Here is a 115,343-nt window from a genome sequence, read left to right as displayed (position 1 = left end):
GGATTTTTAATACAAATCTGTTTATAGTTCTTTTCTATTTTCTCTTTTTGGCACATTTATAAAAATGTTAGAAAATAGTCCTATTATTTTAACAGAGTTTGATGGTGAGCTTTGGAATGCAGTTGTTGAAATAGTAAAGGTGAATTCAGAAGAAGATGTAACCTTTGTTTTTAAGGATGGGTTTGAATTACAATGGAATATACAAGGATAAGAAAACACCCATAAGATTGGCTTTAAATTGCCTTTTTTTGTGGACATTTTTGTTTTATATATAAAATTATAGTATTAAATGTAATATTATCAAAAACCGAAATTAAAGGTAGAAGAATTTGAATCATGAAGCTTGTTGAAAAGAAACCTTTGAAGAAGGTTTACTGAACAATCATTAAAGAATTGTTGAAATTATATAAAGTCATTTAGTACGTAAGAATGTACCCTATATTTTGGGGTACATTCTTTTAATATTCTGCTTTATGAATTTTATAGATTTGCTTCTCAGTTGCAACGAAATCTTTTATTTCATCACGTTCATTATCTATGGGGATACAGGTTCAGTTGCTCTATGCCATCCTACAGGAACAAACTGCGATGTAATTACACTATGGTTACCATGGCTTCGAATATTTATTACAACGATATGGAATCGAGCACCTACATTAAGAGTTGCTCCGCCACCACCCGACAGAATGAATCTAACATCATGTGCTTCAGCCAGCTGGAAATCATGAATGTGACCTAGAAGAACTCTGGAGACTCTGTTCCTTACTATTTTATAAAAGTCTCTTCTTCCTCTTCCATTTGGGAAGGCATCGTCTCCAACCCAGTCAAGCTTCGGTTCTCTTGGTGGAACATGCATAGAGACAAAAACATTCGTAGAGCATTTAACATCCAGTAAACTGTTGACCAAGAATCCCAGCTCATTTTCTGTCAGACCATATTCGTTATAAATATAATGATATAAAGAATTAAGCCCAACCAGCCTGAGTCTGAATTCAGGCAAATCAATAGACCAATGAATATCTTCTGGGCCAATAATCTTTTTGTAGTTATCTAGGGAGAGTGTAGTACCTAATCTTGCGGCATCATGATTACCTGGAACCATGAAAAAGGGCACGCTGTCACCGTTTTTATCTTTATTTAAACTTTTGATTTTCTCAACTAAGAAATTTAGGTTATCTTCGGTACCAGTGAAGGCACCATCACCACCATAGGCAAAAAGTAAGGGATTAAAATCCATTGCTCTTTGCATAGCTACTTCAAAAATGTCATTGCTTACAAATCTTACATCGCTTCCTATACTGCGTTGAACCCAGCTGTCACCAAAAAATACTATATTATAATTATCCGGATTCCGCTTGCTTTTGATAGCCAGCAGATCGGCAAATGACTGATCAAAGAGAGTCATAATCTTCCCTCCTTAATAATAAAAGATATTGTATCTTTGTTAACATAATACTTAAGGAGGTAAAGATGTGTTACAAAAGAGGAAGGGCAGCCATATAACTTTTGCAATATTCTATTTTTAAAATTGCTGATAAAGTATATGTAGAAAAGAATCTAAGTACAGAAGCAAAACTGGATACTTTAAGAGTTATATTTGATGAGTATGGTTTAGATTACAATGAATTAATCTATTATGTAGTGTAATATTATGTATTAGAAGTGTAGTTAATATTACAGAGCTATTTAAGGAAAACATGAATGAATCAATAAAGATTATGGGAGTTATATCTAACATTAAGGTAAATGCTGAAGAAGTAGAATAAACATAAACTTCGAGCTAATTTAAGAACCTTCTATGAATTACTATAGAAGGTTCTCTGAACATCCAATCCTTGAAACCAGTAATTTAAAATTTATCTGCTTAAAGCCCGATGTTTTCAGTAACAGAAAAATATATATTCTGCAACATTCTTCTATTATAAAAATAGTATATATTGATAACTTTCTTAAGAATTTTAAAATTTACAAATTAGCATTCTAGAGGTTTTTGAGAAAGTATATGGATAAATATAATTTAATTAGAAGAGGAGGCGCAAATTATGAGTAAGGATATATTTAATCAACACTTAGAGGATTTAAAAGGTGCTTGGAGATCCCCCTAAGAATGGAAATATAGGAAAGCCCATAGCCTTCAGCTGTTTTAATCCAACTAGCCCTAGAACTGTTCACAATACTGTTCTTGTTGGCTATATAGATAATGGACATGGTTATTATGTCTCCCATTGTAAAAGCTATTCGACAAAAACAAAGACGCCAGATATCGAGCATTTGAATTTTCATACTCCAGCAAAATATGCTGAGTTAAAAAAGAAGGGTTATTGATACAAATGGAGCAACTATATACCAAAAGGATATAGGGAAAGAGTATTGGACAGGCTCTTATTTTTCATTTATTGAACCAGCAATGGCATATCAATATGGTCTTCCTCAATTATTTATTACTGAAAGATTTACTTCTGAACAAGATGTTTTTGAATCAACAGGTACACTACCATTTCGTGTTCTAGTTTGGGATTCACCAAAAGGTATTGACTACTTTTTTAATAGTGTAGAATAGAAAGAAATGCTACAAAATTGGGCTGTAGAAGTTAGAAACGGCTATTATACTCAAACACAACCACCTTTTGAATATATTGGAGAAAATCAATAATAGTCTTAATAGAAGCGGACGTAGTGCTATTAAAGCGGTTTAATCATAAAAGTGGAACAACCTAGATTAAATACTGTATTATTCATAACAGTGAATTTTTATAGAAGAACTATAAGTGGATTTTTAATTATAAATCTGTTTATAGTTCTTTTGGTTTTAGTTAAAGTTATTAGTAAGAACTTGCAATCTTTTGTATAGTCATATTATAATGAAGTATTAATGAAATATCAATTTTTAGTATTTACTTAAAATTATTTTTAAGGAGGATCATATGGAAATTATAAATAATTCATCTTCTGTAATAATAGTATTACATGAAATATATGGAATTAATCAGCATATACAAAAGGTTTGTGAAAAATTTTCTATAAAAGGATATGATGTTATTTGTCCAAATTTAATCAATGTGAGCAAGCCTTTCAATTATAGTTTTCAAGAGGAAGCTTATAAGTATTTTACAAAAAGTATTGGATTTGATTCAGCAGTTCATCAAGTAAAGCAGCTTCTTATGGAAGCAAAGCAGAAGTACAAACACGTATATTTATTGGGATACAGCATAGGTGCAACAATTGCATGGTTATGCAGCAGTGAAGAAAATATATGTGATGGCATTATAGGATATTATGGTTCACGAATTAGAGATTATATAGATATCATTCCAAAATGTCCAGCTTTACTAATTTTTCCTAAGAAAGAAAAATCATTTAATGTACAGGAATTAGTTATAGTTTTGAAAAAATTAAATATTGATGTTTATATGTTAAGTGGAAAACATGGATTTAGTGATCCATTTTGTGAAAATTATAATGAGAAGTCATTCCAGGAAGCAGAGATATTAGTAGATAATTTTTTAGAAAAGGTAAATCCTATTTTTTAATATAGAGAGTTGAAATTCGCAAAACTATTTATTTTAATTAAAGTTGGAGGTTGCTTGTAATACAAGTCAAAACACAATCAATGTAAAAATTATGTTGAAAGTTAAGCATAAATGTAAAATTTATGTATGGAAATGTTGAAATGATATTACACTTGATGTACAATATTTTATAAAGATGTATAAAGTTATCTAAAATAGGAAGGGGCTGATTAATTTGGGGCAGAATGTTAATCAACATTCTTGGTTGGATGAAGCCGAATTAAAAGATTTAGTAGATTTAAATCTTTTGCAAAAATTTCAAGATGATTTTGCAAATAGCTTTGGTATAGCAAGTATAACCTTAGATAAAGATGGAAATGCTTTAACTAATGGTAGTAATCTTACAGATTTTTGTATGAAATATACTCATGGTTCTAAGTTAGGAGAAAAACGATGCTTAGAATGTGATTTAAAGGGGCTTAATGAGTCAATAAGAACTGGAGAAGCTGTTACATATGATTGTCATGCAGGTCTAGTGGATTTTGCAGCACCAATAATTGTTAATGGAAGACATTTAGGTGGAATATATGGTGGTCAGATAACAAATAATGAATTAGATGAAGAAAAAATTAGACAGTTAGCAAGGGAATTGGATATTAACGAGGATCAGTATGTAGCTGCTTCTAAAAAAGTGCATGTTATTTCAAAAAAAGAATTGAAAATTGCGGCTGAAGTTTTACACACAGTTGGTAATACTTTAGTTAAGATTGGTATTAAACAGTATTTATTTAAGAAAATGTTTGAAACATTAAAAGAAAATGTTGAACAAGCTTCTTCTTTAATAGATAATTTAGCTTCTTCTTCTGTAGAAATATCAACAAATCAGCAGCAGCTTAATGATGAAGTAAAAAAAGTAGAGAATTTTTCAGGTGAAATACTTAATATATCGGAATCTATAAAGCAAATTGCCAATGAAACCAATATGCTGGGTTTGAATGCTGCAATAGAAGCTGCAAGAGCCGGAAGCGTTGGTGCCGGTTTTGGTATAGTTGCTGACCAGATTAGGAAATTATCCTTGAAATCAAAAGAAACGGCAAATGGCATAGCAAATGTCAATTTATCTATAAAAGAATCTGTGGATAGTTCAGTGCAGATGTCTAATGGTACTTTATCATTGACAGAACAACAGGCAGCTTCACTTGAAGAAGTTAGCGCTAATTTAGAAGAACTAAAAGAATTATCACAAAATTTAAATACACTATAATATTAGCTGCATGAATAAAAGGGCAAACACTTAAAATTTTATATGTGTTTGCCCTAAATTATTTATTTTTATTATTTCATCATGAGAAATAGTTTATTTAATATTTTTATACCACCATTACTATTTGAGTTATTGATGGTTTCCTTATTTTCACCATTTATATCCTGTCTGTAAATTGTAGTATCCTTATCCTTAACTTTATAATATATGTAATTATCTATCATTTGAGCTTTTGAAACACTGCAAGCTGTTAATTTTGTTATATTTAATGTTTCTATATTAAGCATATAGAGCATATTTTTTACATAGTTAGCTTCTATATCAGTAAAGCCTTCATAAGTAAATAGCACATATTGATTAAATACACCTAATATATTATTACACTGATTAGTTTCATAAACTTTTTTTCCAGTTTGCAAATTTTTTATAACTGCTAAACTAAGATTTCTGTCCTTGTATATAATGTAATTATTATAAAAATAAACGTCTTTACAAAAAGTCTCAACTACAGACTCCTTGTTTTTATAATTTATATTAAATTTTTTTAGCACTTCTTCTCCTTCATAAGGATAATTTCTTCTTTTATAATATATATTATCTTCAAAATAATGGAGATCAGAAATACATCCAATGGACTCATGTAATATAGAACTATTTTTATTGTATAATGTCATAGATTTTATATAACTTTTGAAATTATGATTTTCGCAGTAATATATGACTTCATCATGAATGCAGTAAGCATTAATATAAGACAAATTATTATATATTATATAAGTATCTTTTCCTTCTAAATTGCACTTAATTAACATAATTTCATTTTCATGTTTTATAGTATAAAAGATACTATCTTTTACTATTACAATATTTTCTACTTTAGAATCTACTATTAATTCTCTTTTTCCATCATATTTAAAAATTCTATATAGTTTATGATATTGTGAAGCATCAATATAATAGATAAATTCTCCTGTGTCTATATAAAAATTTATATTAACCTTATCATAAATATCAGTTATATTATCTGAATCATTTACAGTCAAAACTATTTTATCTAAATTTTTCATGGTAATCTCCTCATTTTTATTTATCGATTAAAATATTATTATCTTTTCCAGAATTCACTAGTCTTATGTAATGGGAATTAGTTGGTGTACAATACATATTATCTATAGTAATGCAATTGAATTAGTATAAAAGAACTATATTGAAAAAAAGAAATTAGACTTTCATTAATAAAAATTTAAGAATGTGAAAAATCTGACGTATCAAATGCTGTAGAATATGTTGGAAATAGAAATATTAAAATTAAAATATGTAGAATATTCATAAAATAAGGGAGATTTTTATATATTATTTAAATTGAATGCGTTTGATTATAAAATACCATAACAGTTTCATGTATTAAAATTTTAATAAATTGGATAGGTTGAAAAACAGAGTTAAAGCTATATATAACCTTTAAATGAAAAATATAGAATATATGTTAATGACATTATTGCTATTTACAAACCATTTTAATTCTTTTGATGAATAATTTTTTTTATTTATAAAATTAAAAAAGTGTATTTTTAGCAATAATTATGGTATAATCTATTTTATAATTATAGTTATACTATAATGAATTGCAGTGTTACCATAATTATAAAATATAAAAGGAGGTACATCTTATGGATAAAAAATTATCTAAAGATGCATATGGTGGCGTAGCGGGTAAAGACTACGTTCCTTACATTTCCAGTGGTTCTAAATCTGGTGGAAATGTTGCTGTATTAACAATCGGTATTATTTTAGCTGCATTATTTGCAGCATCTACTGCCTATTCAGGTATGAAATCAGGGCTTACAGTTGCTGCTGGTATACCTGGTTCAATAATAGGTTCCGCATTTATAGCTATATTTGCTAAACAAAAAGGTATCCTTGGCAAAAACTTAGTTCAAGGTATGTCAAGTGGTGGTGAATCCATTGCTAGTGGTATGATATTTGTTTTACCAGCAATACTTTTAATAGGTTCAAAAGTTAATTTCTTAGAAGGTTTTGTTGTTGGTGTAGGTGGAGTTTTATTTGGTGTAGGAGGAGCTTCACTTGTTCATAATTATTTGATGATTGAAGAACACGGAAAATTAATGTACCCTGAATCAATGGCTATATCTGAAACACTTGTTGCTTCAGAAGGTGCTGGTGAATCAATGAAGTACATGGGAATCGGCTTTGGAATAGGCGGTGTTATAACTGTTATAACTAGTTCATTTTTAAATGTGACTAATAACGTTATAAGCTATGTAAACGAATCTTTTTATAAATGGAAGCTTGAGGTTGAAGTTAATCCTCTATTATTAGGTATAGGCTTTATAGTTGGTATGGATGTTTCTTTAATGATGTTTGCTGGTTCTATACTATCTAACTTTGCTGTTTTGCCTTTAATAGGTTATTTTGTTTCTCTTGGTCAGGGAAGTGCAACTGTATGGAATAATCCTCATGTTACTATAGGTGCAATGCAAGTTAAAGACATAGCTGGTAGTTATGTAAAATATATAGGAGCAGGTATGATGCTTTCAGGTGGCTTAATAGGTGCTGTAAGACTTATACCAACTATAGTATCTTCTATAAAGGAAACTCTTAATGCTAAATCTTCAAATGCTGGCAGTTCATCTGTTGGAAATTTAATAATAATTGGAGGCATAGTAATAGGATTTATAGGTGGATTCTTGGTATCTGATGGTAATATAGCTATGGCAATATGTGGAGCTATTTTATCAATAATTTTATCATTACTATTTGTTATAGTTTCTGGTCGTTTAACTGGTACTATAGGTACTTCAAACCTTCCTGTATCAGGTATGACTATAGCTTCTATAGTTGTTGTAACATTATTGTTTGTTGTAATGGGATGGAAAACTCCTGAAAATAACAAATCTCTACTTTTATTTGGTACTTTTATAGTTACTGCAATATCTGCAGCTGGTGGATATTGTCAATCACAAAAGGTTACCTTTATAATTGGTGGTGACAAAAATGAAATGCAAAAATATTTTACTATAGCTGGTATAGTTGGTGTTGTAGTAGTTACTGGTGTTATATTAGTACTTTCTAGTCAGCTTGCAATGACTGGTGACAATGTACCATTTGCATTACCTCAGGCTAACTTGATGTCAACATTGACTGCAGGTATAATGTCAGGTAAATTACCTTGGGTTATGATAATTGTTGGTGCTGTTATGGGATTGTTCTTATACTTATTAAAACTTCCTGTAATGACAATTGCTATAGGATTTTACTTACCAATATCTACAAACTCTATAATATTAATAGGTGCTTTCATGCGTTTATTTGTAGAAAAAATGTCCAAGTCTGAAAAAGTAAAAGAAGCTAGGGTTGCTAATGGTATAAGTTTATCTTCTGGACTTGTTGCTGGTGGCTCTATAATAGGACTTGTAGGTATAATACTTATAAATGTAGTAAAAGTTATAAAAGTAGGCGAACCAAGTGGATTTGCTGCTTCTAATGGAATGGCATATATAATACTTATAGCTTTAATAATAGCTTCTGTAGTGCCTATATTAAACAGTAAGGTGAAAGATGCTGAATAACAACGAAGATGTTTTAAATATAATATTTAAAATCGTTGATAATTTAGAATATGAAGTGGACAAGGACAATATTGTGACTATACTTGAAAAGCAAGATCACAAGATTCAAAGGTTCTTTAGAAAAATTAAGTTTAGAATTCCAGAATATAAAAAAATTACTCTGGATGAATATGCAAGTTATGTGTTTTTACAAATAGATGGCAAGAAAACAGTAAAAGATATTGGAGAAAATCTAGAAACAAAGTATGGTGACGAAGCTCACCCCACTTATGAAAGATTACTACTATTTTTAAACCATATCGACGTTAATTGTCACTACATAGAAAAAACAAATTTGTAATGAAAAAGATGGCACTATAATATAGGTGCCATCTTTATTTTATTATCTTTTCTATTTCAAGACCATTCTTATAAAGCTTAATAATCTGATCTTTTTTAATGATTTTCATATTAAACCATCCTTTTAATTAATCATAGTGTATTTGTATTATCTTGGGCAATTAAACATTCAGGAATAAAGGAGAAAGTTGATAGATAGTTAAAAAGAATACTAAATGTATAGAAAATTTGAGAACTGAGGACAATATTTCTTGAAGGAGGTTCTTTTAATTAACTAATCTTCTTAATTGCAAAATTTATTTTGGCAATAATTGTTCTATAAAACATAAAAGGAGGTGCGTTTTATGGATAATAAGTTATCTAAAAATGCATATGGTGGAATAGCTGGCAAAGACTATGTTCCTTATATTTCAAAGGGATCGAGGTCTGGTGGAAATGGTGTTGTACTAATAATTGGTATTATTTTAGCTGCACTATTTGCAGCATCTACTGCTTATTCAGGTATGAAATCAGGGCTTACAGTTGCTGCTGGTATACCTGGTTCTATAATAGGGTCTGCATTTATAGCTGTACTTGCAAAACAAAAAGGTATTCTTGGTAAAAACTTACTTCAAGGTATGTCAAGCGGTGGAGAATCAATTGCTAGTGGTATGATATTTGTTTTGCCAGCAATATTTTTAATAGGTTCTAAAGTTTCTTTTTTAGAAGGATTTGCTGTTGGTGTAGGTGGAGTTTTATTTGGTGTAGGAATAGCTTCTCTTGTTTATAGTTACTTAATTGTTGAAGAACACGGAAAATTAATGTATCCTGAATCCATGGCCATATCTGAAACACTTGTTGCTTCAGAAGGTGCTGGGGAATCAATGAAGTATATGGGAATTGGATTTGTAATAGGTGGTATTATAACTGTTATAACTAGTTCGTTTTTAAATATAGCTAATAATGTTATAAGCTATATAAATGAGTCCTTTTATAAGTGGAGATTTGAAGTTGAAGTTAATCCTCTATTACTGGGTATAGGATTTATAGTTGGTATGGATGTTTCATTAACTATGTTTGCTGGTTCTATACTATCTAATTTTGCTGTTTTGCCTTTAATAGGCTATTTTGCAGGCTTTGGAAAAGGTGGAGCTAATGTATGGAACAATCCAGGTGTAGCTATAAGTGCTATGCAGGTTAAACATATAGCTGGTAGTTATGTAAAATATATTGGAGCAGGTATGATGCTCTCTGGTGGATTAATAGGTGCCATAAGGCTTATACCAACTATAGTATCTTCTATACAAGAAACTCTTAATGCTAAGTCTACAAATGGTGAGGGAGGCTCATCTGCAGGAACTTTAATATTACTGGGTGGTATAGTGGTAGGTTTTATAGGTGGATTTTTAGTATCTGGTGGCAATATGGTAATGGCAATAACTGCTTCTATTTTGTCATTATTCTTATCAATGCTATTTGTTATAGTTTCTGGCCGTTTAACTGGTACTATAGGAACTTCAAACCTTCCTGTGTCTGGTATGACTATATCTTCTATAGTTCTTGTAACATTGCTATTTGTCATAATGGGATGGAAAAATCCTGGAAGTAATAGATCATTACTTTTATTTGGTACATTTATAGTTACTGCTATAGCTACGGCTGGTGGTTATTGTCAATCACAAAAAGTTACTTTTGTAATTGGTGGAGATAAAAATGAAATGCAAAAATATTTTGCGGTTGCTGGTGTAGTTGGTGTTGCAGTAGTTACTGGTACCATATTAATACTTTCAAGCCAGCTTGCAATGACTGGTGATAAAGTACCATTTGCACTACCTCAAGCTAACTTAATGTCAACACTAACTGCTGGTATAATGTCAGGTAAGCTTCCTTGGGTTATGATAATTGCTGGTGCTGTTATGGGAATAGTTTTATTTTTATTAGACCTTCCTATAATGACAGTTGCTATAGGATTTTATTTACCAATATCTACTACTTCTATAATATTAGTAGGTGCAATAGTTCGTCTTCTTGTAGAAAGAGCTTCTAAATCAGAAAGAGAAAAAGAAGTTAGAGTTTCCAATGGTATAAGTTTATCTTCTGGACTTGTTGCTGGTGGTTCTATAATAGGTCTTATCGGTATAATATTCCAAGTATCAGGCATTATAAAAGGAACTGAGCCAAGTGGATTTGCTGCTTCTAATGGAATGGCATTTGTAATATTAGCAATTTTAGTAATAGCTACTATGATACCTATACTGAATAGTAGAATAAAAAATGATGAATAGCAACGAAGAGATTTTAAATACATCATTTAAAATTTATCACAAGTTATGTATTTTTACAAATAAATTTCTAATAGAAAAGATGGCACTTTATTATAGTTGCCATCTTTATTTTCATATGTGTTCTATTTTTGATGATTATCTACCGTAATACGTTCACTAAGTAAGATTCATTGATTTTTAGACTTATTCTAAGTTTGTATTCCAATCTAATCTATTCCATGGACTTTCTTTATCTATAATTAAATTTTTAATCTTGGAAACTTGTTCTTCAGCAGAATCTGCAGACATATTTTTTAACCAGGTTTGCCTTCCTGCAATGTAAGCTAATCCATATTCCCTCCAGCTGGAGTAAGCCTTTTGTGCAAGTTTAGCAACTTTCAGCATAAGATTCCAGGCTTCTTCACTGGAGATATAATTAAGGAAAACTCCACATCTACATAAAAATATATATCTACCGTAATCCCATGCTAGTACTCCTGCATTAGGAGTAATTTTGTCATAATTTTTGATAAGATTGTACTGAATGTATTTTGAAGAATTTTTATCAAGTCTGTTCAAATATGTGTTTTGTTCAGTTTCAGAAAGAGCAGAAAAAAAGTACCTTTCCTGTAAAAAATCAATTCCATGACCATCCTTAAGAAGCCAGTTAAGAGAGCCTAGAAGGTCGGCTTTATTTGATATTCCCCAATCACGTTTCATCATATGTCTAATATCTTCTATTAGCTCAGGTGTTTTTTCACAGCCACATAAAGTATCATGACGATGATCATTTTGTTCGCCTAATACTGAACTTAAAGCTATCATCCAAAGTTGAGCTTCACTTAAGTTATCTGGGTTATAAATCTTCTTCATAATTTTCTCCTATACTAATATTTAAAGTAGGTAAATTTAAAGGGTAATGATCTAATGGTTTAGTAGAAGGCCAAGCTTTTTGTGAAGACGGATTTGTTTTGAACATTAAAAAGCCTTTTCTGCACTGATATTTTAGAATACCTTCATAGCGAACTTTAAAATCTTCATTAGAAGGATCAGTATCTAATGCCTCTTTAGCATACTTAAGTGCATTTTTCTTGTTGCCTGATTCATAATAAACCATACTTAAATAACTTAATAAATCACCACTTTTTAATCCTAATTCAAGTGCATTTTCAAGATTGTAAATAGCAATTCTGCATAAGCCCTTTTTGTATAAAATTACACCATAATGGAATTCAGTGTATGGATTTAATTTAATATCATGATTTTTCTTCACAAAGTTTTCATAATCTGAAGAAGCAGTTCCTCCGTTTATAAAATCATTGAGTTCAGCACAAAGCCATATAGAGTTAATATATGAATCCTCATCCTCTTTATTAATCTCTAGTATTTTCTCATAATATTCAAAAGCCTTTTTGAAATCCTGTTTATATGAACAGCAATAGGCTAGAAGTTTAAGTATTTTGCAGCTGTCAGGTTTTAATTCATAAGCTGTAAGATAATCATTAAGGGCTCTTGATACATCTCCATTAGCTCTATGGATATCTCCCATTAGTATGAAACCAAAAGGATCTTTAGGATTAGCATCACAATAAAGCTTTATATGCTTAAGAGCAGCTCTCAAATCTTTAAGTTTAAAATGAGTTAAAGCTAGACGCAAATGTATATCTTTAATAGATGTATGCCAGTCTAATGCTTCTTTAAAAGAATTTGCGGACTCCTCATATTCTCCTAATTGAAGATGACAATAACCTTTTCTATACCATGCGTTAGAAAAAGAATATCTATGATTTACAACTACACGATGATCATTTCTTGCTTCTTTGAAATTTTTCAAAGCATAGTGAGCAATTCCTCTAATAGAATAATATATCCATTTAGCTGGATTAATTTTAATAGCTTCATCACAAAATTCTACAGCCTTATGATGATCACCATTGCATCTATAAGCATCACCAAGGTTAGACAGGAGCTCAGCATCATACCTATTTATCTTTAGAGCAGCTTTAAAATCCTTTAATGCTGCATCAAAATCTTGTTTTAATTCTAAGAAGAATACTCCTCTGTGGAAAAGTACATCATAACCATTTTTACCTTCTTCATATGACATTGCTAAAGCTTTATCAAAGAATTTTAAGCATTTTTCCTCTTCTTTCATGTTATATAAAGCTCTTGCTAGTAATAAATACATATCAGAATTTACATTCGCATTTTTTGGTACTCGTTTAATAGTGCTGCAGCATTGATCAAAGTAATCCATTTCAAAATAGATTTTAGCTAATTCGTATAATATGCTAATATTTTCAGGATCATTAGCTAACTTTTCACTATATTCATCAATTAATTTGGCATTTATTTCAAGTATACATGCACGAGAATCAACATCATAAGGGTATGTTTCAGATATTTGTTCATATAAAATTTTTGATTCCAGTAGGTTATTAAAATGGAAATAGCACTTTGCGAGTCCTCTTAAAGCAGACACATTATCAGGCATTAAAGTAAGAGCTTGCTGAAAATCGTAATAAGCACTATTTATTTCTTTAAGCTTTAAGAATATATAGCCTCTATTTAAGTATCCATCAATTTCCTTTGGAGCAGCCTCTATTAAATGAGTAAAAGTTGATTTTGAATTTTGTAAGTTGTCCACCCTCAAATAATATGTACCTAGCATACGAAGTAAATCAGGATCATCGGAGAATATTTCCACAGCAGCTTTTAAGGATTTTTGTGCAGCTTCTAGATTATTATTTATTAGTGCATTAAAAGCAGTTAAACGAAGAGATATAAATTCATCATAATTACATTCATAATCCTTTTTAAAGAAGTCATAACGTAAACTGTATGGAGAATAAAGCTGACCCATAATGAAATTTATAAAAGATTCATCAAATTGCTTATATAAATCATTTTCGTCTTCAGTCCAAAAAAAGTATTCATTTAATAAAAGCCAAACATCATGTGGAAGATTATAGTTATCCATTAAAAATTCCAGCATATTAAAGCTTAAGGCTTTTTTTATACCTAATCCCCAAAAGGTTTCATCTTCTAATAATTGTATCCAATTGTTGATGTCAATCCTTTTAAAGAAGTCATGGTATATTGTATGAACTCTATTCATAAATTTGTCCACTAAGTTTTCAGAAACATTTGCTGATTCATTTTCATTAAAATCCTTATAAGTATTAGTGAATTTAGTATTTAATGTTAAATTCTCATTTTGTAAGACTGTTTTTTCATCTTTAACAATATTTGAAGATTTAACTTCTTTTATATATTTTGCTTCTTTTAAGGCAGCTTCATAGGCTTCTCTGAGCTTTTGAAAGCCTTCTGGGTCATCCTCAGGGTGATATAATTTTAATTTACTAGCATAAGCTCGTTTAATTGCTTTTATATCAACGGTAGGTTCTATATTTAATATATTCCAATAATTCATTTTAAAACTCCTGATATTTTTCTATTTCATCTAATTTTTTCTTTAATACATTAGCAGCTTTTTTTATTTCATCATTATTTTGACGCTTCAATATATACTCAAAATCTTGAAGCATGTTGTCAATTAAAATTCTGTCATTTCCAAGACATTCTTCATAAAGACGTTCTCCACGAGAAATAAGCAGTTTATTTTCCATCCTGTCTCTTGGATGTATCTTTATATTTTCTAAGGCTTTAAGCCTTTTTGCAATTTCTTCTTCAGACATCATACCTGGATTTTCTTCAATAACTATTCTCTTTTTTAATCCAGTTTCAACAGCAGTTACTTCTACCTCTAAAATTCCATTAATATCATAGGTATATCTTACAGCAATAGCCTCGCTGCCAGCTGGAGCTTGAGGTACATCAATGTTTAGTTCTCCAAGCTTAATATTGTTTTCTGTAAGCCGACTTTCTCCTTGATATATTCCAACGTTTATGGATTTTTGGTTATCATATATTGTATACAAAAGTTCTTGCTTGCTTGCAGGTATTACAGTGTTACGTTCTATGATTGGAAAGAAATGTCCTGACTCAAATCCCCCTGAAGCATCTCTGACTACTACATCAGTGCCAAGGGTATAAGGACAAACGTCTGTAAGTACAACTTCTTTTAATACAGAATTTCTTTCTTTCATTGCAGCTTGTATTCCTGCACCTAAAGCAACTGCTTCATCAGGATTAATGCTGCAGCAAGGTATTCTGCCAAAGAGTTTACTTATAAAGCTGCTTATTAAAGGCATTCTAGTAGCACCACCAACTAGGATTATAGAAGCAAGCTCATCTGGATTTATTGAAGCATCTTTTAAAGCTCTTTCAATGGGGCTTCTAAGTTTATTAATAAGTGGTTTAGTTGCAATTTCAAATTCCTGGCGGGTTATGTTGAATTTTAAAACTTGTCCATCTATGTGGCAGTTCATAAAAGCAGAATTGTTTTCTTTAAGATTTCTTTTGCAAATTTCTGCCTGTTTTCTTAAAGCAACATATACTTTGAGATCTAAAGTTTTTTTATTTAATTTATGATGCTCAATAAATAGATTAACAAGAACTTCGGTAAAGTCTTCTCCGCCTAAAAAGTTATTTCCAGATACAGCTCTTACTTCCATTACATTTTCAAACAATTCCAATATAGAAACATCAAAGGTTCCACCACCTAAATCAAAAACTAAGAAGTTTGATTCTGTTTCCTTTTGATGAAGTCCATAAGCAACTGCTGCAGCTGTAGGTTCGTTTATTAATCTTTCTACTTTTAGTCCGGCCAATCTACCAGCTCTTTGAGTAGCTTTTCTTTGAGTATCATTAAAATACGCAGGCACACTAATTATGACCTCTTTTACAGGTTCACCTAGATATGCTTCAGCGTCCATCTTTAAAGAACGTATAATAAAGGATGAGAGTTCTTCTGGCAAAAACTTATGATCTCCTATATGAAAGGTTTTATTGGTTCCCATATAACGTTTAAAAGCAGCAACAGTGCAATGAGGATGGGTGATTAAACGTTCCTTTGCCACTTGTCCTACTGATATTTCACCATTATCATCAATACTTACAACAGAAGGTGTTAATTTGCTGCCTAGAGCATTGGGTATTATTATGGGACCATTTTCTGTGAAATATGATATTAAACTATTTGTAGTACCTAAATCTATTCCCAAAATGGCCATGTTAAGTCCTCCTAGATTGTTTCATAACCCAACTTTTACACATATAAAGTTTTCAGTAACTATTAATTCTTCATTTTTAATTATTAGTTAAAAGCATTACGTTTATTATGATTGGGTTGTGAAAGTTGAATTGTGTAATTTTTACATTTATTTTTCTGTTTTTGTGAAACATATATAATTATAGTAGAATTTTACCAAAAAATAAATAGAGTGAGGAATATTTGAAGGAAGAAGAGTTTTAGAGAAGGTCTAATGCAGATGTAATCAATATGTGAAAGTTTTAAGTTATTTCTCTACTAACAAAGTTATTTTAATAGATATTTTTATCCTTCAAAATATCCAATGTAATTTTGGATGCAGTACTTCCACTAGCATAATTATTATTTTGAATGTTAGTTGCAAAAAAATAAATATTATCATTTTTTTCTACATATCCAATAAACCAACCATTTATACTCTTACCATTAACAATACCTGTACCAGTTTTTCCAGAAAGAACATTTTCATCTTTTTCAGATATTTTTATAGCATTTTTGATAGCTTTAATATTTTCTCCTTTAAATTTATATTTATTTGTGTAGAAATTTTTTAATAACTGAACTTGTTCTACTGGTGATATTTTTAAGGAAGATTCAATCCAATAATTTGATATTCCGCCAGAAAAATCACAATTGCCATAATGAGTTTGATTAAAATAGGTTTGTAAATTTTTTATACCAAGCTGTTTATCTATCTCTTGGAAATACCAAGTTACTGAATTTTGCATTGCAGAGTATAAATTCTGATTTTTATTCCAGGTTACATAGGGATAATTTATACCATCCCAATTCATATTAGTATCTTTAACTTGTATAATACCTGATTCTAATCCAAATAATCCAATAAAAATTTTATATGTAGAATCTGGTGAAACCCTTAAAACACTTTTATTTTTATTATAAATACTATATTGGTTAGACTTTAAATTATAAAGTACAAAGCTTCCATCAAAGCCGTTAAAATAGGAACTTAGATCTTCATAGGATACTGAGTGTTCTTTAAAATTATACAAATTATTATCATAGGCTGCAGCAGAAATTATAGGGGTTTGACTTAAAATAAGACATCCAATAAATATGAAAATAAGTATACTTTTTATATTTAATAATTTTGATTCTGTAGTAAAATTTGAAATTTCTTCAATGCGTTTTTTCAATTGATGCTTAGAGCCACCTATACTGGAGGAGACAGCTAAAGAAGATATTTTTAAAGTTTTATAAGCAAAATTAATAATTGCTTCACCATAATCAATATAGCAGCTTTCATCAATCATTTTTAAAACAGAAATATCACAGGCAATTTCTCGATCTATACGCATTTCATTAAAGAATAACCAAATAAAAGGATTAAACCAGTATAATGCTTGAAAAATAAGCATAATATAATTAACTAATATGTCTTTATTTTTATAATGATTTAATTCATGAAGTAAGATATACTTTATATCATTTTCAGATAATTGGTTAATGACATTAGCAGGTAATACTATGTGGGGAGTGAAAAGACCAAAAGTAATGGGAGCTTCAACTAATGATGATTTGCCTATCATCAATTTGCTATTTATTCCAATATCATTTGAAAATTGTTTAAATGCTTTTTTAATTTTTTGATTTTCTAATGGGTGCATTGATTTTTTTATATGACTAAGCTTACGATTACAGCATAGGGAAGTAATTATAAGAACTATTATTCCTGTTATCCAAATTCCCATAAAGAAAATATTTAGGTATTCAGGAATTGAATGATTTACTGATACCGCAAAATCTTGCAACCCATTTGAACTCTGAATAATATCGTTTGTAGTATGATTAAAATTAAATATACTTTTTATATTATCATGGTTTAGAGTAATTTTATTAAATAAGAAGTTATTTATACTTAGCAAGTTAAAAAACCTGCTTGGTATAAAAGGAATCAGTAACATAATTAAAAATAAAAACCAAATATTGTACTGCCATTGTATTGAAATATGTTTTTTTAATATTCTCTTAAATAGTAATATGCAACTACCAAGAATAGATAAAACGAATGTACTTAACAAGAAATGAATAAAAAATAAATTATACATTTTTATTATTTCCTTTCACTTTTTTATCTAAAATATCTTTTAATTCATTAATATCATCCTCTGTTAATTTATCCTTTTCTAAAAAGCTTAGAACCATAGAAGCTAATGTTCCATTATAAAATCTATTTAAAAAAGAGCGGCTTTCCCGTTCTAAGTATTCTTCTTCTTTTACTAGTGGAGTATACACAAAAGTTCTACTGTTTTTTTCGTAAGTTATTGCACCTTTTTTAACTAGTCTTGAAAGTAAGGTCTGAATTGTTTTAGGGTTCCAAGTGCTAGTTTCTATAAGCTTATCAATAACTTCATTAGTGCTTATAGGAGTATTTAACCATATGATTTTCATAACTTTATATTCTGCTTCTGAAATTTTAGGTAGATCTGACATATAAAACCTCCAAATTATTACATTTGTAATAATTAGATTATAATATTTTAGTTTTTTCTTGTCAATTGTCCTAAAATGTAGAAAAGTTTTTATTGACTTTTAAAAACTACAGCTGTAATATTTTAATTATTACAATTGTAGTTTTTAATAATATTATTTAAGGAGGACACTCTGGCTTATAAGAGATAACGTAAAAGTTTTTTGTATGTGCATTTGGTTTTTCAAATATATTTCTACGCATAAGTTAAGTATCTGGCGTGGTATCTATAAAAATGAGGGGAGAATAAGTTCATTTATGAAAAAGTTTAAGCATGTATTTATTATATTTTTAGGTTTTGTATTAATTGTAACTATGAGTTCTTGTTCCAATAAGACAAATGAAACAACTTCAGTTAGAGATGAAAAAGTGAAAGAATCTGTATTTAAAAGTGGAACCAATGATTCTACTTTTGTGCAGTTAACTAAAATTAATGATAATGTTTGGGTGCATACCACATACTATAACATTAATGGAGTTAGAACTTTATCAAATGGTTTATTGGTTTTAACAACTAAAGGATTGGTATTGTTAGATACGCCTTGGACTAATGATCAAACAAAAGAATTAATAAAACTAACAAAAGAAAAATTTAATCAAAACATTATTGCTGCAATAGTAACACATGCACATATGGATAGGATTGGTGGAATTAAAACTTTATTGGATAATAAAATAGATGTTAAATCTACTCCGCTAACAGCTCAAATGGCTGAAAAATCAGGTTATGATAGGCCTAATCCATCTATTACTAATAATGATGAAGTATTAAGCTTTGGAGAAACTAAGCTGGAAGTATATTTCCCAGGTGAAGGACATACTGCTGATAATATTGTTGTATGGTTGCCAAAGTATAAGATTTTATACGCTGGATGTATTGCAAAACCATTAGAGTCTAATTCTATAGGAAATACTAGTGATGCTAATACAAAAGAATGGCCTAATTCCGTTCAAAATTTGATAAATAAGTTTCCAAATGCAGAGATTGTCATACCATCACATGGCAAGTGGGGAAGTAAACAAATACTTACACACACACTTGATGTATTGAAGAAGTTATCATAATTTTTTACGTAAAAAGTTGGCATTTAAGAGTTATCAGGCGATCCTTAGGCTCAGATGTAGTTTGTTTATGAGAAATACATTTTCTTCTGAGCAGAGCTCATAAAATGCCGTTTCGATATTTTATTCCAAGAGTGGAATATTGTACTAAATTAAGCATAATATTAAAAGAATTTATTTTAAGAGGGATTATTTAATGAAAATCAATTTTTTAAATAACAAGTTATATAAAAATAAAAAGCTAGTTCTATTTGTTTTTACAGTAATTATATTAATAGCATTTATATCTATTCTCTGGTGGAATAAAAACAAAGCTGCCTTAGCTAAAGAGGCTTTTAATAGTTATGTGAATGCATGGAATAAGAAAGACTTTAAATTTATGTATGATATGATAGACGAAGATAGTAAGAGTAAGATTAGTGAAGCAGATTTTGTTCAACGTTATAAAAATATTCATAATGGAATTGGATTAAAAAAAGTTGATGTAAAGGTTAAAAGTTTAGAGAAAAATAAATACGACAAAGGTATAGAAAATATTAATTTTGAAGTTACAATGGATACTGTAGCAGGCAAATTAACTTTTTCTAATGTTGGTCAACTAAGGAAGAATAAAACATGGAAAATTATATGGAGCAGTAAGATGATTTTTCCTGAACTTGAGAATGAAGATAAAGTGTGGATAAATACTTTGAATGCTAAAAGAGGTGAAATAAAAGATAGAAATAACAAAGCTTTAGCACTAGATGGCACAGCAGCTGAAATAGGTATTATACCAGGGAAGCTTGGTAATGAGGCAGACAAATCAAAGGAGGAGGTTTCAAAAGTACTGCAGGTTCCAGTAGAAGATATAAATAAAAAACTGTCAGCATCTTATGTACAGCAGTATATGTTTATTCCTATAAAAACAATATCAGAAGATGATAAAGAAAAAATTGATTCACTTTTAAAAATACCAGGAGTAATGGTAAATGAAAAGAAAGCAAGGGTATATCCACTAAAGGAGAAGGCTGCACATTTAGTAGGATATGTTCAAGCAATAAATGCAGATGAAATAGAAAAAAATAAAGATGCAGATTATAAAAATGGTGACGTAGTTGGTAAAACTGGATTAGAAAAGATATATGAAAAGGTCCTTAGAGGAAAGAATGGATATGAAATATATATAGCTAATAAAAATGGGAAAAAGAAAAAGACCTTAATTAGTACAGCTGTAAAAAATGGTGAGGATTTAAAGTTAACAATAGATTCTGATATGCAGAATCTTCTATATGATGAATTAAGTAAAGATGCTGGAGCTGCAGTTGCAATGAATCCAAAAACTGGAGAGGTACTTGCTCTTGTTAGTACGCCTTCTTATAATCCTAATGATTTTGTAATGGGGTTATCACAGGATTTATGGAAAAATTTAAATGAAGATAAGAAAAAACCTTTGTATAATAGGTTTCAAAGCAATTTATGCCCAGGATCAGTTTTTAAGCCTGTAACTGCTGCAATAGGACTTAAAACGAAGAAGATTGATAAAGAAGTTTCTAAGAATATTTCAGGACTTAAATGGCAGAAGGATAAGAGTTGGGGAAGTTATTTTGTTACAAGAGTTGATGATTACGGACAACCAACAAACCTTATAAATGCATTAGTTCATTCTGACAACATATATTTTGCACAGGCAGCACTAGATATAGGAAAGGGTACATTTCAAACAGAACTTAAGGGATTTGGTTTAGGAGAAAAGGTTCCTTTTGAATATGCAATGTCTAAATCACAGTTTGATGCAGATGGAGATATGAAAGATGAAATTCAATTGGCAGACAGTGGATATGGTCAAGGCCAAATATTGTTAAACCCTCTTCATTTAGCAGCTATCTATAGTTCTTTTGTTAATAGTGGAAATATGATAAAACCATATCTTAAGTATAATGAAACTGGGAAATCGGAGATATGGAAAAATAATGTTTTTTCAAAGGAGATAGCAGATATAATTTTAAAGGATTTAATCCAAGTTGTTGAAAATCCTGGGGGTACTGGACACGAAGCGTATATTCCAGGGTTGAATTTAGCCGGAAAAACTGGAACTGCAGAAATTAAACTCTCCCAAGGTGATACTAATGGTACTGAACTAGGATGGTTTGCAGCAGTTAATACAGATAACCCTAACCTTTTGGTAATAGCTATGGCTCAGGATGTAAAAGAAAGAGGCGGGAGTCATTATGTAGTTCCAATAGTAAAAAAAGCATTTGAAAACTTTAATGTTGCTAAATAGTGTTTTTTACATAAGCATGTTAGTTAAGTTGTATTTAGAAAAAGTTTTCTATCATGTTTATCTATTAGAAAGTTGCTATTTAGTGGATTTGATTATCCATGTTTCTATTATAAAACCCATAAAAATTTTAGATTTTTATGGGTTATTTTTATTTTAAATATTATAATACTAGGGGTGGTGCTATTTAATTATATATTGTGTTAAATAATAATATATAATTAAATTGTAATAGAGTATGTTTATTAAGAGGAGGTATCACATTTTGGAAAAGGAAGAAGTAGAATTTTTACCATCAGGAATTTTAACCTGTTTGCTAAATGATAGAGAAGTACGTATATTAAAAATATCTCCTAAAAAGTTAACTGTGCGTTTGGCTGATGAAATAGATAAGATAGATTATTTAAAAGTAATATTTTATATATTTGATGAATGTAGATATGAAGAAGTAATAATAAAAAATTATAACATTATAGAAAAAAGAAAAGAAGATTTTAGTTTAACATACGTTTTTTTTATTGAAGGACAGGAGTATTCGTATAATGTGAGAAATATTTTAAAAAACTATTCAAAATATGTTAGGCTAAAAGCTTTTGGTGATGATAATGAGTTTTCAAAGGAAATGGTTGGATATCCAGCAGAATTGGATTATGAATTTTATGAGTACTATCTACAACAGAAAAAAGACTGGATGTCAAGGCTAAATTATTCAGAATGGAATGATAACATTATTCATTCAATAGATTTAGCTGTTGTTTTAGATAATGATATTTTATATAAAAAGTATATGGACAAGGATATCAGAAACTTTAAAAAAGACTATTTAAAAGAGAATTTTGTAGATAATCACAAATTGTTTCAAAAAGATATTACCAGGCTTTATATTGGAAATGAATTTTGCCACAATTTATTTCCAGAAGTAAAAATGTTAATGAATATGATGCAAAAGGCAAAAGAGGAAGGACTTCAAATAACCTTATGTTTTACATATATGAGAGATTGTTATATAGAAAAAACAAGAGATATTATGAATAAAGTATATAATTGGTGTGATAAAAATAATATGGAAATAGAGATTGTAGTAAATGATTTTGGAATGTTAAAATTGGTTGAGAATAAAACAAATTATTTTAAGTTGTCATTAGGAGTTTTATTGAATAAGAGAAAAAAAGATCCAAGATATATTTATAAGAAGGGATATATGGAAAATAAAAAGCTAATGTCAGAAAATAGCCTTAACAGTTCAATTTTTAATAAGTTTTTGAAAGATTGCAAAATACAAAGATATGAATATGAAAACTGTGGTTATAAAATTTCTATTGCAGAAGGATGTCACAGTATACATATTCCTTTTTATCAAACAAACACCTCACAGTACTGTCCATTATATGCAATGTGTACAACCATGGACAGAGGAAATCAGAAGCTTGTTACCGGATGCCAAAAGTATTGTAATGATTATGTTTTTTCTTATCCAAAGCATTTAAAAATGGTTGGAAGGTACAATTCTTTATTTGCTTTTGATGATAATTTGCTGAAAAACTCAAAGAAAGTAGAGTACTACATAAACAGTGGTATAGATAGATTTGTTTTGAATTTTATATAATGTAAGGTGTGTGCAGGAAAGTAAACCAATAGGCTTGTTACCTTTCCTATTGTACTTAGGAGGAAAATATGATGAAGATAACAGCAGGACTAGGATGTATTGATGATTATAAAACATTAGTTAAAGCTGGAGCAGATGAAGTATTTTCCGGATTTGTACCCTATGAGTGGAATAAAAAATATGGCAATCTATTTCCTTTAAATAGAAGAGAAGTGCTTTACTATAATATTCAGATAAGTTCTCTTGAGGATATGAAAATACTTAAAAGAATGGTTGATGTATATAAGGTACCAGTAAGTATAACTTTTAATTGTTTATACTACCTTGAAGAACAATATGAAATGATAGCCAAAATAATAAAAGATTTAATGGATATTGGTTTTAATGAATTTATTATAGCAGACATTGCACTTATATTATATTTGCAAGGGAAGAATATAAAATGTTTCATACATTTAAGTGGAGAATGTGCTGAATTAAATCGTCTTTCTATTGATTTTTTTAATAAGCTTAATATATCCCGTTACATATTCCATAGAAAAAATTCAATTGAAGATATGAAATCATGTATAAATAATAGTAAAATGAAAAATTTAGAGTATGAAGCATTTATTTTAAATGAGAGATGTCATTATACTGGGGCTTTTTGTAATTCTCTGCATTGTGACGAAATGATACATTTGTGCAAAATGCCATATCATTTATCAAAAGTGAGTGAAGATGCAAATAGTTTTGAAGAAGTAGATAAAAAGCTTGAACTATATTATAAAGAGCTGGACAATAAGTATAATGAAGAAATTTATATGGAAAATCAATGTTATGCAGGAAATGAAGAGAAAATGGAAGATTCATATGTTTTGGGTAAGACAGGCTGTGGATTATGTTCTTTAAAAGAACTAAAAAAGGCTGGTGTTACACATTTAAAATTGGTTGGAAGAGGTAATTCCATTGAGAATATGGAAAGAGATGTACAAAATTTGAAAAAGGCTGTAGATATGTTAGATTATATTGAAGATAGCAAGAGTTATGAAAAAGTAGTAAAAGATAAATTGCTCCATGGAAAATGTAATGGGGAATGTTATTATTAACTTTTGCATATACAAAATTTTAATTTAATATAATAAGCATAATTTTTAAACTGCGAAAAAAGTTGAGCAATTAGATTTATTTTTAGGAGGATATAACTTTGGATATAAAAGAAAAAATTAAAAAACTGCCTTTTTCACCAGGAGTATATCTTATGAAAGATTCGCTGGATACTATTATTTATGTGGGAAAATCCAAAAACCTAAGAAATAGAGTTGGGTCTTATTTTATAAATTCCAAATCACATTCTCCAAAAGTAATAAAGTTAGTTAAAAACCTTAAGGATTTTGATTATATATTAACAGATACGGAATTTGAAGCTTTACTTCTTGAATGTAAATTAATCAGAGAAATTAAACCAATATATAATAGGCAAATGAAAAATCCCAAAGGCTATTGTTATATTACAATAAACATGAATGAGAAATATCCAGATATTGAAATTGTCAGCGAGACTAATAATTCCCATGGAAATGTTTATTTTGGTCCTTATACTAATAAAAATACTATAGAAAAAGGGCTTTATGGTATAAAGGAACATAGCAAAATTTTGTGTACTAATAGTTCTCGAAAGGCTTCAGGCTGTATAAGGTATTCTAGAAATTTGTGTATTGGTATGTGTACAGATAATCCTTCTAAGAAGAATTATTTTGTTCTAGTGGAAAAAGTGATGAAGCTTCTTAATGGAACTGATTTGACTATCCTTGAAGAAATGGAGCAGGAAATGAATACTGCTGCTGAAAATTTTGATTTTGAACGTGCAGCTAAATATAGAGATTATATAAGATCAGTGAAGCATTTAATAAATACTGCAAAAATTATTGAATTTACGGAAGTCAATAAAAATATTGCTTTAGTAGAGTTTTTAAATGATAAAGAAATTAAGTTTTTTTTAATAAGATATAATAAAGTGATTTTCAGTGAAAAGTATAGAATTAGTGATTTTAGTGTTGATGAAATAAAGTATAAATTAAAAAGTAATATCATATCCCATTTTGGTAATGCTTTAAATACTTTAACTAATATTGGTAAGAATGAAATAGATGAAGTTCATATAATATATAATTATTTAAAAAGCAAAGAAAGTACATGTAAATATATAGTCATTCCAGAAGGATGGATTAATGAAATAGGTAGTTTAAGTATTAATAGAACTGTTGATAAATTTATTTTAGATAACTTATTTAATATACAAAAATAAGAAGTCTATAATATGGTAAGAAAAATCTTAAAGGATACTAAGTACTGACAAATACTTAGTCAAGGCAAGTTGGACGATAATGAATACACTTACTGCATTGAAAAGATTTTTGTATCATATTTAAATTTAATAGCTTCATTATCACTGTCTCTCACTATGTTGCGTTGACGCACTGTTTATTTTTTGTTAGTATTATATCACCAAGATAGAACATTAAATATTAAAATATTGTGTAAAGATATAACAATATATCCAAGTAAGGATTCATATTGCAGGTGAATATATGAAAAAAATTATGGATGAAAAATTAATTTATGAAATACTTTCCGTTGTGGAAGAAATCCCAGAAGGGAAAGTGGCTACGTATGGACAAATTGCTAGCCTTATTGGTAGAGCCAAAAATGCGCGACTTGTTGGGAAGGTTCTTAGCCAAGCAGAATTTTATGGGAGATATCCATGTCATCGTGTGGTAAATCATGCTGGAAGATTGGTACCTGGGTGGCAAGAACAACGATTTCTGCTATTAGAAGAAGGTGTATCCTTTAAAGATGCGAATCATGTTGATATGAAGGAAAATCAGTGGGAATGTTAGGATGCAGATTAAACATGAATGAAGATTTTCAGTAAATTAAGTAGTCATATAAGATAAAAAAGTCTGCATTATAATTGTTACGATGAACCGTATCATAAGTAAGTGCGAAAACAGCCTAAAAGCAACATATACCAATGCTTTGGGCTGTTTTGTTATGATAAAATAAAGAAATTATTGAAAGTATTTTTTTACTGAAAGCAACTTTTAGTTGTCAACTTTGTTACATTTAAGTGGTAGAAACATTATAATATTGCCAGTATACTATATAAGGAGGGATTAAACTTATGAGTTTTCAAGAACAATTGCAAACACTTAGAAAAGCCAAAGGTCTATCACAAGAAAAATTGGCTGAATTCTTAGGTATATCAAGACAAGCGGTTGCAAAATGGGAAGTAGGGCAGTCTTATCCTGATATAGCTAGATTAATTGAATTAAGTGATTTCTTTAAAGTAAGCATTGACAAATTAGTCAATGATTATGAAGAAAATTGTCGCTTGTATATTGAAGAAAATAAAACTAATTATATAAATGAAAGTATAATCGAATTTTTATGCAAGGCTAAAAAATCCACATATGCTGGAAATGGGCTAGAATGCAAGCCCTCAAGACCAAATTCTCATGACTTAGAGTATGTAGAGAACAACCTAAAATATATTGATACTTATTTAGGTGGAGAAATATTTTCAGGACAAGAAGGTTTATGGCAAGATGATATTCCATTTTGGTCAATGAATTATACTGGAAGAGTTTTGGATGAAAGATTTTCAGGTAGTTTTTTAAAGGAAGTTTTGAGCTTAGTGACCAAGGATAATCCATATAGAGGTCCTATTATTTATCAAAATGGACAGTATAAATATCATTGCATTATAAATGGAGAATTTAAATGGTTTCAAGGATATGAGGAAATATATTTTGATGATATTAAAGTTTATGAATGTTATTTTCATGGAGGATTAATTAAATAAGGAGTAATAGTATGATATTAAACAGGAATGATTCATGTTGGTGCAAAAGTGGATTGAAATATAAAAATTGTCATTTAGAATTTGATAAAAAGTTAAGTGACTTAAAAAGAAAAGGATATATAGTACCAACGAAAAAGCTTATAAAGACAAAAGAGCAAATTGAAGGAATAAAAAAGAGTGCCGAAATTAATAGTGGCCTTCTAGACTTAATTGGTGAGAATATCAAAGAAGGTATGACAACAGAGGAAATAGATAAATTAGCATATGATTATACAAAATCAAAGGGTGGAATACCTGCTGATCTTAATTATGAGGGCTTTCCTAAAAGTATTTGCGTATCAATAAATAATGAGGTATGTCATGGAATACCAAGTAACGATGTTATTCTTAAAAGTGGTGATATTGTAAATGTAGATGCAACAACCATACTTAACGGATATTATTCAGATGCATCAAGAATGTTTATGATTGGTGAAGTAAAGGAAGAAGCTAAGAAGTTGGTTCAAGTATCTAAAGAATGTCTAAATAAAGGATTGGAAGCAGTTAAACCCTGGGGATTTTTAGGAGATATTGGAGCGGCAATTCAGGAACATGCGGAAAGTAATGGGTATTCAGTAGTTAGAGAATTTGGAGGACATGGAGTTGGGTTAGATATTCATGAAGAACCATTTGTTTTTCATTTTGGAATAAGAGGAAGAGGTATGGTTTTAGCGCCTGGAATGGTATTTACAATTGAACCAATGATAAATGCTGGAAGTCATGAAATATTTATAGATAAAAATGATGGATGGACTGTATTGACCGCTGATGGTTCTCTTTCAGCACAATGGGAACATACTGTTCTTGTAACCGAAAATGGTATAGAAATAATTTCAAGATAAGACTTCATATGACTAGCTTTAAAAGAAAAAGTAGTGGCCTTAGTCGTACCATAAACTTAATACTTAAAAAATAGTAGCTATCCATTTGCACACGGGGCTACTATTTTTTTGAGATTTTTTCTATAAGTAACACTATTATTCAGCAACTTCCACAAGCTATCAGAAATCATTTCTCCAGATGATGGTGGCATTGAAAGTTTTTATTAAATTATCAACTTATTTGTCTACCCAAGACATTTGCTGTTAAACAAGATATAATATAGATATAAGTTGATACCAAAGTAAAGGAATTGGAATAGATCATGAAAAAAATAGTAGTAGGAATATTAGCACATGTAGATGCGGGAAAAACAACATTATCAGAAAGTATGCTATATTTAAGTGGAAAAATTCGAAAGCTAGGAAGAGTAGACAATAAAGATGCTTATCTAGATACCTATAAGCTTGAGAAAGAAAGAGGAATAACCATATTCTCAAAGCAAGCCATATTTCAGGTGGATGAAGCACAAATTACTTTGCTTGATACTCCAGGGCATGTGGATTTTTCAGCAGAGATGGAAAGAACACTTCAAGTATTGGATTATGCAATATTAGTCGTAAGTGGTGCTGATGGAATACAGGGTCATACCCAAACCTTATGGCGTTTACTGTCTATATATAAAGTTCCAGTGTTTATATTCATTAATAAAATGGATCAAATAGGCACTGATAAAGAAAAGCTTATGAAAGAGCTACAAGATAGATTAAATGATGGGTGTATAGAGTTTCAAGAAAATGATATGGAGATTTTTTATGATCAAATTGCAATGTGTGACGAAAAGGTTATGGAGAATTTTATAGAAACAGGTGAAATTAAAAGCGCTATGATTTCTGAACTAATAAAGAGTCGTAAGGTTTTTCCATGTTATTTTGGGTCCGCACTTAAATTAGAAGGTGTAGAAGAATTTATTAATGGGATAGTAAAGTATTCTGAAAGACCTTCCTATCCAGAGGAGTTTGGTGCAAAAGTATTTAAAATTTCTAGAGATGATCAAGGAAATCGTCTAACCTTTATGAAGATAACTGGAGGAAGCCTAAAGGTTAAGACAGCTTTAAACAATAAATCTACAGACATGGAAAATAGTATATATAATATTTGGGAAGAGAAAATAAATCAAATTCGAATTTACTCAGGTCAGAAATTTGAACTTGTAAGTGAAGCGGAGGCTGGAGCAATATGTGTGGTTACTGGACTTACAAAAACTTATCCAGGTGAAGGTCTTGGCGCCGAAAGTGCATCTTCTAAACCACTGCTTGAGCCGGTATTGTCATACCAGGTTATATTGAAAGAGGACTGTGATCCAAGAATCTTGCTTCCAAAGCTGCGTGAAATAGAGGAGGAGGAACCTGAACTTCATATTATTTGGGAGGAAAATTTGCAAGAAATTCAGGTTCAAATAATGGGAGAAGTACAAATTGAAATTTTACAAAGCATTATAAAAGATCGTTTTGATATTGATGTAACCTTCGATTCTGGAACTATACTTTATAAAGAAACAATTTTGAATACTGTAGAAGGTGTTGGTCATTTTGAGCCTCTAAGGCATTATGCTGAGGTACATCTATTGATGGAGCCTGGGGAACTTGGCAGTGGCTTACAGTTTTTTACAAACTGTAGTGAAGATTGTTTGGAAAAGAACTGGCAGAGATTGATACTGACTCATTTAGAAGAAAAGGCTCATAAAGGTGTTTTAACTGGCTCAATGATAACAGATATGAAAATAACATTAGTTGCAGGAAGGGCCCATAAAAAGCATACTGAGGGTGGTGATTTTAGAGAAGCCACTTATCGTGCAGTGAGACAGGGGCTTATGCAGGCAAATGCTATATTGCTAGAACCATATTATGAATTTCAATTAGAACTGCCGGAAAAAATGGTGGGAAGAGCCATGACTGATATTGAAAAAATGCATGGGACTTGCGAAATAACTGGGGTAAATGGAGATATAGCAACAGTTGTGGGAAGCGCTCCTGTGGTTACCATGAGAAACTACCAAAGAGATGTGATTAGCTATACCAAAGGCAAGGGAAGATTATTTTACAGTTTAAATGGATATGCGCCTTGCCATAATTCAGATGAAATTATAAAAAGTATTGGATATGATCCAGAAAGAGATACAGCCAATCCTACAGGTTCAGTTTTTTGTGCTAATGGTACTGGTTTTTTAGTGAATTGGGATGAGGTTAAAAATCATATGCATTTAGAAAGCTATTTGCAGAAAGAAAAAAGCATTAGTTCACAAATAACAAAAAAATCATCCCCAGCACAGGAACAAACTATAGGCTTAGATGAAATTGATGAGATCATAAGTAGAACCTTTTATGCCAATCAAGGTAAAAAATCTATTTGGAAAAAAAGAAGAACTGCTCTGGAGAGCCATTATAAAACTGATACTTATAGCAGTGTAAATAATATAGCAAAGGAAAGCTATCTATTGGTGGATGGCTATAATATTGTTTTCGCTTGGAAGGAACTAAGTGAAATTGCAAAGGATAATATTGATGCAGCCAGGACAAAATTACTAGATATTTTATGTAATTATCAAGGTATTAAAAAAAATAAAATTATCGTAGTTTTTGATGCTTACCGTGTTGAGGGGCACCGAGTGGAAATATGTGATTATAATAACATTCATGTTGTTTATACAAAAGAAGCGGAAACTGCAGATCAATATATTGAAAAATTTGTTCATCAGAACCATGGAAATTACAGTATAACAGTTGCCACTTCAGATAACTTAGAACAGATAATCATTAGAGGAAATGGAGCAGCGTTATTCTCTGCTATGGAGTTAATGGAAGAGATAAAGTGGGCTAATAAAAGAATGATGGAAGAATATAGTAAAAAATATAGGATGGAACGTAATGTTTTATCCGATACGTTATCTGAAGAAGACAAAGAACAATTTAATAAATTTTTAAAATAGTGGAATGGCAAATATAAAGTCCAGTAGAAAGATATTATAGTTTTTTATACTGAAACTTAATGGTTTTATTTACAAAGAGTATCATTTAAATGTATTTCTAAATTTAAACTCCAGAAAGAGCTGATATGTAATACTAAGGAGTTTAACCTCTAGTATTACATTGACACTTTATTTAGGTGTTAATTTAAGTGTAGTGACAGGATTAAATATTACGCTTTAAGCTCTATGAAATATAAAAAGCATAAGGTAGCAGAATATAAATTTTCTTTATCCACCCGATTACTTTTCATATATCATCAGGCTGCTTGGTCATAGAGAGCTTGCTGAAGAAATAGGTGTCCATATTTGCTCGAGATTAAACGATAGATCATCTCACGCATCATAAGAGTTGAGAGGAATGAGCTGGCTCAAGTGTATGGGTAAGGCTTAGAACACCCAAGAACAGTTCAAGAAGCCCTATATCTGATTTTCCAATGAAGAACAAGTAATTGTTTGATGTTTCTTTTATGATGCCAGTTATTGCATGAAAAATTTCTCTGCTCTTTTAACCCATTCTTCTGGATGATAGGCACTTATTTCTGAATGATAATAGTTTTTTAATTCAATCAATTGGCAATTTTTCATATAAGATTGAAATAATTGGCCAGATTGCTTGATGCAGTTCAGTTCTTTACTTCCATACCAATAAATAGTATCAGCTTCACTGTCTTTTAAGCTTTCTTTTATTTTATATTGATAATAAGTTTGAAAAATTTGGTTTAGAGTTTCAGACTTTAAACATGTCACATCTCTAATATACAACTCTTCAATTTCTTTTGGTAAATGCATTCGCCTAGGAAGCATCTTCAGTGAAAATTTGTTGAAGAATTTTGAAAATATCAATTTACCAAACAGTTTATATATAAATATACTGTATTTTAAAAGAAATGGTTGGGGTATACAAAGCCCACTTTCAACAATTGCTTTTTGTGTGATGTTTTTTCTTCTTGATAAAAGTTCTATTGTAATTTGTCCTCCAAGAGAAACTCCACTGATTGCAAAAAGTTTGCCAGCACAATTATTATCAATATATTCAATTAATTGATCTGCAATTTTTTCAGTAGAAGTATAAGGGACATTTCGTTCTTCACCATGTCCATCTAGAACAGGTAATATTACATGGTACTTATCTTGTAATAATCTAGCTTCGAGTAAATAAAGCCAATATGACCATCCAGCACCATGAATTAGCATTATATGTGGTGAATTTTTATCTCCATATTCATAAAATTTCATTTATTTTGTTTCCTTTCTGGATTCATTTTAAAATATTTCATCCAACATATTTTCTATCATTTTGCTAATAATTTTTTCAATCCCTGATTCTTCTAAAATATCTTTATTTTCTACTGTGAGATTCATAACTTGAATCCAATTAATAACCAAGTTTAAATCACAATTTTCTTTTTTACTATTCACATAACGTAAATTTTTCTCCATTTCCCCTTTTACATCTGAGATTTTATGTAAATGATCTTTGGGAAGTCTCGTAATTAATGCTTGTATGTCATCATTTTTTAAGAATCGGTATACATTGTCTTCATCCTTTAAAAGCATATTATAGTATAATTTTCGCAGATCCTCTCGATCTAAAAATCCTTTTGATTGAATAATTTCTTCTGCCTTTTGATTTAATTTTTCATGATAAGTAGTAGCTAGTTCATATACAAGCATTTCTTTAGAGTTAAAAAAATTGTAAAATGTACCTTGTGCAATTCCTACACTCTTTGTAAGTTCTGCAATGCTCATTTTTCTTATTCCATTATATTTGATTAGTTCCAAACCTGTAGTCATAAGTTGTTCTCTTATTTCTTTTCTCTTTTCTTCTGAATATACCTTTGGCAATTTATCATCTCCTGTTTATATATGGACTATTTGTTTCAATACTATTGCCATTATATGAATAAAAAATAAAATTATTCATTAATTCATTTTTATATTATACTTAAGATATTATTTTGTCAATATACTTATGGCGACCATCACTTAATTTTTTCCTGGAATATTGAAGAATTTAGAATTCAATATAATATTAATAAATCTATATTTTTAATATAAGCCTAGGAAAAAGGACTTACTCTTGTACTAAGTAAGTCCTTGATTTGTCCAATAAAAAAGTTATGAAGTAAATTCAAGTATATTATAAAATAACATGGTTGGCTTTATTCTTTATTATATTTAGATTCATTCCTTAATAAAAACCACCAGTTTGGTGGTTTTTATCATTTCTTATTGATTAGTTGTTGTTGTGGATTGAGCTGCATCATGAGTTTTTGGAGCAGGCATTACAGCTTTAATAGCATCAGCCTTATTTTGAGATATAATTCCAGCAGTTACAAGTTCACTAAACATATCAGTTTTAGCTGTAGTCTTTTTGCTTTCAAAGTAAGCTTGACGTTCAGTTTCAGTCATATTTTTAACTTTATCCATTTCAGCTTGTCTTTCAGTTTGCTTTTCAGTAAAATAGTTTAGTATTTTAGTTTCTTCATCCTGAGTGATAGTTCCAGCAGTAACTAGAGTGTCAAGTTGAGTTTTCATTTTGTCAGCAGACATACCGTCGCCTCTTTTGCCTTCTTTGCCATCATGACCTTGAGAAAGTGCATTCTTTATAGCATCAGCTTGAACTTGAGTTAAAGTACCATCAGTTACAAGAGAGGCTAAAAAATCAGTTTTTGCTGAAGTTTTTTTGCTTTCAAAGTAAGCTTGATGCTCAGCTTCAGTCATATTTTTAACCTTATCCATTTCAGCTTGTCTATTTGTCTCTTCCTGACTAGTTTTATTTAATATAGTAGTTTCTTGAGCTTGAGTAATAGTTCCAGCAACAACTAACTTATCAAGTTCTGATTTCATCATGTCTGATTTGTTTCCTTTATTCATTCTAGCTTCCTGCTTAGTAGTGTTGGTATTTGAGGAATTTCTAGTACTATTTGCAGCAAAGACAGCAGTTCCAGTTGAAATTAGTACACCACCAGCTATTACTGCAGTTATTATTTTACTCATTAATTTTTTTCTATTCATTTTAATACACTCCTTTTTCTATGTTTTCGATTTTTTTATTTCACAGTTTGTTTCTTGGTATGTATATATAATAAATCTTTTGTATTACAAAAGTGTTACAGCTTGTTAAAAGTTTTGTGTCAAATTTAGTTTGTAATTAGGTGACCACAATTTAACAAATTTGCTGTGCTCATAATTATTCCTGGGAGCGCAAACAAATTGTTAACAATTTGTTTTGCTAGCATTCAGCGAAATATGAGAAATAATACATCTTGGTATAACTTTTTACCAAAAAATATTGCTGAAAAGGAGAATATAAAAAAGGGGCGCAGGTTTAAGAAGTTCTTTAACCTACGCCTAAATTAATTTGATTTTAGATTACCTATTTCAAAAGCATTAGCACCATTTCTGGCTGTGAATTTGCTTGTTTAAGTAATGACATAGTAGCTTGATCTAAAATTTGTGTTTTAACATACTCCATCATACCTGATGTCATATCTTCATCGCCAATTCTTGAGTTTGCTTGAGTTAAATTTTCGCTTGCCATTTGTGTATATGAGATTGAATGTTCAAGTTTATTTTGTATAGCCCCAAGATTAGATCTTTGTTGTGAAACAAGTCCAATGTATTTATCAGTATTTTTTAATATAGTAGTAGCGTTGTTTTGTAATGATAGATCAGCACAAGGTTCACCAGCAACATTGTACTGTCTGGCTCCACTAAAGAGAAAGAATGAAGTTGGCAGCTTACTCTTATCAATTGTCAAGTTTATTATTTGCCCTTCATTAGCACCTATTTGAAAGTTTAAAGTTTCGTTAACACCTATAAACAACTTTTTAGTATTAAATTCGGTATTATCCACTATATTATCTAACTGATGCCCTAATTCGGACATTTCATCTCCAATATTTTCTCTATCGGATTGTACTAAAGTACCATTTGCAGCCTGTATACTTAACTCTCTTACCCTTTGAAGAATACTATGCATACTATTCATAGCACCTTCAGCAGTTTGAATTAAAGAAATTGAATTAGACCCATTATCAGTAGCTGAATTTAAACCTCTAACTTGAGCTTCCATTTTTTGAGAAATACTTAATCCTGCAGCATCATCTGCTGCTCTATTAATCCTAAGACCTGATGCAAGCTTTTCTGAAAGTTTCTCTAAGGCATTAGTATTTTTCTTTTTATTATTAATTGCTTTATTAGCAGCTGAATTATAACGAATAATCACTTAATATAATCACCACCTAACTTAAAATTCAAAATTACAAGCTGCTTTAATTAAACTATTCTACTGCAATATAGAAATAACAGCTTTTTCCTAAGTATGTTGCTGTAACTTTTGTAAGTCCTGGAGATAAGCTTGTAATTGTACCATTATTAATATCTATAACACCAGGACTACCTATAGTCCATTGGATTAAACTTGTAACATCTGCTGTGCTGTTATCTTCTAATACAGCCAGAATTGTAATTGGTTGAGAATTACCTATAGGTATAGTATCTGGAATAATAACGGTTGGATCAACTTCTAGATACTTAACATTAACCGGTACAACATATCCATCATTTAAATTAATTGTAACTGCAGCTGTGTTATTGCTTATTTGTGCTCCTCCAGAAGCATTACTAAGTATAACCTTAAAGTTTTCAGCAGCTTCTGGATCTGAATCATCTAAAATTGGAATATCTATTGCTTTTGATGTTTCACCTGGTGCAAAGGTAATGGTTCCACTTGTAGAGGTATAATCTGATCCACTTAAGGCTGTTCCATTGGCTGTAGCATAATCTACTGTTATAGTATCACTGGTGTTTGCAGTTCTTGTAACAGTTACAGTAGCATTTCCAATACTTTCATTTACTGAGTAAGTAGTTGGATTAAAGGAAATAACAGGAGCTAAATCATTATCTGTTATATTTACAGTTGCCGTTGTATTCGTAAGCACTCCTCCACCTGTTGGATTACTAAGTGATACTTTAAAGCTTTCACTGGATTCATGTGTAGTATCATCAAGTATTGGAATATTTATAGTTTTTGAGGTTTCGCCGCTTGCAAAGGATAATGTTCCACTTACTGCAGTATAGTCACTTCCTGTTAATGCTGTATTGTCATTTGTTGCATAATCTACACTTACCGCACTTGTAGTATCGCCTGATCTTACAACAGTAATATTTGCAGTGCCGTCATTTTCTGCAACTGAATAGCTAACAGGATTAAAACCTACTTGTGCAGGTGGATTTTCATCATCCGTTATAGTTACAGTGGCTGAATTAACTGCTATTATGCCAGTAGATGGATTACTCAGCGAAATTTTAAAAGTCTCATTTCCCTCATAAACCGCATCATCTAAAATTGGTACTGTAATTGTCTTACTTGTTTCTCCAGCTGCAAAGGCTAAAGTTCCACTTGTCGCAGTGTAGTCACTGCCTGCAGTTGCTGTTACATTACTAGTAGCATAATCCACAGTTAATGGTCCAGAAGTATCACCTGTTCTAGTAACTGTTAAAGCTATACTTGCAGCATTTTCATTCACAGCATATGTGGCTGGATTGAATTGAAGCTCGGCAATAGGTACACTACCAATTTGCACTCTCATTGAAGTAGCTGTTGGATCTAGAACTTTGAGAGATACAGTGGAATTAGCGCCACTATAAAGCTTGCTATTTGGCGTAGTTGTATCATCAAAAGTATCTTTAAGACCTCCTTGCCTATAATAAGGCTCTGATAAAGATGCCGCTTTTTCAAGGTAAACTCCTGGATTGTGTCCAGAATTATTTACGGTATCTGAGAAAATGTATGTGTTGATAATTCCTTCTTCGATATGCCAAATAGCAATACCACCATCTGTGATTCCCTCATAATGTAATCCAAAATCAAAACTACTTGGGTTACGATTTTCAGCTAGAAAATATTCATCAGGATTTGATGTTATGATTTTTATAACATTGTATTGTCCTGTAGTAGCAGATTTTAATGTTTGAATTCCACTAGATACTATAGTTGGCGTTACAAAACCTAAAAAACTCTTATGCCATGGATCTAAATGAGTTGGAATAGATCCACTATAATCTCCATATCCACCTCCCCAGCTACCACAATCCATTAAACTACTAGCACCAACTACATTATAACCTGATACAGTATCATATAAATCTGTAGCACCTAAATCATGAGCAAGTTCATGACAAAGTATTCCAATGACTGCCATATGATCTCCACCTATAGCGTGAATTTCACCTTGTTGAGTATATCCTCCGTGTCCTGAAGCACCAATATACTTACCATCTAATATAGGAGCTGGTACAGTTCCAAAAAGACTCCATCTATGTCCCCAAACATTTGGTGCTATTGCTCCACAGCTTCTTTCATAACCTGCAACAATAGTTACAATATGTAATTCATTTGATTCAATATATCCATTTCCATTAGTATCAAAGCTAGCAAAATTTACATAGGGATCAGCTGCAATAAGTGCATCTCTTACAATTCTTCTATTGGCATCTCCAGTAGAACTTCCTGGATTAGGATGAGGGTAATTTAAAGTTACTTTTATTATTCCATCATTGGCAGTACCGTAAGATTCATTTGCAGGAGAAAAATAAAAATTGTTAAAAGAATTTTCTTTATAAAAATTTTTCACCGTTTTTCCAGTATCCCCAAAAAACTCATTGTTCCAAGCACTTTCAGAATATTGAATGGTTTTATCTGTAAAGCTTACTAATAAAACTAAAATTTTTTGTGGACCTCCTGTTGGGCTTGGAGCAATTGACATTTGAGGAGCTATATCCTGAGCATAGTATGTCTTAGGTGTAGCAGCATCTTCCTTATATTGACTTATTTGTTCTACCCATTCATCACCTTTTAAGGATTCAGTTGGTGCACTATCAATACCTACCTTTGCATCTGACGGTTTTAACTCTCCAAAGGAAACTTCTGCATATTTCCAATAACCATCAGTATCCTGCATAATAACTTGATTATCTTCTGCAGTGGTTGTCCAATTTCGATGCTCATCACCATTGTTTTTAGCTTCAAAAGCTTGTCCATTAGGTTGAGTTATTGGAAAAGGATCTGGACATGCAGGTGCTGCAATAGAAGTAGTATAGTTCATAGTAATCACAATAAATGTACTTATACATATTTTAACCCATGATTTAAATACATTTTTCAATCTTTTGATACCTCCTTAAGTTACATAATGTTATATAAGTGTATTGTGTAAAATATTGTTATAGTGCCTGTCTTTATTTTATAGTAAATGAAATTTTAATATTAGTTTTTAGTTTTTTGCCTTTTAGAGAAGTTAGATTCTTTATTATATAGAGATAATATCTTTGTCCATTTACATAGCCTAACTTTGGAGGATAAATCAAGAGCTTATTATCGCCATGTCCTTTTCCAAAGCTAATACCTTCCACTGCATTACCATTACTATCTACAACAAAAATATTGGAATTATTTATATTACTTAAATTAATGTTTTCGGTAAAAGAAACTTCCCATATTTTATTTGAAGGTTGAGGGTCATTCATAAATGTTTTAATTTCTCTTACATCTGTTGGTAATTCTGGTTTAGTATTTGGTTTTGGCTGGGTATTATTACCACCGGTACTGATATTGCCAGAGTTTCCACCAGTATTAGGATCAATCTGTGGTAGTTCTGGCTTAGTAGGCGGATTAGATGGAGTGTTATTTCCTGCATTACCTGAACTTCCCCCAGTATTAGGATCACTACCATGTTCAACTGGTGGTTGTATACTAGGTGTAAAAACATAGGCTTTGCTAGCTGTTGGGTATTTAGTTTTATCATAAGTATGTGTATTAGAAATGAAGTCATCATTGACATTGTAGTATTTAGTACTAATCACCTTTGAATCCTTTGTGTTTGATTTATCCAAGGTAGCATCTAAATGATACCAGTTTCCTTTAATGTTTACCATGTTCCATTCATGATTAATTGAATTTTCACTACTTCCAATGGAGCCTTTTATAATCTTTGTATCCAATCCAGCTTGTTCCATCATTTTATAAACGAGTTGAGCATAACCATTACATACAGTAACTTTATCATGTAATGCAGAGTAGGCTGTATATCCAGCTAAGGTATTGTCATAATTAACATTTGATATAATATATTCATAGATTGCTTTTTCCTTTTCATCTTCATTCATACTGATATTGGTAATTTGATTGACTATTCTTTTTACTTCTGTATTAACAAAATCTTCTTGTTCTTTCGTTGTATAATATTGAAACAAATTAAAGGAAATATCAGCATGATCAGCAAATTTACTTATACCAAATCCTGATATTAAAGCAATACATCCTTCTTCATAAGGGTCTCTCTTAGTAGCATTGTCTCTTGATTCCCTTACTAGATTCATGATGTTGCTTGTATCTCCAGTAAATTCGATTTTTAGGGATGTTTCCCTATTTGTAATTGCATTGAATATAATATCTTCCATTTGTAGTTGAGTAGTTGCTTCGTATACTGTTTCTTTTGCAATAACAGGGTTGTTAAAAATAATAGTGCAACTTATTGTAAAAATGATTAATGTAAACGTTGTAATAATGAATTTCAGTTTTTTCATAATAACCTCCTTTTTAATGGATTTATAAGGTAATTATATAACTTTTATGTATAAAAATAAAGAAAAATGTCTTTGTGGAGGGAAAAGGTAAAATTAAATGCGATAGGCTAAGTATCAACAGTAATATTTGTAATAACAGTATTAATTACTTGAACTGTGTTGTTAGCAATATTGGTTATATAAGCACGATAATACATACAATCATATTTTACTAAGTATAAAATTTTCGTACTAAATCATTTTTTGTGAATATTCACACTACACATAAAGTAAGATATGTTATAATTTAACATATGAGGTGAAAATAAATGAAGAAATTTCCAATGTTTGTAAAATACACATTGTTTATTTTATACTTTATAATAATGAACGGGATGCTTCTAACTGCTCTTAGAGAGCCAACTATTATTGATGAGAAAATCAAACCTAAAATAACACTAATTAGCCATGTGTACTCAAATCCTTATTGGAAATATATAAAATTAGGTGCAGAAAAGGCAGCGAAACAAAGAAATGCTGTGATTGATTTTCAAGGACCAGATACTGCAAGTGTAGGCGAAGGCATAAAATTTATAAATATGGCTTATGCTGCTAAAGTCAGTGGGATTATTACGTATGTTCAGGATGAAGCGATGTATAAACCTGTTATCGACAAAGTATTAGCAGGTGGAATCCCCATTGTAACAGTAGATTCTGATGCAGAAAATAGTAAACGTTTAGCTTATGTAGGTACTGATAATGTCACCGCAGGTAGAGTTGGTGCTAAGGAAATGATTCATCAAGTTGGTCTCTATGGTAATGTAGGAATTATTATGGGTGGAAAAAATGTTAAGAATCAAATTGAAAGAGTAAAGGGCTTCACTGAGTATATAAAGAGTAATTCAAAACTTAACATATCAGAGATTGAGTCCTCAGATTCATATCTGCTAGAAGCAGAGCTTGCAACTAAAAAAATATTGATAAATAACAAGAATATTAAAGCTATATTTTGTGCTTCAGCACTAGATGGACAAGGTGCAGCTAAAGCATTAATCAGTATGGGAGCTGCAGAAAAAGTCAAGATTATTTGTTTTGATGATTTGCCTGAAACCCTTGATTATATAAAAAATGGAACCATTACGTCTACAATCGTACAAGACCCCTATGGTATGGGATATAAGGCAGTAAATATAATAATGGATATTATGGAAGGTAAGGATACTAAAGGTATATTTCTTACAGATGTTATTGTAGTTACTAAAGATAACATTGATGAGTTAAAAAAAACACGAGGAGAGTATGATAGTGAAAACCAGTAGTTTAAGAAGAAAGTTTATAATATTTGTCCTTATTACAATTATACCTATAGCTACTAATAGTATTATATCCTTCATTATAAGCAAACAAATAACCTATTCATATGATAGTATGCTAAATAAAATGAGTGTAACAAAGGAAGTTAAAAACTCCCTCAATGATTCCTTTACTAATTTTAATAAATACATGATTGAAAGTTCTAAAGAAAGTAAAGAAAAGTATGAGACAAGCTATGATAAAGCTATGAATAATCTAATCTTACTTGAGGGAAAGTCTGACCTTCACAGCAAATATATTTTAAGGGACCTGCAAAATTCTTTAAGAAGTTATAAAACCTCTGGAGATGCTGCTATTGAAATATCTTCGAAACAAGGTGGAATCGATATATATTATGACCATTATATTTTCACCAAAGAAATTTTCTCTTATAGTAACACATTCCTAACACAGCTCAGTGAAAGCTACCTAAGTTATAATAATGAAGTTTATAATAAGCTTAAAGAAAAGGAAAAGGCCATATATAAAGTATTACTATTCTACATAATAACTGCTTTGATAATAAGTATACTCTATACTCTATTCTTTCTTAAAAATATATTGGAAAAACTTCGTGAATTGGTAGAGGCTTCTAAAAAAGTATCCTATGGTGATTTTTCATTTTATGAAGGAAAAAAAACTTTCATTTATGAGCTAGATATATTATCCGAGGCTTTCAGTACGATGATTCATGATATAAAAAAACATATAAACTTCATAGAGGAAAAAGCGGAACTGGAAATGAAGCTTAGAAATGAAGAGATGAATTTATTAAAATATCAAAATGCTCTTAAACAATCCAAGCTAAAAGTTTTACAATCTCAAATTAATCCCCACTTCCTATTTAACACTTTAAATTGTATTAACCAGACTGCAATAAGAGAAAATGCTCTGCAAACAGAAAGTCTTATTACATCGGTTTCGGGAATACTTAGGTACAGCCTCCGAATGATGGACAGAAATGCCTCAATGGAAGAAGAGGTTACTGTGGTTAAGCAATATATGTTTATTCAACAATTAAGATTTGAGGATAGGGTTAAATTTAATCTCCGTGTAAGAGGAGATTTATCAAAAGTACTAGTTCCTGGAATGACGCTTCAGCCCTTTGTGGAAAATGCATTTATACATGGTATAGAGCCTAAAGAAGAGGGTGGTGTTATAAATATTGATATTTTGGAGCAAGGAAATGTATGTACGGTGCTTATAGAGGATACAGGTTGTGGTATTGATGAGGAAACCTTAAATAAAATTATTTCAGGAGATGTTGAACTTGAGCATACTGGACATACAACAGGAATGGGCATAAGAAGTGTAGTTCAAAGGCTTGAATTAATTTATGGACAAAAAAACATTTTTAGAATAGAGAGTAAAAAAGACTTTGGTACAAAGGTTTATTTGAAAATACCTATAAAGGAGCTGAAAGATATATGTTAAAATTGCTTATAGCTGATGATGAAAAGTATGATAGAGATTCAATAATTAGTATGCTTACTGCTGCATTTGCGGATCACCTTGAAATAAGTGAAGCTAAAAATGGAAGAGAAGCAATAGAAATAGCAGAAAGGATACGACCGGACATCATTATTACAGATATAAAAATGCCTGGTATCAATGGACTTAAAGCGGTACAAGAAATTAATAAGTTTCTTCCAAATACCTATTTTATCATTCTCACAGCTTATGATTATTTTGATTTTGCAGTGGAGGCCGTTAAAAATAATGTGAAGCAGTACATTTTAAAGCCCTTCAGCAAGACAGAAATTATAGAAAAGATAAAGGAAGCAGTAAATTTTGTTAACGGTGAGAAAGAGAAACGAAGACGGGAAATTGAAAATCAGGAAAAACTTTATACTCTCCTGCCTATTTTGGAAAATGAATTAAGCTATTCTATTATTAATGATACCCTTTATTTAACCGATTACCAAACTTATAAGGGCTATCTTGGTTTAGATTTTAAAAATGGATATTCCATTGTGGCTGAGTTAAAAGAAGCTCCTAAAGATGAAAACTTTAAATTTCAAATTGGAGAGTATGTAAAAGAATATATTAATCATAGATACAAAGCAATTGGAAGTTATCTCTTTACAGATAAGCTAGTTTATTTTATTCAATTAAAAAACTTGGAAGAAGAAATGAATATAGAAACAAAAGCGGAAGTAAAACAGAATGCAGTTGTGCTTGCAGTTGACATAAGACGGGAAGTAAAGAAAATCTTTGGTATATTTCTGCACATTGGCATTGGAATGTGTTATGGTGGTTTTGAGCTTCTTCATAAATCCTATGAAGAAGCCTGCAGCGCTTTAGAACATAAATCAGAGGATAAGGGCATTCATTATTTTGGTGATATAAATACTACTGGAAAGTCTCAAAATATTGACAGGGAAAAAGTTGCTCTTTTTAAGGCTGTAGAGCAATATATTATAGATAATATTCAAGAGGAAATAGATCTTGAAAAAACAGCAGCAAAGTTTAATTTAAGTCCTTATTATTTTAGTAGAACCTTCAAGGAAATACTTGGTTTTAATTTTTCTGACTATATAAACATAGTCAGAATCAATAAAGCAAAGGATTTTCTAATGACTACTTCTATGGCCATTAAGGATGTATGTTATTCAGTAGGATACAGCGAACCTAATTATTTCAGTAAAGTATTTAAGAAATATTCAGGGGTAAGTCCAACAGAGTTTAAACACAATAAACAGAGTTCTTGGCATCAGATGGAGTATTAGAGCGGGTAGTCAAGTCATGGAATAAAACCTAGGGTAGTATTTTTTTGCGCTGCCCTAGGTTTTTTTTGCATAAAAATTGCGCAATATTTGATTATCACTAGGCAAATAATTACATTCAGGTAAACGTACACATGTTGTACTATTAAAATATACCAAATATTTGTATATAGGGGGGACTAAAATGAAAAAATTACTTTCTACAATGCTAGCAGGAGTGCTTGCTCTTAGTTTATCAGCATGCGGTAGTAAACCTGCGGCAACGACTTCATCAGCAGATGATGGTGGAAAAACAAGTCTCATCGGTGTTGCTATGCCAACTCAATCTCTTCAGCGTTGGAACCAAGATGGTGAAAACATGAAGAAACAGCTTGAAGCTAAGAAGTACAAGGTTGATTTGCAATATGCAAACAATGATGTAAATGCCCAAGTGCAATCTATTGAAAACATGATTACAAAAAAATGTAAAGTTCTTGTTATTGCATCCATTGATGGTGCCGCTCTTACAGATGTTCTAAAAAAAGCATCAGATAATGGAATCAAAGTTATCGCTTATGATAGATTAATTATGAAAAGTCCAAACGTAGATTATTATGCAACCTTTGATAACTTTAAAGTAGGCGTAATTCAAGGTCAATATATTGAAAAAAAACTTGGACTTAAGGAGGGAAAAGGTCCTTTCAATATTGAATTGTTTGGTGGTTCACCAGATGATAACAATGCAACCTTTTTCTATAAAGGTGCTATGAGCGTGCTACAACCATACATTGACAATGGCAAACTTGTTGTAGGCAGTAAACAAAAAGATTTTACAACTATCGCTATTCAAGGTTGGGATTCAGCAAAAGCACAAGCAAGAATGGACAATCTAATCACATCAACTTATTCAAAAGGAACAAAGCTTGATGTTGTTCTTTCTCCAAACGATAGTTTGGCAATCGGTATTGTTGCTGCTCTTAAAAATGCTGGTTACGGTAGTGCGGCTAAGCCATACCCAGTTTTAACTGGTCAAGACTGTGACAAACCAAATGTACTTGCAATGATCCATGATCAACAGTCAATGTCTATTTTCAAGGATACAAGAACACTTGCAAATAAAGTTGTTGAAATGGTGGATGCAATAGTTCAAGGTAAACAAGCTGAGGTAAATGACACAAAAACATATAACAATGGTTCGAAAGTTGTACCATCATTCCTTTGTGATCCTATTTACGCAGACAAAGACAACTACAAGAAAATCCTTATAGACAGTGGATATTATAAAGAGTCTGATTTGAAGTAGAAATTAAACACAGTTGTATTTTTAAAGCCGAAGACCTTTCATTAGGTATTCGGCTTTCAGATATCAGAATAATGTTAGGAGATGTAGGTATGGATGAATTTATACTTGAAATGAGAAATATTACAAAGCTTTTTCCTGGTGTAAAAGCCCTTGATAATGTAAATCTTAAAGTTAAGCCTGGAGAAATTCATGCTCTAATTGGTGAAAACGGAGCTGGAAAATCAACTCTTATGAATGTACTCAGCGGAATATATCCATATGGTACTTATAGTGGTGAGATCATATATGAAGGTAAGGAATGTATGTTTAAGGAAATAAAAGATAGTGAAAAAACGGGAATCGGCATCATTCACCAAGAATTAGCTCTAATCCCCTATCTTTCAATAGCAGAAAATATATTTCTTGGAAATGAGCAAGCAAAGCATAATTTTATTAGTTGGGATGAAACTCACGCAAATGCAAAGAAATTAATGCAAAAAGTTGGTCTAAACGACGATTCTAATACACTGATTAAAGATATCAGTGTTGGCAAGCAGCAGCTTGTTGAAATTGCAAAAGCGTTAGCAAAAAATGTAAAACTTTTGATTCTTGATGAACCTACTGCTGCATTGAATGAACAGGATTCAAACAATTTATTAAACTTATTATTAGAATTAAAAAAAGAGGGGATTACTTCTATTCTTATTTCTCATAAACTAAGTGAGATTTTAAAGATTGCAGACTCTATTACCATTATCCGTGATGGTGGAACAATAGAGACCTTAGATAAAATGGACAAGGATTTAAGTGAAGATAGAATCATTAAAGGCATGGTAGGCCGTGAACTAACAAACCGATTTCCTATTCGAGAATCTAAAATTGGAGAGGTTGTATTTGAAGTTAAAAATTGGACTGTATATGATCCTTTTATTGAAGATAAAAAGATTATTGATGATGTAAGTTTTAAGGTTCACAAAGGCGAAATCGTAGGTTTTTCGGGTCTAATGGGATCTGGAAGGACGGAGCTTGCCATGAGCATATTTGGTAAAGCTTATGGCAAACGTATAAGCGGGAAAATTATAAAAGATGGCAAAGAACTTGTTCTTAAAAATGTTCGTGAGGCCATAGATAATGGTCTTGCATATGTTACAGAAGATCGTAAAACAGCAGGTCTTGTTCTTATGCAGGACATTCGGAGAAACATATCTCTCGCCAATCTTAAAGAAATAAGTAATAAACAATTTGTAGATGACCATAAAGAAATTCAAGTAGCTGAAGAGTACCAAAAAAAATTAAATATTAAATCTCCAAGTGTTTTTCAAAATGCGGGGAATCTATCTGGTGGAAATCAGCAAAAGGTAGTGCTTAGTAAATGGATTTTTGCAGATCCTGAAGTATTAATATTAGATGAGCCTACTCGCGGAATTGATGTGGGAGCTAAGTTTGAGATTTATACAATCATTAATAAGCTGGCAGATAGAGGAAAGTCCATTGTGTTTATTTCCTCAGAACTTCCTGAAATACTGGGGATGTGTGATCGAATTTATGTAATGAATGAAGGCAAAATTGTGGGTGAGCTTTCCCGCGAGGATGCATCACAAGAAAGTATAATGAAATGTATAATGAAGAGCACAAATAGTAAGCTACAAGCAGTATGCCAGCAAGATAACAGGGAGGTAAAATAATGGAAGTATTTAAAAGAATGTTCAAAAATAATATAAGACAATATGCAATGATTATTGCTTTAGTACTAATAATGGCCTTTTTCCAAGTTGCAACAGGTGGGGTCCTTTTGGTTCCTATGAATGTAACAAATTTAATACTTCAAAATGGATATGTATTCATTTTAGCAATCGGTATGACTATTGCTATTTTAACAGGAGGTAATATTGATCTTTCTGTAGGATCTTTATGTGCTTTAATTGGCGCTGTAGCTGGTACACTTATCATAACTATGAAAATGAATGTTGCACTTGCTATATTAATTGCACTTCTACTTTCAGTGATTATTGGAATATGGCAAGGTTTTTGGATTGCCTATATACGAATACCATCCTTTATAGTAACTCTTGCAGGAATGCTTCTTTTTAGAGGGCTTACCATTACAATGCTCAAGGGATTAACTCTTGCACCATTTCCTCAGAGTTTTCAAAATATTAGCTCTGGATTTATACCAGATATTTTTGGTGGATTTGGGACAAAGTTAAATTTTACGGCTATTCTTGCAGGTATCATTATATCTATTGTATATATAGTTCTACAGTTAAAAAAGAGAGCAAAACAACAAAGAAATGATTTTCCACTTAGTCCGTTACCACTTTTTATAACTCAAATTGTGGGTATAGTAGCAGTAATTAATTTGTTTTTCTTCTGGCTTGCGTCTTATAAAGGCATTCCAATTGCCTTGCTCTTTATAGGATTTCTTATTTTAGTTTACTCCATATTTACAACAAACACTGTTCCTGGACGTTACCTTTATGCAATGGGTGGCAACGAAAAGGCTGCAAAACTTTCTGGTATCAATACAAACAAGGTGCTTTTCTTGGCATATGTGAACATGGCTGTTTTATCTGCAGTGGCAGGGATGATGTTTGCATCCCGCATTAACTCAGCATCTCCTCAGGCAGGTTTAAACTTTGAACTAGATGCAATCGCAGCCTGTTTCATAGGTGGTGCATCAGCATATGGTGGTGTAGGTACAGTTATGGGTGCTATTATTGGTGCTTTGGTTATGGGTGTCCTCAATAATGGGATGTCTATACTTGGAGTAGGAAGTGATATGCAGATGTCTATTAAAGGAATTGTACTTTTGGCAGCTGTTGCTTTTGATGTAATTTCCAAAAATAAATCAAAATCTTAGGAAAAATAGGAGCGTACATAGACTTGTGTAAATCAAGTGTATATACGCTCTTTTGTGAGAGAGGTTACTTATTATTTTTAGCATAAAACTTCAAGGCTTCTCCAATAAATTTAGATGCACCATCTCCATATTTTTTATCCATTACTTTTATTAAAATAGACTCTGACAAATACTGATTTGCCTGATAGCTCCAGTAATTTTCTCCTACTTCTACTTTTAAAGCTTCATGCTGTTTTTCTGTTTCATTTACTATTTCAGAAATAATTTTTTCAATTTCATCTGATAAAGGATCTTTACTTAAGTCAGCTGTAAGTCTTTTATATAATGTTTCTATTTTAGGCTCATAATTTCCTAAATAAGTTTTTAAAGCTTTTCCAATAAATTTAGCTGCACCTTCTCCATATCTTTCATCTATCCATGCCATACCAACTCCGCCATTTTCCTTATCAACTTTTTCTAACTCCTTAGGAAATGTTGAATAAAGTCGCACAATAGTAAGCCAATAATAATCCCCCAGTTCATCTTTAAAAGCATCATAATCTCTTTTAGCAATGTTAGTTATTTCACCAGCAATTTTTTGAATCTCATCTGATGCAGGATTTTTGTTTAAATCAGCTGTAAGCTTTTTATATAGCTCTTTTAGTTCAGAATTTCTTTCATAAAAACAATCTTTTTTAAATTTATCAATTTGTTCTGCTTTAGTTATTGCCACAGAATTATTCAAATTTTTCTTTACAGCTTCAGCGTATTTTTTTATACTTCCATATTCTTCTATAGCCATTTTAGCAAGTTTTGCTTCTTTCTCAGTATCTCTCTTAAGCAGTTTATCAAATCTGTCTATACTTCCAAAGTGCTTAATTACTTTATCTATATTTTCCTTCTTAAATTCTTCTAGTACATTATAATATTCACTCATATCAAATTCTTCAAAACTCATTGTATTAGCTCCTTTTAAGGTTTTATTTATAAGCTCTATTAAACCATTTAATCTATCTCGTTTTAAAATAATTAATTTCTTATGATTTTTTAGTGCTTCCATCTTATTAAAATGAGGACTGGTTATGATTTCTTTAATTTCCTTTAGTGGTAAATCAAGTTCCTTAAAAAATAAAATCTGCTGCAGGGTTTCGAGAGCTTCATCATCATAAAGTCTATAACCTGCTTCTGTCAATTCAGTTGGTTTTAATAGTCCAATTTTATCGTAGTGGTGCAGCATACGCACACTTATTCCTGTTAAATCTGAAACTTGTTTTACTGTTCTCATAACTTCACCTCAAGCTTTAATTTTAGAGCTTTAATACTGTTTGATACTCTGCCGGCATGAGTTTTGTTAGTATTTTTAACCCTTAATTATATAGTACACTATGACATAATGTTAGGGTCAACACTTTTAATAAAATTTAATTTTATATTGAGAAGTAAGTCAATGACATTAAAGAAAGCTATATTTTTTAGATATATTTGGCTTTTCCATTTTTCTTTCTATACTGCATAGGAGTCAGACCTGTAATTTTTTTAAATGTTTTTGAAAAGTGTTTTTCATCAGAAAAGCCAACTTTTTCAGCAATGTTGTAAATTAGTTCATCACTTGAAGAAAAAAGTTCTTTGGCTTTTTCTATTCTATAGTTAATAATATATTTTATAATGCTTATGCCAATTTCCTTCTTAAATATCTGGCTTAAATATGAATTGCTAATATTTAAGCTGGCTGCAATAAGATTTACAGTGATATCCTCCATATAGTGAATATGTATAAAGTTTAATACTTGAATAACTATAGAATTTTTTATCATATATTTATCGGAAAGTTCAGACCTAAGTTGATTTACAGAATCGATAAATTCACTGCATTTATCCTCTATAGAGGTAAAAAATACTTTTTTGTGAGGCGAACTCTCTGGCAATATTTTTTTATATAGAGTGCTGTACCTGTCAACTAATTCCGATGACAATGAAGTGTGGCAATAATAATAAAGATTGTAATCAAAACTTGGTTTTATAATATCTAAAAATAGTTCATGTATCAATTTATTTAATTTAAAATTGAAAATATCATAATTTATAAGTTCTTTTATTTCTTTTATAGTGTTATCTACTAAGGTGTAGTCTATTTCTTTTTTTATTGAATTGATATATTTTTGAGTAAGTAACTTAGCATCAGAACAGAAGAAGTTATATGTTTTTAAACAATGGAAAGATTCATAAGCATCTCTTATATTTTCAATATCTTTAATATAGCTGCTCATATATCTGAATGCAGTTTTAGAATTTGTTACGCTATTCAATTTGTTAGTAATTTCAAAAAGTTTATACTGCTTACTGGCAATACTTGTACAATTGAAATCATTGATAATTATGCACAGAATATAGGGATTAATATAAAAAACTTCACCACCGCTGTATTCATCAAGAACAGCTTCACATTCTTTAATAAATTCTTCTCCAGTTAGGTAATAAATATTTTTATTTAAATAGTGGTCTGAATATTCGATCTCCATAAGATTGCAAATATATACATAGTAACCATAATAATTTAGATTTAAGTTTACTTTTTTTTTATAATATAAAAATTCACTTTTAATTACTCCGCGTAAAATATCTTTTAAATATTCGGTTTTTTCTAGTTTGCTGATTCTGAAGTTCATTACCAAGTTTGAATCTTTTTCTTCACCAATATAGTCAAAATGACAAGTGTATTTTTCACTTAAAGACTGGGTAAAAAAGGACTTTATTTTATTAATATAAGTAATGTCCTTGTGACTTGTAATAGAGTATATAATTTGATTTTCTGAAATAACATTAAAAATTAGAACCATTGGATATATATTTGACATTGCCAAATCGTAGAAAAAATTATGAATTTTATATACAGGATGTTTAAGTTGAATAATTATAACTTGAGCATTAAGTTCTATTGCTTTTTCAATACTGTTTTTATAAGAATTTGCAATATAAGAAATGGAAAAATTATTTTTAGTTGTCCTATAGAAGTTATATATCATATTAGCAATGTTATCTTCTGCATATAAGACAATCTTAGAAAACATTTACATAATACCTCCAAACCATTTAAATTACTAGCATTATGATTTTATTGTATATGTATATTAAAATTTTGTAAATATAATTTTCCAAATATATGAAAAAGTTGTTTGCTCAAAAAAATATATTTAAAAATTGTACATTACTAAATTAATACAGAAAAGTACACTTTTTCATAAAAAAAGCACACGTAAGTTGAGAATAAATAATATAGAATTAGTAATCAAGAGGTGGTAAGTAAAAAGGGGATTTAAGCTTTTGAACTATGTCATTTTACTTGGAAGGTAAACCTAGTAATCGTTTACTATAATTAATCTTATTGGGGGTGGTGAAATATTGTAAGCTATTTTGTATATCTGGTTTTACGCTGTTTAATTTGATAATACAAGTATAAATTTGAAAAGGAGTTGATGAAATGGAGGCAAAAACAATAAATTTGTATGAAAAAAGTGGTGATAATCCTGGCTTTTATAAACTTCCTACCAAAGAAGTAGTGGGATATTCCCTTGTGGATGGTGGAATGAATTTAGTTTTTCAGTCAATTTTAATGTTTTTGACATTCTATTATACTGATGTTTATGGATTAACTGCTGCAGAAGTTTCTGTTATGTTTCTTATTTCTAGAGGATGGGATATGATATGGGACCCTACTATGGGTATTATTGCAGAAAGAATGAATCCAAAGCATGGTAAGTACAAAAGTTATCTTATTTATGGAGCTATTCCCTTTGCACTTGCAGGTATTTTGACTTTTACAGTACCTAATTTGGGACACACGGGCAAATTGATATGGGCATATGCTACGTACAATTTACTACTTACATTATATACTTTCATCATTAATCCATATGTATCTTGTACAACTGTCATGACAGCAGATCCTATGGAGAGAACTAGGCTAAATTCAATAAGAATGATGTTTGCTCAGTCAGGTGGTGTAATAGTTGCTCTGTTTATTCCTATTTTATCGCAGATTTTCGGCAGAGGTGATGCAGCAAAAGGTTATCAGATGACCATTATTTTACTTTCTGTTATTTGTGGATCCATCTTACTTTATAGTTATACTACTTTGCATGAACGTATCAGAGTAAAATCTCATTTAGATCCAGTTACTTTTAAAGGATTTATTAATCAGATTACACATAATCAACCAGGTATCGTATTATTTTTACTGTTTGTAGGTGTTTATGCATTTTCATCTATACAATCAGCTTCAGGAATTTATTATATGACTTATAACGTAAATAGAAAAGATTTAGTTGCTTTATTTTCTATGTTGAATGTTTTACCTTCAGTTGTGGCAGTTCCTTTTGTGCCTATGCTGTTTAGGCGTATCAAAAAGAAAAACACTGTTGCACTTGGTTTGGCTTTAGGTGCCCTTGGATCAGCAGCTTTATATATCATTCCAGTTTCACAAATTACAGTAATGATGATAGCTAAATCAGTAGCTGCATTTGGATATGGCATACTTATGGGCAGTTTGTGGTCAATCATTCCGGATGCAGTTGAGTATGCTGAGTACAATACTGGAAAAAGACATGCCGCAGTTGTGTACTCACTTATTACTCTTGGATTAAAGGTTTCATTAGCAGTAGGGGGAGTTATACCTACATTGATATTAGCTAATGTTGGATATATTCCTAATGTAACTCAAACTGCAAAATCGTTGAATGGAATTTTAATTATGACATCTATTTTGCCAGCTGTTGTCTGTGTAGTTACATTGATCATATTCATGACATTCTATAATTTAACAGAAGAAAGAGTAGCTGATATAATGGCTGAATTAGATATAAGACATAAAAATGATAAAGAAAATTGTTTGGTTGAGTTAGTAGAGGAAATCCCTGACCAATCAATAAAATTATAAATATAGGAAGGTGTTATTATGGGAAATAAGCTTAGTGATTTTTCAATGAATACATTTTCACTTAAAGGTAAAGTAGCTGTAGTCACAGGTGCAAATCAAGGTCTTGGTATGGCTTATGCAGTTGCTTTTGCAAAAGCAGGTGCTGATATTTTTATACCTCACTTTACAGATGATGTATCTGAAATTAAGGGTCTCATAGAAGAAACTGGTCAGAAGGTTAAGTTTTTGAAAGGAGATTTAACGAAAAAGGATTATATTGAAGAAGTTGTTGATACTTGCTTGAAAGAATATGGAAAAATTGACATCCTGGTGAATAATGCAGGTGGAAGTATGTTTGCCGAATTTTTAGAGTACCCAGATTCAGCATGGCAAAAGCTTATTGATATTGATTTAAATTCTGTATATTACCTCAGCCACAGGGTAGCTAAAGAAATGGTTAAGCAAAATTCTGGCAAGATTATAAATATTGGTTCAGCATTATCCTTTACTGCGGATAAAAAATGTCCACCATATACAGCAAGTAAACATGCTATTCTTGGTTTAACAAAGGTATTTGCCAATGAGGTTGGGCAGTATAATATTCAAACCAATGCTATTTGCCCTGGATTCTTAGCAACTGATGTTAACAAGGACTTGCGTGCTGATAAAGATTTTTACAACAAAATTACAAATAGAATCCCAAGTGGTCGTTGGGGTGAACTTAATGATTTAATGGGAACTGCCATATTTTTAGCAAGTAGTGCATCAGATTATATTAATGGATGGTATATAAGTGTTGATGGTGGATTCCAGACAACATTATAAAATAAGGAGGCGTTAATTTATGAAGACTATTGCTTGTGTTAAGGTAGGAAGTTTAAAAGATCCTGATGTTAATAAGAGGGGACGTGTTCAGGTTATAGATATGCCCGAGCAGGAAATGGGAGATGAGGATGTCAAAATAAAGGTCGCTTACTGTTCAATATGTGGTTCTGATCCACACTTAGTAGAAGGAATTTTTGGACTTGAACCTCCCTTTGGAATAGGACATGAGATTTCAGGTACTATTGTGGAAATTGGTAAAAAGGCTGTTAAAAAGGGATTAAAAGTAGGGGACAAGGTTGCAGGAAACTTTTTAAGATTTTGTGGTACATGTTATTACTGCCGAAATGGTCAGGAGCAGTTCTGTGAATATCCGGATAATAAGCCTGGTATGTCCGAATATGTAGTATGGCATGAATCTCAGGTATTTAAAGTTCCAGATGATGTAAGCTTAGAAGAAGCATGCTTGTTAGAGCCTGTGTCAATTGCAGTTAGAATTGTAGACAAAACAAATATGAAGATTGGTCAAAGAGTTGCCATTTCAGGAGGTGGACCTATAGGATTATTGTCACTACAAGCAATGAAAATGTTTGGAGCTACGTCACTTACACTTATAGAACCTATCAAGGAAAGACAGGAACTTGCCAAAGAATTTGGGGCTGATTATATTATCAATCCTTTGGAGCAGGATGTATGTGTAGAATCCAATAAAATAACCAATGGATTGGGTTTTGACTTGGTAATAGAGGCTTCTGGATCACCTAATGCTGCACCAGCAGCTAGTGAAATAGCTGCAAAAGGAGGAACTGTTCTCTATATTGCAATGTTTCCCAAAAAATATGATATGCCATTAAATCTATATGACAAATTGTATAGTAAGGAATTGACTATTTCTAGTATAAATGTAGCTCCATATGCATTTCCACGTGCTGCTGAAATTATGCCTAGAATGAATTTGAAACCTTTTATACAGAAAATCTTCACTATTGATCAAGCAGAAGAAGCTTTTGCTGCTCAAATTAGTGGAAAATATCCAAAAATACTTATTAAATGTAATGATTTTTAAAAGCATTTATAAATAAATGAAAAAAGGAGATGCCTATTATGTATTGTAATGTTGATATGGAACAAGTTAAACAATTAGAAGATAAGGCAGTAGAGATTCGAAAAAAGTTATGCTCATTTATCTATGAAATAGGTATGGGTCACCTTGGAGGAGAATTGTCTATCGTTGATATGGCTGTTGGTCTCTATTACAAGTACATGAACTACGATCCTAAAAATCCTAAATGGGAAAAAAGAGACAGATTGATTTTAAGTAAAGGCCATTGTGGTGAAACATTGTATACTATATTTTCAGATTTAGGCATGTATACAATGGAATATATGGTAGAACATTTTGAAACCTTAAATACTGCTAAATTTGGTATGCACCCTAATAGAAAGTATGTTCCTGCCATTGAAGCATCAACAGGTTCTTTGGGTCATGGATTATCCATAGCTACCGGTTTAGCATTAGGTGCTAGAATGTCAAAGTCCTACTGGAGAACCTTCTGTATCATAGGAGATGGCGAAATTGAAGAGGGTTCAAATTGGGAAGCCTTTATGGCAGCAGGTCACTATAAACTTGGCAATCTTGTAGCAATTGTTGATAAAAATCGCCTACAGATGACTGGTTTTACAAGGGATGTAATGAATGTTGATCCTTTAGGAGATAAAATAAAAGCTTTTGGATGGGATGTTATAGAGATTCAAGGTAATGACATGTATGAAGTTTGTAGTGCCCTGCAATCTCTTCCACCAGCAGATCCAGAAACTAGAAGAAAGCCAATATGTATTATTTCAAATACCACTAAGGGCTGCGGTGTTTCATTTATGGAAAATAATGCAGTATGGCATGGTGGCGGAATTGCCAAAGAGCAGTTGGACGAAGCACTAAAATCAATAGAAAATAATAGAAAGGTGAGATAAATTATGGCAGTTGAAACAACTTTCGATTTTGATCAGATGTTATCATCCGCAAGAGAAGCTTATGGGGTCGAATTAATGAAAATGGCAGATGAAGGATTAGAATTTGCATTTACTTATTCTGATAATGTTGCACCATCCACATCCACTGGAAAATTTATAAAAAAATATCCTGAACGTTGTTTTAATATTGGCATTGCAGAAGCCAACCAGGTTGGTATATCTGCGGGATTAGCTCTTTCTGGTAAAATTGTGTTTTCACAAGTATTTGGACCATTTCTTCCTTTGAGGGCAGCAGATCAGATACACACAGATATTGCTTATAATGATGTTCCTGTAAGATTGATTGGAACTCATTCAGGGGTTACATCTGGAGGAGGGCCTACCCACAATGTTATTGCTGATTTGTCATTTTATAGAGCAATACCAAACCTAACAATTTGTGTTCCAGCAGATGCAGGTCAGTGTAGGAAATTAGTAAGAGAGTCAATGACTTATAAAGGACCTATGATTATACGTATTGCAAGAGGTGCGGAGCCAGATGTATATAAAGATAATGATTATGAATTTAAAATTGGTAAAGCTATTACTGTAAAGGAAGGTAATGATTTGACTTTAATTGGCACAGGTAACAGCGTGTATTGGTCTCTTATGGCAGCAAAGGAACTTGCAGAAACAGGTGTAAATGCCAGAGTTATAGATATGCATACTATTAAACCCTTTGATGTTGATATAGTTTTAAAATCTGCAAAGGAAACAGGTTTTGTTGTAACCGTTGAAGATCAGAGCATTAATGGTGGTCTTGGTGGTGCAGTAGCTGAAGTTATAGCAGAAGCTGGTATACATTGCAAGTTTAAGAGAATTGGGTTACCTGATGAGTTCAGTGTTATTGGTGCTGATACTGCTATCTATAAATATTATGGTTTGGATTCACATAGTATTGCTGAAACAGTGAAAAATATGCTTTAATTTTGTAACATAATCTTTAATGATTGCAGAGGATTGATGCTTGTGTATTAAACAAGCATCAATTTAAATTTTACTAAGTCCATCACAATGTTTGTCATTTCTTCTGGTGTTTCCTTCATACCAGAGCTTATCCATTTTGATACCACATTCCAAACGCCTCCTGTGTTAAAGGCTAGAGTATAAGCTAATGCAGTTTCATTATGCTGATTAGGGAAATTAGGAATTTTGTCTATCATCATTTGGTGAATGATGGGAAGTGAAACATTCCATTCATCCAAAAGAAACCCTAGCATTTTGCTTTTATGTAAGCCTGTCAAAAATGATTTGTTATTACTACATAATTTAAAGATTTGATATGAGCAAATATTAGGTGTTAAAATTTCATATGTAGATATATGTTCAATAAATTCCTGAATTAAATTTTTGAGATAGGATTCTAATACATCTTCTTTTGAAGTAAAGTTGCGATAAAAAGTTCTTCTTCCTAAATCTGCATGAGCAACTAGTTCACTAATAGTAATTTCTTGAAACGTTTTTTTATTCATCAGTTCTATTAATGATTCCATAATCCATTTTTTTGATTGTAAAGCAATGGGATTTTCTGTTTGATTCATAGCTCCTCCTATATGGCACAAAAATGTAATTTATGTAGCACTTGCATTAGATTTATTGACTATTAACTAATTAAATTGTACCATGATAGTAAATAAGGCACAAGTGTGTCAGGATGCGCGTTCCAATGAAAGGAGAACAATTATGCAAATGTTAAATGAAATGAATTTTAAAACAATTATGTGGATAATTCCTATTATTTTTTTTATCCATGAAATGGAGGAATGGAATATTCTTGATTGGTATCATAGTACTTATGTAACACCTCCACCATCAACAAAATTAAGCTGTAGATTATGGTTATGGGCAATCAGTATATGGGGATTTTTAATGACTACCATTGCTTATGTGATACCTAATGAGTCTATATCAGCTATGGTTCTTTTAATTCTTATTGTTTTTACTACGTTCAATGGGTTACAGCATATTTATTGGACGTTTGCATTTCATAAATATGCACCAGGAGTTATCGGTTCTTCAATTGGTATTGCAGCTGGAGGTATTATTACAGTGGCTATATTAGTTCAACATTTAGTTAGTCCAATTTATGTTATTGTTTTGTATATTATTACAGTACCACAAATGATACAGACCATACGTGCAAAGAATACATTATTAAGGACATTCTATAAACTTCATCTTTTAACAGTTAAAATGGCAAATTGTTTTGAAAAATAGTTGAATTTTAATATTGTTGAAATAGAAACAAAAGTTTAATATAATATTGTTAATGTGTCAACAGATGGGAGGACAAACCATGAACAGGAATAAAGCGGAACATATCATAAAGGGTTTTAGTGATGTATACAACAAGATGGTTTCACTTAATAAGTTTAAGATGGAAGCTAGTCTTAAAGAATATACGTCTTCTGAAGTGCATTGTATCGAATATATTGGAGAAAATGAGAATTCTAACGTGACAAAACTTGCTGAAGCCTTTTATATGACTAGGGGTGCTATAAGTAAAATAACCAAGAAGCTCATAAAAAAAGGGGCAATTGAAAGCTATCAGAAGCCTGATAATAAGAAGGAAATCTATTTTAGGCTTACTACACAGGGGCAGGAAACTTATAAAGTTCATGAGGGATTGCACAAAGAGTTTCAAGAGCGGGATAAATCTGTATTTGAGCAGGTAACTGAAGAACAATTAGATATGATGCTTAGCTTCATGGAAAAGTATAGTAGGCACTTGGATGAAGAAATAAAGAAACAAGGTCTAGACATAAAAGATCAAAATGATTTTGAATAGTGTGATTGTATCAAGAAGTAATTTAAAGTAGAGCTATATGAAAATGCTGAAATATCAGCGATTTCATATAGCTCTGTTTTATTGTTGACAAGGAAACAATAAAATGATAGAATGATTATGTTGCCAAGGAAACATAATTACTATTTTTAGAAAGGTAGGAATTTAAAATGAATACACAATATATAGAACAAATCCTAAGCAGACCAGAGGGGAAAAGAGAAAAGATGAAAATTATCGGACTTATGGCAAGCCCGCGGAAAGAGGGCAATACCGCTTGGATAGTAAACAAAATACTTGAAGGTGCGAAGGAACAGGGCGCTGAAACTCAATGCTTTAATTTCGGCGATCTTGATATTAAACCATGTCAGGGTTGTTGGGCCTGCCACAAGGGTGATCAGGGGTGTATTATCAAAGATGACATGGAGAAACTTAATGATGCCATCGATCATGCCGATGCCATTGTTTTCGGTTCACCGATTTATATGATGCAGATGAGTGCTCAGGCGAAGATATTTATTGACAGGATGTTCGCTCGATTCTCTCCGAGATACTCTCCGTATTTCAAAGAAGAAAATGCCGCCCAAAAAAAGCTGATTCTTACGTTTAATCAAGGTAATCCTGAATCCGACTTATTCCAGTCTTATATTGATTATACAAAGCACATGTTTGAGTTGCTGGAATTTGATGTTAAAGAATTACCTGTTGTTACTGGTTTGCGAAATGGACCGGCACATGAAAAGGAAGAGCTGCACACTGCTTTGAAGGATATCGGTTTATCGTTGGTTTCGGAACGATTCCTGAAATAATAAGGCAAGCTAGATATTAATTTCAATAATGAAAATGAAACCACAGGAAGCTTAACTTTATTGAGAACAGATTGTAATTTATTGTCTAGGAAACAAAGATATAACTTTTGAAGGGAGAATTTAAATGTCAATATTTAGATCATACAAAGAACTGAACACAGAACAAACCATAGATAAAAAGGCTTTAATATTCGGTATTATATCTATGTTTCTTTGCGGATTAGGCTTCACTATCGCAGCACCTGTGATTCCATTCTTAGTTAAGCCTTATATAAGCAATCCTGGAGATCAAGCTATAGTTGTTACGCTGCTTACCTCTGTTTATGCAGTCTGCGTGTTTTTTGCAGCTCCAGCACTTGGAGCTTTAAGTGACAAATATGGTCGCCGCCCAGTGCTCTTAATATGCCTTTTGGGTTCATCAGTGGGGTACTTAGTTTTTGGTATAGGAGGAGCGTTATGGATACTATTTGCTGGACGTATAATAGATGGTATAACAGGTGGGGACATAAGCACTATTTTAGCATACTTTGCAGATATCATTCCTCCAGATCACAGAACCAAATACTTTGGATGGGCCAGTGCAGTTGTAGGCGTAGGTACTGTCATTGGATCAACTTTAGGTGGATTACTTGCTAAGTTTGGTTATTCTGTCCCAATGTATTTTGGAGCAATAATAACTATATTGAATGTTGTTTATGGATTCTTTTTTATGCCTGAGAGTCTTGATAAGAATAATAGGCTGAAAGAGATTACCTTTGTAAGACTAAATCCATTTATACAGCTTGTAAACATACTTTCCATAAAAAACTTAAAAAGACTGCTTGTATCAGCATTCTTACTTTGGATACCTAACGGGTCTTTACAGGCAGTTTTTTCACAATTTACAATGGATACCTTCAATTGGAAGCCTGCAATAATTGGACTTATGTTTTCAATTATGGGATTTCAAGATATCATTTCACAAAGCTTAATAATGCCAAAGCTTTTGATAAAACTCAGTGATAAACAGATAGCAATTCTTGGAATGTCTTCGGAGATTATAGGCTACGGTTTTATTGCAGCATCAGCTTTGTTCTCATTTTATCCTATTTTTATTGCTGGAATGTTTATATTTGGTTTTGGTGATTCGATATTTGGTCCTTCGTTCAATGGGATGCTCTCCAAATCTGTGGCTTCTAATGAACAAGGAAGGATTCAAGGAGGCAGCCAATCTATTCAAGCTTTAGCAAGAATGATTGGACCTATCATTGGAGGTCAAATATATGTAGCACTTGGACATGCTGCACCTGCTTTTATGGGTATGATCCTTACAGCAGCAGCAATACTAGTTTTATATGAAGGTATCCATGTAAATAAGTAAATATAAAGTTTTTAATGTATAATTGTGATTTTAGATATTCCAGAAATTTAATGCGTTATACTTTCTATGTAAATTTTAGAATTTATGCTATGCTTTAAATAAATGAATATTTGAAAGAGGAGAGTTTTTTACATGAATGGAAGTGTAAATAATGTTTTATGGGTGAACCTTTTAAAAAGTAATGGTATTTTTCTTGATGAGGAAAACATTGCTTTATTGAGGAATATTTCTAAGCCTAAGGTATTAAAAAAGGATATGTTCTTTTTACAGGAAGGTGAAAAATCTACTGAAATAGGTTTTATTATTAAGGGTGTCTTTCGCTCTTATTATATTGATAAATCAGGCAATGATGTAACAAAATATTTTTATACAGAAGGTGGGATATTATTTTCTTATGCAGCATATCTATCTCAAAAAGAATCTATGTATTGTATACAAGCATTAGAAGATAGTGAAATTCTTGTAGTCAAGATTTCTGATTTTGAAAAAATAGTGGAAGGAAATTATCAATTACTTTTATTTTACAAGAAAATGATTGATAAAACACTTGTTATAAAAGAAGAGCATGCAATTAGTTTTAAATTATTAGATAGTGTAAAGCGTTATAAGCAATTTCTTGATACATATCCTGGTTTGGAAGAACGTGTTAAGCAGCGCCATATTGCATCCTATTTAGGAATAACTCCTGTGTCTCTTAGCAGAATAAGAAAAAAATTAAATATTAACAAATGATAATGCAATAAATCTCTAGGTGATTTATGATGTACCTAAGTTTTATTACTGGAGGTTGATTGTTATGAAAGATGAAATAGTTGTTATAATTACTGGATGCTCTACAGGAATTGGAAGAGAGCTTTGTAATATATTATCTCAGAAAGGATGTACGGTTGTTGCAACAGCAAGAAATGTGGAAACTTTAAAAGATTTATCTGCACCCTTAAAATTATCATTGGATGTTACCGAAAAAGAATCTATTCATAAGACAATAAATCAAGTGATGTCAAAATTTCATAAAATTGATATTCTTATAAATAACGCAGGTTATTCACTTAGAGGAGCTTTAGAAGAAATTGATATAAATAGTGCTAAAAGTATGTTTGATGTGAATGTATTTGGTATTATTAACATGGTTCAAGAAGTTGTTCCAGAAATGCGTAAAAAACAATGTGGAAAGATTATAAATATTGGTTCTATTTCAGGAAAATTTGCTCAACCTATTAATGGGACTTATTGTGCATCAAAATTTGCAGTTGAGGCATTAAGTGATACACTGCGTTTAGAATTGCACAGCTATAATATTCAGACAACTGTCATTGAACCAGGACCTATGAAAACCAATTTTTTCAAGACATTAGTAGATAATTCAGGGGATCTTATGCGAAATCCAAATTCTTGTTATTCACATTTTTATAAATCAGATGACAAATATAGAAACAAGCAAAAACAAGCTGATTCTAAAGCAGCAGCACAGGCTATTAGTGATATAATTTTGAACAAGCGACTTAATCCTCGTTATAAAGTTGCTGTTCCATTTACATATAAGATGGCTACATATTTTCCAGATTTTCTAAGGGAATATTTTATGAAAAAAAGATAAATAAATTTTAATTATGTATTGATTTATTTCCAAAATTTGTGATATACTTGTTAAGTGAGTGGATTGCAGTATTGAGCAATTTGCTTATTGTACTAAAAATAATTTTGTCTAGATGCAATAGGAAGCTTGGCAGAGCTACTTATTGCATTTTTCTTCTTTTTTGTCCAGATTTAATGTGATTTCAGAGGAAATCTCATCTTTTTTCAAAGTGGTTTTTGATTGGAACAGAGCTTTCATTAGCTCTTGTTTGTAGCAAAAACCAAGAAGCATAGCAACAATTCCCAGCATTGTAATACATAGAATAGTTATAATAAAATTTAGATTCACAAGACCACACTCCTTTTATACATTTATAGGTGCAATCCGCTCACTTACTGAAGAGGGTTTAGAAAATAATATGTGCTTGTAACTTAATTGTAGCATATACCATTTTAGAATACGTTAAACGTTTCATTAAAGCCCCTATTTTTGTTATTAATTTATGTAAATATTTAATTAAGTTAAATAAATTGTTGAATTTATGGAAGGGTATTTCTAAACTAATATAGAATATTTAATTAATGATAAATAAATATAAAGGGGTATGATAACTATATGTACAATATATTAATTTTAGAAGACGATCATATTCAGTTGAAAACCCTATCAAAGATTATAAAACAATTAGGTGATATGTATCAAGTATATGAAGCCACAAATACTACAGAAGCCTTTAAAATAGCACAGCAAAATGCGATTGATCTTTTTTATGTGGACATTAATTTAAAAAATGAATCAGGTCTTAAATTTGCTCTTGAAATAAGGAAAATAAAAAGATATAGACTAAACTGGATAATATTTGTGACAATTTATAAGGAATATATGCTTTCAGCTTTTAAGAAAATTCACTGTTACGATTATATAGTAAAACCTTATAATAAGAAAAAAATCCAAAGAATGACAGAACTTTTAATGTCGGATGGCAGAGCACAAGTTGCTGCTACGGAAATTAGTGAGAAATTTATTATTGTTCCCATAAAGAACATTGAAGTAAAAATATTTGTTAATGAAATAATTTTTGTGGAAGTTTTTATTAGAACTTCAATAATTCATACTATAAATGGTTCCTTCACCATAGATTATTTATCCCTTAAGAAATTGAATTTAATGATAAATGATAAGAATATACTTCAGAGCCATAGGGCTTATCTAGTTAATATAAAGTATATCAGTAAAATTGAAAAAACTAATAATAAAACTTCTTATAAGATTTATTTTTATAATACTGACAAAACTGCATTACTCGGAAACAACTATAAGAAATGTATAATGGAAAGGTTTAATAATGTTGTGGGTGAGGAAATAAATGAATAATTATAAGATGTTCATATTGATATTTATAGAAGTAGGAAGTTTTATGCTGATTTGGAACACGTTTAATAAAAAATATGAAAAGAGATTATGTAAAAGTATACTCATTATACTTTTTACTTCATTGGTATTTCTCGCTACAAATTACATTTATATGCCTATACAGTTTTTCATAAATTATTCTTTTTTACTTCTAGCAATTAAATTTATGTTTAAAAAAAATATAAAGGATTTATTATTTGAGTTTGGTTTGGTTATAGTTATTTTTGGTATAATGCAGCTTGCTATAATAATTGTGTTTAGATTGTTTATTCCAAGCTTTATGGTAAAGAATAATTTCGTATATTCACTTATTGCAAACTTTATTTGCATATTTTTAAGCTATTTTATCTATAAATATATACCCTATGGAAAACTAATAATTTTTTTAAAACAGAAAAGTTCTAAAATATGCTTTTTTTCTGTGAATCTTCTTATATATGTGATTATTTCAAAGTGGATATGGGATTTTAAAAGACATGAATTTTTGGGTGATATTATAATATATCTTATCATTCCATTAGTATTTATTATAGCAAATTTGTTTTTATTTGAGTATCAAATGAAAAATAATGAAATAAAGAGGTCACTTGAAAATTATAAGAAATATGCTCCTGTAATATCCCAACTATTACAGGATGTAAGAAGGAGACAGCACGATTTTAAAAATCATTTAAATACTGTTTACAGTCTTGTTATAGTATCCGACGAAAAGAATTTAAAGGAAACTATAATACAATATATAGATTCTCTTGATGCTTCTCTGGGAAATATGGAGAAGATACTTCAAATAGATAACACGGTGGTGGCAGCTATTATTTACAATAAAATGAATGAGGCTGTGAAAAATAATATTGAATTTAAATATATTATTGAAGGGGATTGTAAGCTCCCTTTTAAAAACTATGAACTTTCAGAGGTTTTAAACAACCTTTTAGATAATGCTTTTGATGCTGTTTTAAATTCAAAAAATAATTTGAAAAAGATATTTTTAAATATCGGTCACCTAGAAGAAAATTGTATTATAAAAATTGGAAATACAGGTAAAAGAATAGAATTTAATGATATTGCAAAGATCTTTAATGCAGGGTATTCTACTAAAGAAGGAAAAGACCGTGGATATGGGTTGTATAATGTAAAAAGAATAGTTGAATACTATGGAGCTAGAATTCAACTATCTTTTGAAAATAATTATACAGTTTTTAGTATTAAATTATACAATTAATTTTCTTTTAAGCATTCTGGAATTTCAGGCTCTCCAAGATAAAAAAAGGATATAGGCCAGTCAGATAAAAATGAACCTAAAAATAGTGGAAGTACACATAATATTGATTTTACCTTGAAACTGTTAAATAATTTTTTCATAATATCCTCCTTGTTTTATATAAGTTTACTAAAAAATTTATAATGTCGGCTTTTTAACCAGCACAAGTTGTACACTTTGTACTAATATAGTGCTGAAGCCGCAATTAACATAGGTTGTACTTTCCAAAAATAATAAAATAATAGCCCATATAGTTACAAATAGAGCTGCTGTAAATTTATATTGCAGCTTTGTTTTATTATCTTTTATAGGTCTCCTTACACTACATATTGGAGCTCTTACTAAAACTATCATTAAACTAATTATGCCAACAAGCAAATAACATACTACTGGTAATTTAGGTACTAAAGGTGCCAGAACGCTAGTTAATATAAACAACAAAGTTGTTGTAATTAAACAATACAAGGTACCTTTTAAATGTACTCCACCAGCAAACAGTCGAGTGGAAAGCATTATGAGTAAGGAAAAATAGAAATATTTCTCCTTATGTATTATATTAAAAAATAGTAATAGAAAAACAGTTTTAAATCCTTCATTCAAGATTACAGCTAACCCATATTGTATTCTTGCTCTGTCTTTAGTATTATTGTAGGTTTCTGTACAAATGAGTGAGGTAAGCTGTAAAGCTAATTTATTTATCATTTTCAATACACCACCTATAATTTTAAAATACATTTATCTTAAGAGGCTTGTCTATATATACTATGACTTAAATTACAAATTTATTACAATATGAATCTAAGTTTCACTAGATGAAATTAAAATATACAAAATTAGCTTATTCTAGATAAAATGATAATAAGAGTGTATAATTTAATTACATAATATTGATTAAAAGGGTGGTGTTTCCATGAAGAATAGCTATAAAATATTATCTTTTATTTTAGTATGTAATTTAATTTTGCCAACTTGTGCATATGCTAAAGAATTCGAAAATCATGAAAATGTGGCAAAAAATAAGCTGTGGACTATAAAATTTAATAGTGTGCTTGATACACAGTTATTAGAGAAAAATATAAATATAACAGATGCTAAAGGTAATATAGTTGAAACAACTATAAGTATAAGTAGTGATAAAAAATCAGTTAAATTAATACCTAAAAAAGAATATATTACAGGTGAAACATATACTTTGCATATAAATGAAGGCATAAAGTCAGTTGAAGGTAAAAGTTTAAAAGAAAATGCAACTAAAGAATTTACAGTTACTGGAGATGAGAAAGTTAACGAAAATTTGAATTTTCCTATTAAAGCTGAAAATATTGATTTTGTGACCTTGGCAGATAACAATTTTACACAAATTATATCAAATGGTTGGGAACCACCTAAAAGAGATGATGCTAGAATTAATGAAGTAGTATCAATGATAAATACATCTACTAAAATAATGGAATCTACTGAGGATGAAGTAAAATCAATTGGATTTAAAAAATTTATTCCGCTTACTTTAGCAATGAAAAATACTAAGAGTTACATTCACATTTGGCCATTAATAAAGGAAATTAACACAACAAATACACTTCAAGGTAAGGAAACAATTAAAGTGCCTTTTACAGATCGGTATATTATGGCTGTTGATAACAATGGAGATATAAATGGTAATCTAAAATATTATACAGTTTACTCTAAAGTACTTCCAGAATATTTACTTCAACAAATAAATGAACCTAGTTATATAGAAAATTATTTTACAATAACTAAAACTGTTAGCAACGGTGGAACTGCAGAAAGTCAAAATATATTAGAAGATAATGTTAAAATCAAAAATGGTGATAATTTGATTTTTTCAGGTATCGGGTGTAGTAATGGCGATATCGATGTTTATATAACCGATCAAACAGGAAATGAGAGATATCATATTTTAAATATAAGCTCATTTTTAGGAGAATGGAGTATAGAAAAAACTATTTCAAATAAAATGAAAACTTGTGATGGTAAAGATTTTACATTAGATAAAAAAGCTTATTATTTAGAAATGGATTGTACTAATGGTTATAAATTTGGGGGACAAATTATTGATCTAAGGTAGAGAGTTTTTAATTAAAGGAGATAGTTTTTTTCAATGTACTATTGGTGTCTTAATTGTATTTAAATAAATAATAATTTGTTATAATATCATTAATACTTAAATATTGGAGGCGTAATATGAAAAAATATCCATTAATTATAGATTGTGATCCTGGTGTTGATGATGTTCTCGCTATTCTGGTAGCTCATTCAAAACCAGAATTTGATATTAAAGCTATTTGTTCAGTATCAGGAAATGTAGGAATTGATTTAACTACTCATAATGCTCAGCTTATGGCTGGATTATTAGGGTTGGACTGCATAGTAGCAAAAGGAGCGGAAAAGCCAATTATTAAAAATGCTCAGCCTGCTACTGCTGTACATGGCTTAGATGGATTTGGTGGCTGTGCAAGTGCATTTAGTGATGATAAGTTATCAAAATTAAGTGGCTTAAGTGCAATAGAGGTTGAAAGAAAAATATTAATGGAGAGCAAAGAACCTGTATACATAGCTGCCACTGGACCATTAACCAATATTGCATTACTTTTGTCAGCTCATCCAGAAGTAAAAAGCAAAATTGCTGCAATCAGTATAATGGGCGGTGGAATAAAGATTGGAAATGCAACTCCATGCAGTGAATTCAACTACTTTACAGATCCGGAAGCTGCATATATTGTTTTTAACAGTGGTGTTAAATTGATGATGTGTGGCTTGAATGTTACATTAAAGGCAACTTTAACTGATATTGAGTTAAATGAAATGAGAAAATTCCATAACACAATATCTGACACTATAGTAAAAATCATTTCAACATATGCAGCCAATGATGCTGCAATTCATGATCCATGTGCCATACTTGCCATTACAAATTCAGATATGTTTGAATATAAGGATCAATATGTTCAAATTGATATAAGAGATGGTGTTACACAGGGAATGAGTTATGTAGATGAAGTACATAATTTAAACAAAGAACCTAATTGTCGTGTTTTTTATGACATTGACAAGGAATTCTTTAGAAAAGCTATTGTAAAATCTGTAAATATATAATGCAGCATTTTTATAAGTTTAATATGTACTACAATTTGTAATGTAAAAATATTGTGACACAAGATGCAGTGGAAGTTTGGATATACGCACATAATTAAATTGTTATAAGTAATTTTAGTAAGCCAAATTATATTTATAATCATAACTTGAAACACCTAAAGATTAAGGCGGAGCCTGCTGTTAGACTAACATATTTAGTTTAAAAAGCAATTTTTTTCTATTCTGTTGAAATGTCTTAAAAGAGACTCACTATTTATGTGCTTGAAAGATATAATGCTAAAACATACAAGTATTTCAAATATATTTAATAATCAACTAACTTACTATTTTTGTTTCCAGGCTTCGCCATAGGGTGTTATTAAAATAGCTGAAATATACATAAACTAGATTAACAAGTATTATGAAAGCTACGCTTTTTATTTAGAGTACCATCAGAAAGTAATATATACACGTAATTCACTAAGAAGTAACTTTCAACTGTATGCAGACTAATATATGCTATGAAGTGAGTTTTCCTTCACAGCATATATCAGCCGGAATACAGTTGAAAGTTACTTCGCTTACATGAGTTTATGTCACATTGTCCTTATATTATTAATTACAGTATGTTTAAATTTCTTAATACAACAACTTTGTTTATTTTATAATGGAGAATTAAATATTACAAATTTCAATAATCCTTCAGACATAGAGCCAATATCAGTGCTTGAGATATTTGATAAATCATGTACGTTGCTGTCTAAAGTAATCAATTCTACTTTGGCATGATCTTGCACACATTTATCATAAAGCTCTTTTGAACTCTTATAAGGGACCATAGGATCAAAGCTGCTGTGGATTATTAATGTATTTGGAATTCCCTTACTAACATAATTCATAGGGTTAAATTTTTTTATTACAGTATTCTTATCTTGTATTGAATTAAAAATTTTTGTCAAGTCATAATTTAAATCACTTGTATTTAAAAGATTTAAATCGGTTGGACCTGCAAAATCAATTAAATATTTAATTTTAGATGAATATCTACTTAAAGCTTTGTCATCAGTAAAATCATCATTGCTGCTATAACTAGCTAGAAGAGAAAGATGAGCACCTGATGAAACACCAATAACTCCTATTTCATTTGGATCAAGATTATAAGTAGATTTATTTTTATATATCCATCTTATAGTATCCTTAATATCTGCAACTTGTTTATTGAAATTAGCTTTATTCCTATTGAGCTCATAAGAAGTACTTATAATTGTATATCCTTCTTCTCTGAAAGTATTAAGTATGGGACTTAATGCATCGGGAATACTTTTATCACCATAAACCCAGCTGCCGCCGTGAACGTATAAAATCACTGGAGATGGATTATTACTCTTTTTTAGTGAAGAATAAATATCCAGTGTCAGTGGAACTCCATTAGTATTTTTATATATAATATCCTTGTAATTCATTGACTGAGACATTTTCAATCCATCAACCTTTGGAGTTCTCATATTATCATTTTTCAAAGAAATATACTTATTAACTAATGTATAAGTTAATATAATTCTTTTATGAAATATAGCAATAAAAATAATCAGTGCAGCAACTAAAATAATCAATAATCCTTTCAAAAATTTTTTCATTAAATTCCTCCGTACCTAGTAGTAAAAATTAGTTTAAAATTTCATATTAGCTAAATAAACAGCATAAAAATTCTTCTTTCGTAACATTTCCCAAATAGTCACTTACGTTAGTATCTTGTAAAGCCTTTTTTACTTCTTCTTCATCATACTTTATGTTCTTTAATTTTTCCTCTAAAATTTCTATGTCACACTTGCCAAAAAAGTCACCATATATTTTACAATTTTCTATTAGTCCATTTTTCACATGAAGTCTAACATCTACACAGCCACCTTCAAACCTATTATATCCTTTATAGTTAAACTTAGGTGAATTGCCAAAATTCCATTCCCAGGTGCCATATTTCTCATCTACCATTTTTTGTATAGCTTTTTTATTATCTTGGGTTAATTCATATGTTTCTATAGGTTCATTTAAATATGCAAATATATTTTTTAACAATAGTTCTTTAAATTTTAATACATCAACATCATATTTAACATGAGGTTTAATATTAGTAACTCTGCTGGATACAGATTTTATACCCTTTGATTCGATTTTATCTCTTTTTACATTTAATCCTTTAGACAATGTATCTAATTTAGAATCAAAAAGTAATGTTCCATGATTTAATATTCTTTCTCTTGAAACGCTTTGAGCAATTCCAGAAAATTTCTTGCCATCTATTACAAGATCATTTCTACCTGATAATTCACATTTTACTCCCAAATTTTCCAAAGCTTTAATTATAGGAACATTATATGTCTTAAAGTCTATTTTGGCATTATGTTCTTTAATTTTTGTAATAAATGAAAAGTTTAAGTTACCAAGATCATGGTATACAGCACCGCCTCCTGTAACCCTTCTAACAACGTTAATATCATTTTGTTTTACAAATTCCATATTAATTTCTTCTACTGTATTTTGATGTTTTCCAATAATAATTGATGGGCAGTTTCTCCATAGTAAAACATACTCACCCTTTAAATTTCTAAATGCATATTCTTCAAGAGCTAAGTTATAATGTGGATCTGTTGAAAGATTTTCTATAAATTTCATTAAATGCATCCCCTTTATAATTTACATAAATTGGGCCTATAAGTAAAGTGCCAGTTTTATTCTATCAATTTTATGAAGAAAAATAAACATTAAAAGTTAAGAAACTCAACTTTTGCACATACAAAATCTTAACTTAATATAATAATCATAAGTGACGTAAGGTTCAGTGGAAGTTTGGATTTTAACTTTAAGTGTACGCATTTAATTACTTTGTTATAGTTAATTTTTTTATGTTGACTCTAACGTAACGTAATAGTATATAGTATAGCTATACTAAAGGAAAAGAGGTAATAAAATGAATATTAAAGCAATTAGATCGGATGGAATTTATAGAAAAATAATTTCAGCAAAGCCATGCCAACGTGAGGATATATATCGCTATGAGCTTATGAAACCATTTGAATTTAAGTATTCTTGTATTGGTGTTCCAATTAAGGCAGAAAAGCCAGGTGGGTATGATGTTGTTATGGCAACTACTATGGCAGGAGCCTTTGCTCCAAATAACATAGGTAACGAGCAAATTAGTGATGTTGAAAAAATTAGTGATGAAGGGTTTTGGAAAGCTTGTGAAGAAAGTATTAGAAAAACATTTGAAGGATTTGAAGCTAATAGTATTTCACTTCCTGTAAAAGAGTATATTTTTACTGTTTTGCTAAATGATCCACAAAACCCAATGGCAAAAATGAGTGGTGATTATTGTGGAGATGGTGGAATTCCTGGATACATCATAGGAACAATTATTCCAAACGAAAAATCACTTAAAATGCTGCCAGTAGCACTTGCTCATGAAGCAAATCATAATGTAAGATGGCAGTTTATGAAGTGGAGTAATAAGATTACATTAGGAGATATGATTGTCAGTGAAGGTTTAGCAGAAAATTTTGCTGCTTTTATGTATGGAGAGGATAAAATAGGAGTGTGGGTTACGAGTACCACAGAAGAAACACTAGAAAATGTTATTAAACCTGCAATTAAGGAAAATATTAATTGTGACGACTTTAATAAACTTTCAGCATTTCTTTATGGAGATGAAATTATGGCGCTGAATGGGAGTAGTACTCCAATTGGTATGCCTTATTGTGGAGGATATGCCTGTGGATATTCTTTAATCAAATATTATCTTAAGAAGACAGGTAAGACAATATTTGAAGCTACCATCACACCAACTGAGGATATTTTAAAGGAGGTACAGGATTTTTGGAACTGAAAATTAACGAGGTTGCAAAATTAACAGGAGTTACGGTGAGAACGCTTCATTATTATGATGAAATAGGTTTGCTTAAGCCAAGCAAGGTTTCTGAGGCTAGCTATCGTTTATATGATGATGGTGCTATTGAACTGCTTCAGCAAATATTATTTTTTAAAGAGTTGGACTTTCCACTTAATGAAATTAAAGAAATTGTTAAAAGTGCATCATTTGATAGAACAGAAGCACTAAAAAAACATAAAGAGCTGCTTATTAAAAAACGCAAAAGAATTGATAAGCTAATAAAGCTTGTAGAAAAAACAATAGAAGGAGAATGTAATATGAGTTTTAAAGAATTTGATAATATTGATTTTGAAAATACAAAAAAGAAATATGCAAAGGAAGTTAAAGAACGCTGGGGAAAAACTGATGCTTATGTTGAAAGTGAAACAAAGACTAAAAAGTATGGTAAAGAACAATGGAAGCAGGTAAACGAAGAAGGTGGTAAGATTTTAAAGGCTTTTGCTGAGAATATGGAAAAAAGTGCTGACAGTAAAGAAGTTCAAGCACTTGTTAAAGAATGGCAGGATTACATTACAAAAAGATTTTACAAATGTACTAATGAAATTTTAAAGGGCCTTGGGCTTATGTATTTACAGGATGAACGTTTTAAAAAAAATATTGATAGTTATGGCAAAGGAACAGCAGAATTTATATCACAAGCAATTGCAATTTATTGTACAAAGTAAGTGTAAGGATATATAAAATTGTTTTTCATATTTGAATGTTTAACCCAACTTAAAGTATAGTGGAAGTTTGGATTTTAACTTTTATCTACAGCACTACATAAAAGTTAAAATTCAAACTAATTTTTGTTTTTTATCTTCCAGAGAGTATTTTTAAAATTTATCATAGTATTCTTTATGACACTATTTAAATTAAATGTTGACTTATACCTTAGGTATAAGTTTATACTTAATTTAAATAGTGTTTTTATTTGTTTGTAAATAATGGAGGGACGTTTAGTGAACATTAAAGTTGTATCAGAAATAACTGGCTTAACTAAAAAAGCTATTAAGTATTATGAAAATGAAGGATTAATTTCTCCTTTAAAAAATGTTGAAAATAACTATAGGGAGTATACAAAAGAAGATATTGTAAAGCTTAATTTAATAGCTTCATTAAGAATGTTGGATATTCCAATAATTGAAATAAAAAATGTAATTGAAGGTAGGAAACCACTATTGGAGGTTATGGAAGAAACTAAGAACAAAATAAATAAAAATATAGATAATTTAGAGAAAAGCAAAATGGTTATTCAATGTATTATTGATAAAAATTCTGAGGATTATAACCAAATTGGAGAGGAAGTAAAAAGATTAAAAGAAACATTAGAACTTTCAATAGAAGAAAAGAAAGAATATATATCTACTGCTATAATGAGAAAATTTCCAGGTGGGTTTGGCAAAATTTTAATATATATGTATGAACCTTTTTTTAGAGTTGTTGTAGATAGTGATGAAAAGAAAAAAGCATGGCTAGATATGGTAGAGTATTTAGATGAATTAGGTGATCCGGATGAGAATCACCCCTTTATCAAAAATTTTAACAAAGCACAGGAAAATAAAGAAAATAATCAGAACGAGGAATGGAGTATTAGGTGCAGAAAATTAATAAAGGGTGATGAAGAAACAAAAAAAGAAATAAAGAATAATTTAGGTTTGATGTTTAAAGTTATGAAGGAAAATGAATTAGTAAGAAAGAATTGTAAAGAAACTAGCAGTCAGTGTAGAGAATTTTTGAATTCAATAGGGTATATAGATAATACCTTTGATGATTTTTTAGCTGTATTAAGTGAAGATTATAAAAAATTAAAGGAAGCTTACAAAATAATTAGAGAAGAATTAGAAAATGAATCTGGAATAAATATTAAGCAAGTTATGAGAGATAGTATGTATTGAGTAAAATGATATAAAAAGAAAATTAACAATGTGAAAAAGAGAGGAAGACGTTTTATTATGGGTAAACTAGCTAGTTTATTAAAATTAAAACCATTTATAAAAAAATACTGGATGCTTTTTGGAATAGGAGCTTTTGGTATAATTTTAAGTTCTATTGCTGCTACTCCTGTTCCATATATAATAGGGTATTTGATGGATAAGGTGCTTTTAAATAAAAAAAGCTATAATGAATTATATGTATATATTGGAGTAATTGCAGTACTTTATATATTTAAATATATTATCTCATTTTTATCAAAGTATATATTTGCAAAAATAAATAACCTAGTAGTTAATGAACTTAGATATTCTGTTATGGATAAGGTTATGGATTTGCCTATGAATTATCTTTCAAATACCGAAAAAGGGTATGTTCAAAGTAGAATATCAGAATGTAGTTCTGTGGGAAGTATTTTTTCACCTTCAATTATTAGTATATTTTTAAGCATTATAGATGCTGTTTTGGCACTTGCAGCTATGTTTGCAATTAACTATAAATTAGCTTTTGTGGTGCTTCTTTTAGCTCCTATATTTTTCTTTTCGGCAAAGAATTCAGCTAAAAATTTCATGAAAAATACAATGGAGGCTATGGAATCAAATGCAATACTAAATGGGGAATGTTTCGAAATTATAAATGGAATTGAAGATATAAAAATACTTAATGGAAAAGAAACACACCTTAGAAAATTTAAAAATAAATTAGATGAACTTATAAAAATTAGTATAAAGCAAAGTAAATCTATAGTGATGTTTATGGAAAATATAGGACTTATAAATAACTTTGGATCACTTGTGATTTTGCTTATTGCTGGACTTTTAATTTTGAAAGGACAATTTACAGTAGGATTGTACACTTCTTTCTCTTTATATATAGGCACAGTTTTTGGAAGCACACAGGGTTTAGCTACTATAGGAACTACAATAAAACCAGCATGCCTTAGTATAGAAAGAATATATGAACTTTTAGATATGGAGGAAGAGAATTATGGAAGGAATAATTGCCTTAAGGAAAATATAGAATCATTAAAGTTTGAAAATGTAAGTTTTAAATATAATGATGATAAAACAGTATTGAATTCTTTAAACTTCCAAATGAATAAAGGGGATAAGGTTCTTATTAAAGGAGAAAATGGATCTGGAAAGTCAACTCTCATAAAACTTCTTCTTGGATTATACAATCAAACTGAAGGAAAGATATTATATAACAATATCAGTTCAATGGAAATTGATATCAAAAATTTGAGAGAAAGAATAGGAATTGTATGTCAAAATATTTTTTTGTTTAAGGGAACTGTATTAGATAATATCTTATATGGACAAACCAATAAAAAACGTGAAGATGTAGAAATGATTATTAAAGAATTACATTTAGAAGAGTATGTAAGCAGGCTGCCTAAGGGGCTAGATACTGAAATAATTCAAAATACTGCAGGGGTTTCGGGTGGACAAGCACAAATTATAGCTTTTATAAGATCTATGGTTTCAGAAAAAGATATATTAATCCTTGATGAACCAATTTCCAATGTAGATGCGGAGACAAGAGAAATTGTTTTAAATATTTTAAGAAACATGAGCTTTAATGGAATTCTAATTATTGTTTCACACTTAATGGAAGGTATGGACTTTATAGATAAAGTTATTGAAATATAAGTTAAAAAGGATTCCTTTTGTAATGGTGTGTGTTGTATTTGCACTAATTGATTTGGGAAAGAAAGTAGATTCTGTGTTCCTAAGTCAGTATGATATCCGTGTTTTAACAAACGTAGCAAGTACATGTCTTGGTATAAATAAGCTTCCATTAAAGTTCACAACAAGAAGCGACTATGTAGAGAATATAATCGTTTCTTATTATGAAATTTAATGCTATTTTTAGGTATTATTCAGCACTTAATCCTGCTAAATTCAACAAATTCCAAGGTTTATTGTAATGTGGCTGGAAGAAGAAATCAACAAAAGCCAGTTCATCTATAGTCATTTTATTTTGAATGCATACTGACATTGTGTTTATGGACTGAGTTAAATCTGCCTTTGAAACAATTTGAGCACCTAAAATTCTTCTAGAATCTTTTTCATAAACTACTTTTAGTTGTGCTAAATCATAAGTAGGCATAAATTCTGGACGGTAGTTATCTTCAACTATTACTGTTTTGACATTTATTCCATATGTTTTAGCGGAATTTTCAGTTAAGCCTGTAGAAGCTATGTTATAATCATAGATTTTAATTCCGGAAGTTCCTTGAGTACCCATATATTTCGTAGTTGGCTTAACTAAGTTTCTAGCAACTAACGTACCCATACGAACTGCATTTGTAGCTAGTGGAATATATTCTTGCTTTCCTATTGGATTATATTTAACAGCGCAGCTATCTCCAGCTGCATATATATCTTCCTTGCTGGTATGCATATATTCGTCTACCACAATAGCACCATTGCCTAACATTTCAAGCTGTCCTTTAAATAGTTCTGTGCTTGGTTTGAAACCAATAGAAAGTATAACTAAATCTGCTTCATATTGGCCCTTATTTGTAATTACTTTTGAAACTTTTCCATCTGTGCCCTCAAATCTTATAACTGTTTCACCTAAAGCCAATTTTATAGCATGGTCTGATAAAGCTTTTTCTGCTTTATCTGTAAATTCTTTATCTAAATATTTACTTAAAATACGATCCTGACTATCAATTAGCGTTACCTTTTTATTATTCATCTCAAAGGCTTCTACCAGTTCAACACCTATATATCCTGCACCTATAACCACTATATTGTTGGCGTTTTGGGATTTTTCAATTATAGTATTTGAATGGTAATAATTTTTCGATATCAATATATTTTCTAAATTGCTCCCATCAACTTTAGGAAGTATTGGCCATGAACCAGTTGTTACTATTAATTTATCAAAAGTATCTTCAAACTCTTCTTTTGATTTTAAATTACGAACCTTAAGTTTTTTCTCAGCTATGTCAACGGATACTACATCATGAGACATTTTCGTGGATACTCGAAGTTCAGCTAGTTTCTCTGGTGAACTGTAAAATAATCCCTTAGGATCTTTTACTATTCCTGCTACGTATAATGCTATGCCACAAGATAAAAATGAAATTGTATCATTTCTTTCATATACAGTTATTTTTGCATCTGGATATAATTTAGCACAATTTACTATAGCTGCAGTTCCAGCATGTGTACAACCTATAACAACTATTTTCATTATATTTCCTCCTTAAAATTTCATATGTTTTTATGATACCCTACCATTTTATGTCTTACTCATGATACTTATGTCTATGTTATATAATGATCAATATTTATTGTTTTTTAGAGATTATTTTTGATAGAACAAAATTCCATTTATAAAGGCACCTTTAATAAGTTAGCTAGGTACTATCTTGTCAATATATTGGTAATGTCAAAAAGTGTTACAAAAAAGTTTTATGCTAATATAATTAAAGAATATAGGATGTAACTTCTATATATGATGTAAGTTTATCAAGTATATACTTACATGAAAGTGTTTTTATATGGTAAATTAATAGATGATAGCATTAATTTTATAGAAAAATCAACAAAATAATAAGGGAGGATTAAAATTATGATTAAATCAAAGGAGTGGGATTGGAGCAAAAATGAAAGTGATGGCTGGTTGGTACCATCAATAGAAGCATACTATTTAGCTGAATTATGGAAATCAAAAGGCTTTAATAAATTTCTTGATTTGGGTTGCGGATTGGGTAGACATTCTATTTATTTTAGTAAGAAAGGTTTTGAAGTTAATTCTTTAGACTTATCTAAATATGCAGTTAATCATCTGAGAAAGTGGGCAAAAGAAGAAAAAGTAAATATTTCAGTAGACATTTGTGACATGTTAAATTTGCCTTTTGAAAATGATTCTTTTGATTGTGTAATGGCTTATAATGTTATATATCATACTGACACTAATGGATTTATTAAGTCGCTTAATGAAATAAAAAGAATATTAAAAAGTAAAGGAGAGCTGTTTGTTACTCTTATTTCAAAGAATACATTTTCATATCAAAGGGCTGATAACTATAAGCGAATTGATAATAACACAATATTGATGGATGAACGTGATACAGAAAGAAATGTTCCACATTTTTATGTAGATATTGAAGACATAAAAAAATATTTTTCCGATTTTGAATTTGTAAGTATACCTATTGAGAAAACAGTATATGATATTGAAAATACCGAATATTTTTCGAAACATTTTAATTTACTTGTTAGAAAAAAGATATAGCATAGCTGCTATATCCTTGAAACTTTAAATAAATACACTAAATTAAAATATTAATAAGTAAATTATGGACAAACAATTACTATAATAAGAAAAGTAAGAGAGGTAATTTAGATATATGTTTGAATCTGCTAAATTTTATATAATAATCAGTGATAAAAGTTTTATTATTAAAAAAGAGGGAGAAAATTTAGAGAATATAATTGATTTTGCATCCTTTGTACCTAATGTACCTTTTTATCATCATTTATTTGATGAAGATAAAAATTATATGAAGGATATGAAAGAAGTAGTTAAAAATTTAAAAATAAGAAATTTAACCATTATTGTTCCAGATGACGGCATAGACCTTACAGTAGATAAAAGAATACTTACCGAATTTTTTACACTTTGTGGAATAAGAAAGATTCAAATAGAGGCTCAATGCTTTTTTCTAAGTTTAGAGGATAAAAGGTATATATCTTTTTCTAAAACCACAAGGAATACGGTTTTACAGTATATTGTTAATGGTAAATCTATTGCTAAAAAATACTATGACAAAAATTATGAAGATGTTAAACAAATTTCATTAGACATGAAAAGTATTCATACAGATTGTGAGTATGAATATGTACCTGTATATATAAATAATATGAATAATAACATGGATAGCTTTAGTGACATTGGAAATTTAGTTTCACTAAATGATATTACTAAAAATATTATGAAGTACTAATGGGGATAGGAGAAAATTTAAAACATGAATATTGACTATATTGTTAAAGCAACTAAAAAAGTACTTGGTATTATTTCTATTATAATACCATTAATTATTTTACTATTTATATTTAATGCTATAAAGATTCCAGCACTGGAACCTTTCCATGGCTTAATATTTTTTATTTCACCGTTTGTAGGAATAGTAGGTTGGTTTTTATGCCGTTCAGTAGCAAAAACATGGGAAAATAGCTTTTTTAAGGTTGGTTCCATTATTAATCTTATTATGGTAGTTGTGAATGTTTTTATAATAATTTGCGCAGGAATAGTTTTTTTATAGAAATTTAAAAGTTGTTCTATTAGCGATTTTTCAGATCGTCATGAACAACTTCTCTAGGGTTGAAAAAATAATTAATAACTTTTAAGTCTAATATTTTTAATAACCATTGAAGCAACTGTAAGGCAAACTCCAATAGCTAAAAATATAATTGGAATATGAGACCTTACAGCCTTTGAGGTAAGTCCAAGGAAGTCTAAATTTGGTAAGCTATTTAATATACCTAGATACCATAAAATAATATAAGTTATTTCAAAGGCAGTAGAACTTCCAACAATGTTTCCAATAAAAATGGCTAAGGCATTTACAAAGAAAATTCCTATTAAAATATAGGTAATACCTAAAAAATTATGGATCATTAAAAATTTTATTATTATAGATATATTTATAAATACAGTGAATAAAATTCCAGCAACAGCTGAATTTAAAGGCTCTACATTTCTATAATTTTTATAAGTTAAAAGATAATCTTCCATATTAAAAGCTCTTTGAACAGTAGCTAGTTTAGACCATATGAAAACAGGTAGAATCCATACCATAGGAATTAAAAATTTATTTAAGTTATCACCATCTGCAAAAAATATTCCTATAGAGCAGAAAATAATAGCTGCATACCAGTATAAATTAGGTGAAACAATTATAATTTTAAGATTACTTTTTAGTACGCTAAGGTTATTCATATAAGTTTTGTTTTCAAAAATCTCAGTCAAAACTGTTTTTTTACAAGGAATATATTTTGCTTCTTTTGTAAGCTTACTAGCTATTGTAGATGGTTTTGTTCTAATAAGAGAATTACTTTTGAAAAACATGGAGGCTAAAAAAAGTAAAAGGATTCCTATAAAGATCCAAAATAATCTTTGGAACAATATGTTTAAACCAATGTTTACATTGTTCATTATAAAAGTTTTAATATTTTCATGAAGGGGTCCATTTGTGCCAAGACTGAAAGAATCTATATTATCAAACTCTTTAAAAGTATGCTTTAATTGTTTTGATATTATTTTGGCAGCAGTATTCATCCCAAAAACATCTGCTAAAGTAGAAGTTCTGTTTTGAATAGAATATATGATTATTCCAGACCAAGTAAAGAAGTAAACTACATTTCCAAAGGAGTTTCTTAGAAAAGGAATGACTTCAAAAATTATTGCTATAACTGCTGTAAGAAAGCAAGCTGGTACTGCTAATATTAAAAATGGTGTTAAAAGTTTAACTGGTTGCAAATAATAGCTTTCACCTCTAGCAAATTGCATTAAAACAGTAATTACAACAACTACAAGCATTTGAGTGAGAAGAAATAGTAAATTGCCAAAGGCTTTTCCAAATATAAATATCCAGGATTTTGTTCCTATGGAAGCTGTTATTTCACCTATTAAAAGTTCTTTTTCTCTCTTTATAGAATTTCTAACAAAGTAAAATCCAATTAAAGTTATAACACTAATAAAAGCCATAGTAGAAACCCAGCCAAGCCATACAGAATTATAAACACCTCTATAAAAATATCCTTCAAAAGAATAAGTCAAGGTATAATAAAAACTGCTGTTGTTTTCTGGAAAGAATAAATAACATATATACATCATTAAAAGACTTATAATAAGTGTGTTTTTGCTTCTTATCCTATCTAAAAAATCAGATATTCCTATGTAGTAAATTTCATATAGACTATTCAATGTTTCCACCTCTTTTTCTTGAGGTATAATAAATATAAGCATCTTCAAGAGTAGGGGCCACACTTGAGGCAGCTTGTAAGGGTTTTGATTCTGATATTACTCTTATAACCATTCCTTCACTTCTTCTTATTATATTTCCTGTTATGTAATTGTCCTTTATTTCTTTAAGGTGGCTGTCTTCAGTTAAACATTCCCATACCATTCCTTCTAATGAATTTAAAAGTTCTTCATTTTTACAAAAGCATAAGAGCTTACCTTTATCAATAAGAACTATTTTTTCAGCAGAAGCTTCTACATCAGACACTATATGAGTAGATAGGATTATTATTTTATCTTTTGATAAACTATTAATTAGATTTCTAAAGTTCATTCTCTCATTAGGATCTAATCCTACGGTAGGTTCATCTACTATAAGAATTTTAGGATCATTTAACAGTGCTTGTGCAATGCCTATTCTCTGTTTCATACCACCAGAATAATTTCCTATATTTTTATTTGTAGCATCTCTAAGATTTAGCAAATCAATGAGTTCATTTATTCTATTTACTGCCTTTTTCATGTTAAGTCCTTTTAAAGCTGCCATGTATTTTAAAAATTCAACAGCAGTTAAATTAGGAAATACCCCAAAGCTTTGAGGTAAATATCCTAAAGCATGTCTAAGTTCATCACCATTTTTATGAATATCACATCCATTCCAGGTAATAACACCTTCTGTTGGCTTTGAAACTGTGGCTATCATCTTCATTAATGTTGATTTTCCAGCACCATTTGCACCTAAAAGACCTATTATTCCTCTTTCCAATTCCAGATTGAAATTTGAAAGGGCTGTAAAATTATTTGAGTATTTTTTAGAAACGTTTTTAATTGAAAGCATAATATTTCCTCCTAAATTTAAGTTGTAAAATTATCTAATGTTTATCCACCTTAATACTTCAGGTCACCTTATAAAAGTAACTATGTAATATCTGTTTATTTTAAATAGAAGTAAAGATCGGACTTACACCTTAGATAAACTCACTTAAAATAATAATAGATTAGCCTTAATATAAAGCTAATCTAACATTAATAAATTCTAAAATTTAAGAGGAATAGAGATAATAAATAAATTATTTAGGGATTCACTAGAAGTAAGTTTAATATCTCCACCATGTTTTTTTATAATCTTTTTCGTTATAGCTAGGCCTAAACCACTTCCGCCAGCACTAATTTCTGATTTCACAAAGGGTTCAAATATTGTATCCCTAATTGATTTGTCAATATAATGTCCATTATTGCCAATTTGTAAAATTACATTATTATCTTCTAAATAACAAGCAATCTTTAATTTTGTGTAATCTTCATTATGATTTAAAGTATTATTAAAAATGTTGGAGAGTGCTCTTTTCATGAGTTTTTCATCAAATTTAAATATAATAGGATAATCACTTATGTTGAGGTCTAAGTTAAAGTGCTTATTTTGAAATTCTTCATAGTATTCTACAATAAGACGTCTAAGCCATTCAGTAAAGTTAAGCTTTGCTAAAGAAGGACTGTATTCTGAATCTTCCAGTTTTGAAAGTGCAAATAAATCTTCAATGAGAGTTGCAGAATATATTGCTTTATTATGTATTATCTTTAAGAATTTTTCTTTTTCCTCCAAGGTTACATTCTCTTCTAGTAAAAGCTTGGAAAATCCTTGAATAGAGGTTATAGGTGTTTTTAAATCATGAGATATATCAACTAAAAGTCTTTTTTTACTTTCATCTATTCTTTTATTTTCTTCTTTAACTTTTTCAAGTTCTATTACCATTTCATTAAATTCAGTTTCAACATCTTGAAGTTCTTTTAAACCTTTTACATTAGCTCTAGTGCCATAATCCAGCTTTTTTAAGTTTTTTATGCTGTGAATAAAATTTTTAAGGGGATTTGTTATGAATTTTGAGCTTATAAGACTGCAAATATATAGACCTATTAACAAATAAAGAAATTGAGTTAAATATAGTATTCCATAAACCTTAAAAGAAAGAAGGCTGTCAGCTTTAGTATATAAATTAGGTTTATAGATAAAGGAAAGTGTGAGTTTCCTTCTATCAATTTTATAAAGGAAAAGATAGGGTTCACCATGTTTTCCTTTTACTGAAAATACTTCTCCATAATAAGGACTTTGAGATGAATAATTTCCAACAGAAGATAATCTAAATAGTTGTTCATCATTGTATTGCATTATATTATCTTTTTTTTCACCCTTTATGTATATTACTTTTTTATCTTCATTGAGAACTTCTTCCCAGGCACCCATTTTAGAAAGAAAACCTAACTTTATTTTATCAAAGTCTTCATTGTAATAGGAAGACATCGGTATATTATTGATTTGTTCATTATTAAAAACAAGCTTTTTTACTATAAAGGCTGAGGATTTATATGATAACTGTATAATTACATACAATACTAGAAAGGTTATTAAACAATTTATTATAAGAAAGTTTTTTACACCTAATTTTTTCTTAATAATATTAAAATTAAACTTCATGATTTAATCACCTTCAAATATATAGCCAAGACCTCTTATAGTCTTGATAAAATTAGGTTCTTTAGGATTGTCCTCTATTTTTTCTCTTAATTTACTTATGTAAACCATTATAATTTTTTCATCTCCAAGATAGCATTGTCCCCATACCTCTTCATATAATTGACCTTTAGTGAAAACCTTATTTTTATTTTTCATAAAAAAGCATATAAGTTTATACTCAAAGGAGGTCAGCTGGAGTTCCACATCATTCTTATATACTTTACAGCTTTCTTCATCCAATTTTAGATGCTTATTAATAATTGTGAGGTTGCTTTCTTCCTTAGTGTTATTAAATATGGTACTTCTTCTTAAAAGTGCTTTAACTCTTGCAATAAGTTCTAGAGTATTAAAGGGCTTGGCAAGATAATCGTCTGCACCAAGGAATAGACCATCAATTTTATCAATATCTTCGCCTTTAGCAGATAAGAATATTATAGGAGTGTTACTTTTATCTCTAATTTTTCTTAAAACATCTTTTCCATCAAGACCAGGCATCATTATATCTAGTATTACAATATCTATTTGCTCCTTTTGAAAAGTTTCTAATGCTTTTCTGCCATTAAATGCTTTATAGGTATTGTATCCATTATTCTTCATATAAAAATCTATTAATTCTACAATTTCTTTGTCGTCATCTACAATTAAAATTGAATTCATATTTTTAACTCCCCCTATAATCTTTAGTATTGATTTATCCAATTGCTAAGCTGCTGAATGCATGATTTTAAGTTTCCACTGAAAAAATTCCACCTAAACTTAAGAATCATTTGATGACCTTCTATATTAAGTAGTTTAATATCCTTACTAATTTACGTCAAGTTTTGGAAGATAAGGTATTAAAGTGTTATGAAAGTTTGCAGGAATGTGCTTATGAGTAGAATAACCCTTCAATGTATACTCCTGTAAAATTAAAAATTATCATAAAATTAAGCTGCTGTTAATTTTACATTAATAATACATTAATCCAAGCAGTATATACTCATATTAAGCTTGAAAAATTAGCATGCGGAATAAAACTGAAAGCTTGAAAACATATTATATGGAGGTACTAGTCATGATAAAAAAAGTGTTATTAATTTTTGTACTGATTTTGGCTGTGGCAGGGGGTATATTATTTTTCTCGCCAACTAAAGCTGAGAATTCACAAAGAATATTTACTTCAAAAGAAATAGAGAATTTAAAGGAAATATCATTAGATGGAGATTTTGATGTTAATATTACAGCTTCTGATTCAAAGAATGTAAAATGCAGCTTTTCTAAGGCTCAAAAAGGATTTATATTTGGAGCTTATAACTTTGAATCTGGTATAGAAAATGATGTTTTAAATATTACTTCAAGTAGTAAAGTAGGTACAGTTTGCCTTGGCGGCTATGAAAGATTAAGTTTAAATATTGATATACCTAAAAGTTATAAAAATAAGCTGTCTATAAAATCTAAATTGAGCAAAATAAAAATAATGAATTCAAGTTCAAAGGATATAAAGTGTGATGTACATGACAGTGATATCAAAATTTTACTAAATAATATATGTGGTAATATTACTGTAAATTCAAATTTAGGAAATATAAATTTAAAACTTCCTAAAGATGAAAAATTTAATTTATCTGCTAAAACACATATGGGAAAAGTAACTAATAATCTTGACTCAAATGTAGATCATTCTTTAAAAGAAAAGAATATTAATCTTTTATCTTCAGATGGTGATATAAATATAAGTGAGAATTAGTAAAAAGTCAACATGAAAAGGGTCTGTTACACTAAGAATAAATTTTATAATATATTGAGTTTGTTACTGATTTACAAAACAATATATTATATGTAAATTTCTTGATGTGAATTGCTTCTTGGAAAGTAGACAGATGAAAAATAGAAAGTTATTATTGTTTCACCTGTCTACCTAAAAGGAAGTATATCAAATTAGTTAGTCCTTTTGATTTATGTCTTTAAAATGCTAAATCTGTTTACTATTTGCCTTATTTTAATACTGTAATTATGTCCTCGTCTTGATAGTTACCATCAACTGTAGTTGCAGTAATTTTTACAAAGCCCACAAAAATTAATTTAGAAGTAATGTTTGCTGTAACCTTTCCATTTTCATCTACTGTTGCAATGGAAGGATTACTAGATTTCCATACAATCTTTTTATTGGTAGCTTTATCTGGTGTCACTGTTGCAGTTAAAGTTTTACTCTCACCATTTTTTAAAGTTAGTAACTTTTTGTCTATACATACTCCAGTTACAGGTATGGTATTTGCTGCAATGACTTTAATATCACAGCTATCCTTAAATGGTCCATCTAAAGTTGTTACTATTATTTTGGCATTTCCTGTACTTAAAGCTTTTACTTCACCATTTTCACTTACAACTGCAACCTTTTCATTATCAGATTTCCATATAACTTTTTTATTTGTTGCATTTTGTGGTAGTATTTTTGCAACTAAAGTATCACTTTCTCCCACTTTTATTGTAGCTTTCTTCTTGTTTAAAAAGATACCTAAAACTGGAACTTTTGCTGCAGTCACTATTGCTTCGGCTTTATATTTTCCATCATCTGTGGTAGCTGTTATTTTTACTGTTCCTATTAATAATAATTTAGAATTGATATTTACAGTAACTTTTCCATTTTCATCTACTGTGGCAATAGAAGTATTGCTAGATTTCCAAGATACTTTTTTATTGGTGGCATCATTAGGAAGTACTGTTGCAATTAAAGTTTCACTTTCTCCATTTTTTAAAAATAAAAGTTTTTTATTAAGTTGAATTCCTTTTACAGCAATTGGAGCAGTTACTGTTATCCTACAATTTGCTTCAAAGTTACCATCTTCTGTGATTGCCTTGATATTGGATATACCAGTTCCTATAGCTTTTACCATTCCTGTTTCATCTACAGTAGCTACTGCTTCATTATCACTTTTCCAAATTACTTTTTTGTTTGCTGCATTTTCTGGAGTTACTGTAGCAATCAGCTTTTCTGTTTTAGCTGGATCTAAAGTTATATTTGTTTTGTTTAAAGTTATACCTGCTACTGATACCTCTGATTTTGATATGTCAGCAGCTGTTCCTACTGACAGCTGGTATCCATCATTTAATTTAGGAGAAGTGGAAAATTGTGATACTGCTGCAATAACATCAACTTTATCATTAACTGCTATATTTGTTAGTGTTGGCATTTTATATATTGAAATAGTTCCTGTTGCATCTTGTAGGGTAGAAGATGCTGTATTATCTATACTTGTTAAAGTGACGTTCTTTAATTCAATTAATTGTCCTTCCAAGGCTTCATTAATTTCACCAATAGTTACAAGTTTAGGGGATATTATATTTCCTGTACTTATAATCTGAACATTGTCTGCTGAAGCTGGTGTAATTTCTAAAAGTCCCTTATATTCAGATAGCGGTCCTGTTATTTTAATTTTATCTCCCTTATTTATAGAGGCTTTCGCTGAATTGTATACACAAATTCCATAGGTAGTGCCTGAAACTTCTTCCTGCATAAATATGTTTTTACCATTTACAGTAGAAACTGTTCCTGTAAGTGTAGCAGTTCCACTTTTTTGAGCTCTTGCCTGTGCAATAGTCATTTCCTGTGCAGGGCTTGCTGCAGTTTGATTATCTACTCTATTGTTCATAACAACTGTAATAGTCTTCTTTGCTCGAACATCCTCCAATAGGGCATCTCTTACAGTATGAAGCGAATCTTTAAAGGTAGCCTTAATTTCTGGAATCGAAAACTCTGTAAATGTATCTCCACCAGTTGCCATAAAATCTGGTGCTGCTACTTTTAATACATCACTATCCTTTAGTGCAGAGTTGTCCTTTTCTCTTAAAATTTTTATTATCCTTTGTCCGGCCACTTCTGGAGTTACAACATTGCCTGACGCATCCAATACTGCTGGCTTATAGGATGGTTTAGTGGAATCATATACAAATTTAATACCAGATATTTGTATGCCCTTTCCATTATCCTGAACAGCTTGTTCTAAAAGTACTTTTAGTTGAGCTCCAGTCATAGTTACTGTACAAATTGTATTATCAAAGGGCATAAGATAGAATATAGTGCCTACGGTTATATTTCCTGCAGGTATAGGACTTAATCGAATACCGCCGTTATTTTGCAGGCCTACATCTGCTTCTGCGTAATTTTTTATAACATCACTCATCCAGTTCCCAAGCTGTGATTCTCCATAAGGTTGATCTGTTTGATCCTTTGTTAAAGCTTTTGTAGTGGTTCCAATTGCTTCATTGAATATAGGTTTTAAATCCTCATTTGCTTTATCTACTATTGCTTTTACTTCTGGATCTATTGGTGTTGAAGCATTTACTGTAAGCGGTTTATAATTTCCAGTGGAAAAGCTCAATGTTTTGTCTGCTTTAAGGGTAACTTTCAAATCAATGTATCCTTGTCCTGTAGCTTTTGCATTTAGGGTTGGTACATTTTTTTCATCTGCATCTTTTAGTACTGTATCTAGTGAAGCATGGTTATGTCCTCCAAACACTACATCTACTCCACTTAATTTTGAAACTATATCATTTAATGAATCCCCACCATCATGGATAGTAGCAACTACAATATCTGCTAAATTATTTTCTCTAATTTCTTTAGCAGCAGAATTAACTTCTGTGGCCACATCCTTGAAGGTATAATCCTTCGTATTGGCTGGCAGAATGATTGTAGGAGCATCTTTTAATATTGCACCAATTACTGCTATTTTTACTCCATCTTTTGTGAATATTTTGTAAGGGTTATACTTTCTTTTATTGGTTACTTTGTTATACATATTAGCACAAACCACTGAATAACCTGCACCATTCATGGTTTCTTCATCTATAGTCTTTAAGCCCCAATCAAATTCATGATTTCCTAAAGCAGTTGCTTCCATTCCTATGTTTGTCATCATTTTTTGAACTGGAACTCCATGAAGTACATTGGATAATGGTGTTCCTTGATACAAATCACCTCCACCGACAATCAATGTTCTATCTGGATTGCTAGCTTTTACATCTTTTACAACTTTCGCCAATGCTGCTCCTACTTGTTTTGTTCCTGTAGAATCTAAAAGTTGTCCATGAAAATCTGTAATTCCAATAAAATCAAACACCTTGTCTGTTGATGTAGGCACATTTGATGTTGTTTTTACCTTTTGAAACTTTTCATTTGAAATGGTTGTCCCATCTGCTTTTACAGTTTTAAATCCATTTACTCCTATAAAATTTGATAATATTAATGCTAGTACTATAATCCAACTTAATATTTTATATGGTTTCTTTTTCAACATAAAAAAATCCCCCCCTGTCAATCCATATTTTCATATAATTGTTTTAAAGTATTTCTTGATTAACGTTACCTCCTCAGTTACTATTTTCACTATTATAAGTATTCAAAAAAAGGAAATACATTCTGTTTTTATATAGACATTCAATATGTGCAAGAAAGGACAGGAATTTAAATATTTGTGTTACATAATTTTTTAAATTACAAAGGTTTAGTATTTTAACATTTCACTATTGGTATAAAGTTCTATTCAAGTTGTCAAATCCTTGGGAACAACAAATGAAAATTCTTAATGATCTTTTTTAGATGCAGATCCTAAATTTTATGGCAGTAATAGAGGGTTTGGTATAGTATGGTGAAGAAACTTGAACAAGCTACAAAATTAAGGTATGAATACAAATTTAATAGGTAGATTTATTTGTTTTAAATCTTTATAAAGTAGTATACTAGTAATTAAATAGAATTGAAATAAAAGGAGGAAAAAATGAGTAATATTGTATTTCTTAATTTGGCTAGAATAGATTTTGACAATAAGCTCGATTTCTCATACTTGAATAGGTTAGGTAAAGTTAGCAAATATGAAGATAGCAGCAATGAAGAAATTTTAGAGAGGGTAAAGGATCAAAATATCGTAATTACAAAAGAACTGACAATTGACAGAGATTTAATTGAACAATTTCCACCTTGCGTAAAGTTAATTTGTGAAGCTGGTACTGGTTACAACAATATTGATATAGAAGCAGCAAAGGAAAAAAACATACTTGTGTGTAATGTACCAGGTTATAGTACGGAGGCAGTGGCACAGTTAGTTATTACATTTATGTTGAGTTTAAGTTCTTCATTATCAAATCAGCAGAGAATGATTGAAAACAAAAATTATGATAATTTTACTAAATATCTTCAAGTTCCTCATTTTGAATTACAAAATAAAGTACTTGGAGTTATTGGAGCAGGAGCTATTGGTCAGCAGGTTATGAAAATAGCAAGGGCTTTAGGAATGAAAGTACTTGTGTATAGCAGAACCAATAAAGATTTAGGAGATTCAAAAATAAGATTTGTAAATCTTGAAGAACTTCTCAAAGAAAGCGATTTCATTACTTTACATTGTCCACTTACGCCTGAAACAAGACATCTCATTGATAAATCCAAACTAGAACTTATGAAACCATCAGCCTTCATTATAAATACTTCTAGGGGGGCTATTATAAAAGAAGTAGACCTGATTGAAGCCTTGAAAAATAAAAAAATTGCAGGAGCAGCACTTGATGTTCAAGATCCAGAGCCTCCAGAATTAAACAATCCACTTTTTAATATGAAAAATGTTATTCTTACTCCACATATAGGATGGAAATGTATTGAATCAAGGCAAAGACTTATGGATCTTTTGGGCAGAAATATTGAAGCATTTATTAATAAAGAATTTGTTAACATTGTTTCATAATATGATATAAAAACAAATTATTTTGTTTTTATAGGTAAAAGATTAAATTTAGTGTTATTAATTATTGAAGCATTGATTTATAAGTTCAAAGGCTAGATTGCAAAATGCCAACTTTCTAAAGTTGTTATGAAGAATATAATTAGAAAGTTGGCTAACACAATTAATTTTTACTTTTTAATCTCCCCAAATAGATAACTGTTTTAAGTTTAGAAGGCTTTCAAAACCATTTTTGTCTTTAAGCTGCACTTCACTCAATTCTAAAATCCTAAGGTTAGGCATATTGTTTAAAAAGCCTAGAGAATAGATATCTGAGCATACTGATAAACGCAGTTCCTCTAAATTCCTAAAGTATTTTAGATCTTCACTAAATATTATATTATCTTCTGATTCATCATCATCTTCAGAAATATAGTCTTCATCTTCCACTTCAACTAATTCTCCTACATTAGTTATAGACTTTTCAAATTCAGCAGTTTCTAGTTCTACTTTTTCAGCAATTTCATCTTTAACATCTGCTTCTTCATTGATTAACTCAATACTATAAATATAATCATACTTGTCTATTTTTATTAGATCATCTAACTTTTTTAAATTTTCTACGTTCCAGTCACAGCAATCACACCATTGGTCACCGCTATTAGGATGTATGACTCTTTTTGGTGGAGTTTCTAAACTAATCATGCATTCTTCATATGTAGAACTAAGGTGTAAATATTTGATTTTATCTAAATCCTCCTGTAAAATAACTTCTTTGCTAAAGTATTTCATTAAGCATTTATTAAGCCAACTTGATTTTAATTTTATAGATTCCATGTTATATTCCTCCAATTTTGAACTTTTATTACTGGTAGTCCTTACCTTTATTAGGTTATTATCTTTATTGATTTGTGTCAAGTTAAAAAAGACAAATATTTAAATCATATGTAATTATGGTTCAATGGTTATCATTGGTGTAGTGAAATTCGTAAATTATAAAAGGTTCCTATTATTTTTATTTCTTCCATGTCTGATAGTATGAATATCATTATGGCTGTAAATATGGGCGGTGATGACTTTATTTCTAAACCTTTTGATTTAAATATTCTTGTGGCAAAGGCATTAATAAGAAGGACATATTCCTTTGGTGGAATAATATGAAATAAAAATCTTTTTTGCAAATTCTGTTATGGTATATTAGAGATCATAATATATGGAGGATACTTCCCAAAAGGTGCTTGTAATTGAGGATACAGGAGCAGGTATTGCGAGGAAGATTTACCAAGAGTATTTGAAAGAGGTTTTACTGGATACAATTTTTATATAATTGTTTATAATTAATTTTTTCTTTAATTTGTTTTAGGTGGTGTTCCTTAAGTACAAATGGATATATATTAGTATAATGCAAAAAGTGTGAAAATAAGATATGATAAGATTTAATATTATTAAGTGTATTAAAAACATGAAATATAGAATAAAAACATGAAATATAGGATAATTATGACAAAAATAATTGCCAAATAAAATATTAAATAGTAAAATAACCCTAAGGGGGTGGTATTTGTAAGAAAACAATTTTTAAATGTGTGTAGTTGTAATCTGGAACTTGTAGAAGAGAGAACGTTACAACCACTAATTATGGGATAAAAAAAGGAGATGATAAAGTGGATACAAAAACTAGTATAAATACAATGGAATTAATATTAAATGAAAAATATTTAATTAAGCCATCAATGACAATAGAGGAGATAAAAAATTCAAATTTAATAGAAATAATGGATGAAAAAAGTAAAATTAGTGTAGAAAAAAATTTACAATATCCTCTATGTATAAAACATGTTATAGATGGTGCAGAAGTAATTGTTAGATTGGATATTGTTAAAGAAAGATTAAAGAGTATCTATATTACAATAGATCAAGAAAGGAGCTCAGAAAATTGCAATAATGACGTTAATAAAGGAAGTTATGGATGGCTTGGCAATATACAAATTCCAGAAATAGAAGGTATAAATGAAGTAGAACATAAAAAAGTACAAGAATTATGTAAAATATATGGTAAGTTTCCAAATGAAGATGACTTATCTGAAAGTATTAAGCATTTGCAAGATAAAATTAGAGAAATAAATCATCAAATAAATACTTTTACTCAAGAAAAAACAAATCTAGAGAAAGTTAAAAATACTGTTAAAGCTCTTGAGGAGGTATATACGAAATATGAATTATCTGGATTTGATGAAAATGTATTAAATGAAAATATGGATAATATAGCTAAGTATGAAAAAACTAAAGAAATGTTAAAAGCAACAGATATTAAAAATGAATTGGAATTAAGAAAAAGGATTGAAAGCAATAAAAACAATGTAGAAAAACTTGAACAAATTAGAACTAATCTTAATATGGAGAGCAATCAGATTTCTGATTCTTATAGTGCCTATCAAAAATATAAGGAAATTGGTACAAGGAAATTAGATCAACTAAAAAAAGAATTCATTTGTAATCTTAGAGCTAAAGATGAATTAAAGAGCATTTTTGCATATGATGGTGATAAAATTACACACTACTTCTATAAAGAGAAAGTAAAATTAGTAAATGCAAATATAGAAAATTTAGATAATGAGATTAATGTTATTGGTGTTATTGATGAGGATAGAACTGATGATAAGATAGAATATTTAAGACAAAAATTAAGGAATGAGGAAAGATATCTTAAAGAAAATCATCCGTTAAATGATAGCAATAAAGAAAATGAAATAAAGAAAATCGTTAAAAGTATTATGGAAGATATAAATTCGAATATGTATAATGATCTAAATGCTATAAATGAATTATACAGCATAGAAAATAGAATAGTGGAAATTCAAAATAAAATAGAATTAAAGAAATATTTAATTGAATCGCAAAAAGAATTAAAGGTTTTAAAAGGGGCTAAAGAAAAGCTAGAAGTATTACATAAATATGAACCTATAATGGTTACAAAGGAGAAACATAAAGATAATGAGCTATTTAAAAATTCCTATGAGAAAAAATACGAAAAAGAGATAAAAGAGTATAATCAAGTTCAAAATGATTTAGCATCAATGAAAATAAATAATTGGGATGATTATAATAAAGCTAAAAGCATATATGATGATAAAGAGCAAAAGCTGCTAAAATTAAAAAATATATCAGAGGTAACAAATTTAGATAATACAAAAGAATTTGAAAAGATAGTTAAGTATAAAAACAAACGAGATGAGATCATTAAGAAGAATAGTAACTTGGTAGATATTGATATAGATGAAAATTCTTATTTGGATGATAAAGCTCAGGAAATTGGAGTTGATGAGAATTTATTAAATGAGAATGAAAACGAAAACAATACAAATTCAAATAAAGAAACAAATAAAACTTTAAAAGTGATAGAGAATAAAAATAAAACAAAGCAAGGAAAAGAAATTAAAGATACTAGGAATAACACAACAAATACAGGACAAGTTAGAAATAATTCTAATGCAGTAGGTAAATCTCTTAATAATAATTTGGAAAGTAAGAATAAAAGGCCAAAGAAGACTTTAGAACAATTGAAAAAGGAACTTATTTGTAACCTTAAAGCTAAGAATGAATTAAAGGTTATTATTGAATACAGTAGTAATAAGGAGATGCAGGCTTTTTGTGAAGAAAAAATGAAAGAAATGAATATAGCTATAAGGAATTTAGATAATGAAATTAGTCTACTTGGTGTGCGGGGTAAGAGTGAAATTGATGATAAGATAGATTATATGAAAGAAAAATTTGTTTATATGGAAAAACATAATGTAGTAGATAAGAAAAGGGATTTGGCAGAACATAATTCATTTATAGAGAATAAAGTAAAAGAGATCACTAAAAATGCTATGGTAGAGCTAGATCCAAATATAGCTGATAAGTTAAGGGATATAAATGAATTGTATAATATTGAAAATAAAATGGCTGAAGTTGAAAAAGAAATAAATTTAAAGCAACAAATAATTGAATTAGAAGAGGAAGGAAGGCGCCTCGAAAAGGCTAGAGAAAAATTAGACATAGTAGGTAAATATAGTTATACAGTGGAGTGCCTGACCAACTCATTTTATGGAAATATATACAAAAAGGCAATGGGAACACAAGTTGAAGCATATAATCAGGCACAGGAATATTTAAATGAAATGGGAATAAGTAATAATAGGCAATATAAAAAAGCTAAGAAAATCTATGATGATAAGAAGAAGAGAATGTTGGCAGATAAAAATGTATCACAATTAGAAAATTTAGATACTGCAAAAGGACTAAAAAAAATAGTAGATTATAAAAGCAGTCAAAATGAAATTATTAAAAAGTATAGAACAACATAAAGGCAGAATAAAAAACGATATGAAGTAAACCTATACAGCAGGTATACCATTTACAGGTTGCGTAATGCAATGGCAAAAAAGTTATATAAAGTTTTTTTAAAGAAAGAAATCTTAGTCAATTTATTTATAGATAACTTTAAAATTTTAGATAAAAAGTTAAGGGGATAAATGTGCCCTTTCGAATTGTGGGCGAAACCCTTCGTGGATAAAAATTTTAACTGAATTCATAACGGAGTAATTAAAAAATAAAATTATTTACTAAAACTTGACATAACTATAGAAATATGTTATTATAGTAAAGATTTTGAAAAATATTAATTAAGGAAACAGTGAAGAATTTCTTTAAATTGGGCACTTGAGAAATTTGGAGTTAGTAGTGCAACCGGCCAATTACTATTTAGTAGATTTAAGAAAATCTATTAAATACAGTAATTGGCTTTTAATTTGAAAAAATTTCTAATACTCTGTAAATTGTCTTGGTGTTTGATGGATGTTCACTAATAATTATAATTTAATCAACAAGGTTTTAAGAAATTAAAATTCTTAAAAACAAATAAAAAAGTATGTGGTGAAAATGGAGGATTATATTAATTATGGAAAAGAGTAAAATGTTATTAATTGGATTAGGACAAGGTGCTGGAAATATTGTAGATGGTTTATTGAGTAAAAACAGCTCTTACAATGGATTATTTTTTAATAGTAGCGCATTAGATATTAAACCATTAAAGAATGCAAATATAGATAAAAATGTTTATCTATATCCAGGTACTGATGGATCAGGAAGAGATAGAAGAAAATCAAAGGAAATGATAAGAGATAATGCAAATGCAATAGGAACTTTATTAAAAAAATATCCTCAAACAGAAGTTATGGTCATCTTTGCAAGCTTTGCAGGAGGAACAGGATCTGGAGCAATAAAAACATTCGTTCAAATAGCTGCGTCTGCTGTTCCAACTACAAAAATAAATGTAGTAGGAATTTTACCAAGTTTATCAGAAGATCAATTAGCATTTAAAAATACTTTAGAATGTTGGAATGATATCAATAGCGTAATGAATTTAATTAGCGATGTTAAGTTTGTAGACAATAATAAAAGAAATACATACACAGAAATAAATGGTGAAGTAGTTGACAGTTTAGATTTAGCATATAACTTGATGGGCGTTCATGCAGATGGAAATATTGATAAAAAAGATTCGTTTAGGATAAATACAGCTGATGGAGCTGGAGTTGTTTTAAAACTTTTTGATGGATTAAAAGATGCGAAAAGCGCTATTGATTTTGCTATAAAGAACAGTGTATTTGCTCAACCAGATATATACGATTGTGATTATTTAGGTATAAATCTAAAAATAGACGCTTATGATGCAAATGAAATTACTAAATGCTTTGAAGTTTACAAAAGTACATATGTAACTTATAACAATTCATTTAATGTAGTTGTTCTTGGTGGCTGTGGAACTCCTACTGAATCAATTAAATTGATAAAATTAGCGTTAGATGATAAATCTAAAAGAAAACAATCAAGAGATAAAGCAAGAAGTGTTATTATAGATTTCGATGATGATAGTGCTTCTAATGGAAATAATTCTGAAGCAAATGACACATTAGAGTTTTCTTTTGAATAATAACGTGATACACAGATAATGCGCAAATGTATTAGATGAAATAAATAAGTTAAATTTTATTTGGAAATTGATGCTAAAAATTTATCTTGTATCGGATTTAACTTAAAAGATAAGAAAGGGGATTTAAAACCTTATGAATTCTGAAGATAATAATATGAAACTTGAACAGGCAAATATTATAAAGAGCAGGAAACGTGGTGAAATATTATATTACACAATTAGCCAAGTAGCTATTTTATTAGAGCAAGATGAAGGTACTGTATTATATTTTACTAATGTTTTTGATGATATTTTAAATATAAAAATATCAGATAAAGAATTAATGTATACAGACAAAGATATAGATAAACTTGAATTTTTAATTAATTTAAAAAATAAAGGACTAACTAATAAAGAAATTCAAAAATATTGTGAAGGGTTATCCTTTGATGGTGAGAAAGTAGTAGTTCCTAGAGAAGATACTTCAATATCTGTTAATGAAATTTCCGAAACAATTTCAAAATCTCAAAGTGAACAATTTGACAATTTAAAAGAGTATTTGGGCAATAAAATTGAGGTAAATAATGAATTGCTTTCTCAAAAAATTGTAAAACTAATAGAAGAAGAGCAAAAGAAACAATTTAAGTTACTTAAAGAAGACATATTAAATGAGATTAATTCTAAATTTAATGGAGAGAATAATGCTAGAGGATCTTTAGATGACGAAGTTTGTATAAAGATAGATAAATTAATAACTGAAAAGCTTTCAGATAATATGAAATCGGAATTTGAAAAGTTAAATGAGATGAATACAGCTACAGAGAAAAACTTAACTGATGAAATTAGAAAGTATTATACTAGAATGTTACAAGCTAATGTTATAGAACAAGAAATTAATAAAGATAAGGAAAAGAAAAATCTTTTATCAAGAATATTTATAAGTAATGACAAGTAATTGCTGAAAAACTTTAATTGTAAAAGCTGTGATTGCATTTAATTATGGACAAAATTGTGGGCAAAAACGAATTTAAAATTTATAAAAGATGGGAACATCCTTAGATCTGTGTAAATCAAATCTAAGGATGTTCCCATCTATAAGGTTGTCTCCATTATGTTATACAGTTTGCCTACACTACTTATTATTTTTAGAATGGAATTTTAGAGCTTTTCCAATAAATTTAGATGCATTGCTGTCATATTTCTTATCAAATATTATTGATTTTAATGTAGAGTAATATGAAAATAATAGAAATTTATTGTATAATGAAAAAAGAAATTTATAAAAAATGGGAGTAGGATATGTATAAAATTTTAATTGTTGAAGATGATATGGTAATTGCAAAATCAATGAAGAATTGTCTCAGTGGCTGGAATTATGAAACGGAATTTTTAACTGACTTTAAGGATGTTACTGCAGAATTTATTAAGTTTGAGCCACACCTTGTGCTTTTGGATATATCCCTGCCATTCTTCAATGGTTATTACTGGTGCACCGAGATTCGTAAAATATCAAAGGTTCCTATTATTTTTATTTCTTCTATGTCTGATAGCATGAATATCATTATGGCTGTAAATATGGGTGGTGATGATTTTATTTCTAAACCTTTTGATTTAAATATTCTTGTGGCAAAGGTACAGGCATTAATAAGAAGAACATATTCTTTTGGTGGGACCATGGATATAATTGAGCATAATGGTGTTGTGTTGAATTTGAACAACGCTACTATTGAATATGAAAATAATAAGATTGAGCTTACAAAGAATGAATTTAAGATACTTCAAATTTTACTTGAGAATGTTGGCAAGGCAATTCCAAGGGATGTTATTATGACAAGGCTTTGGGAAAGTGACAGCTATATAGATGATAATACTTTAACTGTTAATGTAACCCGTCTTAGAAAAAAACTTTCAGATGCTGGTATTTGCGACTTTGTTAAGACCAAAAAAGGCATTGGGTATGTGGTGGAATAATATGAAAAAAAAATCTTTTTTACAGATTGTTTTATGGTATATTAGAGGTCATAAAAAAACAATAATAATGGGCAGTATTTTTATTGCAATTTTTGCTGGAGTATTTTCATTATACTCGCTGCAGCTTGAGCCAGTTTTATATGCTTCTTTTTTATCAGCCATTATAGCTTTTATATTTATTACTTATGATTTTATTAAATGTTATAAAAAGCATAATGAGCTGTGTATCCTTGAAAAAAAGATAAATATAGGGTTAGATAAATTGCCGGCAGCTAATAGATTAATTGAAGCTGATTATCAGAATATTTTGCAGACACTTTATAATCAAAGTACAGAGATGATTTCTAAAATGGATATTAAGCAGACAGAAATGATAGATTATTACACTCTTTGGGCACATCAAATTAAAACACCAATTGCTGCAATGAGGTTGATGCTGCAAAGTGAGTATACTGAACAAAATAGGGAATTATTAGAGCAGGTTTTTAAAATTGAACAGTATGTTGAAATGGTGTTAGGTTACTTAAAAATTGATAATAATTCATCGGATTTGGTGCTTAAAAATTATGATTTACTTCAAATTATAAAACAAGTTATTAGAAAATATGCACATGTATTCATTAGAAAAAATATAGCACTTGATTTAAAGGAGATGGATTGTACTGTGCTCACAGATGAAAAGTGGCTGGTATTTGTAATTGAACAGATATTATGGAATGCATTAAAATATACAAGCAGCGGGAAAATATCAATATATATGGAGAATGCTTCCCAAAAGGTGCTTGTAATTGAGGATACAGGAACAGGTATTGCAGAGGAGGATTTACCAAGAGTATTTGAAAGAGGTTTTACTGGATACAATGGACGTATGGATAAAAAGGCAACAGGAATTGGTCTTTATCTTTGTAAAAAGATATTAGATAAGCTTTCACATACAATAACCATTACTTCTAAGGTTAATGTAGGGACTAAAGTAAAAATCAATCTTTTTTCTGTAAAAACTATAATTGAATAGTCTAACCTTACGAAGATGTAAGGTTAAAAGAAGAAATGTAAGCTAAAGTTATGGCTTAGCATTTCTCTTTTTTTTATAATTATAGTATAGTCAAAGTGAACAGAGGAGGAAGAAAATGAAGTTATTAGAAGTAAATAATTTAAAGAAAATATATTCATCAAGATTTGGAGGAAATCAGGTTCAAGCCTTAAGCAATGTAACTTTTTCAGTGGAAAAGGGTGAATATGTGGCAATCATGGGAGAGTCAGGTTCAGGAAAAACTACATTGCTTAACATACTGGCATCCTTAGATAAGCCAACTAGTGGTGAGGTTTTACTGCAAGGTAAGAATATTGTTGCAATTAAAGAAAGTGAAATCACTGCATTTCGTAGAGAAAATTTAGGCTTTGTATTTCAAGATTTTAATTTGCTTGATACATTTTCTTTAAAGGACAATATATTTTTACCACTTGTTCTATCCAGAAAATCTTACAAGGAAATGGAAACAAGATTGAAGCCTATTGCAGAGAAATTGGGCATAGAACAAATATTAGAAAAGTTTCCTTATGAGGTATCAGGAGGACAAAAGCAAAGAGCAGCTGTTGCCAGAGCTTTAATTACAGATCCACAGCTTATTTTAGCAGATGAACCAACAGGAGCTCTTGATTCAAAATCAACAGATCAGCTTTTAAAATTATTTTCAGATATTAATAATGAGGGACAGACAATCGTTATGGTCACTCACAGTACCAAGGCAGCAAGCCATGCAGGAAGGGTACTTTTTATAAAAGATGGGGAAGTGTTTCATCAACTTTATAGAGGTTCAATGTCAAAGGAGGAGATGTTTGAAAAAATTTCAAATACACTTACAGTGATTACTACTGGAGGTGTAGCAAATGAGTAAGTTATTTTATCCCAGATTAGCAGTAATAAATATCAAAAAAAATAGTAAGACTTATTTTCCGTTTATACTTACTTGTATATGTACAATTATGATGTTTTATATAATGTATGCAATTTCAATAAATAAAGGACTGGATGGAGTCAGTGGGGCAGCTAGCCTAAAGTCAATTCTCTTTTTAGGAACAATAGTAATAGGAATATTTTCAGCTATATTTCTTTTTTATACAAATAGTTTCTTGATTAAAAGACGTAAAAAAGAAATCGGACTTTATAATGTACTGGGACTTGAAAAAAAGCATATTGCAAAAATACTATGTTATGAGTGTATTTTTACTTCTGCTGTCAGTTTAACAGTTGGCCTTGTTTTCGGTATTATTCTAAATAAGCTTATGTTTCTTTTGCTAATAAAAATGCTTAATTTTAAAGTACCTTTTGGATTTTCGGTTTCAATACCATCCCTTATAAAAACCTTAATTGTTTTTTGTAGTATCTTTTTTGCAACCTTGTTATCAAATTTATTTCAAATAAAAATATTAAATCCTATTGAACTTTTAAAAGGGTCTGCACAGGGGGAAAAAGAGCCAAAAACAAAATGGATTATGACTATTATAGGAGCAGCAGCTCTTTGCAGTGGATATGGAATAGCATTAAATGTTAAATCACCTCTTTCCGCATTGACTTTGTTCTTTGGCGCAGTTATTTTGGTTATGATAGGAACCTATGCACTTTTTACAGCGGGAAGTATTGCAGTATTAAAGTTTCTTAGAAGGCAGAAGAACTTTTATTATAAGACAGGAAATTTTATATCTGTTTCTGGTATGATGTACAGAATGAAGCAAAATGCAGTAGGACTTGCAAATATTTGCATCTTAAGCACTGCTGTACTTGTTATGCTTTCAACTACAATTTCTTTATATGTGGGTATGGAAGATTTTCTAAAGCTTCGCTATCCAAGAGATATAGTTATAACGACTGGAGAAACTAACAAAAATAAAATACAAAAGCTGGATGAGATTTTAAATGTTGAATTAAAGAGTAATACAATAGATATGAAAGATAAGCTCTATTATACCGATAACAGTTTAGAAGCTGTGAAAAAAGATGGTAAATTTTTATCTGTAAGTAAAAACACTGATAAGTCAAAAGTTTCTCTTATAGAGGTTATTCCTGTTTCAGATTATAATAGATTAGAAGGAAAGAATGTTACTCTTCGTGATGATGAGGTAATTCTCTTCTCAAAAGTAAAGGGTTATGATGATAATACAATTAATATTGATGGCAAAGCTTTTAAAGTTAGACAGAGATTGGATAAACCTGTATCTGATTTAAATAATGCTATGACAGATGTAGTAGATACCTATGTAATATTTGTAAATAATATAGATACTGTAGGAAAGAATGGATTCAAGGAATATACAATTGGCTTTAATGTTAAAGGCACAAATAAAGATATACTATCAATTTCTGATAAATTAAATAAAACATTTGTGCAAAATAAAATGAAAGCTAATGCTGAAAGTGCTGTATCTGGCAGGGAAGGATTTCTTTCCTTATATGGTGGGTTGTTCTTCTTAGGCATATTTTTAGGTACATTATTTTTAATGGCAACAGTGCTTATTATCTACTACAAGCAGATATCAGAAGGATATGAAGATAAGGAACGTTTTGAAATTATGCAGAAAGTTGGAATGGATAAAAAGGAAATAAGGAAGACCATAAGAAGTCAAGTATTAATGGTATTTTTCCTGCCTCTTGTTTTTACAGTAATCCATATTGCCTTTGCATTTCCAATGATTACAAAGATGCTTGCTCTTTTAGGTTTGAAAAATATAAACTTGTTTATACTTTCAACCATAATGACAATACTTGTTTTTGCAGCAATTTATACAATTGTATTTTCTTTAACTGCCAGAGCATATTACAAAATTGTTGAATAAAATACAAATATTTATATAATATTCCAGGTTGTTGATAAACATATTTTGTCAGCAGCCTTTTAAATTTTTAAATCATATTCAATTATGGTACAATGTGCATATGCTGTAGTAAATAGGAATTTTTATATAAAGTACAGATGAAAGGAAAAATAATATGATATTAAAACAGTTATTAACTAGTAATGAGTATGATTTTATAAAAACTGATGAACATTTGGGGAAATATGTAGTTTTGCTTGGGTTATCTGGAAGTTATTCTTATGGAACTAATAATAGTGACAGTGATATTGATGTAAGAGGAGTTACGCTTAATAGAAAATCAGATCTAATTGGTATGACCTCATTTGAACAATATATAGATGATAATACAGATACCTGCATTTATGGATTTAATAAGATTATTTCACTTTTACTAAATTGCAATCCAAACACAATTGAACTTCTAGGATTAAAGCCAGAGCATTATTTGTATTTGAATAATATAGGACAAGAACTACTTGATAATAGAAAAATGTTTTTGTCAAAGAAAGCAATACAGTCTTTTGGTGGATATGCAAGTGCACAGCTTAGAAGATTACAAAATGCATTGGCTAGAGATTCGTATCCACAGGTGGAAAAGGAACGACATATCTATAATTCAATAAGAAATGCAATGTATGATTTTTCAAGTAGATATGAGAGTTTTGAGGATGGATCATTAAAAGTATATATTGATAAATCAAAGAAACTAGGCTTGGATTCAGAGATTTTTATTGATGCAAATTTAAGACACTATCCTTTACGAGATTATAAAGGTATATGGGCTGAAATGAACAATATAGTAAAAGAGTATGACAAGCTAGGAAAACGTAACAAGAAAAAGGATGACAATCATCTTAATAAGCATGCCATGCATTTAATAAGGTTATTTATGATGGCTATAGATATTTTAGAGAAACAGGAAATTAATACATATCGTAAAAATGAACAAGAAATGCTTATGAGTATACGAAAAGGTGATTACCAAAAAGAGGATGGAACTTATCGAGAGGAGTTTTATGAGTTACTATCAGACTTTGAAAATAAACTACAATATGCAGCAAAGCATACTTGTTTACCAGATGAGCCTAATATGAAAAAAGTCCAAGAATTTGTTATCAGTGTTAATGAGAGGGTGGTTAGGGATGAAATATAAAGATTTTGAAGGAACAATTGAAGAATTAGTAAATATAAAATTGGATGAAATTGAAAAAAAGGAAAATGTGAAAATTCTTCATGCAGTTGAATCTGGAAGTAGGTCATGGGGATTTGCATCACCAGATAGTGATTATGATGTAAGATTTATTTATGTTCATGAAAAATCATATTATTTAAAATTAGAGGATAAAAAGGATATAATTAATTGGCAGTTAGATGAAACACTTGATATTAATGGTTGGGATTTAAGTAAAGCACTGAAGTTGTTTCACAAATCTAATGCTACATTATTTGAATGGAGTAATTCTCCTGTAGTTTATCGTACAACAGATGAGTGGAAGGAAATTTACAATACAGCAGTCAATTATTTTTCTAGAAAGTCATGCATGTATCATTATTATGGTACAGCTAAAAGCAACTATTATGGATTTCTGCAAGAAGAATATGTGAAGTATAAAAAATATTTTTATGTGCTTAGACCTTTATTAGCATGTAAATGGATTGAAAAAAAGTGCTGTCCTCCACCTGTGCTTTTTGATACATTAAAAGAAGAAATGCTTGATGATGAATTGAAGTCTAAAGTGAATGATTTGCTAAAAGCAAAGATAGCAATGAAGGAATCAGATAAAGGAAAATGTGATAAAAAACTTAATCAGTATATTGAAGAACAATTGGGTTATTATTCTGAATCAATTTCTAAAATGTCAGATGATAGAAATGAAGCTTGGGATGAATTAAATAAGATTTTTGTAAAAATGTTATTTTAATTTCAAGGGCTATATAAAATATTAGAATTTGTAAATTAAAAATGACTATTTCAAATCTAATTAATTAGTTTTGAAATAGTCATTTTATAATTACTAATTATTAATCAATATAGTTGAATGATAATTAAATAGCTTAGCTGAGAAGTTTAGTAGGCTCTTTTTTATTTAATCCACTTGCATACCAAGCCACAATTAAAAGTAGTATCCATACAACTCCAACTATAGCTGGAATTCTTGTATCTGCTCCCATGCACATTGAAATAAATACGCCAACTAAGAATATCATAGTGATAATGCCTGAAGCTGGATAAAGTATTGTTTTAAATTTTAACTTGTCAACTTGTTCAGGTGTAAGGCTTTGTCTGAATTTAATCTGAGTATAAACAATCATAAACCAGGCGAATATACCTGCAAATGTTCCTACACTTGTAACATAAGTAAATGCTTTACCAGGAGCAACATAGTTTAGGATAACTCCGATTAACATAAATGCTACTGAAGTAAGTATTCCATTCTTAGGAACATTAGTTGAGCTAAGCTTTGCAAAGGCCTTAGGTGCCTGACCTTGCAGTGCTAGATTATACACCATACGTCCAGTTGTGAATATACCTGAGTTACATGATGATGCTGCTGCTGTAAGTACAACGAAGTTTATTATACCAGCTGCTGCAGCTATACCAAGTTTGGAGAAGGTAAGAACGAATGGACTTCCTGTTGTTCCTATACTATTCCAAGGATAAAGGGACATTATAACAAACAATGCACCAATATAGAATACCATTACTCGCCAGAAAACACTGTTTATAGCTGATGGTATTACTTTTTCAGGATTTTTTGCTTCTCCAGCTGTAACACCTATAAGTTCAACTCCTACGAAAGCAAAGGAAACCATAGTCAAGGTTGATATAGGTCCCATAATTCCTTTAGGGAAGAAACCGCCGTGAGCAGTCAAATTTGAAATACCAATAGGTACTCCTTTATTTCCCAAGCCAAATGTTATCATAGCTAAACCTATTACAATCATAACAATTATTGTAACAACTTTTATAAGTGCAAACCAAAATTCGATTTCTCCAAAAGCTTTGGCTGCAGTTAAGTTTACAGCAGTAAGTACGCAAACAGCAACAAGTGCTGATACCCACTGAGGTACGCTTGGAAACCAGAAGTTGATGTAAATACCAACTGCAGTAACTTCTGCCATACAGGTTACAACCCACATTATCCAGTATGTCCAACCTGTCAAATATCCTGCAAGAGGACTTACGTAGTCGTTTGCATATGCACTGAATGAACCTGCAACTGGATGTTCAACAGCCATTTCTCCAAGAGCACGCATAATAAAAAATATAATTATTCCTGCAACGGCATAAGTAGCCAATATAGCTGGACCTGCAGCCTTAATAGCTGTTGCTGATCCTAGGAACAAACCAACTCCGATAGCTCCACCAATTGCCATCATTTTAATATGTCTTTCTTCAAGACCACGCTCTAGGTTTTCGCCTGTTTGAGTTTCAACTTTGTTACTCATTTTACTTACCCCTTTCTTATAAGAAAAATTAGATACTTGTGAAACCTTAAATTTCACTAGGATTATAGAGTCTTCAAGGTATATCAAAAAGGATTTCTTTCACCTAGCACTGAATATGAATTATCATACTTAAAAATATATATTGTGAAGTATCCTTAATGAATGGATTTAATTTGTGCTAAAATAAATGGCTTCGATTTTTCAGAATATTCAAATTGAAATTAATTATTTACTTTATTGTTTCTAAAGTTTACAATTATTCAATTTATATAATATTCTTTCTTTATTTTATATAATCATTTCAATGTTGTCAATAATTATATAAATAATAAATAAAATATCGTTTTATATATAACTACATCGAAATATATGTGCCATTAGTGTTATAAACATAGTTTTCTCTATAATACAGAGCCTTTTGCTTGGCTTAATAAAATTTAATTTAAAATTTTATTGCAATTAATGGAGAACTATTTTTAGTATATAATGGTTAATTGTGAAAAAATTAATTTTTATATTATGGATAATATCATAATATAAAAACAAAAATTAAATAAGCAAATATATTTCTACTCTTTATCTTACACATAGGTTTTTACATTATACATTTATCTGATTATTCTTATATACAGATATTGAGATTTATTTTTGAGAAGTAACTAAAAAATACCTCGCAATATTGTTAAATAAAGATGGAAAGTTGAATAGGATAAAAGAAAGTAAGGTTTTATTTCAAGAACAGGTTGGAATGCAGTTAAATACACAATGAAAGAATAGAACTAAAAAAAGGTAAATCTAAAAAGAAAAAACTTAAGATTGGAATAACTTAGCAATGCTATTATTGTATAAGTACATAAGCCACCAATTGGTAATAATTTTTCAAATCAATTGGTGGTTAGTTACAGTATACACAATTTCAATATACTTTTCTTTAGAAATATGAAGAACAAGTCCTTTTATTATATAGTGCATAAGCAAAAATTCCACACAGTAATGCTAAAGCACTAAAATTAAACAACCACTCATAGCCTAATGAGGAAGCAATAGTTCCTCCTATCAAAGGACCTAAGCCTTGACCCAAGTTAGCACCAATAAAAAAGGTGCTTGAAGCTAGTCCTTTTTTTTGACTTCCTAGTTTGTGAAAGCACTCTGCTTGCAATGCAGGTTGAGCAGTTCCTTGACCAAATGCTTTAAAAATAGATGCCAAAATTATCATCCAAAGAGCACTTGCATGAGCTATTAGCAGTGCTTCCGTGATGCTGAATAATAATGCTGGATACATAACAGTTGAAAGTCCCTTTTTATCATACAGTTTTCCAGACATTGGCCTTGTGAAAATAAGAAACAATGCATTTACTGTGAAATACATTCCAATTCCATTTATCTTACGTTCTTCACCTAATAAAACTAAGAATGAAGTGGCAAGACCATTTCCCATAAAAAATAAACCGCCAATTAAAGATAGTGGCAATATTTCAAATGCAATAATATCTTTTAAATGAATGACATGTTTTTGATCTACTGTATTTTTTACAGGTATCTGATTTTTGTTTGGTAAAAAGTTCATACATAACGATGCTGTTATGATCAATGCGGCTGATACTATAAAGGTTTTGGACATTCCAAATCGATTAGCAGCTTCTATTCCTATTTCAGGACCAAAGGCAGTTGCAATAATTTGGCTGATTCCAAGATAACCTATACCTTCTCCCATTTTATTTTTTGGTATGAAATCCGTTGCCCAAGCAACACTAGCTGCACTGGTGATACTGAAACTGGCACCATGTATTATTCGGAAAAAAATTATAAATGCAATATTAGGTGATAAGCCATAACCTAAGGTTGTAATTCCGTTTATAAAAGTACCAATTATCATTACATATTTTTTGCTGGTTCTATCTGTCAATATTCCACCAAATGGACCAATAAACAATGCTGTAATTGAAAATAAACCTACAATTATGCCTGCCAAGCTTAGAGAGGCACCTAAATTTGAAGTATACTTTGCTAAAAGTGGAAAAACAAGGTAAAATGCCATGAAGGTAAGAGTGTTAATCCCTAATAAAGTAATAAAATTAAAATTCCATAGTTTCATATTTTTTTCTGTTTCTAAATCTGTTTTTGTTTCTTTCATTTTATTTCACCTCTATTATTACTTAAAATGATTGTTGACTTTAATGTAAAATATGTAATTTTAATTTCTGTTTTTTGTTAAAAAACATGTTAGAAGCCTAACAATTAGGCTTCTAACATTTATGGTATACCTTATTAAAGCTGATGTCAATTAAGAAGGCAAATATAGATGAGCTCTTAATTTTTCAGAAGATAGTGAAGGAAGATTTTTTCTGCTGCACTATGAAAAATCTTTAATTTAAAAGAAGCTCATGTTCTTTTGCTTCTCATGTGCGAAAGTTCAGTTAATTATTATTTAGTTTTTCGTTAACAATTTTATACTTTGTTTTTAATGTATATAAATAGTATATAACTATTCCAGCAAATAACAGCGCGCCGCAAATGTAGAAAACAGAAGTTAGACCAAATTTACCTGCCATGGTTCCTCCTATGATTGGTCCTAGTCCTTGACCAGCATCATAACCAATAAAATAAGTACTTGTGGCGACACCTACTTTACTAGGCCCTAATCTTTTAACACAAGTAGCTTGCAGTGCTGGTGAAAGTGAACTTTGTCCAATTCCATAGAGAATTGCTACTGCGAGTATCATCCAAAGAGATGTGGAAATTGCTAATAATAATGCTGCTGCTATAGCCATAATAAAAGCAGGAAATGCTATAATTGATAAACCTTTATTATCAAGAAGTTTACCTGAAAGTGGTCTGATAATAAGAATTACAATTGCATTTACTGTAAAATAATAACCAATGTTTGATATATGCCTCTCATCACCCAGCAAAGCTAAAAAGCTTCCTATAACTCCATTCATAAAAGTGAATAGACAAGCAATAGTGGCAAAGATCACCAATTCCTTGGCAAAAAAATCACTAATTTTAATTTGAAACTTGTTTACAGTTAAATTTTCCTTGTTCGGTGGATTGTATGGAATCATGGTCATAAGGGCCACTGCAATCATAACAACAATAAAAGATAAATAAAATACATATTTAAATCCAAATCGTGTTGAAATTTCCAGTCCAAGATTGGGACTTATTGCAGTTGCTAAAATATATCCCAAACCCATGAAGCCTATTCCTTCACCAATTCTTTTTTTTGGCATATATGACGTAGATAGAGCATTAATTACTGTAACACTTATTGAAAATGATATACCTTGAATAATTCTAAATAAAAAAAGAGTAGATATACTGTATGATATTTTTAAACCTAACGCGGAAATTGCCAAAAAGATAGTTGAAACAATTAGTAAATGTTTTTTGTTAAATCTGTCAGTTGCAAATCCGGCAAAAGGACGAATAGTAATAGAAGTAATTGCAAAGATACCAGCAATTAAACCGGCTATGGACATTGTTGCACCTAAACTAATTGTATACTTAGGTAATATTGGTGTCATCATAGTGAAACCAATAAAGATAAGCGAATTTATCATTAAGATTAGAATAAATGAAAAGTTCCATAGTTTTTCTTTTTCTTCTGATTGTTCCATAAAAATCACCCTCCAATATGACTTGATTTTCATAAATATTATACCATAAATTCTAGAATGAGGTATAAAATACAAAATAAGCATTACATGAATAAATTAATAAATCTAGATATATGAATATTTTTTAAAAATTGAATAAGACAGTATTGTAGAGTAGGGATATTTTACGTTTATTAAAAAAATATACAATATTTAACATGAAAATGTGTTACAATTATCATAAAGTTAAAGAATAGTTTATTATGAATTAAAGTTTTCTTTAAGGGGGATGGCAAATGAAAAAAACAAAAAAACAATCAAGCAAATTAATTTTAATTGTAATAGCATTTATATTTATTATTATGAGGAATAAAGTATATGCATCACAAATTACAGATAACAGGGTGGTAGATAAAAACAAAGATTGGATTATAAAATTCTCAGATAATATATCTTTAGATGATTTAACTAAAAATGCTATAGCAGTAAAAGATATAGATGGTAATTTACTAAATTTAAACACTAGTTTGTGTGCTGATGGCAAAAGTATTTTAATTACCCATCCATACAATGGATATGCACCTGGAGATTATACCTTATATTTAGGAACAAATATACATTCATTAAGCAATAAAAAATTAATAAAACAACAAGTTTTGCATTTTGGAGTACCAAGTTTACCTATTGAAGAGAGTAATGTTGAAAAGGTAACATTATGTGGGAAGAGTGGAGAAAAGGATATATCTGTGGATGAACAAGCAAAGATTATAAAATTATTAAATAGTATAAAAGTATATGATTATTTTGACTATGCAGCTGCTGTTCATTCATGGCCAGCACCTATGTCTGCAATAGAGGTATATACAAAAAATAATAATGATATTGAAATTACGGATGGAGGATCTAACGATAGAATTTGTATAAACCATGAATACTATGTTAAGCAATCAGAATTAAAACAAATATTAAATAAACAGTGAAAGCAGTTTCGATTTTATAATTTAAGTTAGATAAAGCTAATACCACATATTCACAGTATACACAATATGCCATAATATTGAACTAGATACTAATTATGCATAAAAATTATAATAAAGGGGGATTTCATATTGTCAACAAATAAGCATAATTATATAATTTGCGTTTTTTGTACATGTTTATTTTTACTTCTAACGCATATGCATCAAATAATAATGAACTCATAGTAGATGCGTATAAAGTTTGGGCAATTAGATTTAATCAACTGATAAATTTTAATAAATTGACTAAAGAAAGTATTCAAGTTGAAGATAAAAATAATAATTTAGTAAATGTTAGATTACAAGAGGGGGATTGGGGGGATTTAGTTTTAGTTATTCCACCTGAAAAAGGCTATAATTTGGGAGAAGAATATACTTTAGTTATAACTAAACAAGTATATTCAGAGAAAAACAAACAAATCAAAGAAGGGAAAACTTTTAATTTTAAAATTAAAGAGACTTCAGAAAAACCTATAGTTTTTAAAGATAGTGTTTTTGAGAGGCTTATAAGAAATAAAATTCAAGTGAATAAACAAGACTGGGAACCTCTTGACAAAAGTGATGTGGGGAATTTAACAGAACTAATGGAGCAGAATTGCGGAACAAAGAGTGATAATACTATAAAGTATATTAATGTGATATAAGATTAGTTAATTAATGAAGTTTTATTTAAATGAAGAATTATAGTAGTGCTAAGTTCTGACTTGCCATTTTTCATGGCTTTAGGTAAACTTTATATAGAAAATAGAATAACCATAATTTAAACATATATAAAAAATAGCAGCTTCACATATGGAAATGAAGTGCCAAAGTATGAGGTGGCTGAGTATAATAATCCTATAGAACCTTTAAGTCATTTCTTTGCAATAAGAAGAAAAAGACAATAAGGAGGAATATTATGTGTAAAGTGAATGATAACTATTTGAAGCTGCAAGGAAGATATTTATTTTCAACTATAGGAAAGAAAGTAGCCAAATTTAAGGAGGATAATCCTGATAAGAAAGTTATTTCTTTGGGGATTGGTGATGTAACTCAACCACTAGCACCAGTTATTATAGAGACATTGCATAATTCAGTTGATGAAATGGGACATAGAGATACTTTTAAAGGATATGCACCAGATTTAGGTTATGAATTCTTAAGAAGTGCAATTATAAAAGGTGACTATAAATCTCGTGGTGTTGATATTTCTATAGATGAGGTATTTATAAATGATGGAATAAATAGTGATGCAGGCAATATTCAGGAACTATTTAGCATAGATAATAAAGTTGCTGTTTGTGATCCTGTATACCCTGTATATGTTGATTCAAACGTAATGGCTGGAAGGGCAGGAACATATGATAAGGATACGCAAAAGTGGAGTAATATCATATATATGCCATGTACTCCAGATAATAATTTTGTACCAGATATTCCAAAAGGAACGCCAGATATAATATATCTTTGTTTTCCTAACAATCCAACAGGAACAACAATTACAAAGGATAAGCTTCAAACTTGGGTTGACTATGCAAACAAAGTAAAAGCAGTTATTATATATGATGCTGCTTATGAGGCATACATTTCAGAAGATAATGCAGCTCATACAATTTATGAATGTGAAGGTGCAAAGGCATGTGCCATTGAACTCAAGAGTTTTTCAAAGAGTGCCGGGTTTACAGGATTGAGGCTTGGCTATACAGTTGTTCCAAAGGATCTTAAATGCTCAGAGGTTTCTTTAAATGCACTTTGGGCTAGGCATTATGGAACTAAATACAATGGTACACCATATATAGTTCAAAGAGCAGGAGAAGCTGTTTATTCTGAAACTGGAAGGAAGCAGATAAAAAAGCAGATTGATTATTATAAGAACAATGCAAAAGCAATGTTGGAAGGATTAACAAAATCAGGTTATTCTGTATATGGAGGTGTAAATGCACCATATATATGGTTAAAGACACCAAATAATATGACTTCATGGGAGTTTTTTTATTACTTATTAGAAAAAGCAAATATTGTAGGTACGCCAGGAAGTGGCTTTGGACCAGTGGGGGAAGGATATTTCAGGCTTACATCCTTTGGAACTTATGAAAATACATTAGAGGCTATTGAGAGAATTAAGAAACTGTAGAAATGGTAAAAAAATTGATGAACTAAGTTGGCAGAGGAAGGTTTCCTCTGCCAATTTTAATTACATTATAATTGAGATTGGCACATTCCACTACGAAGTATACCTTCTAATATGGTGGAACCTGATGCACCAATTAACGAATTAAAAGGGCGTATTTTAAGAAGTGAGTTTGGCATAATTGATGCAGCAGTAGGAAGATCAATCCTAGTTGACCAAAGTGACGGATCTTGAGGATTTGCATATAACTGATTATTAAAGCTACCAATGGTAGGTATAGATATTTCACCAATATACGTGTTAAAGTTACCAAAGATTGAAGGCTGTGGCAATGTTGCAGAAAAGCTTATAGCTTGACCTCCCCTAGGCGCAAAATTCACATTGACTACGCCGTTTGTTCCAAAGGGTACACGTACACGAGGATATAAGGTAGAGCAACATGGATAAGGTATAAATCCAGGTACACATAGAACATCCCCCGGGAATAATAGGTTTGGATTTGTGATATGAGGATTGTTTGCTGCAAGTGCTTCTATTCTTACTCTGAACATTTGAGCTATGGAATAGAAAGTATCCCCGGGAAGAACGGTATAGTGACCTAAAAAGGCTGGGGGACAGCTCTGTGGAACCCGTGGTTGTTGTCTAAACATAGCATTGTTTTTTGAATCAATTGTTGTTGGTTTTAGTTCAGGTGATGGAGCAGCAAGTATTCTATTCCATTTATTAATAGTTGTTTGATTTTTTGATTCCATTTCCATTTTCTCATAAGAGCATGATCTAATACACTTAGCATTCTGGGGGTCAAAATGATCAAAGTATTTACCTTGTACAGGACAAAAATATCTCACAATAATCCTCCTAAGACGATTTTATCTTCTTATATTTTATGTAAATATTAAGAAGATGTGATTTCATATAACTTATAAATATAAAAGATTAATGTATCAGTAGCTTATGATATAATTAAATTAGACTCAATTTCAGATGAAATATATAACGAGGTGAATAGAAAAATGAATGAATTAAAAAAAGCAGTTAACGAAATAGTAGGAGAAGAGCTTATAAAGATAGTTATTAGCAATAAAATTAATAAAGATGTTAAATACAATAAAATAACCTTTGCCTTAAAAGAAAATAAGGGAAAACAATATTATCAAATAGAAAAATTTACTGATAAGCAGGTTTTTCATGAAAACATTGAAATGGATATGTTAGAAGAAAAACTAACAGAGTGCGTACAAGATAATTATAGACAGCTTTCTGCCTGGTCCAGCATGCATATCTTTGATTTGAAAATATCTAAGAAGGGTAAGGTATTTCTAGGTAAAAAGAAAAGTGAAAATACAAAAGTAGCAGATAAAAGTCACAACAAAGAAAAAAATTACATTCTAAAAGAAGGTATGCTTATAGAACCTTTTATTGATTTAGGAATTTTCACAAAGGAAGGTAAAATTGTTAATTCAAAATATGATAAGTATAAACAAATAAACAGATTTATAGAAATTATTGATGATGAAATTAAGAAAAGTGATTTTAAAGAACTTACAATATTGGACTTTGGATGTGGAAAATCCTATTTAACCTTTATACTATATTACTATTTTGTTGAAATTAAAAAAATAAATGTAAATATTATAGGATTGGATCTTAAAGAGGATGTTATTAAAAAGTGTAATGAAATAGCTAAAAAATATAACTATGAAAATTTACACTTTGAAATTGGGGATATAAATGGATTCAAGTATAATAACAAGGTTGATATGGTAATTACATTGCATGCTTGTGATACAGCAACGGATTATGCTCTGTACAATGCTATAAAATGGAACACTAAGATGATTTTTTCTGTTCCTTGCTGTCAACATGAGCTCAATAGCCAAATGAAAGCAGAAACATTATCTATACTTACAAGGTATGGCATAGTACAAGAAAGGGTGGCAGCACTTATGACTGATGCTGTTAGAGCTAATTTATTAGAATGCTTGGGCTATAAAACGCAGCTTTTAGAGTTCATAGATATAGCTCATTCGCCTAAAAATATATTGATTAGAGCAGTGAAAGGGAATGTATCTGAAGAGAAGAGAGAAAAAGCTCTAGATGAGGTTAAAGATTTAATTAAACAGTTTAATTTTGACCCAACACTGTTTAAATTATTAAGGGAAGATAACTTACTTAAAATATAATATAAACATTTCTGGTGCTTATATTTATTACAAAATTGATTTTGATTTTGGTGAAATGCATAAAATTAAAATTTCAGAAAACAGCCTGTAACAAGGCTGTTTTTTTATTGTGCATCTATTAAGAAATGACAACTTTTAGCATTATGTAGTTGTTTTATTTTTATTAACCTATAATTCTTTGCAAAATTTATGGAAATATATGTACATATGTAAATAAATATAATATAATGTAATTATTCCTGATAATATTCGAAAAATTTTTAATATTCAGCTTAGAGGAGGGGTTATATTGAGTATGTTTTGTTATCAATGTCAAGAAACTGCAAAAGGAACAGGTTGTACAATTAAAGGTGTATGTGGCAAAAGTGATGAACTTGCCAAGCTTCAAGATTTATTAATTTATTCTCTAAAAGGCATTTCAGAGATTGTAGTAAAGGGAAAGCTTGATGTAAAATCTTTAATTGAGGTTAACCATGAGGTATTGAAAAGTCTTTTCATGACAATAACAAATGCTAATTTTGATGTTTCTGCATTTGAAAAACAAATTAGCAAAATATTATCTATAAGAAATTCCTTAAAAAATCAGGTTTGTAATGTTGAATTAGGTGATGCTGCTTTATTTTGTGTGGAAAATAAAGCTTCTATGATTGACAAAGCAGAAAAAATAGGTGTTTTATCAACTGAAAACGAAGATATAAGGTCATTAAGAGAGCTTATTATATACGGAGTTAAAGGTATGGCTGCCTATACACATCATGCTCTTAATCTAGGAGAAGAAGATACAAACATATATGCATTTATTTATGAGGCTTTAGCAGCAACATTAAATGATAAATTATCGGCTGAGGAGCTTGTAGCATTAACTTTGAAAACAGGACAGTTTGGTGTCACTGCAATGGCTCTCCTTGATAAGGGTAATACGTCTAAATATGGAAATCCTGAAATCACAAAGGTTAATATTGGCGTCAGGGACAACCCTGCCATATTAATTTCAGGACATGATTTGACTGACCTTGAACAATTACTTGAACAAACAAAAGGAACAGGTGTTGACGTATACACACAGTGAAATGCTTCCAGCTCATTATTATCCTGCA

The 115,343-nt window shown here is 30.0% G+C and carries 93 protein-coding genes, 2 pseudogenes and 1 riboswitch (1 of these 96 only partly in view); of the genes and pseudogenes, 63 read left to right on the top strand and 32 right to left on the bottom strand.

All coding sequences use genetic code 11. From position 1 onward, the window contains the following. Nucleotides 1-64 precede the first annotated feature (64 nt). Nucleotides 65-211: a hypothetical protein gene (locus Q6H37_RS20360; RefSeq protein WP_318735921.1), complete on the top strand. Its 147-nt coding sequence runs from the start codon at nucleotides 65-67 to the stop codon at nucleotides 209-211. Between the two features lie 324 nt (nucleotides 212-535). On the opposite strand, the gene Q6H37_RS20355 is transcribed toward Q6H37_RS20360, so the two are convergent. After that, nucleotides 536-1,405, bottom strand: a complete 870-nt coding sequence (locus Q6H37_RS20355) for a metallophosphoesterase family protein (RefSeq protein ID WP_318735918.1) — start codon at nucleotides 1,403-1,405, stop codon at nucleotides 536-538. 101 nt (nucleotides 1,406-1,506) lie between these two features. Here Q6H37_RS20355 and Q6H37_RS20350 point away from each other — a divergent pair, with 101 nt between their 5' ends. The 4 genes from Q6H37_RS20350 (at nucleotide 1,507) to Q6H37_RS20335 (ending at nucleotide 4,773) form a co-directional block, all read left to right on the top strand. After that, nucleotides 1,507-1,647, top strand: a complete 141-nt coding sequence (locus Q6H37_RS20350) for a hypothetical protein (RefSeq protein ID WP_318735915.1) — start codon at nucleotides 1,507-1,509, stop codon at nucleotides 1,645-1,647. Between the two features lie 760 nt (nucleotides 1,648-2,407). Next, nucleotides 2,408-2,560, top strand: a complete 153-nt coding sequence (locus tag Q6H37_RS20345) for a hypothetical protein (RefSeq protein WP_318735913.1) — start codon at nucleotides 2,408-2,410, stop codon at nucleotides 2,558-2,560. A 364-nt stretch (nucleotides 2,561-2,924) separates the two neighbouring features. Further along, nucleotides 2,925-3,530, top strand: coding sequence for a dienelactone hydrolase family protein (locus Q6H37_RS20340; RefSeq protein WP_318735911.1), 606 nt, complete (start codon nucleotides 2,925-2,927; stop codon nucleotides 3,528-3,530). A gap of 214 nt (nucleotides 3,531-3,744) precedes the next feature. After that, nucleotides 3,745-4,773 (top strand): PocR ligand-binding domain-containing protein, encoded by a 1,029-nt coding sequence (locus Q6H37_RS20335; protein ID WP_318735909.1) that lies wholly within the window; start codon nucleotides 3,745-3,747, stop codon nucleotides 4,771-4,773. Between the two features lie 71 nt (nucleotides 4,774-4,844). On the opposite strand, the gene Q6H37_RS20330 is transcribed toward Q6H37_RS20335, so the two are convergent. After that, entirely contained in the window at nucleotides 4,845-5,840 is a 996-nt protein-coding gene (locus tag Q6H37_RS20330; protein ID WP_318735906.1) for a DUF5050 domain-containing protein, read from the bottom strand. A 603-nt stretch (nucleotides 5,841-6,443) separates the two neighbouring features. Here Q6H37_RS20330 and Q6H37_RS20325 point away from each other — a divergent pair. The 3 genes from Q6H37_RS20325 (at nucleotide 6,444) to Q6H37_RS20315 (ending at nucleotide 10,966) form a co-directional block, all read left to right on the top strand. After that, entirely contained in the window at nucleotides 6,444-8,363 is a 1,920-nt protein-coding gene (locus tag Q6H37_RS20325; RefSeq protein ID WP_318735904.1) for an OPT/YSL family transporter, read from the top strand. Beyond that, nucleotides 8,353-8,703, top strand: a complete 351-nt coding sequence (locus Q6H37_RS20320) for a PqqD family protein (RefSeq protein ID WP_318735903.1) — start codon at nucleotides 8,353-8,355, stop codon at nucleotides 8,701-8,703. Before Q6H37_RS20325 ends, Q6H37_RS20320 begins: the two co-directional genes overlap by 11 nt. A 343-nt stretch (nucleotides 8,704-9,046) precedes the next feature. Continuing rightward, nucleotides 9,047-10,966 (top strand): OPT/YSL family transporter, encoded by a 1,920-nt coding sequence (locus tag Q6H37_RS20315; RefSeq protein ID WP_318735899.1) that lies wholly within the window; start codon nucleotides 9,047-9,049, stop codon nucleotides 10,964-10,966. 183 nt (nucleotides 10,967-11,149) lie between these two features. Here the strand turns inward: Q6H37_RS20315 and Q6H37_RS20310 are convergent, their stop codons facing one another. The 5 genes from Q6H37_RS20310 to Q6H37_RS20290 form a co-directional block, all read right to left on the bottom strand. Further along, entirely contained in the window at nucleotides 11,150-11,818 is a 669-nt protein-coding gene (locus tag Q6H37_RS20310; protein ID WP_318735897.1) for a DUF1266 domain-containing protein, read from the bottom strand. Beyond that, the gene (locus Q6H37_RS20305; protein WP_318735894.1) at nucleotides 11,802-14,378 is read right to left on the bottom strand and encodes a tetratricopeptide repeat protein; all 2,577 of its coding nucleotides are present in this window, start codon (nucleotides 14,376-14,378) and stop codon (nucleotides 11,802-11,804) included. Before Q6H37_RS20305 ends, Q6H37_RS20310 begins: the two co-directional genes overlap by 17 nt. 1 nt (nucleotide 14,379) lies before the next feature. After that, nucleotides 14,380-16,080, bottom strand: coding sequence for a molecular chaperone HscC (locus tag Q6H37_RS20300; protein ID WP_318735891.1), 1,701 nt, complete (start codon nucleotides 16,078-16,080; stop codon nucleotides 14,380-14,382). A 310-nt stretch (nucleotides 16,081-16,390) separates the two neighbouring features. Next, nucleotides 16,391-18,187 carry a BlaR1 family beta-lactam sensor/signal transducer gene (locus Q6H37_RS20295; RefSeq protein ID WP_318735888.1) on the bottom strand — a complete coding sequence of 599 codons (1,797 nt, stop codon included), beginning with the start codon at nucleotides 18,185-18,187 and terminating at the stop codon, nucleotides 16,391-16,393. Continuing rightward, on the bottom strand, nucleotides 18,180-18,572 hold the full coding sequence (locus Q6H37_RS20290; RefSeq protein WP_318735886.1) for a BlaI/MecI/CopY family transcriptional regulator: 393 nt from the start codon (nucleotides 18,570-18,572) through the stop codon (nucleotides 18,180-18,182). The genes Q6H37_RS20295 and Q6H37_RS20290 overlap by 8 nt, the downstream gene beginning before the upstream one ends. 295 nt (nucleotides 18,573-18,867) lie before the next feature. Here Q6H37_RS20290 and bla point away from each other — a divergent pair, with 295 nt between their 5' ends. The 9 genes from bla to Q6H37_RS20245 all read left to right on the top strand — a co-directional run bounded on the left by bla (nucleotide 18,868) and on the right by Q6H37_RS20245 (nucleotide 31,225). Then, entirely contained in the window at nucleotides 18,868-19,674 is an 807-nt protein-coding gene (gene bla, locus Q6H37_RS20285) for a subclass B1 metallo-beta-lactamase (RefSeq protein ID WP_318735884.1), read from the top strand. Nucleotides 19,675-19,867: 193 nt separating this feature from the next. Beyond that, complete coding sequence (locus Q6H37_RS20280; RefSeq protein ID WP_318735882.1) at nucleotides 19,868-21,931, top strand: penicillin-binding transpeptidase domain-containing protein; 2,064 nt, start codon at nucleotides 19,868-19,870, stop codon at nucleotides 21,929-21,931. Between the two features lie 262 nt (nucleotides 21,932-22,193). Continuing rightward, nucleotides 22,194-23,534 (top strand): hypothetical protein, encoded by a 1,341-nt coding sequence (locus tag Q6H37_RS20275; protein WP_318735879.1) that lies wholly within the window; start codon nucleotides 22,194-22,196, stop codon nucleotides 23,532-23,534. Between the two features lie 71 nt (nucleotides 23,535-23,605). Beyond that, the gene (locus tag Q6H37_RS20270) at nucleotides 23,606-24,622 is read left to right on the top strand and encodes a U32 family peptidase (protein ID WP_318743085.1); all 1,017 of its coding nucleotides are present in this window, start codon (nucleotides 23,606-23,608) and stop codon (nucleotides 24,620-24,622) included. A gap of 98 nt (nucleotides 24,623-24,720) precedes the next feature. Then, nucleotides 24,721-25,821, top strand: a complete 1,101-nt coding sequence (locus tag Q6H37_RS20265; RefSeq protein ID WP_318735877.1) for a UvrB/UvrC motif-containing protein — start codon at nucleotides 24,721-24,723, stop codon at nucleotides 25,819-25,821. Between the two features lie 283 nt (nucleotides 25,822-26,104). Continuing rightward, entirely contained in the window at nucleotides 26,105-26,413 is a 309-nt protein-coding gene (locus Q6H37_RS20260) for a methylated-DNA--[protein]-cysteine S-methyltransferase (protein WP_318735874.1), read from the top strand. Nucleotides 26,414-26,697: 284 nt separating this feature from the next. Beyond that, the gene (locus tag Q6H37_RS20255) at nucleotides 26,698-27,378 is read left to right on the top strand and encodes a DUF5680 domain-containing protein (RefSeq protein ID WP_318735872.1); all 681 of its coding nucleotides are present in this window, start codon (nucleotides 26,698-26,700) and stop codon (nucleotides 27,376-27,378) included. A gap of 11 nt (nucleotides 27,379-27,389) precedes the next feature. Further along, nucleotides 27,390-28,259, top strand: a complete 870-nt coding sequence (locus Q6H37_RS20250) for a methionyl aminopeptidase (RefSeq protein ID WP_318735869.1) — start codon at nucleotides 27,390-27,392, stop codon at nucleotides 28,257-28,259. 302 nt (nucleotides 28,260-28,561) lie between these two features. Then, nucleotides 28,562-31,225 carry a translation factor GTPase family protein gene (locus tag Q6H37_RS20245; protein ID WP_318735867.1) on the top strand — a complete coding sequence of 888 codons (2,664 nt, stop codon included), beginning with the start codon at nucleotides 28,562-28,564 and terminating at the stop codon, nucleotides 31,223-31,225. A gap of 516 nt (nucleotides 31,226-31,741) precedes the next feature. On the opposite strand, the gene Q6H37_RS20240 is transcribed toward Q6H37_RS20245, so the two are convergent. From Q6H37_RS20240 to Q6H37_RS20215, 6 genes are all read right to left on the bottom strand, one after another. Next, entirely contained in the window at nucleotides 31,742-32,500 is a 759-nt protein-coding gene (locus Q6H37_RS20240; RefSeq protein ID WP_318735865.1) for an alpha/beta hydrolase, read from the bottom strand. A gap of 27 nt (nucleotides 32,501-32,527) precedes the next feature. Beyond that, a complete protein-coding gene (locus Q6H37_RS20235; RefSeq protein WP_318735862.1) occupies nucleotides 32,528-33,109 on the bottom strand; it encodes a TetR/AcrR family transcriptional regulator in 582 nt (193 codons plus the stop codon). 384 nt (nucleotides 33,110-33,493) lie between these two features. After that, a complete protein-coding gene (locus tag Q6H37_RS20230) occupies nucleotides 33,494-34,282 on the bottom strand; it encodes a hypothetical protein (RefSeq protein WP_318735860.1) in 789 nt (262 codons plus the stop codon). Nucleotides 34,283-34,643: 361 nt separating this feature from the next. Further along, entirely contained in the window at nucleotides 34,644-35,495 is an 852-nt protein-coding gene (locus Q6H37_RS20225; RefSeq protein WP_318735858.1) for a flagellin, read from the bottom strand. A gap of 55 nt (nucleotides 35,496-35,550) precedes the next feature. Then, nucleotides 35,551-38,436 carry a Calx-beta domain-containing protein gene (locus tag Q6H37_RS20220; RefSeq protein ID WP_318735856.1) on the bottom strand — a complete coding sequence of 962 codons (2,886 nt, stop codon included), beginning with the start codon at nucleotides 38,434-38,436 and terminating at the stop codon, nucleotides 35,551-35,553. A 73-nt stretch (nucleotides 38,437-38,509) separates the two neighbouring features. Then, the gene (locus Q6H37_RS20215) at nucleotides 38,510-39,856 is read right to left on the bottom strand and encodes a transglutaminase domain-containing protein (RefSeq protein WP_318735854.1); all 1,347 of its coding nucleotides are present in this window, start codon (nucleotides 39,854-39,856) and stop codon (nucleotides 38,510-38,512) included. A gap of 308 nt (nucleotides 39,857-40,164) precedes the next feature. Between Q6H37_RS20215 and Q6H37_RS20210 the strand changes: the two genes are divergently transcribed. The 6 genes from Q6H37_RS20210 to mmsB all read left to right on the top strand — a co-directional run bounded on the left by Q6H37_RS20210 (nucleotide 40,165) and on the right by mmsB (nucleotide 48,035). Then, the gene (locus tag Q6H37_RS20210) at nucleotides 40,165-41,154 is read left to right on the top strand and encodes a substrate-binding domain-containing protein (RefSeq protein ID WP_318735853.1); all 990 of its coding nucleotides are present in this window, start codon (nucleotides 40,165-40,167) and stop codon (nucleotides 41,152-41,154) included. Continuing rightward, the gene (locus Q6H37_RS20205; RefSeq protein WP_318735850.1) at nucleotides 41,135-42,622 is read left to right on the top strand and encodes a sensor histidine kinase; all 1,488 of its coding nucleotides are present in this window, start codon (nucleotides 41,135-41,137) and stop codon (nucleotides 42,620-42,622) included. Before Q6H37_RS20210 ends, Q6H37_RS20205 begins: the two co-directional genes overlap by 20 nt. Next, nucleotides 42,616-43,917 (top strand): response regulator, encoded by a 1,302-nt coding sequence (locus Q6H37_RS20200; RefSeq protein ID WP_318735848.1) that lies wholly within the window; start codon nucleotides 42,616-42,618, stop codon nucleotides 43,915-43,917. Before Q6H37_RS20205 ends, Q6H37_RS20200 begins: the two co-directional genes overlap by 7 nt. 181 nt (nucleotides 43,918-44,098) lie before the next feature. After that, on the top strand, nucleotides 44,099-45,196 hold the full coding sequence (chvE, locus tag Q6H37_RS20195) for a multiple monosaccharide ABC transporter substrate-binding protein (protein WP_318735845.1): 1,098 nt from the start codon (nucleotides 44,099-44,101) through the stop codon (nucleotides 45,194-45,196). 89 nt (nucleotides 45,197-45,285) lie between these two features. Continuing rightward, the gene (gene mmsA / locus Q6H37_RS20190; RefSeq protein WP_318735844.1) at nucleotides 45,286-46,860 is read left to right on the top strand and encodes a multiple monosaccharide ABC transporter ATP-binding protein; all 1,575 of its coding nucleotides are present in this window, start codon (nucleotides 45,286-45,288) and stop codon (nucleotides 46,858-46,860) included. Next, entirely contained in the window at nucleotides 46,860-48,035 is a 1,176-nt protein-coding gene (mmsB, locus tag Q6H37_RS20185) for a multiple monosaccharide ABC transporter permease (RefSeq protein ID WP_318735843.1), read from the top strand. The genes mmsA and mmsB overlap by 1 nt, the downstream gene beginning before the upstream one ends. A gap of 64 nt (nucleotides 48,036-48,099) precedes the next feature. Here mmsB and Q6H37_RS20180 read toward each other — a convergent pair whose 3' ends face one another. After that, the gene (locus tag Q6H37_RS20180) at nucleotides 48,100-49,299 is read right to left on the bottom strand and encodes a MerR family transcriptional regulator (protein ID WP_318735841.1); all 1,200 of its coding nucleotides are present in this window, start codon (nucleotides 49,297-49,299) and stop codon (nucleotides 48,100-48,102) included. Between the two features lie 187 nt (nucleotides 49,300-49,486). After that, nucleotides 49,487-51,082, bottom strand: coding sequence for an AraC family transcriptional regulator (locus tag Q6H37_RS20175; RefSeq protein ID WP_318735838.1), 1,596 nt, complete (start codon nucleotides 51,080-51,082; stop codon nucleotides 49,487-49,489). Between the two features lie 410 nt (nucleotides 51,083-51,492). Between Q6H37_RS20175 and Q6H37_RS20170 the strand changes: the two genes are divergently transcribed. From Q6H37_RS20170 to Q6H37_RS20150, 5 genes are read left to right on the top strand one after another with little or no spacing between them, the layout of a single operon-like run. Continuing rightward, on the top strand, nucleotides 51,493-52,947 hold the full coding sequence (locus Q6H37_RS20170; RefSeq protein ID WP_318735835.1) for an MFS transporter: 1,455 nt from the start codon (nucleotides 51,493-51,495) through the stop codon (nucleotides 52,945-52,947). An 18-nt stretch (nucleotides 52,948-52,965) separates the two neighbouring features. After that, nucleotides 52,966-53,751, top strand: coding sequence for an SDR family oxidoreductase (locus Q6H37_RS20165; RefSeq protein WP_318735833.1), 786 nt, complete (start codon nucleotides 52,966-52,968; stop codon nucleotides 53,749-53,751). Nucleotides 53,752-53,770: 19 nt separating this feature from the next. Beyond that, a complete protein-coding gene (locus Q6H37_RS20160) occupies nucleotides 53,771-54,814 on the top strand; it encodes a zinc-dependent alcohol dehydrogenase (RefSeq protein ID WP_318735831.1) in 1,044 nt (347 codons plus the stop codon). A 38-nt stretch (nucleotides 54,815-54,852) separates the two neighbouring features. Continuing rightward, nucleotides 54,853-55,719, top strand: coding sequence for a transketolase (locus Q6H37_RS20155; protein WP_007058932.1), 867 nt, complete (start codon nucleotides 54,853-54,855; stop codon nucleotides 55,717-55,719). Nucleotides 55,720-55,722: 3 nt separating this feature from the next. Continuing rightward, the gene (locus Q6H37_RS20150; protein ID WP_048029874.1) at nucleotides 55,723-56,685 is read left to right on the top strand and encodes a transketolase family protein; all 963 of its coding nucleotides are present in this window, start codon (nucleotides 55,723-55,725) and stop codon (nucleotides 56,683-56,685) included. Between the two features lie 47 nt (nucleotides 56,686-56,732). Here Q6H37_RS20150 and Q6H37_RS20145 read toward each other — a convergent pair whose 3' ends face one another. Next, a complete protein-coding gene (locus tag Q6H37_RS20145; RefSeq protein ID WP_318735819.1) occupies nucleotides 56,733-57,299 on the bottom strand; it encodes a TetR/AcrR family transcriptional regulator in 567 nt (188 codons plus the stop codon). A gap of 142 nt (nucleotides 57,300-57,441) precedes the next feature. Here Q6H37_RS20145 and Q6H37_RS20140 point away from each other — a divergent pair, with 142 nt between their 5' ends. The 6 genes from Q6H37_RS20140 (at nucleotide 57,442) to Q6H37_RS20115 (ending at nucleotide 62,309) form a co-directional block, all read left to right on the top strand. Continuing rightward, nucleotides 57,442-57,975 (top strand): HXXEE domain-containing protein, encoded by a 534-nt coding sequence (locus Q6H37_RS20140; protein ID WP_318735817.1) that lies wholly within the window; start codon nucleotides 57,442-57,444, stop codon nucleotides 57,973-57,975. Nucleotides 57,976-58,054: 79 nt separating this feature from the next. Next, nucleotides 58,055-58,546, top strand: coding sequence for a MarR family transcriptional regulator (locus tag Q6H37_RS20135; RefSeq protein WP_318735814.1), 492 nt, complete (start codon nucleotides 58,055-58,057; stop codon nucleotides 58,544-58,546). A 224-nt stretch (nucleotides 58,547-58,770) separates the two neighbouring features. Next, nucleotides 58,771-59,352 (top strand): flavodoxin family protein, encoded by a 582-nt coding sequence (locus Q6H37_RS20130; protein WP_318743083.1) that lies wholly within the window; start codon nucleotides 58,771-58,773, stop codon nucleotides 59,350-59,352. Between the two features lie 124 nt (nucleotides 59,353-59,476). Then, entirely contained in the window at nucleotides 59,477-60,712 is a 1,236-nt protein-coding gene (locus Q6H37_RS20125; RefSeq protein ID WP_318735811.1) for an MFS transporter, read from the top strand. A 132-nt stretch (nucleotides 60,713-60,844) separates the two neighbouring features. Next, nucleotides 60,845-61,444 carry a Crp/Fnr family transcriptional regulator gene (locus Q6H37_RS20120; protein WP_318735809.1) on the top strand — a complete coding sequence of 200 codons (600 nt, stop codon included), beginning with the start codon at nucleotides 60,845-60,847 and terminating at the stop codon, nucleotides 61,442-61,444. Between the two features lie 64 nt (nucleotides 61,445-61,508). Beyond that, the gene (locus Q6H37_RS20115) at nucleotides 61,509-62,309 is read left to right on the top strand and encodes an SDR family oxidoreductase (protein WP_318735807.1); all 801 of its coding nucleotides are present in this window, start codon (nucleotides 61,509-61,511) and stop codon (nucleotides 62,307-62,309) included. A 135-nt stretch (nucleotides 62,310-62,444) separates the two neighbouring features. On the opposite strand, the gene Q6H37_RS20110 is transcribed toward Q6H37_RS20115, so the two are convergent. Continuing rightward, entirely contained in the window at nucleotides 62,445-62,636 is a 192-nt protein-coding gene (locus tag Q6H37_RS20110) for a hypothetical protein (RefSeq protein ID WP_318735806.1), read from the bottom strand. 267 nt (nucleotides 62,637-62,903) lie between these two features. On the opposite strand from Q6H37_RS20110, the gene Q6H37_RS20105 reads away from it, so the two are divergent. After that, nucleotides 62,904-63,662, top strand: coding sequence for a LytTR family DNA-binding domain-containing protein (locus tag Q6H37_RS20105; protein ID WP_318735803.1), 759 nt, complete (start codon nucleotides 62,904-62,906; stop codon nucleotides 63,660-63,662). After that, a complete protein-coding gene (locus Q6H37_RS20100; protein WP_318735801.1) occupies nucleotides 63,655-64,923 on the top strand; it encodes an ATP-binding protein in 1,269 nt (422 codons plus the stop codon). The genes Q6H37_RS20105 and Q6H37_RS20100 overlap by 8 nt, the downstream gene beginning before the upstream one ends. On the opposite strand, the gene Q6H37_RS20095 is transcribed toward Q6H37_RS20100, so the two are convergent. Beyond that, nucleotides 64,920-65,063 carry a cyclic lactone autoinducer peptide gene (locus Q6H37_RS20095; RefSeq protein ID WP_318735799.1) on the bottom strand — a complete coding sequence of 48 codons (144 nt, stop codon included), beginning with the start codon at nucleotides 65,061-65,063 and terminating at the stop codon, nucleotides 64,920-64,922. The genes Q6H37_RS20100 and Q6H37_RS20095 overlap by 4 nt on opposite strands. Before the next feature lie 37 nt (nucleotides 65,064-65,100). Beyond that, nucleotides 65,101-65,664 carry an accessory gene regulator B family protein gene (locus Q6H37_RS20090; protein ID WP_318735797.1) on the bottom strand — a complete coding sequence of 188 codons (564 nt, stop codon included), beginning with the start codon at nucleotides 65,662-65,664 and terminating at the stop codon, nucleotides 65,101-65,103. A 208-nt stretch (nucleotides 65,665-65,872) separates the two neighbouring features. Between Q6H37_RS20090 and Q6H37_RS20085 the strand changes: the two genes are divergently transcribed. Both Q6H37_RS20085 and Q6H37_RS20080 read left to right on the top strand, forming a co-directional pair. After that, nucleotides 65,873-67,051, top strand: coding sequence for an Ig-like domain-containing protein (locus Q6H37_RS20085; RefSeq protein WP_318735795.1), 1,179 nt, complete (start codon nucleotides 65,873-65,875; stop codon nucleotides 67,049-67,051). Nucleotides 67,052-67,167: 116 nt separating this feature from the next. After that, complete coding sequence (locus Q6H37_RS20080) at nucleotides 67,168-68,079, top strand: nucleoside hydrolase (RefSeq protein ID WP_318735792.1); 912 nt, start codon at nucleotides 67,168-67,170, stop codon at nucleotides 68,077-68,079. 641 nt (nucleotides 68,080-68,720) lie between these two features. Here the strand turns inward: Q6H37_RS20080 and Q6H37_RS20075 are convergent. After that, nucleotides 68,721-69,695, bottom strand: a complete 975-nt coding sequence (locus Q6H37_RS20075; RefSeq protein ID WP_318735789.1) for an alpha/beta hydrolase — start codon at nucleotides 69,693-69,695, stop codon at nucleotides 68,721-68,723. Between the two features lie 46 nt (nucleotides 69,696-69,741). Then, entirely contained in the window at nucleotides 69,742-70,731 is a 990-nt protein-coding gene (locus Q6H37_RS20070) for a lipoate--protein ligase (protein ID WP_318735786.1), read from the bottom strand. Between the two features lie 295 nt (nucleotides 70,732-71,026). On the opposite strand from Q6H37_RS20070, the gene Q6H37_RS20065 reads away from it, so the two are divergent. The 5 genes from Q6H37_RS20065 (at nucleotide 71,027) to Q6H37_RS20045 (ending at nucleotide 75,778) form a co-directional block, all read left to right on the top strand. Next, entirely contained in the window at nucleotides 71,027-71,938 is a 912-nt protein-coding gene (locus Q6H37_RS20065) for a DUF2268 domain-containing protein (protein WP_318735784.1), read from the top strand. After that, nucleotides 71,929-72,666: a MerR family transcriptional regulator gene (locus Q6H37_RS20060; RefSeq protein WP_412523878.1), complete on the top strand. Its 738-nt coding sequence runs from the start codon at nucleotides 71,929-71,931 to the stop codon at nucleotides 72,664-72,666. The genes Q6H37_RS20065 and Q6H37_RS20060 overlap by 10 nt, the downstream gene beginning before the upstream one ends. A 276-nt stretch (nucleotides 72,667-72,942) precedes the next feature. Then, nucleotides 72,943-73,878, top strand: coding sequence for a MerR family transcriptional regulator (locus tag Q6H37_RS20055; protein ID WP_318735782.1), 936 nt, complete (start codon nucleotides 72,943-72,945; stop codon nucleotides 73,876-73,878). Between the two features lie 57 nt (nucleotides 73,879-73,935). Then, nucleotides 73,936-75,567, top strand: coding sequence for an ABC transporter ATP-binding protein (locus Q6H37_RS20050; protein WP_318735780.1), 1,632 nt, complete (start codon nucleotides 73,936-73,938; stop codon nucleotides 75,565-75,567). A gap of 22 nt (nucleotides 75,568-75,589) precedes the next feature. Next, nucleotides 75,590-75,778 (top strand): hypothetical protein, encoded by a 189-nt coding sequence (locus tag Q6H37_RS20045; protein WP_318735777.1) that lies wholly within the window; start codon nucleotides 75,590-75,592, stop codon nucleotides 75,776-75,778. A gap of 15 nt (nucleotides 75,779-75,793) precedes the next feature. Here Q6H37_RS20045 and Q6H37_RS20040 read toward each other — a convergent pair whose 3' ends face one another. After that, nucleotides 75,794-77,122, bottom strand: coding sequence for an FAD-dependent oxidoreductase (locus Q6H37_RS20040; protein WP_318735775.1), 1,329 nt, complete (start codon nucleotides 77,120-77,122; stop codon nucleotides 75,794-75,796). A gap of 381 nt (nucleotides 77,123-77,503) precedes the next feature. On the opposite strand from Q6H37_RS20040, the gene Q6H37_RS20035 reads away from it, so the two are divergent. The 3 genes from Q6H37_RS20035 (at nucleotide 77,504) to Q6H37_RS20025 (ending at nucleotide 79,202) form a co-directional block, all read left to right on the top strand. Continuing rightward, entirely contained in the window at nucleotides 77,504-78,169 is a 666-nt protein-coding gene (locus tag Q6H37_RS20035) for a class I SAM-dependent methyltransferase (RefSeq protein WP_318735772.1), read from the top strand. A gap of 115 nt (nucleotides 78,170-78,284) precedes the next feature. Then, the gene (locus tag Q6H37_RS20030) at nucleotides 78,285-78,881 is read left to right on the top strand and encodes a hypothetical protein (protein ID WP_318735768.1); all 597 of its coding nucleotides are present in this window, start codon (nucleotides 78,285-78,287) and stop codon (nucleotides 78,879-78,881) included. A gap of 24 nt (nucleotides 78,882-78,905) precedes the next feature. After that, entirely contained in the window at nucleotides 78,906-79,202 is a 297-nt protein-coding gene (locus Q6H37_RS20025) for a hypothetical protein (RefSeq protein ID WP_318735765.1), read from the top strand. A gap of 71 nt (nucleotides 79,203-79,273) precedes the next feature. On the opposite strand, the gene Q6H37_RS20020 is transcribed toward Q6H37_RS20025, so the two are convergent. The 4 genes from Q6H37_RS20020 to Q6H37_RS20005 form a co-directional block, all read right to left on the bottom strand. Beyond that, nucleotides 79,274-80,866 carry a hypothetical protein gene (locus tag Q6H37_RS20020; RefSeq protein WP_318735764.1) on the bottom strand — a complete coding sequence of 531 codons (1,593 nt, stop codon included), beginning with the start codon at nucleotides 80,864-80,866 and terminating at the stop codon, nucleotides 79,274-79,276. Next, nucleotides 80,859-81,740, bottom strand: a complete 882-nt coding sequence (locus Q6H37_RS20015; protein ID WP_318735761.1) for an ABC transporter ATP-binding protein — start codon at nucleotides 81,738-81,740, stop codon at nucleotides 80,859-80,861. The genes Q6H37_RS20020 and Q6H37_RS20015 overlap by 8 nt, the downstream gene beginning before the upstream one ends. Before the next feature lie 198 nt (nucleotides 81,741-81,938). Beyond that, complete coding sequence (locus tag Q6H37_RS20010) at nucleotides 81,939-83,375, bottom strand: HAMP domain-containing sensor histidine kinase (protein WP_318735758.1); 1,437 nt, start codon at nucleotides 83,373-83,375, stop codon at nucleotides 81,939-81,941. A 3-nt stretch (nucleotides 83,376-83,378) separates the two neighbouring features. Beyond that, a complete protein-coding gene (locus tag Q6H37_RS20005; protein ID WP_318735756.1) occupies nucleotides 83,379-84,071 on the bottom strand; it encodes a response regulator transcription factor in 693 nt (230 codons plus the stop codon). A gap of 397 nt (nucleotides 84,072-84,468) precedes the next feature. Between Q6H37_RS20005 and Q6H37_RS20000 the strand changes: the two genes are divergently transcribed. Then, the gene (locus Q6H37_RS20000) at nucleotides 84,469-85,140 is read left to right on the top strand and encodes a DUF4097 family beta strand repeat-containing protein (RefSeq protein WP_318735754.1); all 672 of its coding nucleotides are present in this window, start codon (nucleotides 84,469-84,471) and stop codon (nucleotides 85,138-85,140) included. A gap of 247 nt (nucleotides 85,141-85,387) precedes the next feature. On the opposite strand, the gene Q6H37_RS19995 is transcribed toward Q6H37_RS20000, so the two are convergent. Then, a complete protein-coding gene (locus Q6H37_RS19995) occupies nucleotides 85,388-88,690 on the bottom strand; it encodes an Ig-like domain-containing protein (protein WP_318735751.1) in 3,303 nt (1,100 codons plus the stop codon). 480 nt (nucleotides 88,691-89,170) lie between these two features. Here Q6H37_RS19995 and Q6H37_RS19990 point away from each other — a divergent pair, with 480 nt between their 5' ends. Further along, a complete protein-coding gene (locus Q6H37_RS19990) occupies nucleotides 89,171-90,127 on the top strand; it encodes an NAD(P)-dependent oxidoreductase (protein WP_318735748.1) in 957 nt (318 codons plus the stop codon). 174 nt (nucleotides 90,128-90,301) lie between these two features. On the opposite strand, the gene Q6H37_RS19985 is transcribed toward Q6H37_RS19990, so the two are convergent. Further along, nucleotides 90,302-90,940 (bottom strand): hypothetical protein, encoded by a 639-nt coding sequence (locus Q6H37_RS19985; protein WP_318735746.1) that lies wholly within the window; start codon nucleotides 90,938-90,940, stop codon nucleotides 90,302-90,304. Between the two features lie 117 nt (nucleotides 90,941-91,057). Between Q6H37_RS19985 and Q6H37_RS19980 the strand changes: the two are divergent. The 10 genes and pseudogenes from Q6H37_RS19980 to Q6H37_RS19935 form a co-directional block, all read left to right on the top strand. Continuing rightward, a pseudogene (locus Q6H37_RS19980) lies at nucleotides 91,058-91,255 on the top strand (response regulator); the annotation flags it as partial. Between the two features lie 512 nt (nucleotides 91,256-91,767). Then, complete coding sequence (locus Q6H37_RS19975; RefSeq protein ID WP_318735743.1) at nucleotides 91,768-94,452, top strand: hypothetical protein; 2,685 nt, start codon at nucleotides 91,768-91,770, stop codon at nucleotides 94,450-94,452. Nucleotides 94,453-94,765: 313 nt separating this feature from the next. Further along, a riboswitch (cyclic di-GMP riboswitch) is annotated at nucleotides 94,766-94,847 on the top strand. A 198-nt stretch (nucleotides 94,848-95,045) separates the two neighbouring features. Further along, entirely contained in the window at nucleotides 95,046-96,080 is a 1,035-nt protein-coding gene (locus Q6H37_RS19970; protein WP_318735740.1) for a cell division protein FtsZ, read from the top strand. A gap of 133 nt (nucleotides 96,081-96,213) precedes the next feature. Continuing rightward, the gene (locus Q6H37_RS19965) at nucleotides 96,214-97,014 is read left to right on the top strand and encodes a MerR family transcriptional regulator (protein ID WP_318735737.1); all 801 of its coding nucleotides are present in this window, start codon (nucleotides 96,214-96,216) and stop codon (nucleotides 97,012-97,014) included. A 344-nt stretch (nucleotides 97,015-97,358) separates the two neighbouring features. Further along, nucleotides 97,359-98,030 carry a response regulator transcription factor gene (locus tag Q6H37_RS19960; protein ID WP_318735734.1) on the top strand — a complete coding sequence of 224 codons (672 nt, stop codon included), beginning with the start codon at nucleotides 97,359-97,361 and terminating at the stop codon, nucleotides 98,028-98,030. Nucleotide 98,031: 1 nt separating this feature from the next. Further along, the gene (locus tag Q6H37_RS19955; protein WP_318735731.1) at nucleotides 98,032-99,045 is read left to right on the top strand and encodes a sensor histidine kinase; all 1,014 of its coding nucleotides are present in this window, start codon (nucleotides 98,032-98,034) and stop codon (nucleotides 99,043-99,045) included. Between the two features lie 115 nt (nucleotides 99,046-99,160). Next, a complete protein-coding gene (locus Q6H37_RS19950; RefSeq protein WP_318735728.1) occupies nucleotides 99,161-99,928 on the top strand; it encodes an ABC transporter ATP-binding protein in 768 nt (255 codons plus the stop codon). Further along, nucleotides 99,921-101,864 (top strand): ABC transporter permease, encoded by a 1,944-nt coding sequence (locus Q6H37_RS19945; protein ID WP_318735725.1) that lies wholly within the window; start codon nucleotides 99,921-99,923, stop codon nucleotides 101,862-101,864. The genes Q6H37_RS19950 and Q6H37_RS19945 overlap by 8 nt, the downstream gene beginning before the upstream one ends. Nucleotides 101,865-102,018: 154 nt before the next feature. Beyond that, nucleotides 102,019-103,038, top strand: coding sequence for a DNA polymerase beta superfamily protein (locus Q6H37_RS19940; protein WP_318735723.1), 1,020 nt, complete (start codon nucleotides 102,019-102,021; stop codon nucleotides 103,036-103,038). Further along, nucleotides 103,028-103,807, top strand: a complete 780-nt coding sequence (locus Q6H37_RS19935; RefSeq protein WP_318735720.1) for a nucleotidyltransferase domain-containing protein — start codon at nucleotides 103,028-103,030, stop codon at nucleotides 103,805-103,807. Before Q6H37_RS19940 ends, Q6H37_RS19935 begins: the two co-directional genes overlap by 11 nt. A gap of 133 nt (nucleotides 103,808-103,940) precedes the next feature. Here the strand turns inward: Q6H37_RS19935 and Q6H37_RS19930 are convergent, their stop codons facing one another. From Q6H37_RS19930 to Q6H37_RS19920, 3 genes are all read right to left on the bottom strand, one after another. After that, entirely contained in the window at nucleotides 103,941-105,335 is a 1,395-nt protein-coding gene (locus Q6H37_RS19930) for an amino acid permease (protein WP_318735717.1), read from the bottom strand. 931 nt (nucleotides 105,336-106,266) lie between these two features. Then, a complete protein-coding gene (locus Q6H37_RS19925; RefSeq protein WP_318735715.1) occupies nucleotides 106,267-107,469 on the bottom strand; it encodes an MFS transporter in 1,203 nt (400 codons plus the stop codon). A gap of 283 nt (nucleotides 107,470-107,752) precedes the next feature. After that, nucleotides 107,753-108,955, bottom strand: a complete 1,203-nt coding sequence (locus tag Q6H37_RS19920; RefSeq protein WP_318735712.1) for an MFS transporter — start codon at nucleotides 108,953-108,955, stop codon at nucleotides 107,753-107,755. Nucleotides 108,956-109,230: 275 nt separating this feature from the next. Between Q6H37_RS19920 and Q6H37_RS19915 the strand changes: the two genes are divergently transcribed. From Q6H37_RS19915 to Q6H37_RS19905, 3 genes are all read left to right on the top strand, one after another. Beyond that, complete coding sequence (locus Q6H37_RS19915; RefSeq protein ID WP_318735710.1) at nucleotides 109,231-109,914, top strand: hypothetical protein; 684 nt, start codon at nucleotides 109,231-109,233, stop codon at nucleotides 109,912-109,914. A gap of 173 nt (nucleotides 109,915-110,087) precedes the next feature. Continuing rightward, nucleotides 110,088-110,597, top strand: coding sequence for a hypothetical protein (locus Q6H37_RS19910; RefSeq protein WP_318735709.1), 510 nt, complete (start codon nucleotides 110,088-110,090; stop codon nucleotides 110,595-110,597). A 254-nt stretch (nucleotides 110,598-110,851) separates the two neighbouring features. Beyond that, nucleotides 110,852-112,066, top strand: coding sequence for an LL-diaminopimelate aminotransferase (locus Q6H37_RS19905; RefSeq protein WP_318735707.1), 1,215 nt, complete (start codon nucleotides 110,852-110,854; stop codon nucleotides 112,064-112,066). A gap of 65 nt (nucleotides 112,067-112,131) precedes the next feature. Here Q6H37_RS19905 and Q6H37_RS19900 read toward each other — a convergent pair whose 3' ends face one another. Beyond that, the gene (locus Q6H37_RS19900) at nucleotides 112,132-112,911 is read right to left on the bottom strand and encodes a LysM domain-containing protein (RefSeq protein ID WP_318735704.1); all 780 of its coding nucleotides are present in this window, start codon (nucleotides 112,909-112,911) and stop codon (nucleotides 112,132-112,134) included. Nucleotides 112,912-113,076: 165 nt separating this feature from the next. On the opposite strand from Q6H37_RS19900, the gene Q6H37_RS19895 reads away from it, so the two are divergent. Together Q6H37_RS19895 and hcp are read left to right on the top strand one after the other, a co-directional pair. Then, nucleotides 113,077-114,246: an SAM-dependent methyltransferase gene (locus Q6H37_RS19895; RefSeq protein WP_318735701.1), complete on the top strand. Its 1,170-nt coding sequence runs from the start codon at nucleotides 113,077-113,079 to the stop codon at nucleotides 114,244-114,246. Nucleotides 114,247-114,535: 289 nt separating this feature from the next. Then, a pseudogene (gene hcp / locus Q6H37_RS19890) lies at nucleotides 114,536-115,343 on the top strand (hydroxylamine reductase) (it continues 819 nt past the right edge of the window).

It is taken from the genome of Clostridium sp. JS66 (assembly GCF_033561535.1).
GTDB lineage: Bacteria > Bacillota > Clostridia > Clostridiales > Clostridiaceae > Clostridium_AM > Clostridium_AM carboxidivorans.
This window is presented reverse-complemented; position numbering and strand designations above follow the sequence as displayed.

Coding starts and splice junctions, on each gene's coding strand:
- Q6H37_RS20080 (WP_318735792.1), top strand. CDS start 67,168: ATGAAAAAATATCCATTAATTATAGATTGTGATCCTGGTGTTGATGAT.
- Q6H37_RS19995 (WP_318735751.1), bottom strand. CDS start 88,690: ATGTTGAAAAAGAAACCATATAAAATATTAAGTTGGATTATAGTACTA.
- Q6H37_RS20310 (WP_318735897.1), bottom strand. CDS start 11,818: ATGAAGAAGATTTATAACCCAGATAACTTAAGTGAAGCTCAACTTTGG.
- Q6H37_RS20100 (WP_318735801.1), top strand. CDS start 63,655: ATGAATAATTATAAGATGTTCATATTGATATTTATAGAAGTAGGAAGT.
- Q6H37_RS20290 (WP_318735886.1), bottom strand. CDS start 18,572: ATGTCAGATCTACCTAAAATTTCAGAAGCAGAATATAAAGTTATGAAA.
- Q6H37_RS19940 (WP_318735723.1), top strand. CDS start 102,019: ATGATATTAAAACAGTTATTAACTAGTAATGAGTATGATTTTATAAAA.
- Q6H37_RS20210 (WP_318735853.1), top strand. CDS start 40,165: ATGAAGAAATTTCCAATGTTTGTAAAATACACATTGTTTATTTTATAC.
- Q6H37_RS20215 (WP_318735854.1), bottom strand. CDS start 39,856: ATGAAAAAACTGAAATTCATTATTACAACGTTTACATTAATCATTTTT.
- Q6H37_RS19950 (WP_318735728.1), top strand. CDS start 99,161: ATGAAGTTATTAGAAGTAAATAATTTAAAGAAAATATATTCATCAAGA.
- chvE (WP_318735845.1), top strand. CDS start 44,099: ATGAAAAAATTACTTTCTACAATGCTAGCAGGAGTGCTTGCTCTTAGT.
- Q6H37_RS20200 (WP_318735848.1), top strand. CDS start 42,616: ATGTTAAAATTGCTTATAGCTGATGATGAAAAGTATGATAGAGATTCA.
- Q6H37_RS20240 (WP_318735865.1), bottom strand. CDS start 32,500: ATGAAATTTTATGAATATGGAGATAAAAATTCACCACATATAATGCTA.
- Q6H37_RS20315 (WP_318735899.1), top strand. CDS start 9,047: ATGGATAATAAGTTATCTAAAAATGCATATGGTGGAATAGCTGGCAAA.
- Q6H37_RS19910 (WP_318735709.1), top strand. CDS start 110,088: ATGTTTATTTTTACTTCTAACGCATATGCATCAAATAATAATGAACTC.
- bla (WP_318735884.1), top strand. CDS start 18,868: ATGAAAAAGTTTAAGCATGTATTTATTATATTTTTAGGTTTTGTATTA.
- Q6H37_RS20000 (WP_318735754.1), top strand. CDS start 84,469: ATGATAAAAAAAGTGTTATTAATTTTTGTACTGATTTTGGCTGTGGCA.
- Q6H37_RS20160 (WP_318735831.1), top strand. CDS start 53,771: ATGAAGACTATTGCTTGTGTTAAGGTAGGAAGTTTAAAAGATCCTGAT.
- Q6H37_RS20175 (WP_318735838.1), bottom strand. CDS start 51,082: ATGTTTTCTAAGATTGTCTTATATGCAGAAGATAACATTGCTAATATG.
- Q6H37_RS20140 (WP_318735817.1), top strand. CDS start 57,442: ATGCAAATGTTAAATGAAATGAATTTTAAAACAATTATGTGGATAATT.
- Q6H37_RS20330 (WP_318735906.1), bottom strand. CDS start 5,840: ATGAAAAATTTAGATAAAATAGTTTTGACTGTAAATGATTCAGATAAT.
- Q6H37_RS20145 (WP_318735819.1), bottom strand. CDS start 57,299: ATGAATCAAACAGAAAATCCCATTGCTTTACAATCAAAAAAATGGATT.
- Q6H37_RS20280 (WP_318735882.1), top strand. CDS start 19,868: ATGAAAATCAATTTTTTAAATAACAAGTTATATAAAAATAAAAAGCTA.
- Q6H37_RS20295 (WP_318735888.1), bottom strand. CDS start 18,187: ATGTATAATTTATTTTTTATTCATTTCTTGTTAAGTACATTCGTTTTA.
- Q6H37_RS20230 (WP_318735860.1), bottom strand. CDS start 34,282: ATGAATAGAAAAAAATTAATGAGTAAAATAATAACTGCAGTAATAGCT.
- Q6H37_RS19935 (WP_318735720.1), top strand. CDS start 103,028: ATGAAATATAAAGATTTTGAAGGAACAATTGAAGAATTAGTAAATATA.
- Q6H37_RS20030 (WP_318735768.1), top strand. CDS start 78,285: ATGTTTGAATCTGCTAAATTTTATATAATAATCAGTGATAAAAGTTTT.
- Q6H37_RS19915 (WP_318735710.1), top strand. CDS start 109,231: ATGAAAAAAACAAAAAAACAATCAAGCAAATTAATTTTAATTGTAATA.
- Q6H37_RS19955 (WP_318735731.1), top strand. CDS start 98,032: ATGAAAAAAAAATCTTTTTTACAGATTGTTTTATGGTATATTAGAGGT.
- Q6H37_RS19945 (WP_318735725.1), top strand. CDS start 99,921: ATGAGTAAGTTATTTTATCCCAGATTAGCAGTAATAAATATCAAAAAA.
- Q6H37_RS20325 (WP_318735904.1), top strand. CDS start 6,444: ATGGATAAAAAATTATCTAAAGATGCATATGGTGGCGTAGCGGGTAAA.
- Q6H37_RS20050 (WP_318735780.1), top strand. CDS start 73,936: ATGGGTAAACTAGCTAGTTTATTAAAATTAAAACCATTTATAAAAAAA.
- Q6H37_RS20130 (WP_318743083.1), top strand. CDS start 58,771: ATGAAAATTATCGGACTTATGGCAAGCCCGCGGAAAGAGGGCAATACC.
- Q6H37_RS20095 (WP_318735799.1), bottom strand. CDS start 65,063: ATGAAAAAATTATTTAACAGTTTCAAGGTAAAATCAATATTATGTGTA.
- Q6H37_RS20180 (WP_318735841.1), bottom strand. CDS start 49,299: ATGAGAACAGTAAAACAAGTTTCAGATTTAACAGGAATAAGTGTGCGT.
- Q6H37_RS20120 (WP_318735809.1), top strand. CDS start 60,845: ATGAATGGAAGTGTAAATAATGTTTTATGGGTGAACCTTTTAAAAAGT.
- Q6H37_RS19985 (WP_318735746.1), bottom strand. CDS start 90,940: ATGGAATCTATAAAATTAAAATCAAGTTGGCTTAATAAATGCTTAATG.
- Q6H37_RS19970 (WP_318735740.1), top strand. CDS start 95,046: ATGGAAAAGAGTAAAATGTTATTAATTGGATTAGGACAAGGTGCTGGA.
- Q6H37_RS20340 (WP_318735911.1), top strand. CDS start 2,925: ATGGAAATTATAAATAATTCATCTTCTGTAATAATAGTATTACATGAA.
- Q6H37_RS20245 (WP_318735867.1), top strand. CDS start 28,562: ATGAAAAAAATAGTAGTAGGAATATTAGCACATGTAGATGCGGGAAAA.
- Q6H37_RS20025 (WP_318735765.1), top strand. CDS start 78,906: ATGAATATTGACTATATTGTTAAAGCAACTAAAAAAGTACTTGGTATT.
- Q6H37_RS19905 (WP_318735707.1), top strand. CDS start 110,852: ATGTGTAAAGTGAATGATAACTATTTGAAGCTGCAAGGAAGATATTTA.
- Q6H37_RS19930 (WP_318735717.1), bottom strand. CDS start 105,335: ATGAGTAACAAAGTTGAAACTCAAACAGGCGAAAACCTAGAGCGTGGT.
- Q6H37_RS20255 (WP_318735872.1), top strand. CDS start 26,698: ATGAGTTTTCAAGAACAATTGCAAACACTTAGAAAAGCCAAAGGTCTA.
- Q6H37_RS20075 (WP_318735789.1), bottom strand. CDS start 69,695: ATGAAAAAATTTTTGAAAGGATTATTGATTATTTTAGTTGCTGCACTG.
- mmsA (WP_318735844.1), top strand. CDS start 45,286: ATGGATGAATTTATACTTGAAATGAGAAATATTACAAAGCTTTTTCCT.
- Q6H37_RS20010 (WP_318735758.1), bottom strand. CDS start 83,375: ATGAAGTTTAATTTTAATATTATTAAGAAAAAATTAGGTGTAAAAAAC.
- Q6H37_RS19920 (WP_318735712.1), bottom strand. CDS start 108,955: ATGGAACAATCAGAAGAAAAAGAAAAACTATGGAACTTTTCATTTATT.
- Q6H37_RS20260 (WP_318735874.1), top strand. CDS start 26,105: ATGAAAAAAATTATGGATGAAAAATTAATTTATGAAATACTTTCCGTT.
- Q6H37_RS20270 (WP_318743085.1), top strand. CDS start 23,606: ATGAAGATAACAGCAGGACTAGGATGTATTGATGATTATAAAACATTA.
- Q6H37_RS20035 (WP_318735772.1), top strand. CDS start 77,504: ATGATTAAATCAAAGGAGTGGGATTGGAGCAAAAATGAAAGTGATGGC.
- Q6H37_RS20320 (WP_318735903.1), top strand. CDS start 8,353: ATGCTGAATAACAACGAAGATGTTTTAAATATAATATTTAAAATCGTT.
- Q6H37_RS20355 (WP_318735918.1), bottom strand. CDS start 1,405: ATGACTCTCTTTGATCAGTCATTTGCCGATCTGCTGGCTATCAAAAGC.
- Q6H37_RS20065 (WP_318735784.1), top strand. CDS start 71,027: ATGAATATTAAAGCAATTAGATCGGATGGAATTTATAGAAAAATAATT.
- Q6H37_RS20165 (WP_318735833.1), top strand. CDS start 52,966: ATGGGAAATAAGCTTAGTGATTTTTCAATGAATACATTTTCACTTAAA.
- Q6H37_RS20360 (WP_318735921.1), top strand. CDS start 65: ATGTTAGAAAATAGTCCTATTATTTTAACAGAGTTTGATGGTGAGCTT.
- Q6H37_RS20015 (WP_318735761.1), bottom strand. CDS start 81,740: ATGCTTTCAATTAAAAACGTTTCTAAAAAATACTCAAATAATTTTACA.
- Q6H37_RS20125 (WP_318735811.1), top strand. CDS start 59,477: ATGTCAATATTTAGATCATACAAAGAACTGAACACAGAACAAACCATA.
- Q6H37_RS20155 (WP_007058932.1), top strand. CDS start 54,853: ATGTATTGTAATGTTGATATGGAACAAGTTAAACAATTAGAAGATAAG.
- Q6H37_RS20170 (WP_318735835.1), top strand. CDS start 51,493: ATGGAGGCAAAAACAATAAATTTGTATGAAAAAAGTGGTGATAATCCT.
- Q6H37_RS20005 (WP_318735756.1), bottom strand. CDS start 84,071: ATGAATTCAATTTTAATTGTAGATGACGACAAAGAAATTGTAGAATTA.
- Q6H37_RS20305 (WP_318735894.1), bottom strand. CDS start 14,378: ATGAATTATTGGAATATATTAAATATAGAACCTACCGTTGATATAAAA.
- Q6H37_RS20250 (WP_318735869.1), top strand. CDS start 27,390: ATGATATTAAACAGGAATGATTCATGTTGGTGCAAAAGTGGATTGAAA.
- Q6H37_RS20070 (WP_318735786.1), bottom strand. CDS start 70,731: ATGAAATTTATAGAAAATCTTTCAACAGATCCACATTATAACTTAGCT.
- Q6H37_RS20205 (WP_318735850.1), top strand. CDS start 41,135: ATGATAGTGAAAACCAGTAGTTTAAGAAGAAAGTTTATAATATTTGTC.
- Q6H37_RS20115 (WP_318735807.1), top strand. CDS start 61,509: ATGAAAGATGAAATAGTTGTTATAATTACTGGATGCTCTACAGGAATT.
- Q6H37_RS20085 (WP_318735795.1), top strand. CDS start 65,873: ATGAAGAATAGCTATAAAATATTATCTTTTATTTTAGTATGTAATTTA.
- Q6H37_RS20090 (WP_318735797.1), bottom strand. CDS start 65,664: ATGATAAATAAATTAGCTTTACAGCTTACCTCACTCATTTGTACAGAA.
- Q6H37_RS19960 (WP_318735734.1), top strand. CDS start 97,359: ATGTATAAAATTTTAATTGTTGAAGATGATATGGTAATTGCAAAATCA.
- Q6H37_RS20345 (WP_318735913.1), top strand. CDS start 2,408: ATGGCATATCAATATGGTCTTCCTCAATTATTTATTACTGAAAGATTT.
- Q6H37_RS20045 (WP_318735777.1), top strand. CDS start 75,590: ATGGTGTGTGTTGTATTTGCACTAATTGATTTGGGAAAGAAAGTAGAT.
- Q6H37_RS19990 (WP_318735748.1), top strand. CDS start 89,171: ATGAGTAATATTGTATTTCTTAATTTGGCTAGAATAGATTTTGACAAT.
- Q6H37_RS20040 (WP_318735775.1), bottom strand. CDS start 77,122: ATGAAAATAGTTGTTATAGGTTGTACACATGCTGGAACTGCAGCTATA.
- Q6H37_RS20135 (WP_318735814.1), top strand. CDS start 58,055: ATGAACAGGAATAAAGCGGAACATATCATAAAGGGTTTTAGTGATGTA.
- Q6H37_RS19895 (WP_318735701.1), top strand. CDS start 113,077: ATGAATGAATTAAAAAAAGCAGTTAACGAAATAGTAGGAGAAGAGCTT.
- Q6H37_RS20150 (WP_048029874.1), top strand. CDS start 55,723: ATGGCAGTTGAAACAACTTTCGATTTTGATCAGATGTTATCATCCGCA.
- Q6H37_RS20300 (WP_318735891.1), bottom strand. CDS start 16,080: ATGGCCATTTTGGGAATAGATTTAGGTACTACAAATAGTTTAATATCA.
- Q6H37_RS19965 (WP_318735737.1), top strand. CDS start 96,214: ATGAATTCTGAAGATAATAATATGAAACTTGAACAGGCAAATATTATA.
- mmsB (WP_318735843.1), top strand. CDS start 46,860: ATGGAAGTATTTAAAAGAATGTTCAAAAATAATATAAGACAATATGCA.
- Q6H37_RS20105 (WP_318735803.1), top strand. CDS start 62,904: ATGTACAATATATTAATTTTAGAAGACGATCATATTCAGTTGAAAACC.
- Q6H37_RS19925 (WP_318735715.1), bottom strand. CDS start 107,469: ATGAAAGAAACAAAAACAGATTTAGAAACAGAAAAAAATATGAAACTA.